This is a genomic window from Pseudoflavonifractor gallinarum, assembly GCF_014982855.1.
GTDB classification, from domain to species: Bacteria; Bacillota; Clostridia; order Oscillospirales; family Oscillospiraceae; genus Pseudoflavonifractor_A; species Pseudoflavonifractor_A gallinarum.
The window spans coordinates 115,344-206,608 of record NZ_JADCKF010000005.1; the positions used below are offsets into that span (position 1 = coordinate 115,344).

A 91,265-nucleotide genomic window follows, 5' to 3' on the forward strand; every position below is an offset into this window, starting at 1 on the left:
TTTCCCCCGATGAGCAGAAGCAGCTGCTCAACAGCACCGAGATTATGGTGGCTGCTACCTCCGACGGCGGAAGCAGCTGGACCACCAAGCAGCTCACCGACAACGCCTCCCCCGACCTGGCGCCGGTGACGGCGGTGGGCGGCAGCCATGCTGTGGTCTTCTGGCGGAGCGTCTATGCCTCGGATGCAAATGATCTGACTTCTTTCGACACCAGAGACAGCATCTGCTTCAGCATCTATGACGGAAACGGCTGGAGCGACGCCAAGATGGCCTACAACGGGTCCCAGGGCGGCGTGGTCGGCCTGAAAACCGCCATGCTGGAGAACGGGACCTCCATCGTGGTCTTTACCCTGGATCGCGGGTCCAGTGACCCGGAGAATCAACCCATGGAGGGCTACGAGCTGGCCTACCGTGTGGTGGAGAAGGACGGCACCCTGGGCGATCTGGTGGTGCTCACCAACGATAAGGAGACCGACGCCAATCCCCAGGTGGCGGCGGCGGATGGCTCCTTTGTCCTGGGTTGGTACAGCACGCAGGACGGCGGCGACATCCGTCTGCAGGCTGTGGGCGCCGATGGGCAGCTCTACAACGGCAGCAGTGAAAACGCCATCCCGGCCAGCGTCAAGGCCATCTCCCAGGAGGAGAATCTGAACATCAACTCCAATTTCCAGTTTGCAAAAGAGAGCGGCCAGAGTGTCCACGGCCTGACCCTGGTGTGGGCCGAGACGGCATCCAACGCCAAGGGCGAGGCCGACCACAGCGTCCTCTATGGCACCCAGCTGTGCAAGAGCGGGGGAGAGGTGTATCTCTCCAGTCCTCAGCCTCTGGTCACCCTGCCCAGCCGTACCCTGTCCAACTCCTTCAGCGCCTGGAAGGACAGCGACGGCAAGATCAGCGCCTACATCTTCGGCACTCAGTACAGTGAGTCGGCAACGGAAAACGTGGCCGGATATGCGGTGCCCGCCGACACCGATCAGCTGCTCACCGGCGGCGGCAGCCTGACGGCGGAGGCCGTGTCGGTGGACGCCATCTCGGTGGACTATGCAAATCTGCAGGTAAACGCCTTCACTCCGGTCGGGTTCACCCTTCGCAACACCGGCACCACCCCGCTTACCGGCCTGACGGCGGAGGTGGGCGGATATGCCTCCGATGCCGTCGCCCTGAACCCCGGTGAGAGCGCCAGCGTGACGGTGCTGTACAAGACGGGCGCCGCCATCGCCAATCCCACCTATACCATCACCGCCGACGGCAGCGGACCGCTTGCCGGCGACACCCTCCACCTGGACTACAACGACGTGGGGATCTCCTCTATGGAGGTGGTCCGCGAGCATGAGGGCAAGCGCACCGTCCAGGTGACCCTGTACAACGATTCCGCGGCTCTGCTGGAGAACACGGGGCGCACGGTGGAGCTGAGCCTCTACACCGATTCCGAGTACACCAGCGCCGCTGCGGTCACCCTGGAGGGCAGCCAGGACGGCGTATCCGTATCCGGCAACACGGTCACCCTCCGCGGCGACGCCCTGCGGCGCATGGACCAGGGCAGCATGACCTTCCAGTTCACCTATGATCTGAAGGATTATGTGTGCAACACCTTGCAGCAGGAGGAGGTCCCCGCCAGCGGCGTGTACCTCTACGCCAAGGCGGAAGTGAAGGAAAACAGCCAGACCATGGCGGAGTATGCCACCGGCAATAACACCTCCGCGGTTCTGCTCACCGGCGCATATGCCCGCACCGGGGAAAAGACCACGCGGAACGTGACGCAGACCAATACCGACGTCACCACCGCTGTGGTGGAGCTGAAGAACAATTCGCTCCAGGATCAGACCACCGCGACTCTGGTGGCCTCCCTGCTGGACGAGGACGGCCAGGTGCTGGAGACCAAGACCACCGACATCCGCGGAACGCTGCTTGGCGAGACCGTGCAGACCAGCACCATCCCGTTCACCCGTCTGGGCAGCCGCGTGGTGGTCCACGCCGCGGCGGCGGGCGAGGACAGTCTCACCTTTGAGGGGCTGCCTGTGACCCGGGATGATTTCAAACCGGACGAAAACGGGGTTCTCACCTATGCCATCTCCGGTATCTCCGACTACGGTACCCTGGTCACCGCCATCTCCGGCAGCGGGGAGAAGGTCACTATCAATGGTACGGAATTCACCGGCAGCGGCAGCCAGTACATCCCCATTGGCGCAGGAGAAACGGTCATCACCGTGCATATCGGCAGCACCGCCTACGCCCTGCACATCACCAGCACACACACCAGCGGCGGGGGTGGGGGAAACCCCAGCTATAAGATCACGGTGGAATCCGGCGACCACGGAACCGTGACCGCCAGCCGGAGCATGGCCACCGCGGGCACTGTGGTCACACTGACCCCCGCGCCGGAGGAAGGCTACCGGCTCGCCAGTCTGACCGCCACCGATCCGACCGGAAAGACGATCCCTCTCAACGGCAAGGGGGATGGCACGTACACCTTTACCATGCCGGCCGGTGCCGTTACCGTGAAGGCCTCTTTTGCGGAGATGACCTCGGACGGACTGCCCTTTGTGGATGTGCCCGCAGGGTCCTGGTATGAAGAGGGGGTACGCTATGTCTACGAGCATGGCCTGATGGCGGGCACCAGTGCCACCACCTTCAGCCCCGAGGTAACCACCTCGCGCAGCATGATTGCCGCCATTCTGTGGAGAGTGGAAGGCAGTCCTGTGGTGAATTATGCCATGACATTCGATGATGTGGACCAGGGCTCCTGGTATGGCGAGGCGGTCCGATGGGCCGCCAGCGAGGGGATCGTCGCCGGATACGGAGACAACAAATTTGGTCCGGACGATCCGATCACCCGCGAGCAGATGGCCGCTATGCTGTATCGCTACGCGCAGTATAAGGGCTATGATGTGAGCGTGGGAGAGAGCACTAATCTCCTCTCCTATGCGGACGTTGCGGAGCTGGGTGAGTATGCCGTTCCCGCGATGCAGTGGGCGGTTGGTTCCGGCATCATCAACGGGACCGGGAAAGCGATGCTCAGTCCCCGGGGCAGCGCGACCCGCGCCCAGGTCGCGGTGATGCTTAAGCAGTTCTGTGAGAAATACGTGACCTGGTAACACGGAGGGATCCGATCCCGTTACCTGCGAAAACAAGGCGCGGACAGCCAGCTGGCTGTCCGCGCCTTATTAGTTAGACAATAAAAAATCGCCGCAGTGAAAACTGCGGCGATTTCCATATATGGAACATCGCAACACTATAGATGCCATAGCCTTCGTCCATTCGCAAGCGTCCGGTATATAATTTTTTTAATCCCTGGGAGACAGTTCTCCGCTATGAGCCTCCAGAGCTTCGATGCGGTGATCCTGTATCAAGATTTCCATCTGGCTGATGGCGATGGCGTTGGGATTTGCCAGCCGCTCGGCCTGACTCCTAAACGCATCGAATTCGACACAGTTAAAAGACGGGTTGTATAGAGATTTCCAAACACCCAGGAACTCAATCGTATTCCGGTTCCACAGCCAGTTTTGGATAATGTAGCGAGGATTGTCACTGTCCTTCAGCTTGGCGCTGTCAGTCAAGCTGATAAAGTCATCTCGCTCGAAGTTTTATTGTACACTAATTTCCGCTCCCTTGACAACCAGCTTGTCCACTCGTCCGAACCTCTTTGCTGATTATTTTTTGGAGCAATCCCCGGCAGCCTTCCTCCACATCCCGCCAGGTCGTGTCGAAATCGTCGGCGTACCACGGATCGGCTACCTCGCCGGGACGGTCGGTAAAGTCCATCAGCAGGTGCATCTTGTCGGCAAAATCGCCGCCGCAGATCCGGTACATACTCCGCAGGTTGGCTCGATCCATGCCAATCAGAAGATCGTACTTCTCGTAATCGCTGTTCAGGAGCTGACGGGCTCTCTTGCCGGAGCAATCGATGCCATGCTCGGACAGTTTGCGGCGGGCTGGCGGATATACCGGATTGCCGATCTCCTCGGTGCTGGTAGCTGCCGACTCGATTTGAATGCTCGGCTCCAGACCGGCTTTCTTCACCAGATCCTTCATAATGAACTCGGCCATCGGGCTTCTGCAAATGTTGCCGTGGCAGAGGAAAAGTATCTTGATCATGCGATGAACACTCCAAATTGCTGTTTTCCAATTCAGTATAGCACGGAACATCAGATTCGTCGAGTTGGATTTCCAGATGGGCGTCAGAATCGATTTTTCTCTGGAGTTCTGCCTTTGACCAGCCGAAACGACCAGCAGCACGAAGATACCAGCGCCGATCCTCCGGCTCCATGTCTGCTTCCAGGATGACTACATTCAGTGTCCAACTGATCTCCATGGCCAGCGTCAGTAATTCAGGGGTGTCCTTATACATCCGATAGAACTCCCGCATCCGGCGAAGGTTGCGCGGGGAGAAGCCGGAAGCATCGGGGAAACGGCTGTGCAGATATTCGGCTGCGGCCACTGCCGCGCCTTTCTCCGGCCGGGAAAAGACGATACGGCCCAGTTCGCAGCAGAGTTGCATCTGGGGCATCTCGGCGCTCAGCGCAGCCTCCAGAGCCGCAAACATGGCGGAATAATCGATGTTTTTGCGGATGTTCATAGCTTCTCCTTTCCGGCAGAATCTGCCTTATTCAGAAACAGGCCAAAGAGAAGCACAGGAGGTTCCTCCTGCGTTTCTCTTTGGCCTGTTACACCACTTGTACCATCTGCTCCCAGAGCAGGACGAAGCGGTCGTCGATGATTTTGTTGTCGTGGTAATGTCCGAACAGCCAGTAGTGGAACTTGGCTCGTTCTTTGACTTCCTCCAAGAAGTCGGTCAGGTGGTCGTGAACATATCCACCGTTTCCCAATATGTCCACGATGCTGGTTGGGGCACAGTGGGTGATTACATAGTCCACCTCATATTGAATGCGCTCCAGACTGTGCTGGGCTTCCTCATACTCCGTCTTGCTGGGAAGCTCCTGCTTCCACCAGGATCGGTGGTTGACCCGGAAGCGGGCGTCCATTCTGCGAAGAGCCCAGTATTGTTCTTCAAAATCAGGCGCTTTGGGATTCAGAACGCCGTCCTCGATGTCATGACTCCTGGCGCCTCCCATGGTGAAGAAGGAGTATCCTTGCAGGTCAAAGACCTGCCCTCGCATCAGATGGATCACATGAGGCCGGATTCGCTGGATCTTTCCGCCGTTCCATTCCTCTGTCGGATATTTTCTCAGCAGGTCGAAGTTTTCATGGTTGCCGCTGATGAACAGCGTGGTAAAGGGCAGATCCTCCAGCCAGTCCAGATTGCGCCCCTCCTTCTTGCCCCCGTCCCATACGCCGCCAAAATCTCCGCAGATGATCATATAGTCTTCCTTGGTCATTCCAGCCTGCTCGGGGAAGTGTTCGGGCGCAAACCGCTGGAAGTTGCCATGGGTATCGCCGGTTGCGTAGATCATTTCGGTTCACCTTCTTTTGCCTATTATATCATATCCTGCTCCACCTGGACGCCACCGCGGAGGAACACCGTGATTTTCTCCGCTGAGTTGACTTTGACCGTATCCACCAGCTGTCGGATGAGAGCTTCATCCCATTCGCTGATGTGGGTGGATGCCTGAGCCATTGCAGCAGCGGCATCCTCAATGCGCCGCAGGGCCTGTGCGTTGCTCTGGCGCTGTTCCTCGATAAAGGCTCGCTTTTCTTTCAGTGCGGCAGCTTCATTCATAATGGCCCTCAGCTGGGCGGTGCAGGCGGAGGCTTCCTCCGCTCGAGCGGCTTCTGCCACCAACTCACGGGTCTGGTCATTCAGCTCGTCCAGCCGCCGCTCAATATCGGCAAGGCTCATGCTCTCGCCCGGAACCGGAGCCAACTCCATTTCCATGGCAGAGGTGATCTGCCGGATCAGCGTGCTCTTTTGACTCATGACGGAGTTGATGGCGGCGAGGATTGCCCTCTGGAGCAGTTCCTCGTCCAGTGTTGGTGAGTTGTGACAGTACTTGGTGCCGTAATCCAGCCGGCTGACACAGCGCCACACGATGCGCTTCCTGCCTTGTTTGGACCAGGTGCAGCGGCGGTACAGGGTGCCGCATTCGCCGCAGACAAGGCGCTCCGACAAGGCGTATTTGCTGGCATAGGATGTCATCCCTGTGGGGGCATTCTTTTTGGAAGGGCTTTTCCCGGCGCTGCGCCTCGCCATCTCTGCCTGTACCGCGTCAAAGGTTTTGCGTTCCACAATGCCCTTATGATGATTCTGGACCAGATACATGGGGAGCTGCCCCGTGTTGCGGATGACCTTGCGGCTGATGCAGTCGCTGATGTAGGTCTTCTGGAGAAGGACATCTCCGCAATACTTCTCGTTGGTCAGGATGCTTCGGATCGCCGTGATCGTCCATTGGGAGCCTCCGGTCACATTTGGGATCTGCTCCGCTTCCAGCCTGTCTTTGATCATCCGAAGGCTGGCTCCGCTCAAATACTGGTCATAGATCGAGCGAACCACATCTGCTTGCTCCTGGATGATTTTCGGTTTGCCGTTCTCGCCTTTTTCATAGGCGTACAGCCGGTTATACTGTATGATTGTTTTTCCCTCGCGCATTGCCTGCCGCTTGCCCCAGCGGACATTGGCGCTGATGCTCTCGCTTTCCGCCTGAGCGAAGGCTCCAAGCATGGTGATGAGGATCTCACTGTCGGCTTCCAGTGTGTTGATGTTCTCCTTTTCGAAGATGACCGCAATGCCCAATTCCCGCAGGGCACGGATGTAATTCAGGCAGTCCACCGTATTTCTGGCGAAGCGGGAGATGGATTTGGTCAGGACGATGTCGATCTTCTTCTGCTTGCACAGCCGGATCATCTTCAGGAATTCGGGCCGCTTCCGAGCCGATGTCCCTGTGATGCCCTCATCTGCGAAGATCCCGGCCATGGTCCACTCCCGGTTGGTCATGATCTTGTCGGTGTAGTAGTTCTGCTGGGCCTCATAGCTGGTAAGCTGTTCCTCGTCATCGGTGGATACCCGGCAGTAGGCAGCCACGCGAAGCTGGCGCTGGACCGCCTGCCGGCTTGCGACCTCCGGCTTTGCGGGTATGGTGATGACTTTGGGCGGGCTTTCTCTCATGCTGTTTCACTCCTTCCCAATTACTTGACCGTTTTTTAACTGGATATTCAGGCTTCCATCGTTATGACAATGGATGGCGGATACGGAGCGTTGAAGCAGTTCTGCATCCAACGCAGTCGTGGACTGACGCCCGGAAAACACTCTGCGCAGACGAACCGTTTCGTATTCGCGGGAGTCGACGGCACTATACTGTGCCGCAGCGATGGTCAGGATCAATTCCTTTGCGGCATCCTCGTCGATTGGCTGGCATTCCATCACCCTGTCAAGCTCACGCTGCAGACTCCGTTCAGTGGATCGATCAGGCGGCGCTGTTGCCGGAAACCGGAGCTGTTCCGGCGATATGATCAGGCTGTTGAGCAGATCCAGCACCTGCCGCTCCATGCGCGCTGTCGATGGCCGCCCGCTGAAGCGGCGGAGGAGCTTCTGCGTGTCCGTTTTGGGAGCTGCCGTCTGTTTTGCGCTTCGCTTTTCCAGCGCTTTCTCCAGGGCTTCTCGATCAATGACCGGCGGATAGCCGCGCTCTCCCGTATAGCGGCTGTCTTCCAGAATTCGGGCAACCATGTTTTTGTTCCATAGTTTTCCCTCGTCATAGGGAATTGACTGTTCTCGAAGCTCCTCTACCAAGGTGTTGTAGGTGGCACCCGCAAGGTATTGTTGGAAGATGTACTCTACCAGTTTTGATTCCTGCGGATGGAGGGCAATTTCGCCCATAACCACCCTGTAGCCAAACGGCTGCTTCCGATTGCCCATCAGCGCACCGTCCTTTCTATGGTTTCGGCCAGCTCCAGCCCGTTTTTCAGGCGGAAGCGGATTCGCTCGTTGCTTTCCACGATGATCGTTTCAACGAGCTCACCGAACAGTTCTGCGTCAAAGCTGTCAAGGAAGTCCGGGCCATCATCCAGGATTTCCATCAGCTCTCTTGTTTGGGCGATGGTGTTGTCGCCATCGACGGCCAGAAGACGCTCCTTTTTCAGCTTTACACTGCGGAGCTGCTCGGTCAACTCATTGCTCTGGGATATAAAAATGTCAGGATCAATGAGGCCCTGTTGTTTCAGCATGGCCAACATTTGATTCTGACTGGTAAGATCGGATATTTGCTTGTTGAGTTCAATGACATCCAGGCTCCAGAGCATCCGGCGGTTGCGGATGGCTTGGAGCGAGGTGGTCATCTTCGTAAGGATTGGTTCGCCATGGTGCTTAAGATTATAATATAGCTGGAGAAAAGCCTCCATGATTTTGGCCTCTTGAATTTGCACCATACTGCATTCGTGATTACTTTGATTGTGCTTGCGGCATATCCAATACGGAGTAGCTCTGCATACTTTTCTGCCAAAGTAGGTGCCACAATTTCCACATACAATTTTGTGAGTAAAAATGTGCTTATCGCGGGACCGCTTCGAAATCTTATCTCCCTTTGCGCGAAATAGTATCTGAGCCTTGTCAAATGTATTTTGATCTATGATGGGAGGATGGCTTTCAGATATATAGTACTGATCCTTGCTCCCCAGATTTCTTTTTTTCTTAATAGGCAAGGTGTCAGTTGCATAGTACTTTTGAAGGAGGGAATTCCCTGCATATCTCTCGTTTTGAAGGATATAGCAGATGGTGGTATATTGCCAATATGGAGTTCCATCTAGAGTTGGGATTCCAAGCTTTGTGATTTCTGCCGCTATGTCCGCTGTACTCTGTCCAGATAGGTATCGGGCAAAGATCATACGGATGATCTCTGCTTCAGACTCCTCAATTTCAAGGGCCCCATTTCGGAGGCGGTAGCCGAATGGTGCTTTGCATGTAATGAACGTTCCATTCTGCATTCTCCTCTGATAGCTCCAACGCATATTGCTGGAGATTGATTCGCTCTCGGCCTGGGCGAAGGATGCGAAGAGCGCAGTCATCATTTCGCCGGACATGGTTGCGGTGTCAATGTTCTCTTTCTCGAAGTAGACACCGATACCGAGTGATTTCAGCTCTCTGATGGTTTCCAGGCATTCCTTGGTATTGCGGGCAAAGCGGGAGATGGATTTTACCAGCACCCTGTCGATCAGCCCTCTGCGGCAATCTGCCAAGAGCCGCTGGAAGTCCTCACGCTTTTCAGCCGATGTCCCCGTGATGCCCTCGTCCGCATATATGTCTACCATTCTCCAGTTTTCCTTGCTGGAGATCAGGTCGCTGTAGTGACGGTTCTGGGCAGCAAAGGAGTTGAGCTGGTCATCAGAGGCGGAGCTGACACGGGCGTATGCCGCAACCCGCAATTTGGCGTTTTGGGGCTTTTCGGTTGCCTCGATGGTGATGACCCGGTATTGCTTTTCTCGAAGTGCCATGCTGCCGTCGGTCATCAGCTTTTCCGCCATGTCAGTCCACCTCCTTTTTTGCAACACAAACAATACCACAACACCTTTGAAATAGCTATTGAAAAGAATGCGATTTCAGAAAGAAAGGATAATGTCCGCACCGGTCTGCGCGGCAATTCTGGCCAAAATTTTGCGGGCCTCTCTTTCTGTGGTTTTCTTCTGCTCTATCAGCGTGCGGAGCAGTTGGGCAATGCCGCACAAATCGATATTTGTCATCTCGTTTCCTCGCTTTCGTGGATTTGTTTTTGATAACAGAAATATGGGACCCGATCAGGGAGTTTGAGGAGAAAAGGAAGAGGAGTGTAGAGGGGGAAAGATGAAAAACTCAGAGAAACGGAGGTTGAGAAGAAGAGGATGTACTGTGATCAGATCCCATATTTCTGCTATCAAAAGAAAAACAGAGGGCCGCTCCCAAAGGTCAGGTGAGCGAGTGTAGGCTCCGAGTCTGGAGCGGCCCTTTGTTTCTTGATGCTGCTTAGTCGCCTGTATTCGACACTACTTCCCCAGGCAGGGCGGCAACTTGAACTGCGCTGGCGCACATCATGGGACTCTCACCCCTCCGAGGATCTCTCCGAGCCGCGTAAGCAGAAGTATCATTGTAGGCTGACGGGGTCATGGCGGGGACAGCTTGCCAAGGCTGCCTTGTCCTGAGTGGGTGTCGCTCTGCACCTTATTTGGCCGTCCTTTGATGCGGATCTGCTCCGCACAGGTGGTCTTCGCGCACTCGGTCTGACGCTCTCCCGATCAGCTAAGGTATTCAAGTTGCCGGATATGACCGCCTGGGGCGGTGTTTTTCAAGATTCGCTGAGATGTTTTGATCTCACGAAGATTGTAACTCTGCGCGTATTCTTCCAACAGAAACAGAATGGAAAGTTTACCAACCCAAAATGGAAAGTTTTTAGAGGGATGCCTCCAATTCGGACAGCAGAGAGATGGCCATCCGCAGTCCGCGCTTCTGTTCCTCTGCAAAATCTCCTTTTCCCACTAGGAGATAATCCAGAGAAACCTCAAAGAATGCTGCAAATTCTAAGGCCAGTTCGACTAGGCCGGTTTGTTTTCCATTTTCAATTTTTGCTATGTAGGGAGTGCTGACATTCATCTTCTCTGCCAGCTGCTCCTGTGTGAGCCCACGATTTTTCCGCAAACTCCTGATTCGTAAGCCGTAGTCATCTGTATTAAAATGCACAGCAATTTCCTCCGTTTTCTGAAATTTGGGTGTGAGCCAAAGTTCAGAGCGGAGGTCCGCGGCAGCGGCAGACGTACTTACGGGTAAAAAAAGAAGGGGTGCTTATGCAAGTAAATGCAAAAGCACCCCTGTCGGAGAAAATCCTGGTCTCAAAGTAACAACCCCCGTAATTCGGATGTCGAGCTCTTGCTCGATCAATCTAAACTACGGGGGTCATTCAGCCCGTTGAGAGGGCGTCATTTAGGGCGTTATATAGGGGAAAAATCAATACCATTGCATTAGATAGTGCGTTAGTCAAATCCATTATTTCCAAGAATTGCGTCATGAATAGTGTTATGCATCTGAAAATGCACTATCTGATCAGCTTTTCCAGAGGAACTCCATCTTCTTTTCTTAGATAGTCTTCCAAGATACTAAATTCTTCTGAAGTGAGTATGTCCTTAGCGTGGCAAAGCTGATGCTTGGCTAAATCAAGAGAGCCCAACTGGTAAGTAGACACAATGAGCCAATAATGTGCTCTCAAATTTGCTGGCATAAATTCTATGGCGTGTAGCGCGTACCGCTGAACGCAACTATAGTCCCGTATCTCAGAAAGACTGCTCAGCAGTTCATTTATCAGAGAAACATATCGAAGGCGGTATAGACTGACCTGGCTGATGATCCAATGTTCATCCTCCGCGCCACGAAATATGGGACCACGATATAACATTACAGCTTTCTTCATGAGATTAATTTTTTGCACCACAGAGGTTGCCTGCCTGGCCCCGTCAATTAGACGGTCGAACTGCTGTACATCGGTGATGATATTCAGGTTTGGATTAAGGCGGTAGCCACTGGGCGTTGACTCAATGAGGGGGAAATCACAGATCAAGGAAAATGTCTGCCTGAATCGATAAATATACCCGCGAATATTCCTGCTGGCCACCTCTGGTTCGACACACTCCTCCGGCCACAGTGCATGATAGATCTCCAGTGGGGGGTGGGCGGTTTTGGGGTTGAGAATAATGTAGGTGACAACTCGGCTGCTCTTAGGCGAATTGAAAAAACGCTCACTCAGAACGCCCTTTCTGGTGCATATCTCCATATCACCGAAGAAGTTAATGGCTACATCTTTATTGCTCTGTACCAAATCAGGCATCGGTGCCAACTTCGCACTTTCAATCATTTTCTGCTGAGCCATAGCACGTTGCAGCACATAGGCAAGTGCGCTGAGCATACTGGACCTCTCAAGATAACGAGATGGATTTCGGATGACCAGGAAGCCCGTTGGCTTCGGCATGAAAGGAACCGCAATCAGCGACTGCGCCAACAGACGTTTATAGACTGCGTATTCCTTTGGATTCTGATCCTTGATGATATCTACATCAGGAATTACAATATTTTTACCATGCTGCATAGCTTCAATCCATCGGGGCATGAAGTCAAGGGATTCGAATTCCAGAATCAGCTGTGTCGTGCGATCCGGAATATAGGAATTGTACCACCATACGGGCGCCTATATATCAAAATCCAAGTCCACTTCCAGTATGCCAGCCCAGTCGCCGCCGTAGAAGGTACACGCTGTCCTCAATGCCTGCATAGCGATTCCTTCCGGATTACTGCTGGTGAGCAAACAGGTTTCCAAAGAACTAAGTGCCTGTTCCAATTCCGTACAATAGCAGACATACGAATCATCACTTTTGTGCAGTCGGCTATCTTTTACAGACGATGGCGAATGCGTAATGGACTGGTCGGATTTTCCTAATAGCGTGTCTAAGAATTTCCCCATGTGCTTTCTCCTTTGCGATAAATAAAAACAGCGCAAAGCTGCTGTACAGGTGCGTAGCAGTCTTGCGCTGTTCATTCTTTCCGCCGATTGCTCGGCAGTTTATGTAAAGTTAAAACAGATACTCAGCCCTTCCTGCTATGTATTATCTTGTCAGGAAAAATGGAAGCATTCAAAAGATCGGCAGGCGCAATCTCTAAGGCATCTGCAATATTAAAGAAAATTTCCAGGGAAAATGGACGGGCAATACCTGGTGCTTCAATAGAACTGATATGTGAGCGGCTGACATTTGCCTTTTCGGCGAGCTGTTCCTGTGAGAAGCCTCGCATCTTTCGTAGGGCAGCAATGACAATACCCAACTGGACATACCTGTCTCTATTCTTAAAATCAATTTCTTTGCTCATGTGCATCACCTGCCGCCCCTATGCATATAATTATACTTTGACCCAGCACAAAACTCTGCATTTGAAAAAGAGCAAATGACTAATATTTTGAGCAATCACCGGATTTAAGAAGAAATTAAAAGAATTCAAATGCAGATGATTGCATTCCAGAGCAAGATGAAATGATCTCGTTTCATTGAATCGGCTACTGTCAATTGCCCTTGGCCGGTATTACATAGGCTTTTATCTTAACGTTATGGGAGCAGACTCCTCTAAAAAAGACAAAGGCACCAATGCAGTTTTCTACATTGGTGCGCCTGATTCCCAATTCTATGCCGCACTGGCTGGTGCTGTTCCAATCTTGAGACATAATAGAAAACCTCCGGCGAATGTCGGAGGTTTTAGGGATCTAAATTGTCTTCCTGAAAAAGAGGTGAAACAAAAAAAGTGTCTAAACCGATCTCCATGCCCTGACATATTTCGTGAATAATTCGTAGCTTAACCGAATCATAGGAGCAGTTGATAATATTGCTTACTGTAGACTTAGGGACACCGCTTTTCATATACAGTTGATACTGTGTCATGTTGCGCTCTGCCAGTAACTGCAAAAGGCGTTCGCTGACTGCTTGATTCAGCTTCAATTCCTCTCACCGTCCCTGTCCCTGTACTAAAGGTATTATATGGGCAGGTATGAGAAAAATAGTCCCTGTAACTGTACCAACAGTGCTGTTCTGTAGTGATTAATTTCTCTGCCAAGATACAAAAATACAGCCCGTAGTCTCGTTTGGGTAATACTTTGTGTAAGATTGGCAGCCATTATTAAGTTTTTTATTATGTTGCCTTTGTGCACCGTTGCAAACTGCAGATAACATGAAAAACCGGTCGAGATATTGCTCATGAGATCTCGACCGGTTTTCTGTTATTGTGGAATTAACTTATATTACTTCGACTCTTTGCGGAAGCACATGAACCAGTCCAGGCAATACTGATTCTCGCTCTGGTTGTCCATCCGCTCCTTGGCTACGCCGCAACTAATGCCGCTTCCCCGGACCACCATGGCATCTACCGGCTGGATTGGGGCATGGGGAGCAGCACCCATCCTGAGCTGTGCTCCACCAGACACAATCCATATTCAGGGACATACATCGGGTCAAATCAACAACAGGTTTTTTCCTTCACCACTCCTCCGGTGCTTTTTCTACAGCCTCGGTCGATAAAAACAAAAGAGGCTTCTATAAACTGCCTGCACGGACAAAGGGTATGATTCTGGGGTTTATTTCAGGTAATAGAGGAAGGAGTTTAGGCGGGACCAGGCGCTCTCGTCCCAATCACTGTCCATGGCAAGATGTAAGTGGGGGATTCCACCCATTTCACCAGTCATATCCAACAGTGTTGCTGTGTTTTCATACCGGGGAGCCAGCGTCAGCACACCAGCCGATGTTCGGCCAAGTTCCCGTGCCTTGGCCAAACGGTACCGACCGTTGGCTCCGGCAAATCTCGGCAGCAGCTGATCCGCTGCAGTACGCATCCCCTCTGGATCTTTGGAGAAGCTGCTTCTCGCCCCCAATAGGCGCCCCAGTTCTGTCATTTGATTTGTCCAGGAAGCAGCGATGACACTTCCGGAATCCCGCCAGAGAAACCAGAGGTACTCGCTCAGGGGAGCACGATACAGAGATCGGCCCTGCTGCTCCAGCGTTTCCAGCACCCCGTCGTTCAGAGCAAACAGCGTAAGGGGTTCACCCACTGCGGCTAGAGGCTGGCTCTTGACGGGGATGCTTCCGATTTGCGACGCCAGTGCATTCAGACTGTCCCAATCTGGAATATCGTGTGGACTTAGTGCGCTGCGCTGATCAGGCGGGGCGCACAGTATGAGATCTCCTGTCAGTACAGCCCGGAACAACAGGTCGGGATCTGGAACATGTTCCGGCAAGGTTTCCAGTTCCGGGGAAACCAGGGTCACCCGCTCCAGTCCTTGGTTGGCAAGCACTGCCTCCACCGCCCACGGGTACTGGCCGTCGGCCTCCGCGCCTTGGGTGGAGGGAATCAGCATCTGAAAGGAATCGGATTCCTTCTCCGCTGCGTTCAGAATACCACCCAGCAAGGCGGGGAAGGGAAGGTACTCTTTGGAACTGGTCTCCGCCCGGCCCAAAACCAGGGAAGTGTCGCCCAGAGGCATGGGACGGGTTTCCACATTCCATACCATTTCCGCATATTTCCTAAGATATGTAGTAAACGGGGGCAGATCCAAAACATATAGAGGGCCGCAGCTTGGTTCCGGGGTATCAACGACTTTGGTGGAGCAGTGTTCCACAGCTGTGAGCTGAAAGTGCTCCGGCAGTGGCTGAGAGGGACGGCTTTCCAGACTTTGGAGAAATGCCTCGATGCGAGTAATAACGCCCACTGGTGAGAAGTGCTCATCTACTTCGATGTGCAGATAGGGTTTTTTGCCCATCTCCTTTCGGAACAGATAGGAGAGCATCGTGTCCGGTCCACAGCCGTGATTGGTCAGATAGACGGCGTATAGATTGGGGTGATGGGCCACGAGTTTCGCCCCGGAGAGGATGTGTTGTCCGAAGGGCCAGTACAGATTAGGGTAGTCCGCTGACAGATCCAGGTCGTGAGCAGGCAGATGGGAGAGAGTAATTACCTTATGCCCCCGTTCCAGCAGCAAACGAGGGATTCCCATATTCAGCACGGGATCGGAAAGACCGTAGTTTCGGGTGATCAGTACAAGTACTTTGTCCTCAGGATTCAGAGAGGAAAGCAGTTCACGGCCCTGCCGCTCTACTGCTGCTGTATGCCGGCGTACTGCTTGGGCACCTGCCATCAGGGCGGGGAGACACCGCAGTTTGGGGATACCAAGCTGTTTTCCAAGGCCCAGCATAGCTGAGGCCATCGCTTCCTGCCCAAAGTCCAGATCGAACACAGGATTGAGCAACTCAATGCCCTGCTCTGCCAAACGAAGGGCACGGGCGGCTAATTGGGGTGCAGTCTGCATATATACACAGCCGTAGTTGTGCTCAACCTGAGAGGTCTCATGCCTCATGGTGTGGATGGAGGGGAGAAAGATGTAGTCAACACCGTGCTCTGCCAACCAGGCCATATGACCATGGATCAGCTTTACCGGGTAACAGGTCTCCGCCTGGGCTGTCTGCTGGGAGAGGCGAATGATCTCCTCATTGGTAGGCGGTGAGAGCAGTACATTGAATCCTAGCTGCCGGAAGAAGGCATTGGCCATAGGAAAGAACTTGTGGATCATCAGGGCGAAAGGTACACCCACCGTTTTCCGTCCGGAGACGGGTGTTGGATCATAACCCTCCAACAGCAGCTGTGGGCCGCGCTGGTAAAAGGCAATGTTGCGCTGGACCTCCGCGGACAGGGCGACCTCCTCTTCCGGCTGTCTGTCGAACCCATGAAAGCGGGAAGGGCCTTTCGTGGATTCCAGTGCCAGCAGGGCGGCGCCGTATGCTCCACTGATGGAGAAGTAGGGAGAGACTGTGAGCCGATCTCCAAATTCCTGGCGGAAAGCGGCCACGATGCCGGGGTTGTAGGCCACACCGCCCTGGAGCACAATATGGTGTCCTACTGGCTTGCTCCCAACTACCTTGTGAAGATAATTTCGGACAATGGACTGGCATAAACCGGCTGCGACCTCTGCCTGGGTGGCTCCCTGTGCCTGGGCAGATTGGATAGCGGTCTCGATAAACACGGTGCATCGCTCTCCCAATTCCACAGGGGCCTTTGCAGTAAGAGCCAGGCGGCCGAAGTCCTTCAAAGGGATGTTCATGCGTGCGGCCTGCTCCTCCACAAAGGAGCCGGTTCCGGCAGCACAGATTTTGTTCATTTGAAAGTCTGCAATCTGTCCATTCTGAAGGGAGATGTATTTAGAATCTTGACCGCCGATCTCAAAGACGGTATCTGCTTTGGGCATACATTGGATGGCAGCTCTTGCCTGGGCTGTAATCTCATCTCGTACGGCATCCGCACCAATGAGCCGGCCGATCCGCTCTCGTCCGGAACCGGTGACGCCAACTGCCAGAAGGGGAATCTGCCCAAAACGGGAGCGGATATTCTCCAGGCCCTTTCGCACTGCAGCCTCTGGGTCTCCGGCGGTGCGTAGATACTGGAAGTCCACCAGTTCTCCGAATGGATCCATGAGAACCAGGTCTGTGCTGGTAGAACCTACATCAATGCCCAAAGCGCAGCCCTGAGGTGGGATATGGCCGGAAACAGGCGGATCGGATACAAAAACCTTGGGATCAGGATCCAGTGGCTGACGACGGTGCAGCCGGTCTCCCATGTTTGGATCCTGCCCGCACAGAGAGGCCAGCAGTTCCCCCATGGAACAGGTGCCTGCCTCCTGAGCAGCCAGCGCAGCCCCGGTGGCGCCAACATAGAGGAAGTTTTTTGGTAAAATCAATTCTTCTTCCGTGAGGGCAAAAACATCCCGGATAGCCCGAAGAACCCCTGCATTGCAGCCAACTCCGCCACATAAAGCCACAGGTTTCTCCACAGGAAGTCCCCGCACGATAACCGCTTTATAGTTGCGGACCATTGCGTAGCAGAGCCCCAGCAGAATGTCAGGAGTAGGCACCCCCTCCTGCTGTCGGTGAATGATATCCGTTTTAGCAAAGACAGCACAGCGGCCGGAGAGGCGAGGGATGGAGTGGGCCTTTGCTACCAGTTCGGAATAATCCTCGATCCGCAAGCCCAGCCGGGACATTTGGTCCTCAAAAAAGGAGCCGGTGCCCCCGGCACAGTGCTCATTCACTGCAAATCTGGGAGGAGTACCACGATCCAGCTCTGTGAGGAAACGAGCACTTTGACTGCCAATTTCGATGGCAGATTTCACTTCCGGCGCCAGCAGACGGATACCGCGATGGATGGCGGGAATATCGCCCAGAGTCGAGAGTCCGGGGCAGGCATCTGAAAGTCGATCTCCTGCGCTTCCGGTGAGCATTACCGGATAGCCGCAAGCATTGCGATCCGCCTGCAGCAGTTCGCCGAGAAGCAACCGAACGGTTTGAACTGCGGCGCCGTGATGTGCGGAGGATTTGAACCATAAAAGCTCACCCTTCTGGGAAAGCATCACCAGTTTGACGGTAGCAGTTCCACAGTCTAAACCAATTCCATTCATAGTGACCCTCTTTTCTTACGTTGACATTTTATTGGCCAAGCAGTATAATAATGGTTAGTTAATGCTAACTATAAATGTGTTTTTTGTTTTTGTCGGTTGCCACAGCAACACGGAGGGGGCTCATGGGTTCGATTTTTGCAGCAATGCGCCGTTGTCAACTATTCGACGGTATTCCGGAAGAAAAATATCAGAATGTTCTTAACTGCCTGCATGGAGAGGTGCGGACAGTTCTGAAGGACACGGTCCTCCTGCGGATCGGCGATTGCCAAAGGCGCCCCGGCGTTGTTATGTCCGGCACCTTGAGGATCTCACTTTACAGTGAGGACGGAAATCTGCTGACCATTGATCGCCTGAGTCGGGGGCGCGTGTTTGGGGAGACATTGGTTTGCTCCATGTCCCAAGACAGCCCCATTCAAATTGATGCCCTTAACGATACAGAGGTGCTCTATCTGGACTTTGACCCTTTATTGCTTCAGCAAGAGAACGGGTGTCCATACCGGATGCGGGTAACCGCCAATTTGTTGCAGGAGATGGGAAGGGGAGCTTTATTTCTCAATCAGAAAATGCGTATTTTGGCGCAGAACCGGCTTCGCAATCGGATCAAGGTCTATCTTCAAGGTTTGCCGGTCGCCCCCAATGGTGAGATACGCTTGGAGATGGGACGTGGTGAGATGGCGGACTATCTGTGTGTAGACCGCAGCGCCCTTTCCCGGGAACTGGGCCGAATGCAGAAAGAGGGAATCCTTACTTATCAGGGACAGGTCATTCAAATTCTGGACAGTGAATTTTTAACCGCGTAGACAGAAAAATCAGGGCTATCCGTTGCCATGGCAACGGACGGTCCTGTTGTTTTATGTAATAATCCTTCCAGTGGTTAGACATTGCTAACCGCTGGAAAGATTATCTTGATTCAGATTGGAGGATCTCAAATGAAACGCACCCTTGCTTCCATCCTGGCTTCTGCCATGATGCTCTTTGCCCTGGCCGGTTGTGCCGGGGGCAATGCGCCTGCGGACGATACCAACCAAAACGACACGGCAGAGGAATCCAGTCAGGCCGCCGAACCGATTACCATTTCTGTAGGCGTACCCACCGCCCCGCCTGCTCTGCCGGTTCTTCACATGATGGAGGAGCAGCTGCTGGGGGAGAATGTGACCATTGACCTGAATGTGTGGAATGCCCCGGAAGAACTTCTGGCTATGGTCCAGGGCGGAGAACATGACCTGTACGCATTTCCCCTGACCGTGATATCCACCCTCTATAATAAGGGACTAGATGTACGTCTGATGAATGTGAACACCTGGGGTGTTACATACTTCATGACCACCGATCCGAATTTCACGACCTGGAGCGATTTGGAGGGTAAGACGGTATATATCCCGCTTCAGTCCTCTCCTCCGGATGCGCTCACCCAGTATTTTATGAGTGAGGCCGGCTTGACGGTGGGTGAAAATGTCCAGGTGGTCTACGCCAGTACCGCAGAGGTAGCCGCCCTTTTGGCCTCTGGGGAGGCGGAATACGCCACTTTGATCGAGCCCCAGGTTACTTCCGCCATGGCACAGAATGAGAATGTGCGCCGGGCACTCAGCTTTGAAACCGAGTGGCAGCGCTCCACCGGCACGGATACTATGATCCCTAACGCAGGCTTCGGCACCACCCAGACTTTCCTGGATGAGAACCCTGAGCTGGCCGCCCAGTTCCAGGCTGCCTATGAGGAGAGCGTGCAGTGGGTGCTGGATCACCCGGCTGAGGCTGCTGCGCTGGCTGAGGAGTATCTGGGCATGAAAGCCGCAATTGTGGAGGCAGCGATTCCCAATATGGGCTTGACTTTTAAGAGTGCCCAGGACGCCAAAGAGGAACTGGATACCTTCTATAACCTTCTTTACAACTTTGAGCCCTCTATGATCGGTGGAAAGCTGCCCGATGAGGGGCTGTTCTATGCAGGGTAAGGCGGGACTGTGGTTCCGCCGTGCCTTGGGAGTGTGCCTGCTGCTGGGAGCCTGGCAGCTGGCATCTCTCTTTTTCCCGCCGCTGGTGGTGCCCCCCATTGCCCAGGTCCTTTCTACATTGGTTCGGCTGATGACGCAGTCGGATTTCGGAGCCACCATAGGAACAACGATCCTGAGGCTGATTGCCGGATTGGCCATCGGTGTGGGCGTTGGCGCTGTTCTGGGACTGTTGTTTGGCCTGTGTCCCAAGATAGAGGACGTGGGAACCCCACTGATCCATGTACTCCAAGCCATTCCGCCCGTATGTTGGGTGGTTCTGGCACTGGTGTGGTTCGGATTTAACGGAAAGCCCTGCGTCTTCATTGTAGCCACAGCCACAGTTCCAACTGTGGTGATCAACCTTAGTCACGGCGTCCGCAGCGTAGATCCACGGCTGTTGGAGATGGCGCGCCTTTACCAATTTTCCCGCTGGAAGACGCTGCGCCATGTAACCCTTCCTTCTATCCGCCCCTATTTCCGCTCAGCGCTGGAAATCGTGATCGGAGGCGGATGGAAGCTGGCAGTTATGGGAGAGGTTCTTACTACAAACAGCGGAATCGGAGGAGCCATCACCACGGCCCGGCTCAACATCGAGCCCGATGCCATCATTGCCTGGTCGCTGCTGCTGGTATTGGGTTGCTATCTCACACAGAGATTGCTGAGGATGGCTTTTTGTGGGAAAGAAGGTGTGACATGCTGAAACTGAGCGGGATCACCAAGTCCTATGACGGATTACCTGTCCTGTCTGATTTGTCTTTGACCCTTTCTCCGGGGGAGATCGTGGCCCTGATCGGTCCCTCCGGCTGCGGAAAGACCACGCTTCTTAACCTGATTTCAGGTCTGGCAACACCTGACACGGGTACCATCGAGGGAACCGATACTCGGCTGAGCTATATGTTTCAAAGTCCCCGCCTTCTGCCGTGGCGAACGGTGGAAGAAAACATCCGTCTGGTTCGTGAGGATGCCGAGCCGGAGGCTGTGCGTACCCTCATTTCGGATGTAGGGCTGAAAGGCTTTGAGGGGTACTATCCTACGCAGCTCTCCGGGGGCATGGCCCGTCGCTGTGCGCTGGCACGGGCCTTCCATTTCGGCGGAGAGTTCTTCCTGATGGATGAGCCCTTTCAGGGGCTGGACTACGGCATTCGCATGGAGATGGTGAATATGCTTCTGGAGATCTGGAAGATCAAAAAGCCAGGCGTTCTGTTTGTCACCCACGAAATTGATGAGGCGTTGACCGTGGCCACCCGGATTGCTGTCCTGACACCCAGGCCAACCACCATTCAAACATGGATCACCCTGCCTGGCCGGGAAGGCCGGGATGCCTCGGCACCGGAACTGACGGAGATCCGGCGGGAAATTATTGGTCGCATCACAGCCTGATCGTTGTTGCTGTGGCAATGGAATGATCCCGTTTCCTGGGGTATCATAAGGATAAAACGACCCATGGAGGTATGAGCAATGGACTTTTTACGCAACCTGCCCACACAGCAGCCCCAGCAGCTCACCCAGCTGATTCAGATTCAACCTGGCCGCGTGGTCAGTATGGCCATGAGCCGGCAGGAACACTGCCAAATGACTCTTTTGGCCTTCGGCGACGGGGAGAGTATCAGTGAGGAATGCTATTTTGGCGATACCCTCTACTACATTCTGGAGGGGGCGCTTGATGTCTCTGCGGGGGAGGACAGCCGCTGTCTTCAAACGGGCGATTGCCTGGCTGTTCCCGCCCATACTCCCCACGCAGTAGTTGCTCCGGATGGCTGCAAGCTGCTGCAGATCACGCTTTCATAATGATTTAGGAGGAATAACTCATGGAAACCCTGATTAAGAATGTCCCTCATGCGCAGCCCTTTACCTTGAAGGGGCAAGTGGAATATGAAGCGGGTAAGGTTGTCAGCCTGACCCTGGCCCAACAGCCCGGTGCGGGGATCACCCTGTTTGCCTTTGATGCGGGTGAGGCCATCAGCACCCACGCCGCTCCCGGAGACGCTATGGCGACCATTTTGGAAGGAACGGCACAAATTACCATTGACGGTGTTCCCCACACCCTGAACGCAGGAGAAGCCATTATCATGCCTGCCGGCATCCCTCACGCGGTACAGGCGGTGACAGCGTTCAAGATGTACCTGGTGGTCGTGAAGATCCCGTCCTGCTGACAGAATAAGAACGGATTCTATAGAAGCGTTTTGACATTTGTAAAGCCAGTTTTTTATTCCAGTCCTGTCAGCAATTCGGCACACCCAGCATATCCAGCTCTGTGGGATCATGCGTGACAAGCAGCACGGTTTTTTCCATGCACAGGCGTTGGGTATATAGAGGCATGTATCAGGAAAATAATTACCCATTTAGAAAGAAGTAAAATAAGGAGAGGCGATCTCTGTAGATTGCCTCTCCTTATTCGTCATGGTGTATTCTTTTTGCTAAGTGGTAATGCATTCATACTCCGTAAGCTGACGCCCAGGGTGGAAAGATTGTGCAGCGTGGCGGAGGTGGCTGGCGGCAGGACTCCGGCTACGCCCAGAGCGATCAGGGCGCCATTGAAGCCGATAACAAAGCGATAGTTGGAGTGGATGCGCGCCATCAGCGCCATGGCGATCCGACGCAGCTCTACAAGCTCCCAGAGGCTGTCGGCGGCAATGGTGATGTCCGCGATCTCCCGGGCGATGGCGGCGCCGTCGCTGATGGCAATGCCTGCATCCGCCTCGGACAAGGCCGGTGAGTCGTTGATGCCGTCGCCCACCATCAGGACGGTATGCCCCTCCCGGCGTAGCCGTGCCACATACTCCGCCTTGTCCGCCGGCAGGACTCCGGCGCGGAAGTCATCCACTCCCACCTGTGCGGCGATGGCTGCGGCGGTGCGGTAACTATCGCCGGTGAGCATGACGGTACTGGTGACTCCCAGAGCACGGAGGGTGGACAGGACTTCCTTCGCCTCCTCCCGCAGCGGGTCGGAGATGCAGATCACAGCGGCCAGCTGTCCCCCCACCGCCAGATACAGGTGGGAATACTCCGGCGGCAGCGCATCAAAGCGTTCCTGCTCGCCCTCTGGAATGACGCAGCCCTCATCCTCAAAGATAAAGTGCGCGCTGCCGATGAGGACTCGCTCCTCATCGACGGTGCTTGCGATGCCGTGAGCCACCAGATACTCCACCTTGGAGTGGTACTCCTCGTGGCGCAGGCCCCGGCGCTTGGCCTCCTCCACCACGGCGTTGGCCATGGAATGGGGGAAGTGCTCCTCCAGACAGGCAGCCAGCCGCAGCATTTCGGATTCCTCTTTGCCACCGAAGGACACCACCTGAGCCACCCGGGGGCAGGCGTGGGTCAGGGTGCCGGTCTTGTCGAAAACGATGGTGTCGGCGGCAGCCACCGCCTCCAGGAACTTGCCGCCCTTGACGGTGATATGGGCCCGTCCCGCCTCCCGCATGGCAGAGAGGACGGCCAGAGGCATGGCCAGTTTCAGGGCGCAGGAGAAGTCCACCATCAGCACCGACAAAGCCCGTGCCACATTGCGGGTAAGAGCAAAACTCAGCAGGCTCCCTACAAAGGTATAGGGCACCAGCTTGTCCGCCAGATTGGCAGCCTTGCTCTCAGCCTCCGACTTCATCTGCTCCGACTGCTCGATCATGTGAACGATCTGGTCATAGCGGCTCTGACCGGAGGCCTGCTTCACCTCCAGCACACACTCGCCCTCCTCCACCACGGTGCCGGCATAGACTGCGCCTCCGGGTCGCTTGGGCACCGGGATGGACTCACCGGTGAGGGACGCCTGATTGACGGTGACCTCCCCCTCCAGCACCAGGCCGTCCACGGGGACGATGCCGCCGGCACGAACCACCACGGCGTCCCCCGGCTGGATCTGGGACACGGGGACCAGCACTTCGCCCTGGGCTGTGCGCAGCCAGACCCGGTCCACATTCAGCGACATGCACCGGGCCAGATCCGCCACAGATTTCTTTCTTGTCCACTCCTCCAGCAGTTCGCCCACCTCCAGCAGGAACATGACCATTCCGGCGGTTCCAAAGTCCCTTCTGCAGGCGGAAATGGAAATAGACAGGGCATCCAGCAGTTCCACCTTGATGCGGCGGCGCAGCAGGCAGCGCAGTCCCCGCCGTACAAAGGGGATCATGTGCCAGAGTATGCGGGCAATCCGCAATGGAGGTGGGAGAAACAGGGTACAGGCAGCTTTGCACACTACCTTAGTTACCAGTTTCTCCTCGAATTCCCGGTTCAGCGCCCGGCTGCTGTGGGCGGGCAGCGCGGTGGTCTGCTCCGCCTCCTGCCAGGAAAAATGCCGAATCTCATTCAGCACGGTTTGGCGAGTCCCATCGTAGTACAGGATGACGCAGCAGGTGCGCTCGTGGACGGTGACCTGCCGGCACCAGGACTTTCCCTGAATCCATGCCTCCAGCAGATCCGCCTGAGCGAGTGTCATCTGTTTTTGCCGCAGCCGGAACCGGATGCGCCCCCGGCTCTCGTGCAATATGGTTGCGTTCATAGGTTCCTCCTTCACGAAAAGAGGGAGCCGCTGGCGGCTCCCTCTGGGTCAATCAGGCTTCTTCGCTCTCCAGATTGGCAGCGGCGGCTTCCTCCGCTTCCTTTGCAGTCCGGTCGTCGTTCAGCTCCTTGGCGGATGCCAGAATGTCCGCAGCGTTCTCCTGCACTGTAGTCACGGTTCCCATGACCGAGTCCTTCATCCGCAGGCCGGCGGCCGTGACATGGACATAGGCCTTTTTGGCGTCCTTGCTGGACAGCAGCTTGATGCCAAAAGAGCCAAATAACGCACCGCCCGCAAAGCAGGCCAGTTTCGTATAAACACTCATTGCAATACTTCCTTTCCCTTATTTCCGCTTGTAGCCGGTGACCATGACCATAATCATGCAAATCACAGCGCCCCAGGCCCAAAAACGATGCTGTTTCATCGCTCTCACTCCTTTGATCACTTTGGAATGTCTGGTTATTATAGCAGGAAATGTGGGAGCTTGTCGCTGTCAAAACGGACGCAGAGTTGCGGTTTCCGACATTTTTCTGTACTGGCCGGGAGTCATGCCATACTCCCGCTTGAACGCTGCGTTGAACTGGCTCATACCCTCATACCCCACAGACTGCGCAATTTGCTGAATGGACATTCGGGTGGTGCAGATCAGCTCCTGTGCTCGCCGGAGGCGCTGCTGGATCAAATACGTGTGGATCGGTACGCCGTAGGCGCGGCGAAAACCTTCTTTCAAGAAGGTCGGGGAAACGGAAAACTGTTTGCAGAGGAGCGCAATGGTGAGCTTATCAGACAGATGCGTCTGTATGTATGCCTTGACTTCCAACAGGCTGTGGGATACTGGGCAGCCTGAGCCGGAGAGAGATTCATCCGATTCAGATACCTCGGTGCAGAGCAGATACAGCAGTTCCACCGACTTGAAAACACAGTAGCGTTCCTGCTCCTGCTCTGACAGACGACGAACGGTTTCAAAAAAAGCCTGTGTCCAAGGTGTGCCGTGCAGGGCCGTGCAGCCGTTTCTTGCTGTCATCTTTTTCTTGACGATCCTGGTGTCCAGCTTCATCCCCAGAGTGGAGCAGACCGTCACAAGGCTTTCCTTTGCGGCTTTAGCGTCCACGGCGATCAAAACACCGCTCAGATTTCCGCTATACTGACACGAGCGGAGAGCGGAGCTGTCGGAGAGGAGGAAAATGGCCGGAGCCTCCACCGTGTAGGAAGTCCCCTGTAATGGCCGGACGGCAAGGCGGCCAGTCATGCAGAACAGCACCTCAAACTGGAGCGGTGTGCCGCACACCGGGACAGACCGCAGAGGTTCCTGCTCCGGCTCCGGCAGGGAAAACCGGCAGATCTGCACCCCTGGCATACTGCTGCTCCAACGGCCTGTGCCGGAGTCCTGGCTCGATAAATATTCTTTCAGCATGATTTCTCACGACCTGTTTCTCTGGGTTCGGAAATGGTTTTGCCTATGCTGACTGGGGATACAGGCAGAAGGCAGGAGACGAGCGCCTCCTGCCTTCTGCGGTGTTTTTGTCAGGCCAGCGACGCGCCCAGTTCGCGGCAAGCCGCCAGAGCGTCATCGTCCGGAGCTTCGTTGCAGATCACGCTGTCACAGGCCAGATTGGCGCCGTCGTCGTTGCAGCGGGACTCCCAGCTGCGCATCCATTCGCCATCGCCCCAGCCGTAGGAGCCGAACAGGGCGATATCCTTCCCGCTCAGCCTGCCCTCACAGGCGGTGAACATGGGCTCGAACTCGCTCTCCTCCAGCTGCTCCGACCCCATGGAGGGGCAGCCGAAAGCGATGGCGGAATACTCGCTGACCTGCTCCGGGGAGAACTCTGCGGCGGTGATCACAGATACCTCGGCACCCTTGCCCTTGGCTCCTTCGGCCACCGCCATGGCCATGGCCTCGGTGTTTCCCGTGCCGCTCCAATACACAACTGCAACTTTACTCATAAGACTTTAGCGACCTTTCTTTCTGGATTTGTTATGGTAGAAACATCAACCAGCCACGGTGAGCTGCCCGATGGATTTCCCTTGCTGCCACTGCCGGGAGTAGATTTTGCTGCACATCTCGTATTTCTCAAAGAGGTTTCTGGCGGTCTGTTCGTCGCCGTAGACCTTCCAGCAGCCCACGCATTTGTGATTGCACGCCCGATTGCAAATAAAGCCCAGGACATCCTCAGGGGGATAGCTCAAAAACAGGCCGATCTCATGGGGAAATTCCCCTTCGCTCCGGAGCCGGTGGATCAGGTGAACCACGCAGCCATTGGGGTTTTCCGGCACATAGCCGCATTTGAGAAGCAAGGCTCTGGCGCGGTAATCGGTCAGATCGCTCTCCAGTGCATTGGGCCGGTAGGCGTAGATCAAAGCGCGGCCTTTGCGAACCCGGAGCGGCAGAACGCGGATGCCCTTGGGCACCAGTTTCTTGTTCAGCCGGCACAAGTCTCGCGTCAGATCCTTCCGGCTGGGGCAGGCGCAGGAAAAGAGGTTTCCCGTCTTGATCCCGGCCAGGGTGGGAGAGCAGTGACGAATCAGCAGATCCTCTGACATAACACGCCTCCTTGTATGGTATGTCGCTTCCAAAGTAGGAAGTTAGCAAACGCTAACCTATATTCAAAAAATAATCGGGATTTCTCCCGGCAGTTAGCAATAGCTAACCCGTATTCTGATTTTAATATATCACATCGTGTTTGTCAATAGGAAAGTTCATGGATACATGAAATGATCAGCGAGGGCCATCCAAACGGAAGGCCCCCGCATCTTTTCTATTTCTCATGGGTACTGCAGCAGCAGTGATGCTGGTCTGCCTTTTTGGAACTGCAAGAGCATCCATCCGGGCAGCCGATACACTTCTTGCCGCTCTTTTTTGCCTTATAGACATAGAACGCGGCGGCTGCGATAATTACCACAAGAATGCCAATTACGATATAGTCGATCATCAGGCTCTCGCTCCATTCAGCGCATACTCCTGCTTCAGATCCTTATCCGCCTTCAGGCACAGCCACACCAGAACTGCGGCGAACACAATTACAGCGATAAGACCGGGGACAAAGCCGGCGCCAATGGAACCGGTGGTGATCAGGGTGCCGATCTGGTAGACCAGGAAGCCCACTGTATAGCCAGTACCCAGCTGGAGGCCGATGCCGCCCCACAGCCACTTGGCGCTCTTGATCTCAGAGTGCATGGCGCCGATGGCGGCGAAGCAGGGAGGTGTGTACAGGTTGAACATTAAGTAGGCCAAAGCCGCCACCTTGGTGATGGCGATGACGCCCGCCACCTCGGCGCCAGCGCCCTCCATCATCTCCAGGGCATCGGTGTCGATGAAGTTCTCAAGGCCCGCAAAGCAGACGGCCAGCGTGCCCACCACATTTTCCTTAGCAATGAAACCGGTGACGGCAGCGGCGGCCAGCTGCCAACTGAGAACGCCCACAATGGGCACCAGCAGATAGGCAAAGGGATGGGCGATGGAGGCCAGAATGGAGCTGTCGGCGGTCTCCGCCACCTGGAAGCTCCAGTTGAAGGTCTGCATGATCTGCACGGCGGTGTTGCACAGCAGAATAATGGTGGCGGCCTTCACGATGTAGGCCCAGCCACGGGCACACATGGCCTTGAAGGCGAACCAGAGAGAAGGTACCTTATACTCAGGCAGCTCGATGATAAAGAAGGACTTGCGGTTCTTGTAGCCGGCGATCTTGTTGACCAGCAGGGCGCCCAGGAAAATAAGCACGATGCCGGTGAAGTACATGAGGAAGCTTACCCAGCCGGCATCGTCAAAGAAAGCACCGGCAAACAGGGCGATGACGGGGATCTTGGCGCCACAGGGCATGAAGGGGGTCAGCATGGCGGTGGCCCGGCGCTCCCGCTCGTTGCGGATGGTGCGGCTGGCCATGACGCCGGGGATGGCACAGCCGGTGCCGATGACGAAGGGGATTACGGACTTACCGGACAGGCCAACCTTTTTGAAGATGGGGTCCAGCACTACGGACACGCGGGACATATAGCCGCAGTCCTCCAGCAGGGCGATGAGGAAATACATGATCATCACCAGGGGCAGGAAACCAACCACGGCGCCCACGCCGCCGATGATGCCGTCGGCCAGCAGCGCGGTCAGCAGAGGATTGGCGTCAGCCAGCAGCACCTCGCCGACGTAGCCCTGGAAGGTCTCGATCCAGGCCACCAGCGTGTCCGCAATCAGCGGACCCACCCAGACCTGCGAGATCTGAAACACCAGGAACATGACCACGGCAAAGATGGGAATGCCCAGGAACTTGTTGGTCAGCACGGCGTCAATGGCGTCCCCCGTGCCCTTGTCCTTGGTGAGGACCTTCCGCTTCTCCACCTGGGAGACCAGGGAATTGACAAACGCGAAACGCTTACGGTCGGCTTCCTCCACAACCTTCTTGTCAGTCAGATCAATGTCGCCCTGGACATAAGGAGCTCTTTGGATTTTACCGCTTTGTGCAACAGCGGCATCCACTACGGCCTTCAGCCCTTCCGCGGCGGTGGAGACGGTCTCTACCACGGGACAGCCCAGTTTGGCGGAGAGAGACGCTACATCAATGACGGTCTGCTTTTTTGCATTGATATCGCTCTTGTTCAGGGCGACCACCACGGGGATGCCCAATTCCAGCAGCTGAGTCGTGAAGAACAGGCTGCGGCTCAGGTTGGTGGCATCCACAATGTTGATGATGGCATCGGGGTGTTCATGCTTTACATAGGAACTGGTGATGCTTTCCTCCGATGTGAACGGGGACATGGAGTAGGCGCCGGGCAGATCCACGGCGATCAGATCTTCCGTCCCACTGCAGTAGGCTTTCTTAATGGGGTGCTCCTTCTTTTCAACCGTCACTCCGGCCCAGTTGCCCACCTTCTCATTTCGCCCGGTGAGGGCGTTGTACATGGTGGTTTTGCCGGAGTTCGGGTTGCCAGTCAAGGCAATACGCATGACATTTCCTCCTTCTCTATGTGTGCGATGTACTTTATTCACAACTCAGCGGTTGCCCTACGCTAACCGTTGGGCAGAATAAACATGAATGAATACCTTATATATGGGGCTCCGGGGCGCACTAAGTCTCCAGATCTTATATCTCAACGGCTGAGGCCAGCTGGTTATCAATATTGTAGCGGCCATCCTTGATGGAAACCACGCAGCCGCCTTTGAGGTGTGACACCACGGTCACCGGCTCTCCCACATAGCAACCCAAAGAAAAAAGGAACGCATTCAGCTCCTCATCGTCCGTATTGATTTGCTTGATGATATATTCCTGACCGTCCAGAGCATCCAACAATGTCATATCCATCACCTTTTCAGAGTTGATTCAATCATTTTTCCACAGTCTGGTTAGCGATAGAAAACCAGACCGCGAAAAAATTAGGTTAGCAACATCTAACCCTCTGCTATAATATACCATGCCTAATCAATTGTCAAGCGGGAACCTATGTTCAGCAAAGAAAATCTCCGTTTCCGATAAACAGGCTGGTTCATTTTTCCGGACTGTGCTATAATAATCAAAATGCTTTATCCAATGGAGGTCTTGTATGGCAATCCATGAATCTGGTCAGATGTATTTGGAGACCATTTATATTTTAAGGCAAACAAAATCCTTTGTGCGGGCCATTGACGTGGGAGAACAGATGGGCTATACCAAGCCCAGCGTCAGCCGTGCATTGTCCATTCTAAAAAAAGACGGCTATGTGGAGGTGGACGGAGAGGGAGCGATCACCCTGACGCCAAAAGGTCTCGCCATTGCTGAGACCATGTACACCCGGCACACAGTACTGACAGAAATGCTCAAGGGTCTTGGCGTGGATGAAAAAACAGCCGCAGAGGATGCCTGCAGGATCGAGCATGTGATCAGCGAAAAATCCTTCGCCGCCATGCAGGCTCACCTGAATCAGACAAAAATATCTGATGTAGAGTCCTCAGGAGCACAGGACTGATCTTCAGAAAGCTACACCGCTGACAGGAAATCCGAATGCTCAGGGTACAGACCGCTACCTGCTGAGAGGACAAGGGGTTGCGGACGGGATACACACATTGACAACAGTATCGGTGTATGTTAGAATCCAAGTGGTTAGCAAAAGCTAACCACTTGGATTCTTTTGCTTTATTGAATTCAGACAATAGCCTTCCCATGAAAAGAAGGTCTGGACTTGGCTCAAAACCATAGTGGTTGCCGGATGGACAAGGAGTGATGGGATTGGAAGTGCGTGCGTCAGCGGAAGATTATCTGGAAGCGATCCTACTCCTTCAGAGGAGAATGGGGGTGGTACGGTCTGTGGATGTAGCACAGCATCTGGAGGTATCGAAGCCAAGTGTATGCCACGCGGTTGCCTCTCTGCGTGCGAAAGGATTTCTGCGAATGGACGAGCGTCGTTTCCTGATCTTGACCGAAGCGGGCCGTTCTGTCGCCGAAATCACACTGGAAAAGCACCAATTCTTCTCTGCGATGCTGATGGAGGCCGGTGTTGACCCGAAGACCGCAGAAAAGGAAGCCTGTCGCATTGAACACGCAATCAGCACGGAATCCTTTGAGAGATTAAAGCGACTCAAAAAAGAATATACCAACCATTCGGCTGGAGGAACCTGTGCCGATTGAATTGTGGAAAGAGCTGCTTGCCCACCTGCGTTGAAATGACATTCGGTGCCGATCATGCTTTTATCAGGAGTCTATTAAGAACAGATTGATCAAAGGCGGCTTTTTAGCTTTGCGTGGTGCCGCTGGAGTTACTGGAATGATAATGGCAGCAGTGCAACATCCGGCAAGCGTGTGGGTAACGCCACCGGGAAGGATGATAAGCAACATATAAAGCGGTGGATGCAACAGCGCATCCACCGCTTATTTTGATAGGGATAAGTTCACAACTAAGCAATTCTGTGACATAAATCAAAACTTTTGCGATAGATCGCCCTTATGTGTCTGCTGGCTTTTCAAAACCTTTCGGGCGGCTTTTTTGATATTATGGCACACGCCAAGAATAGCGATGCAAAACAGCAGAGCCGCTAATCCATATCCAAACGACTGCATTGCCGCGTTCATGTTCACACCTCTTTTCTGACCGCTGCCGTCAAGAAACTCATCCAAATAATCCTCTTTTTTTGTACGGCTCCTTCTGGATCGCTCCGACCTCATATCCCGTGCTGCGAATGGCATTCATAAGAGTCGCCGTGTCCAACTCTGTTTCAGAGAGAATCACAGTCTGGTTTTTGCTGCGGGAAGAATTCACCTTTTTGACCGGGAAGGCTTTGCGTATGGCGTCATTGACATGAGCCTCGCACATCCCGCACATCATTCCATTGACTTCCACTGTGTACTTCCACATAATTTCTCATTCCTCCTTGGCTTTTGTATGATCGAGCTGCGCGGACCGGACGGTGGTCTGCCATGCCGCAGTCCGTTCATCCGGGATCTTCCTGGCCATCAGACAGCACAGCGGCGCCAACGAACTTCCGAGAAGCGGATGGCGAACGATGGAATATCTCCGCTCGGACAGGTATGCCATCAGCTCCCCGGCAGTCCAGACGTGGTACACCCGAAAGCCTGACAGCCCCATGAACCAGAGCCGGAGTCTGGCGCTTCGACTTTTGCCCCAGACAAAGGTTGGGGCGAACAGCCATCCCCCTGGCTTCAGAACCCGCCAGGCTTCCGCCAGAGCTTTTTCCGGGTGAGGCATGACATGGAGGGCGTTGGAGATCACGACTGCGTCGAAGCTCTCCGGACCGTAGGGCAGCTGGGTAGCGTCCTGGACGGAGAAATGGAGCCGGGACGAGTGCACCTGCTTTTTGGCCTGACGGATCATTTCAGCTGAAAAGTCGGTTGCCTCCCAGCTCCGGACACATGGAGACAGCGGCACGGACAGCTGGCCTGTTCCGCAGGCCAACTCCAGCACATCCATGTCCCGTTTCAGAAAAGGGCGCATTGCTTTGCATATCTGCTGATAGGTTGCCTGGGAGCGGCGCATGAAACCGGCGTAATGCCGTGAAAACCGCTCCCAAAACTGCTTGTTGTCATCCATACAATATGGTCACCTCAATGATGGTTAGCGATTGCTAACTACATCATACTCTTTGTCGCACGAAATTGCAAGATGCCGCCATATTGGTTTTGCATGTTCTCTGGGATCAATCAAGGGAAGAAGCGAGAACGAAGAATGACCGGGATACATCTCCCGGCCATTCTTTCCGTTTCGTTCGGCTCACTGTGTTTACCGGCACCAGCCGGTGGGATTGGAGCGGGCGGTGATGAAGCGGCGGTAAATGCCCTCCTCCGCCATAAGTTTGTCGTGGTCGCCGGCCTGAACGATGCGCCCCTGGTCGATAACCAGGATCTCATCGGCGTGGCGAATGGTATTGAGCCGGTGGGCAATGACCAGCAGGGTCTTGCCCCGGCACAGTTGGGTGATGGCCTCCTGGATGTAGCTCTCATTGTCGGCGTCCACGCTGGCAGTGGCCTCATCCAGAATGACGATGGGAGCATCCTTCAGAATGCAGCGGGCAATGGAGATCCGCTGCCGCTCTCCGCCGGATAGGCTGGCTCCACCTTCGCCGATGACAGTGTCAAAGCCGTCGGGCAGTTCCATGATGAAGTCATAGCATCGGGCTTTCCTGGCCGCCTCATAGACCTCCTCCCGTGTGGCGTCTGTCCGTCCCATGGCGATGTTGTTATACACGGTATCCTGGAATAAGTAGACCCGCTGGAACACCATAGAGATCTGATCCATCAGATCAGAAAGAGGAATATCGCGGATGTCCCTGCCCCGCACCAGGATCTGTCCCTGTTTCACATCCCAGAACCGGGAGAGCAGGTTGGCTACCGTACTCTTGCCGCCGCCGGAGGGCCCCACCAGGGCCAGCATCCGGTTTTTCTCCAGTGTGAAAGAGACATCATGCAGTACCTCTTTCTCCCCGTAGGCGAAGGTGACATTTCGGAACTCCACCTCCGGGGCACCGCCGGCTTTGGGTAAGGTCTCCCGGCCCCGGTCAGGTAGTTCCGGCTGAGCCAACACTGCCTCGATCCGGTCCATGCAGGCGTTCATCACCGTCAGGCGGGTGGCTTGGCTGTAGAGCGCTTTCATGGGGCCGAAGAGGTCAAAGACGAAGAGCAGGACACCCAGCAGGAAGGTGATGGAGAGCTGCCCACGGCCATAGAGCCAGAGAGACAGGGGGATCATCAGCACCGAGCCCAGACCGCACACCAGATAAAGGGCCCGCATCCAGGGGGCCTGACTCTCCTCGAACTCGATGCTGACCTTGCGGCTCCGGGCGAAATTTTCGGTGAGTTGCTCGGAACGCTCTCCCAGCAGGTTGAAGGTCTTTGCGATGCCGATGCCCTCCACATAGTCCAGTACCGCCCGTGTGAGAGCCTCGCTCTGCTCCTGTCGGACATCAGAGTGAGCCAGGGTGCTCCCCAGGGAAGCGCGGCCCAGCTGCCAGATGATCCCTACCACCACCAAGGCGGCCAGTCCCAGCCAGGGATTCAGGAAGGCCAGCCACAGCACAAGAATGGCTTGGGCAAAGGTATAGCTCATCATGTTGGCAATGTCGTGCATACAGTTCTCCTCAATGAACACCATGTCGGTGGACAGAACGGAACTGATTTTGCCGATGTTGCCCTCTGTGAAATAGCCCATGGGCAGGCGGCGCAGATGCCGTCCCAGCTCCATGCGCAGATCGGCGAATACCATATAGCCCGCCGCGGCCTGGAGCCGGTCGGCGATGTTCTGGCACAGGCACTCCAGCAGAACGCAGCCCACCGTGCCCACCGCCAGCCACAGGCACAGCCGTGCCGTCATGGTTCCCTGGAGAAAAGCGCTCAGGGCCAAGAAGGACAGACCGATGGGGGCCTTGGACAGCATGGCCTTCAGGAACGCAAAGACAAAGGCCAGCTTGATCCGCCCCTGATAGGGGCCGGATACGGACAGGATTCGTTTCATCAGCGCGATCATGCCTCGTCGCCTCCTTTCTCCGCAGAGACACGCCAGGCAGCGGCTCCCTCGGCAGCCCGCCACAGTTTTTCATAGGCGGGGCAAGTCTTTCGCAAGGTATCGTGGCGGCCAATCCCTGCCACATTGCCCTGATCCAGCACCACGATCTGATCGGCACCTGCAATGGACTGAAGCCGGTGGGCGATGACGATGACCGTCTTGCCCCGGATCACCTCGGCAATGGCGGCGTTCATTTTCTCCTCATTCTCCGGGTCCAAAAAAGCGGTGGCCTCATCCAGCACCACGATGGGAGCGTCCTTCAAAATCGCCCGGGCCAGGGCGATCCGCTGCCGCTCCCCGCCGGAAAGCCCTTTGCCGCCATCGCCGGCCATGGTATAGATTCCTTTTTCCAGCCGTTTCAGAAACTCTCCGCATTGAGCCCGTTCCGCCGCCGCCAGCACCTCCTCGTCGGTGGCGCCGGGTCTTCCCAGCCGGATGTTCTCCAACAGGCTGGTGTTGAACAGGAACTGCTCCTGCGCGACGAAGGAGATCTGCTCATTCAGAGAGGCGAGGGACATCTCTCGCAGGTCTTGCCCCCCCAGCGTGATGCGTCCGTCCGTCACATCGTAAAAGTGGACCAGCAGCTTGGCAAGGGTCGACTTCCCGCTGCCGGATTCTCCCACCAAAGCAGTGAGGCTCCCCTGTGGGACAGAGAAGGAGATGCCGTGGAGGACTTCGTCCTTTTCATAAGAAAACCGCACATTCTCAAAGCGGATCTGCAAATCGTTTCCGTTGAAATCCGTTTTTCCTTCTTTCAGGGGCGGAATATTGAACAGAGATTCCATTTGATCGATCTTGTAGCTCAGCTGGGGCAGCACCGACATAAAGTTCATGGCTCGGATCAGAGGCGGTCCCACGGAAAAAGACATGCACAATACCAGCGCGTAATCCGGCAAGGTGGAGGCGCCGGTGAGTACCAGATAGCCGCCGGCTGGCAGCAGCACCAGCGCCACGCAGGGCAAAATGCTGGTGTAGAGGGCCATCCACAGCCAGCAGGCCCGGAACCAATCCAGAGTAAAATCACGGTAGTTTTTTACATCGGTCTCAAAGCGGTGATAGGACTCTCCGTCCCGGTTGAAGACTTTCACGACTTCCATGCCGTTGATGTACTCCACGATGGTGTTGTTCATTTTCTGCCCGGCGGCGTAGTAGTCTCCCATCTTGCTCATGCCGGAGCGGTACATCATGCCCATGGCCAGCACGCCCAGCGGAAGGGAGCAGAGGGAAAGCAGACCCAGCTTCCAGTCCGTGAGGAACATGGCCGCAAATACCACCACCGGCACCGCCAGATTGGACAGCCCTTCCGGCAGGGCGTGGGCCAGCAGAAGTTCCATGCTCTCAATGTCGTCAATGAACATCTTCTTCCAGACTCCAACGCCCTTCTCCTGGATCGCGCCCAGGGGCTGCTTTTCCAGCTTGCTCTGGAGATGGAGCCGGAGGTTTTCCAAAGTATGATAGGCGGAGCGATGAGACAGAGCCAGCCCCTCCACATAGAGAAGGCCGTAGAGGACCATGCACAGAGCCATGGCCCCGGCGTTGAACAGGGTTTCCTCCAATGTGAGACTGCCCCCAGTCAGCAGGGGCCGCAGCAGGCGGTAGAGGAAGAAATAGGGCAGCACGCTCATGGCCACGCCGGCCACCAGCACCAGAATGGAGGCGTAGGTGGTCTTCCGGTGGCGCCCAGTGTAGCGCAGGACTTTTTGAAACACAGTATCACTCCTTTTGGTTAGTTATTGCTAACTTATTAGCGAGAAAAAAGCCTCCGGAGAGGCGTTTTTCACCCCTTGGGGAATCCCAGGGCGGCGTACCAGTCAAAGAGACGGCAGACCAGAGTACAGTGGCGCTGGATCTCCGGCCAGGTGAAGTCGTGGATAAAGGGCTCGTAAATGGTGGTCCAGAAAGCGGACAGAACTACATGAAGTTCCTCTTGCGTCATATCCACCGTACATAACCCTCGGTGTCTGGCCTCAGCATAGTAGGTCCAGGTGCCTTCCGTCATTTTCTCCACCCAGTCGTGCTGAAAGTTGGCGTAGGCAGTACCCTCCGCTCCGGTAAGCAGCAGAACAAAGCCATCCCGCCGCTCATTGAGAAAGCGGAACCACCACAGCATATATTCCTCATCCATATACCACGCCCGGATCAGGTCTTCATCGGAGAGAGCAGATGCCGGTACCGCTGTCCGCTCCTCATAAACAGCATCCAAATCCGCCACCGTATCCGCCACCACAGCGCGAAACAGTTCCTCTTTTCCGGCGTAACGCTTATAAAGGGCGCCGGTTGTCACCCCAGCCCGCTGGCAGATGGATTTCAGGGAAGCCTTCTCAAAGCCCAGCGTCCGGAACTCCTCTTTGGCGCTGTCCATGATCCGAGGGTCAATGGAAGTATCCGGTTTTGCCATAACATCCCTCCCAACGAATGATAATTTGATTACCGATAATCCGATTATCAATATAGCATCCCTTTCTATCCCTGTCAAGGGGAAATCCTCTCTTGACAAACTCGCTTTTTGGCTGTATATTCAAAACATCGTTTTGAAACACTGTTTTGAATTGCGAGGCGATACCATGGCAAAGCAGATCGAAGGGGTCTATGAAAATGTGCTTCGCTGCGCCCGTCAGGAATTTTTGGAAAAAGGTTTTGCTCTGGCCTCCCTGCGGGATATCGCCAAGGCGGCGGGAACCAGCACCGGCTCCATCTATACCCGTTTTACCGACAAGGCGGGATTGTTCCGGGCCCTGGTGGAGCCTGCTGCCGGAGAGCTGAAGCGCCGTTTTTTGGAGATTCAGGAGTCTTTTCACCGGTTTGACGGCCAAACCCAGCAGGAGGAAATGGGGCGTTACACTGCCCATGCCCAGGAGGGACTGTTTGATTACATCTATGAGCACCTGCCGGAGTTTGAACTGCTGCTCCTCCGGGGCGCTGGGACGGAATATGCCCACTATATTGACGAGTTGGTGGAGATCGAAGTCAGTTACACCTACAAATACATGGAGGTCATCGGCTGTGAGAGCGTCCGCTCCGGTCAGGTCACCGAGGACTTGATCCATATCGTTACCACCGCCTACTTCAACGGAATGTTTGAGCCGGTGCGGCACCGCATGGATAAGGCCCGGGCGCTCCACTATATCCGCCAGCTCAACCGCTATCACATGGCAGGATTTGAGACGATCTTTCATCCTGAAAACTTCCGGTAGTGCAAAAGGCCGCTTTCCCGGCGGCCTTTTCATAGAACCAAAGGTTAGCAATAACTAACTAAAGGAGGCTTATTTATGCAGAAAACGCAAAGCCCGCTGCTGCGGCTGTGGCAGCTGGGCAGGGAACATCACGGCGGCCTGATTGCCGCCATCTTCTGCGCGGTGGCGGGTGTCCTGCTGGGGCTGCTGCCGTATCTCTCAGCGGGGCACATTCTGGTGGCGCTTTTGACCGGGCAGCGGGACTGGAACTTCTATCTTCTGTGGTGTATGGTGGCCCTGGGGGGCTATCTGGCCAAAACCCTGCTTTACAATCTGGCACTTTCCCTCTCCCACAAAGCCACCTTCCAGATCCTGCGGGACATCCGGAAGATGGTTCTGTCCAAAATGCCTCGCTTACCCTTGGGAGATATTCTGGATACCTCCAGCGGACGGCTCAAACAAATCGTGGTAGATCAGGTGGAGAGTATGGAGACGACGCTGGCTCACCTGCTGCCGGAGATGACCTCCAATCTGCTGGCGCCGGTATGCGTTCTCGTGTATCTATTTACGCTGGACTGGCGTATGGCATTGCTGAGTCTGGTGTCCATTCCTGTGGGCATGGCTTTTATGATGGCCATCATGGGCAGCTATGGCAAGGACTATCAGGGTGCGGTGGAGACGACCCAGGCTATGAACGAGACCATTGTGGAGTACATCGGCGGCATTGAGGTCATCAAGGCCTTCAATCAGGGAAAGAACTCCTATGAGAAGTTCTCCTCCCGGGTACGGGCCAATGCTGCCTACTACTACAACTGGATGAAGAAATGCCAGTTCGGAATGGCGCTGGCCTATGCCATCGCTCCCACCACGCTTATCACGGTGCTGCCTGTGGGCTGGAGCTTCTACACGGACGGCAGCTTGTCCGCAGAGGTATTTCTCACCACCATCATCCTGTCCATGAGCATTGTGGGACCTCTCATTGCCGCCATGGGCTTTGTGGATAATCTTGCCAAGGTGGGTACCATCGTAGGTTCGGTGGACGAGATCCTCCTGAAGCCGGAGCAGGATCACGGAACACAGCCGGCACAGCTGGGAAGACCGGATATCGCCTTGGATCATGTCTCCTTTGGGTATGCCCAGGACAAGGAGATCCTCCACAACATCTCCCTCACCATTCCGGCCGGCAGCCTCACCGCTTTGGTTGGACCCTCCGGTTCGGGCAAGTCCACCATCGCCAAGCTCATCGCCGGTTTCTGGGATGTGACCGAGGGCCGCATTACCCTGGGCGGCGTGGAGGAAAGCCGTATCCCGCTGGAACAACTCTACGACCAAGTGGCCTTTGTTTCTCAGGACAATTACCTCTTTGACGATACCATCCGGGAAAATATCCGTATGGGACGGGTAAATGCCACGGATCAAGAAGTAGAACAAGTCGCCAAAGCCGCCGGATGCGACGGTTTCATCCGCCAGTTGGATCATGGCTATGACACCCGGGTGGGCGGCGGAGGCGCCCATCTCTCCGGAGGAGAGCGGCAGCGTATCGCTATCGCCCGGGCCATGCTGAAAAACGCCCCCGTGGTGATTCTGGACGAGGCCACCGCCTACATTGATCCGGAGAATGAAGCAGTGGTCCAGCGGGCAGTGGCAAAACTGGTGGAAGGCAAGACGGTCATCGTCATTGCCCACCGCCTGTCCACCATCACCGGCGCAGATCAGATCGTGGTGGTGAAGGACGGAAGCATCGAGGCACAGGGCAGACATGAAGAACTGTTGCGCCATTGCCCGTTGTACGCCGATCTGTGGCAGGCTCACATGGGTGTAAAGGAGGGAGAAACGGTATGATCGAGACATTCAGAGGTATCTGGCGGTTTGCCGGTGAGGAACAGCGCAACATCCGGCGCTCGGTGATCGCTTGCTTTTTCAACGCGGTGTTCCATATGTTTGAGATCGCCGCCATTTACTACACCATCCTGGCTCTGCTGGATGGAAAAACCGGCCATGCCACGGCGTGGCAGGCGCTGGGTCTGTTGGCAGTCAGTATTCTGGGCAGCGCCGTGACCAAGTATTTCTCCCAACTCCAGCAGACCCACGCCGGGTACTTCATGGCGGCCAATAAGCGCGTGGCCATCGGGCAGCGGATGAAATCCGTCCCCATGGGCTACTTCAACGACAACAGCCTGGGAGAGCTCACCGGGGTCTGCACCACTGTACTGGACAATGTGGAGACTGTGGCCCCCATGGTGTTGGTGACCATGCTGGGCGGGATGCTCAACGCTCTGGTCTTTACGGTGATGATCCTGATTTTTGACTGGCGGATCGGTCTCATTGTGGTGGCGGCCACAGCAGTTTATTTGTTCATCACCTCGGCCATGGAGCAAAAATCCGCCGCCCTCGCCCCGCACCGTCAGAAATCCGAGGCCAAGTTGGTGGAGGCGGTGCTGGAGTATGTGCAGGGCATGAGCGTGGTGAAGTCCTTCAACCTCACCGGACGGGGTGACCGCACCTTGCAGGAAGCACTGGAATACAACTGCCGCAGCAACCTGAACATCGAAAAGATGTTCACCCCTTATATTATGGCGCAGGGGATCGCGCTCCAGCTGGGAAGCGTGGCCATGATGCTTGCGGCGGTATGGTTCTATCTCTCCGGAACGATGATTCTGGCCAACGCTCTGATGGTGGTCATCATGTCCTTCCTGGTCTTTGCTCAGATCTCCTCGGCGGGCAGCGGCATGTCCCTGCTGCGTATCGTCAGCAGCTGCATGGCCCATGCCGATGAGACGGACGCCATGCCCCAGCTGGCAGAGACCGGTCGGGCCGGCACGCCCAGGGAGCACAGCATTACCTTCGACCATGTTTCGTTCTCTTATGACCAGCGGCCTATCCTGCGGGATGTATCCTTCGCCATCCCGGACAGGACCACCACCGCCATCGTGGGCCCCAGCGGTTCCGGGAAAACCACACTGTGTAATCTCATCGCCCGGTTCTGGGATGTGGAGAGCGGCGCCGTCCTGGTGGGCGGTCAGAATGTGAAGGACTATACCCTGGAGGGCCTGATGGATCAGATCTCCATGGTATTCCAGAAGGTCTATCTCTTTGCCGACACGGTGGAAAACAACATCAAGTTTGGATGCCCGGGCGCCACCCACGAGGAGGTGGTGGCCGCGGCGAAGAAGGCCTGTTGCCACGACTTCATTCTCACCCTGCCCCAAGGCTACGACACCGTCATCGGCGAGGGTGGTTCCAGCCTTTCCGGCGGCGAGAAGCAGCGCATCTCCATTGCCCGGGCGATCCTGAAGGATGCTCCCATCGTGATTCTGGATGAAGCCACCGCCAATGTAGACCCGGAGAATGAGGACCGGCTGCAAAAGGCCATCGAAGCCCTGACTCGGAACAAGACCATCCTGATGATCGCTCACCGGCTGAAGACGGTCCGCAACGCCGACCAGATCCTGGTGCTGGACGGCGGACAGATCGTTCAGCGGGGCACCCACAGCCAGCTCATGGCCCAGGAGGGCTTGTATCAAGCGTTCGTATCTGGCCGTAAAGAGTCCGGTCAGTGGAAGCTCTAAGAGGAGGAGCGCCTAAACCATCATGAAAAGAGGAGTGCCGCCACCGGATACATTCCGGTGGCGGCACTCTTGTTGTGTCCGGGAGATTGCGCTTGAAGGGGCAATTGATACTGAAAATGGAAAATCACTTGACTGGTTAGCGATTGCTAACTATAATCAAGCGTGGAGTACCGTGTCTTTTGAGGAGGGCCTATGGAGAAGTACAAGGTCCAGAAGGACTCCGTGCAGGAGACGCTCATCATCCCGCTGTATGGCCGGCGGCTCTGCTCGCGGCGGTTCCCCGGACTTTATCAGGATGCCACGGCGGCCATGCTGATGGAGAAGGTGGACTACGACTTCTCCCCTTTGGAGCGGCAGGCAAACGGTCTGATGCAGACCTTCGGCGCGCTGGAGGTCGCCATGCGCCAGAATGACCTCGCCTGGGAGGTGCGGGACTATCTGAATGCCCATCCCAGAGCGGCCGTCATCAATCTGGGCTGCGGTCTGGACAACACCGGGCGGGCCTGTGACAACGGCCGGTGCAGCATCTGGAACATCGACCTGCCGGATGTGATCGAGCTGCGGGATCGCCTACTTCCTCCCGGAGAGCGGGAGAAAAATCTGGCCTTTGATCTGAAAGACCCGCGCTGGATGGATGCTGTCCGCGCAGATCCTGGGGATGGGACGGTGCTGTTTGCCGCCGGGGTCTTCTACTACTTCACGACGGAAGAGGTCAAAGCTCTGGCCACAGGCATCGCAAGACGGTTCCCAGGAGGGCGGCTGGTCTTTGACGCGGCCGGGCAAACGGCCGTTCGGCTGATGCTGAAAACCTGGGTGAAGCAGGCGGGCATCCGGGATGTGGGCGCCTATTTTTCCGTCAAGGATGCCAAGGGGGATCTGGAGCCATGGTCGCCGCTGTTTTCTGTTTCCAGCCGGGGCTATATGCTGGGCTATCAATCGCTTCATGATCCGGCGGTTCGGCCCGTCCACCGGCTGCTGGCGAAGCTGGCCGACGGACCGATGCACCTGCAGATCGTCCGGATCGACTTTGCAGAATACAGTCACGATTAGATTGGAGAAGATTATGCCCATTGAACTATGGCAAGGGCTGCTGATTCCCTTTGCGGGGACAACGCTGGGTGTGGCATGTGTCTTGTTTATAAGGAGGCGAAGATTAGTATGAAAAGATTGATTAAAGGTGGATTTTTGACATTAAGTGGTGTTATTGGAGTTATAGGAACGATGATGGTCGCAATGCAAAATCCGTCAAGTGCGTGGGAAACACCACCCGGAAGAATGGTAACAAGTATTTTGGAAAACGAGATGTTAATCCCTGCGATTTTGTTTCTTCTCCTTTTAGTTTCTGGATTATATATTCTCCTGACAGAAAACAAAGCAGATTAATAAATTTTCGTTTAATAGTAGAACCGATGGGCACAATCCTGACGGTTCTTCTGGCGGGGATTTTGGTTCCGGTACTGCCTTACGCCCTGAGCTTTGCCGCCGGAGCGATGGTCTATGTGGTAGTAGAGGAATTGATCCCGGAGATGTCAGTGGGAAAGCACTCCAATATAGGGACTATTCTGTTTGCAGTCGGTTTTACCCTCATGATGACGCTGGATGTGGCGCTGGGTGCTTGAGTGAGTGAAGGTGAAAAAATGGGACAAGAAGAGCGGATTCAAAACGCCTACCGGGGATTGGGAGGCAAACGGACATTTTATGATGGCATGATCACCTGTTCCACCCTGTCAGGCCGGGCGGTGTGCCGTCTGGTATGGGAAATGGGCCGGGCGGAAACCCAGGACTACCTTTGCGCCGCCCTTTCCGGAATACCGGAGGGGTTTTCCGGAAGACTGCTGGAAGTCCCCGTGGGTACCGGCATACTGACCATGCCCCTCTATCGGGAAATGCCGGAGGCGGAGATCACCTGCCTGGATTACTCGCCGGAGATGCTGGAGCGGGCAAAATCCCGGGGCGAGGGACTTGCCCATGTGCGCTTTCAGCAGGGGGATGTTGGGGCGCTGCCTTTTGGGGATGGCAGTTTCGACATCGTGCTCTCGCTCAACGGGTTTCATGCGTTTCCGGATAAGGAGGCCGCCTGGCGGGAGATCTTTCGTGTACTGCGGCCCGGCGGAGTTTTCTGCGGCTGCTTCTATGTGACGGGGCAAAACCGCCGCACGGACTGGCTGATCCGCAGGCTGTATGTGCCAAAGGGCTGGTTCACCCCGCCCTTTGAGACGGCGGAGAGCCTGCGGCATCGTCTGGAGGAAACATTCGGGCCGGCAAAGGTTCGCACCGTTCAGGGCATAACCTCTTTTGTCTGCCGGAAGGCGAAGGAGAAACACCCGTAAACGAATTGTACACAAATATTGAACAACAGGAGGAAAATCAAATGCAGCAAAAGCGTAATCAACAAGCAGAAATTCGTCTCGGTAGCCATGGCGAAGACTACGGAAGCTGGATGTCCAATCCCGTGTTCTATATTATTGGCGGTATCACGGCTCTGGCCGTAGTTTTGGCCGTACTCTCCTTTTCGGTGTTCCACATCACGGTTCTCGGTGTTCTGTTCTCTGTTGTTGCGGCGGCGCTGGTGGCCCTGCTGGTCTGGATCACATGGATCAGGCGTCAGTATGCCTTTGGCGGTGGCGGGATTATGGAACAGGTTCACCGGGTCGTTCTCTCTCACCTGGACTATGACGGACAGGGCAGTCTCTTGGAGGTCGGATGCGGTTCCGGGGCCCTGTCGATCCGTGCGGCCCTAACCTGGCCGGAGACAAAGGTCACTGGCATGGACTACTGGGGAGCTGTTTACAATTACAGCAAGGCCCTCTGTGAGAAAAACGCCGCAAGTGAAGGTGTGGCCTCCCGGTGTGTATTCCAGCATGGCGACGCCAATCATCTGGATTTCCCCGATGAGAGTTTTGATGCGGTCATCAGCAACTATGTCTACCATAATGTCATGGGAGCCGATATGCACAAGCTGCTGCTGGAGAGCCTGCGAGTGCTGAAAAAAGGAGGCGTCTTTGCTCTGAACGATGATATGAAGCCCAAGCTGTACGGCGATATGGATGCCTTTGCGCAAAAGCTGCGGGAGATGGGCTATCAGGATGTCCGGCTCATTGATACCGCAGAAGAAGCCTTCGGCTCCCACCGCCGGGCTGCCATGATGATGCTGGGATCTTCCCAGCTGCTTGTCGGCAGAAAGTAATTCGTCAAAACGGGAGGGCTGACCATGTCCAAGTTGGGCGTTGTGGAGGACACATTGTTTGTCCCCATGCTGGGCAGGCTCTATGCCAGCGAGCACTGCCCGCAGATCTTATACGATGGGAAGGCGCTGGAGCTGAAGGAGAAGCTGCCGCCCGAGCTGCTGTCGCAGGGCCGCCTGAGTCAGTATACCCTGCTGGCTTCCGCCGCTCGGTCTGCCAATCTGGACCGGATCATCCGGGCCTTTCTGGAGCGCAGGCCGGACGGTGTGATCGTCCAGCTCGGCTGTGGCCTGGAGACGGTCTATTACCGCTGCGACAATGGAAGGTCGCACTGGTATGCCGTGGATCTGCCCCATGTGGTGGAATACCGGCGAGAGCTGCTGCCGGAGCCGGAGCGGGAGACCTATCTCGCCGGAGACGCCTTTGCCGAGGACTGGATCAGGCAGATCCGCGCTGATGTGCCGGATGCTCCTATTCTGGTCACCGCCGGCGGCCTGTTCCACTATTTTGAGGAAAGCAAGGTTGTGGGCCTCCTGCGGATGCTCACGGGGTTTGGAGAGATTGAAATCGTCTTTGATACCGTGAGCAAAAGCGGTATGGCCATGATGCGGAAAAAGTACATGAAGCAAGTGGGCCACGGAGATGCGCAGATGTTTTTCTATGTGGATTCCGCATCGGTGCTGGCCGGAAAAATCGGCAGTGGGGTCAGGGTGCTGGCTGAGGAGCCTTATTACCGCCATATCCCCCGAACCGGATTGAAGCTGTCCACCAAGATCAGCATGGCAGTTTCGGACCGATTCTGTATGGTGAAGATGGTACATCTCTGTCACAGCGCTAAATTCCATGACTAAACGGGATAAAGTCGTCCAATCGGAGCAGAAAGAACGGCGATGTGTCGCTATACTCAGTAAGGAGGGGCGCGCTGAGCGCCTTTTCTCAGAAATAACGGTTAGCATAATCTAACTACGTTGAAGGAGAGCGGTACATCATGAACACGCAGAAAAAAGGGATGACGGGAAAGGACATCATTACGGTGGGAATTTTCTCCGCCATCTACTTTGTCATCAACTTTGCTTTTATGCTTCTCAGCGGTCTGCATCCCCTGCTTTGGATCTTGATGCCTGGCCTGATCGCCGTATTTGCGGGTATCCCATTCCTGATGATGTGTACTAAGGTGCCAAAGACCGGCGCAGTGGTCCTGATGGGCTTTATTACGGCCTTGATCTACTTTGTTACTGGCCAATTTACGGTGGTGATTCTCATTGCTTTTGCGGTGAGCTGCATCCTGGCGGAGCTTTGCCGGATCTGTAGCCATTACCGGTCTTTCCGTGGTAATGCTCTGGCCTACGTGTTTTTCTCGCTGGGGATGATCGGCTCCCCGCTGCCTGTCTGGATCATGCGGGACAGTTTTCTGGCGCAGATCAGCCAGCAGGGAATGCCGGAAGCCTATGTCTCCACCTTGGCGGCATTGACTTCCCCGGGTATGATCGTGGTTCTGGTGGGGGCGCCTATCGTGGGAGCTATTCTGGGTATCCTGCTGGCCAAAGGAATGTTCCGCAAGCACTTTGAGAAGGCGGGGATTCTGTAACATGGAGGAGGCACGGCGCTGTTTGGTGTTCGACCCCAGGGTGGGTCTTGCTCTGCTGGTTTTCGCCAATCTGGCAGCCTTTAGTGAGCAACCTTTTTGGATGGAAATGATATGGATCGGTTTTCTCCTGCTCCTGATGCTGCTCCATCGCTGCTTTGCCATGGTGGGGAAAAGCCTCTTGATCTTCGGAGGAATCCTGTGCCTGCAATACTGGATTCTGCCGGCTGCGCCGGGATGGGTTGCTACCAGCTTTTCCATTTTCGCTAACTATGCCCGCCGGATGATGCCCTGCCTGATAATCGGCTTTCTGATGCTTCGCCGGACGCCTATGCCTTATCTGGTGGCTGGAATGCGGAAGATCCATTTCCCTCAGCGGCTGATCGTAGCCGTCTCGGTGACGCTGCGGTACTTTCCCGCCATTCGGGAAGAGACAGGCTATATCCGCGATGCGATGCGATTGCGGGGCATCCGGGGATTGGCAAAGCTGGAGGGGATCATGGTTCCCCTGATGGTCTCCGCTACCGGCACTGCGGAGGAGCTGTCCGCAGCGGCAGTGACCCGGGGAATCGAGGACCCGGCGCCTAAGACCAGTCTGGTGGAACTGCGGGTCTCGCCGGTGGACGACGCCGCGTTCCTTGTGGGTGTGGGGCTTACCGTTGCCCTTCTGGCAGTCAAATTGGAGGTGTTTCCATGGTAGAGCTGCAAGATGTGTCCTTTTCCTATACAAAAGAAGTGGGCACCCTCACCCACGTGGATCTGACCATCCGGTCGGGAGAATGTGTACTGCTCTGCGGCGCTTCCGGCTGCGGAAAAACCACCATCACCAAGCTGGTCAACGGCTTGATCCCGGCATTTACGGAGGACTGCATACTGACCGGACAGGTCCTGCTCCACGGCGCACCGGTGCGGGAACAGCCTCTTTACCAACTGGCCCGGCAGGTGGGGTCTGTTTTCCAGAACCCCAAAAGTCAGTTTTTCAATATGGATTCCGACAGTGAGCTGGCCTTTGGCCTGGAAAATCAGGGCATGACCCGGGGTGAGATCCTCCGCCGGCTGGATGATACCACCGACCGCCTGCACCTGAAGCGGCTGAGGGGCCGGAACATCTTCGCCATGTCGGGCGGAGAAAAGCAGTTGCTGGCCTTTGCCTCGGTCTATGCCATGGGGCCGGAGCTCTACATTTTGGATGAGCCTACGGCCAATTTGGATCGGGATACCATCGAAAGACTCCATGATCAAATCGCTTACCTGAAAAGTCAGGGACACACCATTCTCATTGCGGAGCATCGGTTGTACTTTCTGGCGGATCTCATAGATCGGGCCGTCTATCTGCGGGACGGGATCGTGGAGCGGATCTGGAGCGGAGCAGAATTCCGGCGGCTGGCTGAGACAGACCGGATCGCTCTGGGTCTTCGCACACTCACGCCTACTCAGGTGACTCTGCCGCCCTCCCGCGCTGCGGGGGAACAGGATGGACTGTCTGTGGAGGGACTGTGCTGCCGGTACAAGCGAGAGCCGCCGGTATTTCAAAACCTTTCCTTCTCCGCCCGCCCGGGAGAGGTGCTGGCCGTCACGGGTGACAATGGCGTGGGAAAAAGCACCCTTTCCCGCTGCTTGTGCGGCCTGATGCGGGAGAGTGCCGGAACGATCCGCCTCAACGGCCGCATCCTTGGTGCGAAGCAGCGGCAGCGGATCGCCTACTGCGTCATGCAGGATGTGAACCATCAGCTCTTTTCCGACAGCGTATGGGGAGAGTGTCAGTTGGCTATGGAAGGACTCTCTGACCAGCGCATCCAGGAGGTGTTGGAGCGGCTCCATTTGCTTGCGTTCCGGGAAAAGCACCCTATGTCCCTCTCCGGCGGTCAGAAGCAGCGTTTGGCGGTGGCTACCGCCATGCTGTCCCAAAAGCCGCTGCTGGTATTCGACGAGCCCACCAGTGGTCTGGACTATGCAAGAATGCAGGAAGTGGCTCGCTGCGCACGGGAACTGGCGGACGAGGGCCGGGTGGTTCTGGTGGTGACACATGACCGCGAATTTCTCCAGTGCGCCTGTGATCGAGTCCTGGAACTTTGAGAAAGGAGCTGAGCCGCAGTGGCATTTTTACAGGACAGCCAACCGGATCTGTGTCTCTTGGCCAAGAGCGGTGGGTGCAGCGTTTATCAGCTGCGAAATGAGAGCGGCGAGGGAACCATGACCGTCTACGAGGTGTTCCCCGGCGCTACCATCCTGTATAACGATTTCCACATGGCCTATTGCGACTCCTCTTTTGAAACCCGGCAGGATCTCCTCTGCATCGACTATTGCCGGGAGGGCCGGATGGAATATGCTGTGGGCAACGATGCGTTCTCCTATGTGGAGGCAGGTGACCTGAAAGTGGATCGCCGCCTGAAGCACAAAGGATACTTTTCTCTCCCATTGTCCCACTATCATGGCATCTCCATGTGCTTTGACCTGTCCATGGCGCCAATGGAGCTGGCTCGTCTGGCGGGAGACTATCCTTTGGATCTGGCCGCTATCCAGCAGAAATTCTGCCCGGATGCCCGGCCGCAGGTCATTCACGGAGCACCCTCAGTGGATCACATTTTCCAGGAGCTTTGTGCCGTACCGGAGCGGATCAAAATGCCCTACTTCCGGGTAAAGATTCTGGAGTTGCTGCTGTATCTCGACGCCCTGGAATTGGGAAGCGGAACGGAAAAGCCATATTTTTACCGTTCTCAGGTGGAGACAGTCAAGGCTATCCGCTCCTACCTGGCGGAGCATCTGGATCAGCATATCACATTGGAGGCTCTGTCCAGACAGTACCAGATCCCTTTGACCACCATGAAGGCCTGCTTCAAAAGCATATATGGCAGTCCGGTGAACGCTTATGTGCGGGTTCTGCGGATGGATCGGGCGGCTCTGCTGCTTCGGAAAGAACCGGAGACCAGCGTCACGGAGATCGCCGGGGCGGTGGGCTATGACAGCGCAAGCAAATTTGCTGCGGCTTTCCGGGCGGTAAAGGGCCAAACTCCGCTGGAATACCGGCGGGGCGGCGGGAACCCTGTTCTTTCTTTTCCTGACGAAATGGAGTGACGCCGACCGGGCGGAGCGGCAAGCACGGACAAGAACCGATACAATAGGGCATGGTGAGAGACATCTCACCATGCCGATTTTTTTGAGAGGAGTGGTTTTGTGAAACAACGCAGCTGGCTGGCCATCCTGCTCTCCTTTGCCGGTCCCTGCCGGGGAAAGCTGGTCTTATCTGTTATATGCGCAATTATCAGCGTGGCGGGGGGCTTTGTGCCGTATCTGGGGGTCTATGAGATCCTCCGCCTGTTTATCCATCAGTCGGCCTCCGGCACGGAGCTTCTCCGATGGGCTGGAGTGTGTCTGGCGGGATATGCGGTCAAGGTAGCTTTTTACGCCTTTTCAACCATGCTGGCCCATGTGTCTGCCTACACCATTCTGGAGGGCCTGCGCCGTCAAGTGGCCCAAAAGCTGATGCACGCTCCCTTGGGGAGTGTGCTGTCAAAGCCCGTCGGCTCCCTCAAAAGCACCATCGTGGATCGGATCGAGGACATTGAGCCGCCGCTGGCCCACATGATCCCAGAACTGAGCGCCAATGTGCTGCTGCCTATCGTGGTGGTGATCGCCCTCTTTGCCATGGATTGGCGGATGGGCCTTGCCTCCCTTGCCACGATCCCGGTGGCGCTGATCCCCATGGCGGCGAGCCTGCGGACCTACAACGAAAAGTATGCCGCCTACATGGAGGCCAATGCCCAGGTCAACAGTATCATCGTGGAGTATGTGGAGGGCATCGAGGTGGTAAAGGCTTTCAACCAGAGCGGCGCCTCCTATGAGAAATTCGTCCGAGCAGTGACCAGCTTCCGTGACTTCACCCTGGATTGGTTCCGCTGTACCTGGAAGTCCATGAACCTGTGCCTGTCCATCCTGCCTACCACGCTGCTGGCTACCCTGCCGGTTGGGATCGCCCTGTATCAGACCGGCGTCCTGGACCCGGCCCGGCTGGCTCTATGCCTGATGCTGGTGTTGGGTATCGTGTCCCCGCTGGTGCAGGCGGCGGCCTTCCTCAATGCCATGAAGAGCATGGAATTTGCCGTCCGGGACACTCGGCATCTGCTGGATCTGGAGGAGCTGCCCGAGGCGTCCGAGCCCGCCCGCCTCTCCGGCAGCGGTATCACTTTGCGGGATGTGTCCTTCTCGTATAGCGGGAAAGAAGAGGACACTGTGCTGCGTCACATTGATCTGGAACTTCCCGCCGGTACCTTCACCGCTCTGGTGGGTCCCTCCGGCGGCGGCAAATCTACGGCAGCCCGGCTTATCGCTCGGTTCTGGGATGTGACGGATGGCTGCATTGCCATAGGCGGTGTGGATATTCGGAATCTCACACTGAAGCAGCTGGCGGATCAGGTCAGTTTCGTGACACAGGACAATTTCCTATTTGACTGCTCTCTGAAAGAAAACATTCGATTGGGGAAGCCGGACGCCACGGAGGAGGAAGTTTGGGCGGCTGCCCGGGCTGCTCAGTGTGAGGAGTTTTTAGGGCGGCTGGAGCATGGATGGGATACCCCAGCGGGTGAAGCGGGCAAGCAGCTCTCCGGTGGGGAGCGGCAGCGGATCGCCATCGCCCGCGCGATTCTGAAGGACGCCCCCATTGTCATTCTGGACGAGGCCACCGCCTTTACCGATCCAGAGAATGAGGACAAGATCCAGCGTTCCCTGATGGCGCTCTCCCGGGGGAAAACGCTGCTGGTTATTGCCCACCGGCTGAGCACGATTCAGAACGCCGACCAGATCGTGGTGCTGGAGAAGGGCCGTATTGTGGACAAAGGCACACAGCCGGAGCTGCTCAGCCGATGCCCGCTATATCAAAAGCTATGGCAGGCCCATGTGGGTGCCCAGAACTGGGCGGTTGGAAAGGAGGCTTGACGATGTTTCGGAGTATGAATCGGATTCTGCGTTGGACAAAGGGGTACCACAGACGGCTGTATCTCGGAAGCCTCTGTTCGTTTCTTGCCACCTGGGCCGCCGCCGGGCCGGTGATGCTGGCGGCCTGGGCCCTTGGGCTGGTCATCGAGAGTGCCCAGGAGGGGACGGCGCTGGACGCCAGGCTCCCCTGGCTGTGCCTGGGCGGGATCATCCTGCTGATCGTTTTGCGCTTCGTGTGTGCTTACTGGAAAAACCGGCTCCAGGAGAGTATCGGAACAGAGCGGGCGGCGCAGCAGAGACTGGAACTTGGTGACCTGCTCAAACGGGTTTCCTTGGGGTATTTCTCCAAGAATAACCTGGGCGACATTCTGGCTGCTCTGACTACGGAACTGAGCACCCTGGAGCTGCAAAGCATGAAGATGGTGGATGCAGTCATCAACGGCTATCTGCAGGTACTGGTCATCGTTTTGTGCATGGCGTTCTTCTGCCCGGAGGCGGCGCTGGTGGCAGTGGTGGGCGTGCTGCTGTCCGCCTTTGCCCTCCGCGGCATCGGGCGGCAGAGTGCCCGCACCGCTCCGGTGGGACATCGGGCCCAAGAGGCATTGTCCGGGGCGGCCATTGAGTACATCCACGGCCTGCCCGTGGTCAAATCCTTTGGCCAGGAGGGGGTGTCCTCCCAGCGGTTTTTTGAGGCGTGCCGGGCCAATAAGGACATCCGTATCAAAAACGAGTTTGGCTTTGTGCCTTGGAACTGCCTGCACCTGTTTTCTCTGAAGGCCGCAGCTGTTGGCCTGGTGCTCACCGCCGGCTGGCAGACTATGAACGGAACCTTGGAGCTGCCGGTGCTCCTGATGGCTGCCATGTTTTCCTTCACGATCTTCGGCAGTGTGGAGTCCATCAACGACGCCGCCCACATCCTTTCTGTCACGGACTCGGTGCTGGACCGTCTGGAAGAACTGGAGGGAACGGAACTGCCGGATCAGGATGGGAAAGACATCTCTTTGGAGCATTACGACATCTGCTTCGACCATGTCTCCTTCGGTTACGGAACACGGGAGGTGATCCACGATGTTTCCTTCCAGCTGCCGCAAAACAGCGCCACCGCCATTGTAGGGCCGTCCGGCAGCGGGAAGAGCACCCTCTGCGCGCTGCTGGCCCGGTTTTATGACGTGGATCAGGGACGCATCACCGTGGGCGGCTATGACATCCGGAAGATGACCTGCGACAGCCTTTTGCGCAACATTGCTATGGTATTTCAGAATGTGTATCTGTTCCACGACACCATCCGCAATAACATCTGTTTTGGCCGTCCGGATGCTGCCGAGGAGGATGTGATCGCCGCGGCCAAAGCGGCCCGCTGCCATGACTTCATCATGGCGCTGCCCCAAGGGTACGACACCATGGTGGGAGAAGGCGGCTCCAACCTCTCCGGCGGAGAAAAGCAGCGCATTTCCATTGCCCGGTGTCTTCTGAAGGACGCCCCCATCATCATTCTCGATGAGGCCACCGCCAGCGTGGACCCGGAGAATGAGCATGAGATCCAGGCGGCGCTCTCTGCTCTGGTGCGGGGGAAGACCATCATCACCATCGCCCACCGTCTGGCTACGATCCAAAACGCAGACCGGATTTTAGTGGTGGAGGATGGTCGCATTGCTCAGCAGGGCACCCATCAGGAGCTGATGAGCCAAGAGGGAACTTACCGGAACTTTATCGAGATCCGACAGCGGGCCGAGGGCTGGCGGATATAAAAACAGTATGTGGGGAGGCAGATTTGCCTCTCCACATACTATTTTGGGATGATTCTTTGAATTTTTGCATTGGTATCATTTCCGATTTGCCATTTTCCTGTACTCCAGCGGGAGCAGGCCGGTGCTTCTTCGAAACAGTTCCGCAAACCGGCTGGATGTAGAATATCCTATCGTTTGAGCAATCTGACCAATTTGCAGATCGGTATGAGCCAGCAGATATTCTGCCTGACTCATGCGGCGCTGCTGTATATACTCTGTGATCGTGCAGCCATAGACCTTCTTGAAGCTGCTTTTGAGTTTTGTCGTACCCATGCAGGCGATTTGTGCCAGACGTTCTATGGGGACTTCACCAGCATAATGATCACTCAAATAGGCCGCGACGGTTTGAATCCGTTCCAAATCCTGAGGAACCAGTTTATGATCAGAAACTGAACGCTTTTTTTGATATTCAACCACTAGAGAGAGCGCCTCGGCTACCTTGCTCTCATAATAGAGTTTAGCTGCAATTCCGGTTCCACGGTAGCTCTGTAGTTCTGATAGAAGCCGGTACATTTCCGGGAAATCTGTTGTTTGGTCGATTTCCCGAAAAGCCTCGATGGGATTCCGATATTCTTCCGGATACTGTTTTTTCAAATAATCCTCATAATATGCGGGGGTGATCTCGATGCCTATGGATCGAACCGGTATATTTTTGTGGACGATTACTTGATATGGCTTGTATCCGCCCACATAGGTCTTGATACATCCGGCTGACAACCGGCGATACGGCGACAACTCTTCACCGGAGATGGAATCGTAACGGGTAATACTGAGACATTCCGGGAGCTCAAATTCCAGCATAAAATCCTTATTGAAAGAGAAGTTGTGTATCTTGATGTCGAACAGATCCCTTTGTCCGTAGGTCCAATAGGAACCTTCGCCAACTTCCGGAGATAGCTTCCAACAAAGCCCCAGAGGACCATACTGATCATTATCTGGTTCCGGTACAAAACCGTGCTTTTTCAGTAATGGGGCATAGTATTGCTCGATGATACCGGTCATTACAATAGATACGCCTCTCTTGTTTTGCAATGATTAGACGAATTTTTGAAATGATAGGACGAACCTCGCTCCAAACGATTGAAAGCAGGTTGTGCATGGTGTAATTATATATAACGGTTAGCCATCTCTAACCAAAGGATAGCATACCTATCCCATAAAGTCAACGCATTGCAAAATAGGAGGATCAACATGAGCAACCAAATCAATCCCGCAAAAAAGAGTCTCACTATCAAAGATCTTGTGACAACCGGCATTTTCAGCGCAATTTTCTTGGTGTTTACCATGATTGGCGGTATTTTCTTTGCACCAAACCCAGTTTTGACATTCTATATGCCGATGGGTGCAGCATTGCTGTGCGGCCCTGTATATCTTCTGATGATCGCCAAGGTTCAGAAGCGGTGGAGCGTCACCATTCTTGGCATCATTATGGGAATCATCTGGTTCGTTACCGGAATGCACTGGGCTTTTTCTTTAGGCTATATTGGAATGGGAATGATCGCCGATCTGGTAGCTGGCGCGGGACATTACCGCAACAAGGCGGTCAATCTGCTGTCCTATATGCTGATGTCGTTGGGCGGCGTTTACACCTATGTGGTGTTTTTTATTGATCCGCAAGGCTGGGCCAGTACAATGCTGGAAAACGGCACGGAACAGTCCTATATTGACACAATGAGCGCGTCTGCGCCTTCCTGGCTGTTGGCTGTCATCATGATCGGAACGCTGGCGATTGCTGCGTTCAGTGGTTGGATTGGTGGGAAGCTGCTGAAAAAGCAGTTTGAAAAGGCTGGGATCACCGCATGATTGGCGGAGCGTTATCCAGGCGTGGACTGTGGCTGGACCCCAGAACGAAGATATTATTGCTCCTGTTGTGTATCCTTTCTGCCATGATGGCTCCATCCTTATTCTATGAACTGGGTCTTGTGGTGCTGATCGGGCTGCTCGGCATTTGCTTTGGAAAGTGGAAGTATGCCTGGAAAGGAGTGCTGTTCTACGCGCTGATCGTTCTGCTCACCTTCTGGATCATGGATACCATGACCGGAACTTGGCGCACCATGTTTATCGCTTTTTTAGGGTTGTTCCATAAGGTCTACCCCTGCGGGATGCTGTCCGGCATTGTCATCTCCACTACAAAGGTCAGCGAATTTCTCTCGGCGATGAATCGCATCCATGCACCCCAAAAGCTGGTAATCCCCTTGGCCGTCATGCTGCGTTATATCCCTACCATTCAGGAGGATTGGCGGTTTATCAAGGACGCAATGCGGATGCGGGACGTCTCGCCTTCGCTTAAGGGGTTCCTGACGCATCCCGGAATAACGGTGGAGTGTATCTATGTTCCGTTGATGATGGCGGCATCCAAAGCGGCGGATGAACTATCCATCGCTTCTATCACCCGCGGCATTGAAAACCCAAAGCCTCGAACTTGTCTGGTGCAGATCCATATCGGGTTGATGGATATTGCGGCAGTCTTTTGCTTTGCAGGCGCACTGGCTGTCGGGCTTTATGGAAAGGGGGTGCTGGGATGATTGAGTTAAAGCATGTATCATTTACTTATCAAGGACAAACAGGAGACGGGCTGCATGACATCAACCTGACCATAGAGGACGGAGAATGTGTTCTGTTCTGTGGCCGGAGCGGCTGCGGAAAGACCACCATCACGAGGCTTGTAAACGGCTTGATCCCACAATTTTACGCAGGAGAGCTGGCGGGCAGCGTACTGGTGGATGGTCAGGAAGTCAGTGATCTTCCCATGCATCAGCTTGCCGCAAAGGTTGGATCGGTGTTTCAAAACCCAAGGACACAGTTTTTCAATGTGGATACAGACAGCGAGATCGCTTTTGGTATTGAAAATCAAGCACTCCCAGCTCACCAGCTGAGAGAACGCGTGGATCGGGCATCGGCAGAACTGCACATTGAAAACCTCCGTAATCGCAACATCTTCGAGTTATCCGGTGGAGAAAAGCAAAAGATAGCATTTGCCTCGGTCTATGCGATGAATCCTCAAATATATCTTTTGGATGAACCGTCCTCCAATTTAGATATGCGTTCCATTCAAGAATTGGGAGAACATCTCAAGATGATCAAATCGCAGGGAAAAACCATATTGATTGCAGAACATAGGTTGTACTATTTGATGGATCTGGTGGACCGGATTGTGTATTTGGAACATGGGAAAATCACACAGGTCTTTACGCCGGAAGCATTTCGGCAGCTGTCGGAGGATACCCGGGAACAAATGGGCCTTCGAGCGATTGATTTGCATCGTGTTCTCCCACCACGGAATCATTCCCTTGCGCCTGTTTCAGATCCTATCTTGGAACTTAACAATGTAGCCCTTCACTATAAGAAGAGGACCATTTTGCACGACATCAACCTTACAGCAGCAAAGGGAGAGGTAATTGGCGTCGTTGGCCACAATGGGGCCGGAAAAACGACCTTTTCCCGTGCTTTGTGCGGGCTTCACAAGGCCTGTGATGGTCAATTCTTTTGGAACGGTCTGTCCATGGATCACAAAGATCGCCTGCGGCATTCCTATATGGTCATGCAGGATGTGAACTACGAGCTTTTTGCGGATAGTGTGGAGTCAGAATGTACATTCGGTATCCGCAATCCGAAACAGACGCTCGTTGACGCAACACTGGAAGAGTTGGCCCTGGCCCCATTCAGAGACCGCCACCCCAATACCCTGTCCGGAGGTCAAAAGCAGCGGGTGGCGGTAGCGGTCAGCATGATTTGTGGGAAAGACCTGCTGGTGTTTGACGAGCCGACCAGCGGGCTGGATTTTGATAGCATGACACAGGTTGCGGGTCTGATCCGGCGGCTGTCTGATATGGGAAAAGTCATCTTTATTGTCACTCATGATTTTGAATTTGTCAGTCGTACCTGTTCCCGCATCCTCCACTTTGATGAAGGAGAAATGCCCGACGATGTGCCTGTTACCATGGACGCTCTCCCTACATTGAGAGAATTGTTCTCCATTTCAGAAAGCAGGCCGGGACGGATAGAACACCGGAAAAGCCGATTCTGTTCTGCCGATTGCTGACGATTGAAAAAGCCGCATGGTGGAATGTTCCCCATGCGGCCTCTTGGGTTCTATTAGTGAAGTTCCCTGGCGAGGTATTCCTCCAATACCTTGGAATACTGCTCTCCCAGAACGGCGGGATATTGGCAGTGAACATAGCCTTCCCGAATTGTAAAGGAAGCAGACGGATAGTGCTTTGAGACAACCCTGCGCGCGGTCTTGGCGCTGATGTCCTCACTGCCATACTCAAAAAACAGGTGAGCTTCCAACTCCTTTGGATAGTTGGGAAAGGTGCAGTCCGAACAGGCGGCAGCGATGGCTTGCAAAGTTTCCGGACGAATTTGTTCAAAGGTGTGCCCCATGATAAGGCCGAGCGTCTCCCCATAGATTTTTGTCATCCGCTGTGCAGACAAACCGGGATGTTGCTGTGCTTTCCGATGTTTTGACAGAAACATACGGGTCGCCATCATCCGTAGAAAAGCAGCATTGGAATGGAGGGGGCATCCCTCTAAGACTGCGGTGTGAACTTTGAATGTGGGCATGGCAATCAACTGCATCGCCACCACGGCACCGATGGATGCACCAAACACTAACTTCAGATCAATCCATCCCTGCGTTGTCAGCCAGCCGGCCAGCGTTGCTGCCTCTTGTTGGGCGCTTTGAAAGATCCCAGTATCTGTTCCATGGCCTGTCAGATCCGGCGCGATCACACAATGACTGTTCCGCAGTTCGCCCAGCAGAGGCAGCATACTTTTCCCGTCCAGAAGCATGGGGTGCAGAACAACGATTTTGGGATTAGATGGATCTCCAAAATACTGTATTTTCATAAAGAATCTTTCCTTTCCATATCGTTTACCTCCGTGAAGGAACTCCAGCATGCTCTGCGGTATTCCGCAGGGGAGCGTCCGGTGTTTCGCCGGAAGATCTCCGCGAAACGGCTGGGATTCTGATACCCAACAATGGCCGCCACCTGGCTCACCGGCAGGTCGGTTTCCCGCAGCAGCCGCCCAGCCTGCTCCGTGCGCTGCCCCTGAATGTACTGGGTAATCGTGCAGCCATACCGGACATGGAAGGCATCCTTCAGCTTGGAAATACTCATGCAGCCAATACGGCTGAGACGTTCCAGCGGCAGTTCATCCGCACAGTGGGCCGTGATGAAGGCTGCCACATCGGCCAGCCGTACCATATCCTCCGCACTGACAGAACGGCGGTTCTTGCGCTTCAGGTGCCGCTCTGCCACCAGCGCCACCGCCTCCGCCACCTTCCCATCATAAAACAAACGGGCGGGAAGCCCCTCCCCCCGGTAGTCGCGCACCTGTTTCAAGAGCTGCACCATTTCCGGGAAGTGTTCTGTCTGATCCAGCGTTTGAAAAGACTCCAGCAGGCTTTGATACTCCTGGGGAAACTGGCGACGCAGATAATCCCGGTAGTAAGCCGGGGTGATTTCCACGCCAATGGAAACGATGGGGATCTGCCTGTGGATGAGCGCCCGGTATGGTTCCCGACCTCCGATAAAACTTTTGACACAGCCTGGAACAAGACGGCGGCAGGGGGAGAACTCCTCCCCGGAAATGGATTCATACCAGGTGACACTGAGACTCTCCGGCCAATGGAACTCCAGCAGCTGATCCTCATGGAAAAAGAAATCAAGAAATCATGGATCTTGATGGTATAGAGATTCTGCTGCCCGTAGGTCCAGAAAAAACCGCCGCCCTGCTGGGAGGTGTGCCGCCAGCACAGCCCCATGGAGCCGTAACGCCGGTTCTCCGGATCTGGAAGAAACCCGTGTTCCTCCATCGCCTGGCCATATTGTTGCTCTAAGTCTTTATTTGCCGCCATAATCTGTCACCACCTCGATCAGCCACATCTCCACCCCAATCAGCCGGAACCGCGCCCAAAGCCTTGCGATACCGCTGTTTTGCCGGTAGGATGGATGTTGGTTAGTATCTGCTAACTAAAATATCACTTCCCGGCGCTCTCGTCAAGCCGGGGGAAGGAGGAACAGACGATGAAAGAAAAACGGCCATCACCGGTGATGCGGCTGCTGCAGTGGGCCGGGCCGGAACGGAAATGGCTGATCCTGTCCGTTTTGTGTGCCTTTGGCAGCGGTATTCTGGTCATCACATCGTATATCGGCATTTACCGGCTGATGGATGCGGTGCTCTCCGGTGCCTGTACCAAAGCAGTGATCGCCGACTGCGCTTTGCTGGTCACGGCGGGCACCGTGGGAAGGCTGGTGCTGCTGGGTACTTCGGGCGTGCTGTCTCACAAGGGAGCCTATGGGGCGCTGTTTCGAGTGCGGTGCATGGTAACGGAGCATCTTGCCAAAGTGTCTCTTGGAGCCTTGGACGAGCGGAGCACAGGCGCGGTCAAGACCGTTCTCAATGAGGACATCGAGAAGTTGGAACTGTTTCTGGCCCACAACCTGCCGGAATTTGTGGCCTATCTCACAGGACCGGTTGTGATTTTCCTGTATCTGCTCTCCGTCAATGCCCCTCTGGCCCTGGTCTCTCTGATCCCGCTGCCCCTGGCCGGCATTGTGATGGCGGTCATCTTCCAAAGAATGAAGGGGGTCTTGTCCGATGTCAACCGCTCCCTGGTAGGCTTTAATTCCGTGATGATTGAGTACATCTCCGGTATGCGGCTGATCAAAGCGTATAACATGGGCAGCCGCTCCTTCCAGAAATTTTCCCATGCCATTGAGGAGGAGAACCGGATCTGGAACCTGGTCACACACAAGACGGCTCCGCCCTATGCCGCCTTTCTGCTGCTGGTGGAGTGCGGGATGGTGCTGATGGTTCCAGTAGGCGGCCTGCTTTTCCTCCGGGGAAGCGTTACCGGCAGCGTATTTCTGCTCTTTGCCTATGTGGGCGGGATGTATCTCACCGAGATCCTGCCCCTGCAAAAACTGGCCACCACCTTTGCTCAGGCGCTTTCCGGCGTGAAAAAGGTGGAGGAGATCCTGGATCTGCCCACCTTTTCCAGTGGCGCGGCCTTTCCGGAGACCTGCGGCATTACCCTGGATCATGTCTCCTTTTCCTACGATGGAAAGACCGATGTGCTCAGGGATTGCTCCCTCACTGTGGCGCAGGGGGAAAAGGTTGCGCTGGTGGGGGTGTCCGGTGCAGGCAAAAGCACCGTGATCCAGCTGATGGTCCGCTCTTACGATGCGACCCAGGGAACGGTCCGCATCGGCGGCAGAGATGTGCGGGAGCTGGACTACGAAGACCTGCTGGACCATATCTCTCTGGTGTTCCAGAAGACCTTTCTGACCCGGGGAAGCGTGCTGGAAAACATTCGCATGAACTCGGGAGCAACACTGGAGCAGGTGCGCGAGGCTGCCAGACTGGCGCAGATCGATGATTTCATCCAATCGCTGCCCCAGGGCTATGAAACCAAGGTGGGTACTTTCGGCTCCCGTTTCTCCGGTGGGGAGCGGCAGCGCATTGCCATTGCCCGAGCAATTTTGAAAAACGCTCCCATTCTGATCCTGGATGAAGCCACCTCAGCGGCTGATCCGGAAAACCAGGTGGAGATCGACCGGGCCATTGAAAACCTGTGCCGGGGCAAGACAGTCGTGATCGTGGCCCACCGGCTGGGCGCCATCAAGTTGTGCGACAAGGTGGCAGTGGTGGAGAACAACACCATTACCTGCTGTGGTACCCATGAAGAGGTGCTGGAGAAAAATGAATACTATCGCAGGGCTTGGGCGGATTATCGGGCTGCCCGTGCCATTGCCTATTCCGTGGAAGGGGGTGTGCAGCATGCGTGAGGCAAATGTGTTCCGTAAAAATCGGGCCTTCTATTCCGGTGTGATCCTCACGGTAGTGGAAGGGCTGCTGTCCGGGTGCAGCTACTTGTCCATTTATATGGTTCTGTCCGGGCTGTCTGAGGGCAGCCTGAGCGCACAGCGGCTCGGGCTGCTGACTGCGTTTCTTGCGGGCATCTTCCTGATTCGACTGGTCATTTACGCCGCCGGTTACACGCAGGTTCAGCTGGGCGGAGCTGCTGTTTCCAAAGGACTGCGGCTTCGGCTGGGTGACAAACTCAAACAGATCCCTCTTTCCCGCTTCACCCAGGGACAGGTGGGAGAGTATGTGAATACCATGACCAGCGATGTGGGCAGCTACGAGAAGATCCTGACCCACTCCAGCGGCAACATCACCAAAAACGCGGTGCTGGCCGCCATGCTGGTAGGCTTTGTATGCAAAGTGTATTTGCCGGCGGGGTTGATTCTTTTCTTGGTCGTAGCGGGATTGATCCCAAATCTGTGGCTCTCCTTCCGCGTTGTGGCCAAATACGGCGTGGCCAAGCATGAGGTCAGCGCCGAGACGGTCAGCAGCATCGTGGAGTACATCGACGGCATCCAGACCTTCCGTGCCTATCATATGGGTGGCGTCCAGAATCAGGCCACGACCGAGGCGATGCGGAGGTTCAGCCGGGTGTGTTATCTGTACGAGGCAAAGGGCATCCCTATTGGCTTCGGGTATAACATTCTCAGCTGGTGCAGTGTGCCGGCCATCATGGCGCTGGCAGCCGGTCCCTGGGCAGCCGGTACGCTGAGCAATGTGGATTATCTCATGGTCTCCATGCTGCCCATTCTGCTGACCAAGCTTACCACTGCCATTTCCATCGATCTCTTTGAATGGAAGCACCTGATGGTCTCCAAGAACAATATCCTCCAGGTGATGGCGGAACCGGAGGAGAGAGGTTCCATGGCGCCCTTCCATCCTGCTGAACAGAACATCACCTTCCGCTCGGTCTCCTTCTCCTATGTGCCGGGAGAGCCGGTGCTGAAGGAGCTGTCCTTTACGGCGCCGGCAGGAAAGCTCACTGCCATTGTAGGAGACTCCGGTTCCGGCAAATCCACCATTCTCAATCTGATCGCCAAATACTACGAACCGCAGAGCGGCGAGATTTCCATCGGAGGGCAGTCCATTGAGACCGTGGCGGCAGAACGGGTGCTGGAGCAGATCTCCATGGTGGATCAGCAGGTGTTCCTCTTTGACGATACCGTTCGGGAGAATATCCGTCATGCCCGCCCCTCGGCCACAGACCGTGAGGTGGAGGCCGCCTGCCGTGCGGCTGGATGTGACGGCTTCATACAGAAGCTGGAGCATGGCTATGACACCCCTATTGGGGAAAACGGAGCCTTTCTCTCCGGCGGGGAGCGTCAGCGTCTGTCCATCGCCCGGGCTATTTTGAAAAACAGCCCCATCCTGCTGCTGGATGAGGCAACTGCCTCACTGGACATTGAAAACGAGCTGGCGGTCAAGCGGGCGATCCTGGGGCTTTTGTCAGAGCGGAAGACAGTAATCATGATTGCACATACCCTGTCTATCGTCCGAAATGCGGATCAGATTCTGGTGGTAGCAGACGGGAACATTGCAGAGTCCGGCACTCATGAGGAGCTCCTGGCCAGAGGCGGAAAATATGCCGCTATGTGGGCAGCTGAGCAAAGACTGTCCAATTAAGTGGAGATGCTTCCCCGGCACTGCCAACGATTCTTTCTCCTTCTATCCCAATAAAGAAATCAACCGGAGTGCAAATTGCTACCCAGTTGATTTCCTTGCCAGAATGTTCATGGCTGCAGACAGAGAAGCGGCCGCTGACAGAATATCCTTGTCAACGACCGCTTTTTGTCATAATTCAGAATTCTGGAATCACGCCATTATAGCGATCCGCCTTTTCCAGAAGCGGCCCTCTGGCGCCCATGGTGAAGGCAATGTCGCTGCTGCGGATGGATAAGAGCCGCATCCCTGGGGTAATGCGAAGAAAATCCATCATTGGCTTCGTCAGACGGATCAGCCCGTCTGCTGTCACAGAGAGCCAGCAGTAGGAGCGGCCCTTATAAGGAAGAAATGCACCTTCTTCGGCGGTATAGTCCCGCAGCTCGGGCAGAGCGGCCAGAATATGGCCCAGCTTGGATGGCAGGAGCAGCCCTTTTCTGGTCACGCAGAATCCACCGGTCACCTTGCTTCCGGTAAAGAGATAGACCTTGCCTTCGGCGGTGATCTGGTATTCCGCCATGGCCTGGATGGGAAACTGAACTTTGCCGGATTCTTGAATGTTGGATTTCCCAAAAACAAACTTTCCGCCTTTGTTCATCTGCGGCATCGGAACCACTCCTTTCTTATTGTGCACCTCTGGCACAGAGCAGTGCCAGAGGAAGATACATAAACAGCAGGGTCAGCCGCTGCCACAGCCCCTCCCATGCGATCACGGTGTGGGCAAACCGGGGCTTGTCCGCCATGACGAACAGCACGAAGAATACCAACGCCAGGAGAAAGCACGCCAGCGCACACAGGGCAAGGCCGGTCTGCCTGCCCTTGAAATAAAACAGTGCAACGACCAGCGGAGCGAAGGTCAGCGCCAGAAAACCAAACACCGACCCGAAACCGTGAATCTTTGCGGACAAGGTCTCCATCGCCTTGGTTTCTGACACAGGAAACAATCCTGACAAAATGCAGCCGCCCAGAGCGTAGATGATCAAGATTGCCGCCAGAGCCAGACTGAGACCGCCGGACCGACTCCGAAGGAGAGGACACAGCTGGGTGGAGGCCAGCAGGATGGCTGTCCCCAGGAGGAGCAGCCATAGAGTATAGACTGTGTGGAAGGGGGCGCTTCGGTTTCCCAGTACACTCATGACCTGCCGGGTGTGGCGGTAACCCGGATAGGTGGGCGCCAGCAGAAAAGGAATGACCAGGTCCAGCAGCAAAAACAGGGGCAGAAGGGAGTAAAAGGTATGTTTCATAGGTAGTTTTCCCAATTCCTCATTGCGCCTTGATGAAATGGAAGTCACAGCAGTCCGCTCCGCTGCCCAGCGTTCCGTTGCGCAGGAAGTTTATTTTGGGAGCCAGTCCGGAGAAGGAGATGTCATCACTTTCGCAGAATACACAGCACAGCTCCGGGCACCCGAATTGTTTCGTAACATCCCAGTAGAGGCAGCGGTGCAAATTGAAATGGATCTCTTGGCAGTCACAGCGCACCCACTCTGTTTGCCATCCCTCTGGAGGAAAGTGGTTTTTCATGTGTCGTTTGACGCCCATCCGGAAAATGAGATAAGCAAAAGGAAGCGAACCTAATTTTTGCATTTCGGCTTTTTTATCTATGGCAGCTTTGTGTGCTGTTTCTCGTACCAACAACAATGCCTGATCTTCTTGAATACCATGTTTCAAAAGCGCTTTGTAATATGACATCAAAGGAAACAGCCTGCTCTGAAGATGCTCCTCGATCACATGATTGCCCCGGTCATTCCCGTGCTGGCACAAATCCTGGTAAAGTTCCTCCGCCTGTTGAAGTAAGGTACAGCCTGTTTCCTGACCAAAGGCACGGATGCAATCGTCTTCCAAAAAGAAAAGAGCTGTGTTACTGGTCTGCATCCATCTGTCCCTCCGAGATTTTTTTGAATACATCATAAGCGTGCTTCTCCAGCACATCTGCCTTTGTGACGGCAATGCCCCATTTCTCGTCGCCCAACACAATCAAAGTGTCTCCGGCTTTAATATCAAAGACCTGTCGAGCCTCCTTGGGGATAATGATCTGCCCACGCTCCCCAACCTTCACCGTTCCGAAAATATAGTGTCCCTTTGTGGTTTCCATGCGTATACCTCCCATGATACATACAAATATGAAATACATACTTGTATGTATTTTAGCGTTATCAAGGAAAAATGTCAAGGGGCGGAAGTGTGCGGTGACTGGATTTTGGGAACAGGAACTCAAGCCTTCCGTTTTCAAAATAAGAGATACCCGCAGTTCCTTATGTTTTAGAACTGTGGGTATCTCAGAAAGGGCAAAGTATATGGATGTTAATTGTCATCAGCAATCGAAAGGTGTGCCCTGCGGCGATACTCCAGCGGCGGGCAGCCGAAGTGCCGAACAAAAACTGCGGCAAATTTGCTCTGATTTTCGTAGCCTACCTGTGCTGCGATCTCCGCCACTCGTAATTCACTGCTCTGCAGCAATTCTGCTGCCCGGTGCATCCTCGCCTCCCGCAAAAATGTGGAGAGGTTTTCTCCAAACACACCGCGGAAGTAATTCTTGAGACTGGTTTCGGCCACCTGGAACCGATCCGCCAACTCCCGCGCCGTGTGGTTCTGGCTCAGGTCTGCGCACAGGATGTTCCGTGTCTCTCTGGCGATGGACACTTGGGAGCTGGTAAAATAGCGGACTGTGGGACTGGTTTCAAGAGGCTGGCGTTCTACCTTCCAAAGCAGCTGGGTGGAGAGAAGTTTCAGCAGTCCCACTTCCTCCGAATCTCGAAGCTGCCACAGGTCATCCAGCAATGTCTGTACACAGGCAGGCGTGGGTCCCAAATAGAGTCGGCGGGAGGTATGCAGGTGCTCCATGATCCCCTCTGGGCTTACTTCCCCCTCCTGAAACAGTGGATAAGGACGATGGGCCAACATATCCAGATCCAAAAACAACTCGACACCCTCATAGAGACCGCTGGGGTAGCGATACTCCTCCTGAGCCTGCTGGGTTCCTACGGCCATGTGTCCTTGAGAGAGGAAGGCAAACTGTCCATCCTCCAGCGCCACTTCACAGCGCCCCTTCCGGCAGAAGTTCAGCAGCAGAATGTTGGCCGCTTCATTCTGTGCCAAGGGCCAGACCTGAGTATAGATCCGGTTGAAGGAAAGAATTGCGCCCTCCCACAAAGAAAACAGTCGCAGGCTTCCGTTCTCTGAACCATAGAGGGTCATCACCGTAGCCTTGCCGTTGGCTCGAACCTTCACATTGCTTGGGAAACGGCTGGCATCAAAAAGTTGCGACATATTGGACATGGGCAGTGCCTCCGTTGTTGATTTGGTTTGATTGTAACTGACTGGAGAGGAGTCGTCAATGATTGCTCAAAAATTGCAAGCTATTTGGAGCTAAAATGCCTGTATGGAGTTGCCGGCAGGCAGTCAGCTATGCTATTCTGTTTTTTAGTTAGCCAAGGCTAACGATTATAGACAGGAGGGATTTCAATATGTCTCAATCATTGGAACAGGGAAAACGCAAACTGACTGCCAAAGATGCCATCACCGCCGGCGCACTGGGGGCGGTGTGCATTGCCATTCGCTTCCTTTTTATGCTGGTGGGCGGTGTCAGCCCCTATGTATGGTTTGCTACCCACTTTATTGATGCCATTCTGATCGGGCCAGTGTTCATGCTGATGGTAGCCAAGGTGCAGAAAAACGGCCCCTTCCTGCTCACCAGCCTGATTACCGGCGTGGTGCTGGTGGCCGCTACCTGGATGTTCCCCATCACGGGACTGGTGGGAGGAATTCTGTGTGAGCTGTGCCTGCGGGCTGGACAGTTTCGGCAGAAAGGCTGGCTGATGCTGGGCTTCTTCTGCTTCAATCTGGGCTTTATCGGGGACTTTCTGCCCCTCTGGTTTACCAAAGAAAGCTATTTGGAGTATGCCGCCCAGATGATGGACGCTGGCTATATGGCCACCATGGAGGGCCTGCTGACCTGGCCGGTGTTCGGGGTCATTGTACTGAGCATTCTGGTAGGCTCTGTTCTGGGCTCCTTGCTGGGTATGAAGCTCATGCGTAAGCATTTTGTCAAGGCCGGGCTGGCCCAATGAGGAAGAATATTCGCCCTTCTTTTCTTGATCCTCGAACCAAGATTCTGATCTGGCTGTTGGCCAATGTGGTGGTGTTCACTTGGAGCCCTGCGGTTTTCCAGCTCAGTGTTATGATAGCCTATTTGATTCTCTTTCTGGTAGAGCGGAAAGGAACCATGCTGGCAGGGCTGCTGGCGACATATCTGGCTATCCTGGCGATACAGTACTGGCTGTTGCCGTTGCTGCCCGGTTCTTTGGCTACGGTCTTTGCTACGGTAACCTACTTCATTCTGGTGTTCCCCTGCATTGCCGGCGGCGCCTATCTGATTGCCACCACCAGCGTCAGCCAGTTCATAGCTGCTTTGGAGGGGATGGGCGCTCCCCGGAGTTTTTCTATTACCCTTGCGGTGACGCTGCGCTTTCTGCCTTCACTTCGGCAAGATTTGCGTCATATCCGGGATGCCATGGCCCTTCGGAATATCCGTGGTTTTGAGGAGAAACTGGAGTGCATTTATGTACCAATGCTTATGGGGGCAGCCCAGACAGCAGAAGAACTCAGCGAGTCCGCCACCGCTCGGGGCATCGAGTCCCCAGGGAAGATGTCCTCCTGGCGGCCTATCGGATTTCACATTCAGGATGTGGTGGTCACACTGCTGTTTCTGGCTCTCTGTGTGGGCGGGATCTGCTGCAAGGGGGTGCTGCCATGATTATCTTTGACCATGTGACCTATGCTTATGAGGGCAAGGAGACGCCAAGCCTTCGGGACTGCACCTTTTCTGTGAAACCGGGGGAACTTATCCTGCTCACCGGTGAGAGCGGCTGCGGCAAGACCACGATCATCAAGCTCGTCAATGGTCTGCTCCAGCATACTGGAGGTGGGACGCTGGCGGGAACTGTTATGGTCGGTGGCCAGGATGTGGCACAGACCCCGCTGTGGGAACTGGCGCGGACGGTGGGCTCGGTGTTTCAGAACCCCAAGTCCCAGTTCTTCAATCTGGACACCACCAGCGAGGTGCTTTTTGGGCTGGAGAGTCGTGGAGCGTCCCACGATGAAATGGCACAGGCTCTGGAATCCGCCGTCCAAGCCTGCGGAGTGGGGCCACTGCTGGAGCGGAGCATTTTTGCGCTGTCCGGTGGAGAGAAACAGCGCATTGCCTGCGCCAGCGCCTGGGCCATGGGGCCGGAGCTGTTTGTACTGGACGAGCCTTCCTCCAATCTGGATGGGGAGGGTATCCGCCAGCTCCGGGAGATCCTGAAACAGCTGAAAAAGGCCGGGAAGACCGTGCTGATGGCAGAGCACCGCCTTTGGTACGCTGCGGATCTTGCTGATCGGGTGCTCTATCTGCGGGGTGGGCAGCTGCAACGGGAATATTCCGGGCAGAATTTCCTCACTCTGACCGAGAAGGAACGCCGCTCCATGGGACTGCGGAGCATTGCGGAGGTACCGGTGTCCTCGCCTGAGCCAAGCCCAACGACGGGAGCAGACGGTTTGATGGTTCGGGAGTTGCGGGCGACCTATAACGGTGCGGCTGTATGGGAGGGCGTATCCTTCCGTGCGCCCAGGGGACAAATTACCGCCATTACCGGCCAAAACGGGGCAGGCAAGACCACCCTGGCCCGGTGTCTGTGCGGTTTGATGAAGGAACAAAGCGGTACAATTTTTTGGGATGGAAAGCCTCTGCGCCGAACGGAAAGAAGGCGGAAGGCGTTCCTAATCATGCAGGATGTGAACCTCCAGCTTTTTGGAGACAGCGTGCTGGCAGAGATCCGGCTGGGAAATACGGCCACAGAGCAGGAGGCTTTGACAACCTTGGGCCGAATGGATCTGGCTCAGTATGCGGATACTCACCCCATGGCTCTATCCGGCGGGCAGAAGCAGAGGCTGGCCGTTGCAGATGGCTATCTCAGCGGAAAGGAGCTGCTGATCTTTGATGAGCCTACCAGCGGACTTGACTATGGCCACATGCTGGAGGTGAGCCGACGCCTCCGGGAGTTAGCGGAGCAGGGGCTATGTGTGGTGGTTATCACCCATGACGGAGAATTCCTGCGGGAGAGTGGGGCTTGGACGGCGGATTGGCTGCCAAATGACAAGCAGCCATGAAGTGTCCAGGAAATAGCCGCCTACATAACGGAAGGGGGACTGTCTATGCCTTTGCGCAAATCGGGTGAAGATTATCTGGAGGCCATCCTTGTCCTCAAAAAGAAAAAGGGCATGGTGAGGCCTGCGGATGTGGCCCGACACTTGAAGGTGTCCAAACCCAGTGTGTGCCATGCGGTGGCTACACTAAAAAAGGGCGGCTTCCTACTCATGGATGGAGATCACTTCCTGCACCTGACTGATCTCGGCCGTGAGGTTGCCGAGAATACCTACGAAAAGCATCTCTTTTTTACAGAGATACTTGTGGCAGCTGGTGTCGATCCTGTTACTGCCGAACGGGATGCCTGCCGGATTGAGCATGTAGTCAGCAAGGAAACCTTTGAGCGACTGAAAGCAACTCGTAAACTGAGTGGGAAAGCGGTGATATCATCGGACGAGTCATGATTTTGGATCTGCACGAAAGAGATACGGAAGTTTTGGAGCAGATCCTATCTGTCCTCAAAAACCACCCTGAGATAGAAAAAATCGAGGTCGACGAGGAGCCGATGGTATCGCTCCCTGGTCTTGAGATCTTTCCAAGCAGACGAAAGGTTTTTCGGGATCGACAGGAGATTCAGCTTACCGCAAAAGAATATCGGATTCTCCTGCTGCTGGCCGCCAACAAAGGCCGTGTGCTGACCTACGCACAGATTTACGAACAGGTCTGGGGCGATTTCACTACAGGAAACGAAAACAATACGATAGGATTTCATATCTGCAACCTGCGCGAGAAGCTGTATCGGGCTAATCCAGATGCCCCGTTCTACATTCGCTCCGTGCGGGAAGTCGGATACTGTCTGGATGTCGATGAACCGTAATTCCACCACTATTTTCTTTCGCATGGATGTCTTTTCTCTGACCTAAATCTCTGATAGAGTGAGTCCTTCTGGGTGGTTCACAATGAACCGCCCCTGGGTCCAGCAAATGGGCGCAAATCTCCCTTGGCGGAAGATTTTGAAATTCCCTTTGATTCTCAGAGAGTGGTTTGTACTGCATTTTGGTACAAACCACGCTCTCTTTTATTTCACGGTATAAAGATTGGAAGTGCTGCTCCCGTTTGCTCTTTGGCGGGAAGCCTTTTTCAGGTATCCGTGCTGCTCCAGATCGTGAAGCGCCCGCTTGACCGTGGAGCGGGACAGCTTCATGTCCGAGGCAATGGTCTTGATGCCCGGCCAGCACTTTCCATCGGCATCCGAGCGGTCACGCAGGTACATATAGACCGCCATTGCTCTGGAGGGTAGCTCGGTGTCGGCGTAAATCGTTCCGAAGTAACTCATCGTTCCTCCTCTCCGAATGTCTTCATCTGTTTTCCTCTTTTTACGGCTCTCTCCTGAGCCGGAGTGTGGGCGATTCCACCCCGGCTGGATACCGCATAGCCGCGGCTTTCATCCATCTCCTCCGGTTCACTGAGCTGCGGAAGATTCCGCTCCAGATCCACCCGGTTGGCATAGGCCACTGCTCGGTTGGCTCTCTCCGGCACCACATACGGCTCTCCGAAGGTAATGCCCCAATTCAGGAAAAGCTGGAGCCGGGTCCGCATAGGATGTGTGCCGGTTTTCATGACGATGAAGCTGCCCTTGGGAATGGATTTCAGCTCGTCGGGCGTCAGCAGGGCTCGCTCCATCATCTGCAGGCTCTGGCTGGGATCGTTCTTGCCACGGCTCACCGAGCCGGAGAGGACGGTGCGGCTGCCCAGGGCTTTGGACAGCACTTCGGCGGTCTGGCTGTTGGGTGCAAAGCCGCCGAAGATGGTGTCCTGGCAGTTGTCCTGAATGATCTCGCAGCCCTCTTTCCCGTAGTTTTTTTCGAGCTGCGCTAAGGACTGGATGATCGGCACGAGCGTTAACCGGCGAGAGCGTCCAGCGGAGAAAAGGGGCAGGATATCAAACGGGGGCATGGTGCCGAATTCGTCACAGAAAAGCACCACCCGGTTCTTCAGCTTGCCGCCGTTCTCATCGGCCACAGCGAACAGCTCCCGGCTCAGGTTCTGGATCATGAGACCGGCCATGAAGTTCTTGGTTGTGTCTTCTTCCGGCAGGATCAGGAAGATGGCAGACTTCTCGGAAGCAAACTTCTCAGCGTCAATGGCGCTGTCAAAGCAAAGGATCTGTTCCAGCTCGCTGTCCAGGAACGCATTCAAACGGGACAGCACGGTGGACATGACGGAGGCCATTGCCTGCTCGGCGCTGTTGAGGGCGGCGCCGGCAAACCACCGCGCCTTATGATCAGGCGGCAGTTTTGCCATCAGGAGCTGGAAGTGGCTCTTTCCCTTGACCCGGCTGGGTTCCAGCAGATCCTGTACCAGCTTAAACACGGAGACGATATGCCGGCGCTCCTGGGGGTGGTCTTTATCGGGCGGCAGGAACTCGGCCAGCATCAGGATGACCGAGGTGAGCAGACCTTCCGCCGCATCGTAGAAAAAAGCGTTCTGGCCGCGGTTGCTGTCATCACCGTCCGGGTTGACGATGGTCTTGGACAGGATTTTGGCGTATTTCTCGGCCTTGGCGCGGGACGCAAGATTGTTCGGGTCATTCCGGGCAATGTCCATATACGGGTTGACCAGCGTCAGCAGATTGTTTCCGTCTGAGCGGGTGGGATTTCGCAGGTCGATAACTGATACATGGTACCCATAGCGTTCTTTGGCAATGGTTCCGTAGTTTCGGGCCAGGTCGCCCTTGCTGTCCAGCGCCAGCCAGCTCATGCCGCTGGCGCAGGCGTACTCCAAATTCGGATAGAGAAAATAGGCGGTCTTGCCGATACCGGAAGCGCCGATCATCAGGCAGTGGATATCGTCGCTGTCCACCAGAGCGGTGAGCTCGCCCTTCTTGCCCTTGCATCCCAGTACCAGCCCCTGCTCCGTGGGCAGGTTCTGGCCGCTGCGCCATTTCTTCACCTCGAAGGGGACATGGGCATAGGTCTGCCGGATCTCTTTGGCTGTGGCCCATCTCGCGGTGCCGTGCTGGCCGTCGCCGACCGTTTTGGATTTGATCCCGCTCAGGGTGTAGTAGTGGGACAGGCCCGCCAGACAGCCGATGACCAAAAACATCAGCCCGCCGGCGGCCAACAAAATCAGGACTTGGTGTGGCATGGTTAACCCCTTTCAGGGCACACCACTTCCTGCTCAGTTCCATACTTCTGAATGCGCACATCACTCTTGTTACGGCCTACTTCGGGCGAACAGGAAGTGGTGTGCGTTGTTGTTATTTACTGCATGACTTGTGCGTAGGACGGTTCCTCAGCGGTCAGATCATCATTCCAATCCTTGTGTGTGGGAATGAGCCTTTCCACCGTGTACCTCTCTGCCAGCTGTTCCTCCATGCGCCGACTGGCCAGGTGGCCAGCCTCGTCATTGTCGAGGCAGAGCAGGACGGTATTGATCTCCGGCTGCCGCTCCAGCAGCTTCAGAACCGGCTGAATGGAGGTGCCGCAGCAGGCCACGTAGCTGTGGCTCTGCCAGTCCTCCGGATGGAGCGTGATGTAGGAAAGCATATCGATGGGAGCCTCAAACACATAGAGGCTTTCGTCTCTGCCGATATGGTGGAAGCTGTGGCGGGGATCGCAGCCCTCCACATTGAGCCGGAAGGCTTTGCCGAAGCTGTTGGCGCTGCGCTTGTGGGCATGGCGGGGGACGCCATCTTCATCCGTACCCACGAAGACTGCGTTGTGGTAATCGGCATCTTCATACAGCAGCTTCTCTCTGGCAAAGTGCGCCACAACGCTCCGGTCGATATTCCGGTGCTTGACCAGATAGGCATAGACCCGGCGCATATTGGAATTGGCCGGCGGAAGGACAAAGGGCTTCGGCGGCTCCTCTATCCGTTCTTCGGCAGAGGGATAGACCGTTCCCAGCTCGCCTCCCAGAAGCATGGTCACCGCCTCCGGATAGCTGAGGTGATAAAACCGCTGCACGAAGCTGACGGCGTGGCCGCCCCGCTCCTCGGCATGATCGTACCACTCGTTGCCGCGGATGGTGACGCTATGGTCACGGGCCAGCCGTTTCTCTCTGCCGGAGGCAAGGAGCTTTTCGCCCCGGCAGCGGAGGAACTCCTCCAGATCAACGGAGGCGGCTCGCTGCTTCTGTTCTTCCGTGAAATGAATGTAGGTCGACATAGACTCCTCCTGTTACATGGTCTGCTGATAGGATACCTGCTCCTCATGATCATCCGCCTTGTGGCCCATGGCCATCCGCTTTTCCGTCAGCCGCTTGCGCCGTTTGGAATCAATGCGAATCCCTGCCGGATTGCGAGGCGGCATGGAATTGTCCCGGAAGATCCGGCTCATGTGATGGAGCAGCTTGGTTGCCGCCAGCATGACGGACGGATCTCGGAACTGGTCAAAGCGGTCAAGGAAGAATTGAGCATACGCATTGCCCTGGGCAGCGGAGCGGGTGAACCAATCCCTGGCCTGCTCCCGATCCTGTTCCACATCCCGGCCCAGGAGATACAGCTTGCCCAGTGTGTACTGAGCAAACGGGTTTCCTTGTCTGGCGGCGGCAGTCAGGTACTCCAGAGCTTTTCTCACATCCTTCTTTACGGACTCACCGGTGAGACAGAGCTTCCCAAGGCGGTATTGGGCAAACGGATTCCCATGCCCGGCGGCCTTGTCCAGCCAGCGCACCGCCTCATCGGTGCGCTTTTGAGAGAGCAGGAGCTTCCCGAGCGCGTATTCCGAAAAGTCATTTCCGGCCTCTGCGGATAAGCGAAACCAACGCTCCGCTTTTTCATGATCCCGCATGGTGGAAAGGTCATCCCGGTAGAACTTTCCCAGCTGATGCGCCGCCACCGTGTATCCTTCCGCCCAGAGCTGTTCCAGCGCCCGGACGGCTTCAGCGTGTTTCTCGTCCAGCGCATAGACATCCTGCAGGACCGTTTTGGCGGCGCGATAGCGTCGAGCCTGTTCATATACGCTGCTGGATCGCTGCTCCTCATGTGCCGCCTCCGGCTCCGGCTCATCTTGCATCTTCTCATCTTCAAAAGTCGGGAGGCCGAGGCGGATGTTCTCGGCCTCCCGGATGATATCGTTTTTGATCCGGCGGAACTCTTTCTGCTGAGAGAGCGGGAGATGCTCCCGCGGTGTACGGCTGCCATAGCACTCGTTCAGCTCATCCCGGATCTGATTCCAGGTTTCATAGCACTTTGCTACTTCCGGCTGCCGGGCCAGCTCGTCCACGATGGTGTCCACCAGAGCTTTGAGCGGTTTCTTCAGATAGCCATACTGCTTTTTCCCGGTGGTGGTTTCCAGCGCCTGCACCAGCTGGCGCATCTGCTTCTCGATGACAGGGTTGTCGCAGAGCTGATGCTCCATCTTCTGAATCAGCTCCCGCATGGTATCCTGCGCCGCTTCGATCAGTTCTTTATAGGCAACATCCTTCCGCTCGTAGATCTGGATCATCTCATCCCGGAAGATGGTGTTGGTCAGCTTGGAGCGCATGGCCGCAATGCCTTCCCTGGTCAGGAAGCCCTCCTTCGGATCGTCTGACCAGACCATCATGTGGATGTGGGGGTGATGCCCCTCATTGTGGAAGGCCGCATACCAGTGGAAGTGATCAGCCGGTATCTTCATGGCCTTGGCCAGATCCTGTGCGTGCATCATGAGCAGGCCGCGCCATGCGTCCGCATTGTCGTACCCCAGCCGGGCAGCATCCTCACGGCGCAGGGAGTAGATGATGGTCCACACATTTCCGTCATGGGCTTCCAGCTCGGACATGGCTGCGTCGAGGTCTACTGCGGCGGCGGAGCTGGACAGGCCATGGGCCCCGCGGCGCTCCACACGGGGGCGGGTGGCAATGTAGGACAGGTATCCGCTCTCAGAATTTATTTCGTGGAGGTTTGCATCCAGCGCCATGGTGATGAAGGCTGATGCGGTACCAAGGGTAGGCGTCTTACGGTAATCCTCATACTCGAACAGCTCCACGGCATCAGGGAAATCATGCAGGAGCTTTTGGATCAGTTCCCGCTGTCCTTTGGTGACGGGACCGTTGCCGGTCAGCTTCTCCACACCTTCGCGGGTGGCAATGTATTTCATGTACCCGCCGGCCTTTTCGGATTTGATGTAGCCGCTTTTCTGTACGAGCTTTGCCATGGGTTACACCGACTTCTGGAAGTCCAGCGCATCCTTGAACGAGATGCGCCCGTTGGTGCGCTTCATATCCCGAATGGCGCGTCCCCGCAGACGCTGGTACTCGCCTTCGTCGATATCGGTGTCGTAGGCGATGATCTGCCCCAGCACATTGAGATCCACACCCTGCTTGAACAGGAGCGAGCCCATGCGTCCGGCAAAATTGTCCAGGGTGCCGGTGAGCATGGCGGAGAGTGCTTCGGGCAGGAAGCCGCCGGCGTTCTTCGTGTTCAGATAGCCGATGTAAAACCGGAGCGCATTCTCCACGAATTCGCTCCGGCTGGCGCAGTTGTCGAGGCGCAGGTAGATGTCTACCTTCTCGTCCAGATCCTCAGAGATCCAGAACCCCTTCTTCGTTTTTCTGCTTTCGGACTTCAGTAAAACCACTCCTTTTTTCGTCAAGTCCCCGCTGAGAACCCTTGCCACAGCGGAGCTTTTCCGCATCATAGGGTCCAACAGCTCTTTCCACCCGCCGGATTGTCCCCGCTGCGAAAAGCCGGAAACTGCCCGCACTGCGGGCAGAAGTGGGAGAGCCGGGGGCGGCATTGTCCCCGGCTCTTTCTCCTGCTTCGCTTTCGCCAGCTTCCCGCTCTCTTGGAAAGCGGCCCAAATTCCGCCCGCTTCCCTCTGGAGGGGTACACGGTCGGCTGGTCGCTGAAAGCCGCACACAGCGGCTCACAGGGGGCGACACGGCGCTACATCTGCATCTCCGGGAGCTCCTTGCTCTGTTCCGCCAGATAGTCCGCACAGCACTCCTCCAAACTCTGGCCCCAGTGCTCCTGACAGTAGGTGTTCATCTTGGGGAGGAGCAGAGCCTGCTCCTCGGGGCTGAGGCGATACTTGAACGCCTCCTCGTCGCCGTTGCCACGCTGCAGATACACCTCCAGCGTGTCACAGACACGACGGGCATCCAGATCGTAGTTGGCATAGATGTTCAGCCAGTCGTCATTCTCGGAGGTGCAGACATCAGTTCCGAACACTTGATCCGCATTGAACGATACTTCCATGTAGAACTCCAGCAGGTTGTCGTTCTGAATAATGTCCTCGGCGAAGGAGATGTCCTCGGCGCAGAGCCGCCGACTGCCAGTGAGGTATTCCGGTTCCGGCTCCTGGTTGAGCGCCCTCTCCTCCAGACGGTCCAGGAAGATCCGCCACCTTTCGTCCGACGAAGCGTTGCCCTTCTTCATAGCGAAGTAGGCGGCGGTGCTCACATCCCGGATTCTGAACCGCTTCCAGCCATCCATGATGCTGACGGCTTCCATATCTCCGCTGTCGAGGTCGATGTCGTAGGCACCCACCACCCGGCCGGTGTTGTCCAGCCGCTCCGACACATAGGAGTTGAACTCCTCCTGAGAGATTCGCTGGGTGTGCAGCAGCGTTTCGACAAAGCGGTGGGGCGCCTCGTCGGGCGGCTTGCGGATGTAGCTGCGCAGCCGTCGGGCGGTCGAGAGCAGCTCAAGTTTTTCCTCGGCCAGAATATAATCGGAGCTGCCGTTCTCCGTGACATGGAAGACAGCGAAGCGTCGTGCAGCCTCCCGAGCCTCCTCCTCCGCCTGCTGCTCTGCCCAGAGCTCATGGCTGATGCGCTCGTACTCCCGCTGAGGAAGCTGGTTGCACATTTCATCAAGGATATTCTCCAGATGCTCCTCCAGCGTTTCCCCCTTCAGTTGTTTGCTCAGAGCGTCGTACCACCGCTCGTCGAGCCAGAGTGTGATCTCACGGCCCCTCATTGCATTCCTCCCATTTCCGGCCCACACTGCTTCATCTCAGGGTACTCGGTCAGGAGGTGCCACACGCCGTTTGCGTAGTTGGCGCTGTTGACCGTCTGACTGAGAAGATCGTCGGCAGAGAGCGACATCGTGATACCGGGCACGCCGGGATGCGCCGCAGCACTTTGGCCGCTCATCAGTCCTTCCGCCTGGGCTGCGGTCAGAGGCACAAAGCCGCACGGGGTCATCAGGGAAAAGACGCCGCCAACATGGGTGGCCAGGAAATCACGAACCGTGCGTGGGCCTGCGTCATCAGTCAGATCCTCCCGAAGCGTCCAGACGCAGTGGAGCAGCTCCTCACCATGGGAGGCATCCAGACCATTCTCCGCAATCCAGCGGTCTGCCAGCTCATCCAGCGGCTCGTCCAGCCCCAGCAGAAATCTGGCGTCCTCCTCATTGATGGCGTCCTCGATATTGTCGTGGATCAACCGTGCGGCGGTGATCTCCTCAGCGGCATCGATCAGCTGAGAGGGATCGGCCGCCATCCACTGCTTGACCCGGCGCTCATAGTCGGCGCTGATCCGCTTCTTCAGCTCCTTCTTGTAATCCATGGCGATCTCATCTTTGTTCACTGGATCACCTCCGGTTCCTGGTCAGGCTTCGGTGCGGCGGCTCTCGGGCTGCGCCGGGGCTTGCTCGGAGCGGCGGCGCTTACATCGCTCTCATCGATATACTCCCGCACAGGGGCGGGCACATATTTTTCATAGAGCTTCACCAGCGCATCCGTCATCTCACGATCCAGGTCAAGCTCCTTCTTGCCCATATAGCGTTTGAGCGCAGAGAGCTTCTCCTCGTCGAAGGTGATGGTCAGGTTCACTTGCTTCATTGGCACTTCCTTTCTCAGTCATAGTTGATGTATTCGATCTGCAGCCAGTGGGTCCAGCCCCGACCCTCCAGCTTTGTTTTCACCACACCTTTTTTGGTATTCATAGCTTCAATCACATAACCGTCACCGATGTACACGCCGATGTGGCCGTCATGCCAGACAGCGAGGCCGGGGATATCCGGCATGGTGTCGATGGTTCCGGATACTGAGGCGTTATAGTACATCTGGTTGGCACCAAGATCCGGCATCCCGTTGGTCCCATACTCAATGGTCATGGTGTCGGGATTGAGCCATCCGTACCCTTTGATCAGGCCCACGCAGTCTGTGGTTCTGCCGCCCAGCCAGTTGGCACGGATGAAGTCCGCATAGCTGCCGACGCCGGCGCTCCCTGCGATCATAGTATAGATATGGTCGATGTTGCTCTTGTCATCTTCCGTGATCTCTCTGCCCAGATGGGCTTCCAGGTTGGCGTAGGCCTGGGACAGAGAGACTGGCACCGCGACGGTGTATTCTTCTTCCTCTGTACTTGTGGTCCCGTCCTCCAGAGTCACTTCCACGGTTCGTGTTCGGGTTTCGGTGGTGTAGAAGCACCCCACGAAGCTGTTCACCGCCCGTGTGGACGGGGCGTCGTCCCCAAAGCAGAGGGCATAAAAAACAGCCTTGACTCTGATTGGATCAAGGCTGTTGCCGCTGTCCATCTGCTCGTTGGCAGAGGACACCGCCGAATCCAGAAGAGAAAAGGCCGAGCGCATTTCCTCGATGTGATATCGGAACTCCGCCGGAACTTCTGCGGAGAATTCCGCTCCGTAGAAGCATGCCTCCACCGAATAGTTGTTATGCTCCGCCCCGCCGGAGCCAATGGCGCAGAGCAGGGTGATCAAAAGGATGACCGGTGAAAAAACTGCCACCAGAATCCAGCCCACACCTTTTCGGGTCTTTTCGTTGGTAAGCAGCATGGCGGCGGCCTTGGCCACCGCGGCAGCAGAAACAGCCATCAGCGACCACCTGCCGTTCCGAAGAGTTTTTCCTTGTAGGCCGGGGCGTGAACCTCCAGCAGGTATCGTTCATTGCCGCACTTGTACAGGCAGACGCCGCGCTGGGGGAACTTGATGAGATTGTATTCCGACTCCTCCAGCTGGAGCATATCCATGTAGGACCGCTTGTCGATGGAGCCGGCGTTGAACAGAAACTGGTGAGGCGGGATGCTGAACAGGGGCTTGGTCATCTCGCGGACGCCCTCCTGGTCTGTGTTTTTATGATGAACACAAAGAAAATGGAGATTGTAAGAATGGAAGGAGGTGTGACGAAGTAATCGGTACAGACCTCCTTCCGTCTGGATATGTGAAGACGATCAAAATGGAGGTTATTACATTGCATCAACTGAAAAGGTATGGCGTTTCCGAACGCTTTTTAGCAGAAGCTACTTTATATCCGAAAGAGACACTGGCCAGAGTGACCGCCCAATACCGGGGAAAGTATAAGATCGTGACCGAGCAGGCGGAACTGCTGGCGGAGGTATCCGGCAAACTTCGGTATGAGACAGAGGAACTGGCCCAATACCCCAATGTTGGCGACTATGTCATGGTGACGGTGGAGTGTGGACTGGCGGTCATCCACCGGGTGCTGCGGAGACGAAGCCTGTTTGTCCGAAGAGCAGTTGGCGTGTCCGGTCAGGCTCAGCCTGTGGCATCCAATGTGGATGTGGTCTTTTTGTGCATGTCCCTCAACCAGAATTTCAGCCTGAACCGTATGGAGCGGTATTTATCCATTGCGTGGGACAGTGGGGCAACGCCGGTCATTGTATTGACCAAGGCGGATTTGTGTGAGGACATTGCACAGGCGGTTTCTCAGGTGGAGGCCATCTCCTGTTTTTCGGATATTCTGACGCTGTCCATGTTTGATGAGGATATCCGCGACAAATTTGCGCCCTATTTTGCCAAAGGACAGACCTGTACGTTTATCGGCTCCTCCGGTGTGGGAAAATCCACCCTCATTAACTGCCTGCTGGGCGCGCAGGCTATTTCCACTCAGGAGATCGGCAAGGGAGACAAAGGACGGCACACCACCACCGGGCGAGAAATGTTTCCCTGCCCGTTAGGCGGCGTGGTGATCGACACACCCGGTATGCGGGAGATGGGGGCTGAGAGCGCGGACCTCTCCCATGCCTTTGGGGAGATCGAGGACTTGGCCCAACATTGCAGGTTTCGGGACTGCACCCATACCAACGAACCGGGGTGTGCTGTCCTGGCAGCGGTGGAACAGGGACGGTTGGATCAGAGACGGCTGGACAGCTATCGCAAACTGGAGCATGAGAGCGGTTATGACGGACTGAGCAGCAAGGAAGTTGAGGTCAAAAAGGCGGAGCGTATGTTCAGGGAAGTGGGCGGCATAAAGCAGGCCCGGCGGTTTGCTAAAGAACACAATCAGCGCAAGCATGGCAAATTCCCCGGCGGAGAGATGTAAGGAGGACAAACGTATGAAGCAAGAGAATATCATCATCCGCCGGGAAACGCAGATAGACCACGCTGCCGTAGAACATTTGACCCGGGAAGCCTTTTGGAATGTGTACCGCCCTGGCTGCCTGGAGCACTATGTGGTCCATGTGCTGCGTGAGGATCCGGACTTTGTACCGGAGCTGGACCTGGTCATGGAACGGGACGGGGAGCTCATAGGCCATGTGCTATATATGCGGGCTAAGATCGTGGCCGACGACGGCCGGGAGATCCCCATGATGACCTTTGGCCCCATAAGCATCCGGCCCGACCTGCAGCGGCAAGGCCTGGGCAAGTATCTGCTGGACTATTCCATGGAGTTGGCCGAGGAACTGGGTGCCGGGGCTCTGTGCATTGAGGGCAACATCGACTTCTACGGGAAGTCCGGCTTTGTGGTGGCTGGGACGAAAGGCATCCGCTACCACGGGGAACCGGAACAGGAGATTGTCCCCTATGTTCTGCTAAAAGAACTCCAGCCCGGTTTTCTGGACGGTATCACTGGCGTCTACCACACGCCAAAGGGCTACTATGTGGACGAGTCCGCGGCGGAGGAATTTGATTGCAGCTTCCCACCCAAGGAAAAATTGAAGCTGCCAGGGCAGCTGTTTTGAGGGAAGAAGCCCCTCAAATTCTGCGCCGTAGAAAACAAAAAAGGCGGGCACCCCCTCTCGGGAGTGCCCGCCAAGTGGTCAAAGCAGAAATCCGTCTGTGGTATTTCTGTGGTCAAATGAGAAATCGCCGCAGTTTTCACTGCGGCGATTTCCAGTTTTGGTGGACCTGATCGGATTCGAACCGACGACCCCCACAATGCGAATGTGATGCGCTCCCAACTGCGCTACAGGCCCATATTGACAATTTTTCAATCAAAAAAGTTATGAAAAACGGATTTTTGAGATATTCAATTTTGAGGGGTAAGTCCAGAAAATCGGACTACTAAATTGGAAGGGAACCCGAGCCGTGGGATGAGGTTTCATATGGATGCGAATGTAGTGCGCTCGCAAAGTGGCAAGTTTTCTGCCCACGGACTGCGGTGTATGGTCTGATGAAAATACTGGGCGAGCAGTAATAAAAATGGCGCCCCGGTTCTGATCGTTCCGATAGGTCTCTCTGGAAGATACAACAGGCTCCGACGAGGCATCCCTGCTTCTGAACTATGTTTTGACCTGTATGCAACAGCGGTGTACCTGATCCGCTTTCGGGCAAGGGAGATCCTGGTGCATAATGGCCGCGGAGGTCTGGCGGATATGGTCGCATTCAGTTCATACTTGATACCGCGGAGGGTCTGGTCCCCACCCTGGAGCAGGAAAACTCTCAGCAGAGCATCCTGCTCCGCGCACAGTTGTAAGATGAAGTTCTGCCGGATGACAGGACCGCCATGTGTCCTTTTCAGCCTCGCGGGAAGATTCTCACCATTGCTGCAGGCGGCATTTCATCACGAAATCGAAGAAGAAAAGGGTTTGCCGCGAGAATTTTACATATCCCTTCTTTCGGATTTTACAACGGTGAGACTATACTAAATTAAATTGGAAGAACCCCCCGTTCCCTGTCCAAAATAAAATCCGCAGGAGGAAGCAATATGAGAAAAATAAGACGGCCGGCGGTCATTGTCCTGGCCCTGGCACTCCAACTGGGCGCTGTGGTACCCGCGGCCGCGGCGAGCACCAGCCCAACCGCCGGGTATGAAAACGGCAACACCCCCTTGAACCTGACTCAAATTGCCCGGTACACATCCGGCCAATTCAATGTGGACGGCGGTGTTATGGAGATCGTGGCCTATAGCCAGGCCAACGGCTTCGCCTACGCCATCAACGGTCAAAGCGGCCTGCTGGCAGCTATCCCCCTGAATAACCTTACCGCCGGTACCGGCGTGGTCCAGCTCAGCGGCACGGATATCGATGTCAAAGCCCTGGTGGAGGCGGCAGACAGCTCCTTCTGCTACGGGGACATGACATCGGTGGCTGTCTCCCCGGACAAAACCACCTTGGCTGCTGCCCTTCAGGCAGAGGGGTACAACGATGCCGGCCGGGTGGCTCTCTTTACCTGCAATGGGGATGGCTCTCTGACCCTGAAGGGGCTGGTAGAGACGGGCGTGCAGCCGGATATGGTGACCTTTGCCGACAACAACACCGTCCTCACCGCCAACGAGGGCGAGCCCCGGGAGGGCTACGGGGAGGGGATCGCCGACCCCAGGGGCTCGGTCACCGTAGTGAACGTATCCGCCCTCACCAGTGAAGTGGTGGGCTTTGACACCTTCGATGCCCAGCGGGACACGCTGGCCGCTTCCGGTGTGGTGCTGAAGAAAGGCGTGGCCCCCTCCACCGACCTGGAACCGGAGTATATCGCAGTCTCCGGCAGCAAGGCCTATGTTACCCTCCAGGAGAACAACGCCATTGCTGTACTGGACCTGGCCTCCCGGACCTTTGACGGGATCTACTCCGCAGGCTTTGAGGACTATAGCGTCACCCCCGTCGACGTGGACAAGAAGGACGACGCCTATGCACCCAAGACCTATGGCAGCCTGATGGGTATTCGGATGCCCGACGCCATCGCCGCCTTCCAGGCGGACGGCCGCACCTACCTGGTCACCGCCAATGAAGGCGACGCCCGGGAGTGGGGCGACGAGGATCTTGGCACCTTCTACCTCAATGAGGACGAGCGGGACTTCGGCGATGAGGGCGCCGCCTCTCCCACTGGGGCCATCACAGCAGAGAACTCGGACCTCACCGGTAAAGTGGTCTTCTTCAAGTCCGAGGACTTTGACGGACTGGACAGCAGTAAGGACTACCTCTTCGGCGGCCGCACCTTCACCATCTACGAGGTCCGCGCAGACGGCATCACCGAGGTTTTCACCAGCGGAGATGACTTTGAGGCCCTCACTGCCCAGTATCTCCCTGACTACTACAACTGTTCCAACGACAACGCCGTTCTGGACGACCGCTCCGGTAAAAAGGGCTCGGAGGCCGAGAGTGTCACCGTGGGAACGGTGGATGGCCGCACCTATGCCTTCGTCGCTCTGGAGCGTACCGGCGGACTCATGGTCTATGATGTGACAGAGCCCACTGCCGCTCAGTATGTGAACTACATCAACACCCGTGATTTCTCCTCCGTGGTGGAGGGCTCCCAGGAGTACGAGGACGGAGAGCTGGACAAGTGGGTTACCGGAGGCGACGTGGCTCCCGAAGGCCTGCTGTTCCTGAGCGATTCTGCCAGCCCCACCGGCAAGGCACTGCTGCTGGCTGCCTGCGAGGTGTCCGGCACCGTGGCCGTCTACCAGGTGGGCGGCGAGGCGCTCTCTGTCCTGCCCTTCACCGACGTGGAGGAACAGGACGCTCAGGCAGTCCGCTATGTCTATGAAAACGGCCTGATGTCCGGCATCAGCGGGGATCGGTTCGACCCCAACGGAACACTGACCCGGAGCCAGGCAGTTGCGGCCCTGTGGGAACTGGAGGAGCGTCCGTCGGTGAACTATCTGATGAACTTTTCTGATGTGGACCCGGCGGCCAGCTATGGCGAGGCCGTCCGCTGGGCTGTGTCTGATGGAATCGCAGGCGGCTACGGCGGCGGTCTGTTTGGCCCAGACGATCCCATCACCCGGGAGCAGTTGGCTGTCATGCTCTACCGCTACGCTCAGTACAAGGATTATGACACCAACCAGAACGGCATGGCTATTGGAGCATTTGACGACTTCGCCCAGATCTCTGACTACGCAGTAGAGGCCATGACCTGGGCGGTAGAGGCTGGCGTGCTCACCGAAACTGCTGCGGATACCCTGGCCCCCGGCCAGACCGCTACCCGGGCACAGACTGCCCAGGCTCTGCTGGTACTGTCCCAAATGGCAGGCTGAGGAAAAAGCATAAAAACCGAGGCAGGAGGGAATCTTGTATCCCTCCGCCTCGGTTTTTTGTATCATAGGCCAGTTCCGCAGATTGGTGCGCCAGCGGAAGATTCCTCCTGTCCGGGTGAAGCGGCCCAAGCATGCTGTCCCCCCTTCCAGACAAACTTCCCCATGCCGTCTCTTTACATAGATTTGACATAAACTTGACACTGAGGTGGTCGCACGCCCGCCACACAGTTGCTAAACTTTACAATAGTTTTTTCTGCCCTTTGAAAATTCTGCTATGACCCCGAAAATCCGGCATCGGCTTCGTATCCTTCTGCTGGAGGGGGATGGAGGGATAGCAATGGTGCGCACAGAGCACGACATCGCGGCCCAGGTGCAGGCGGCCAAGACAGATTCGGAGGCGGCGGACGCCCTGATCCGTCAGTACATGGGATTCATCCGCTCGGAGACGGTAAAGTTTATCCACACCGCCCCGGAAAACGGACACGAGGACGAGCTGAGCATCGCCATGTTGGCCTTTTACGAGGCGGTGCTGGCCTACGAAAAGAACCGGGGCGCCTTCCTGCCCTACGCCGCCCGGGCAATCAAGAACCGGCTCATCGACCACTACCGGACGGAGAAGCGCCGCGGCAATGTGATTTCCCTCCACACCCCCCTGGGCGGGGAGGAGGACGGCGGCGAACTGCTGGACACCATCCCGGATGGGGCGGACCACGCGGAGGAGTATGCGGTGCGCACTGCCGACCGGCAGGAGATCCAGGAGTTCTCGGAGAAGCTGGCCCGGTTCGGGCTGACCTTCTCCGATGTGGCGGACAACTGCCCCCGGCAGGAGCGGACCTTCGCCGCCTGCCGCCGGGTGCTGGACTTTGCCCGATCCCGCCCGGAACTGCTGAAGCGGGTGGAGGACACAGGCAAGCTGCCTATGAATGAACTGGCGGTGGGCTCCGGTACGGATAAAAAGACCATGGAGCGGCACCGGAAGTACCTGGTAGCCATCCTGCTGGCCTTTACCAACGGCTATGAGATCATCCGGGGACACCTGTGCCAGATCGCCCCGGCGAAGGGAGGGAGCATGAAATGAACTATCTGGTGATGGAAGTGCACCCGGCCTATGCGGTGGTACTGGATGAGGAAGGCCGGTTTCTGAAGGCCGCCAACCTCCGCTATCAGGTGGGGGACAGAGTGGAGAACATTGTGGAGCTGCGCAGGCCGCAGGAGAAACGGCCCGCCCTGTGGAAGCCCCTGTCCGGCTTGGCGGGCCTGGCCGCCTGCCTCTGCCTGGTGTTCTTCGGCTATTACCAGCCCAATTTCACTCCCTACGGCGCGCTGCGCATCCAAATTAACCCCGACGTGGAGCTCACCCTCAGCCGCACCGACCGGGTGCTGGAGCTGGAGGGGCTCAACGATGACGGCCGGGTTTTGATCGAGGGCTATGACTATAACGGCAAGGACCGGAAGGACGTGACCGAGGAGCTGGTGGAGCGGGCCATTGACCTGGGCTACCTCTCCGGCGGGGAGACGGTGTCCATCACCGTCACCAGCTCCGACACCGATTGGCAGGCCCGGGAGGAGCAGGAGGCCCGGGAGGATCTGGAACAGCGGTACGGGGAGACCATCGTGATTCAGATCGGCGCCCCGTCAACCCAGCCGCCGGCCACCGAGGTGGTCATCCCGGTGACGCCGCCGGCCAGCAAACCGGATCCGGAGCCAACCCCCGGACCGGCAGTTCCCCCTGCTGACCAGGACGACACCGACTACGGTCCCGGCAGCGACGGGACGACCGGCTATCAGGACACCGATTACGGCCCGGAGGCGGACGGAATAACCGACTATGAGCCTCCCGACGACGGGGCCTACAGTGACGGCGTCACCGATTATGAGGACCGGGACGACGAGCAGGATGATGACGATTCGGATGACGACGATCCGGCGAATGAGGAGCCGGATGATGACGACGATCCGGAGGATGACGTCCCGGATGACGACGATGACGGCTGGGATGATGACGGGGATGACCAGGATGAGGACGAGGACGATTGAGGCAAAAAATTTTTCTCCGCGACCCCGATTTTCAAGGCCGGCCGCCGTATCCTCCCTGTGTAAACAAAAGAAAGAAAAAAATCAGTTTAGTGACCCCGGTTTTTAAACTGCAGCTCCGTAATCTAAAATCAGAACACAAAACCAAACACCATGTTCAAGGAGATGAAAGACATGAAACAGAACATCCACACCAAATTGTTTGCCCTGACCCTGACCACCGCCCTGGCCCTGACCGCTCTGACCGCCTGCGGGAACGGCGCCGGCACGGCGTCCCTCCCCGAGGCCCCCGGCACCAGCGCCCCCCTTCTGGAAGAGAGCGGCGGCGCCGTGGGCACTGTCCTGCTCAGTGTGAACCCGGAGATCGAGATGGACTATGACGACGCTGGCAACGTGGTGGCCCTCACCGGCCGCAACCAGGAGGCCCAGACCCTGCTGGCCTCCTACACCGGCTACCAGGGCCGGCCCTGTACCCAGGTGGTGGGAGAGCTGGTGGACGAGATCAATGCCCTGGGCTACTTCGACGCCACCGTGGGCGGCCACGAGAAGAACATCATCCTGAAGCTGGAGCGGGGCTCCGCCTATCCCAGTGACCAGTTCCTCAATGAACTGGCCGAGGCGGTCCGGCTGGTGGTGGAGACCGACCAGATCGGCTCTCAGCCCGTGACCCTGGACCAGGACGACTACGACGATGCCTACGGCGACAAGGGGTACATCAACGCCTCCGCCGCCCAGAGCATCCTCTCTACCCAGCTGGGCCGGGATGACCTCCAGTTTGTGGAGAAGGAATACGACCTGGACGACGGGGAGTACGAGGTGGAGTTCGTCCTGGACGGCGTGGAGTACGAGTATGAGGTAGACGCCTACACCGGCAAGGTCACGGAAATGGATGCGGAGTTCCAGGACTATGACGACACCGACTACGGTCCCGGCAGCGATGGAATCACCGATTACGGCGTGACTGATTACGACGATACCGACTACGGCCCCAACGCCGACGGCATCACCGACTATGACGACACGGATTACGGCCCCAACGCCGACGGCATCACCGACTATGACGACACGGATTACGGCCCCAACGCCGACGGCATCACCGACTATGACGACACGGATTACGGCCCCAACGCCGACGGCATCACCGACTACGACGACACCGACTACGGCCCCAACGCCGACGGCATCACCGACTATGACGACACCGACTACGGCCCCAACGCCGACGGCATCACCGACTATGACGACACGGATTACGGCCCCAACGCCGACGGCATCACCGACTATGACGACACGGATTACGGCCCCAACGCCGACGGCGTCACCGACTATGACGACACGGACTACGGTCCCAACGCGGACGGCGTCACCGATTACGAGGACACCGACTACGATGACCGGGACGACGACAATGACGACGATGATGACGACGATGACGGCTGGGACGACTGAGCCCCTCCGCCTGCGCCACGAGCTCAAGCACCAGATCGCTCCCCAGGAGGATCTGGTGCTTACCCACCGGCTGAGGAAACTCTTTCCCCGGGACGGTCACGCCGGGGCGGACGGCTCCTACCGGGTGACCAGCCTGTATTTCGACACGCCCTACGACACCGCTCTCCGGAAAAAGCTGGACGGGGTGGACCGGCGGGAGAAATTCCGCCTGCGGTACTACGGAGCCAGCCCCGCATTCCTCAAGCTGGAAAAAAAGTACAAGGTAAACGGACTGTGCGGCAAGCGTTCCGCCCGTCTGACCCTGCAGGAGGCGGAGCGGCTGCTGGCCGGAGAGGACGCCTTCCTTCTGGAGCGGGGGGAGCCGCTGCTGGCTGAGCTGTACCACAAGCTGCGGGGCACGCTGCTGCGGCCCAGGACGGTGGTGTGCTACGACCGGGAGGCCTTCCTGTACGCCCCCGGAAACGTCCGGGTGACCCTGGACCGAAACCTGCGTACCTGCGGGGACAGTGCCGGCTTCCTCTCCCCCGCCGGGTTTCCCCTCAAACCGCTGGACGGGGTGACCGTGCTGGAGGTCAAGTACGACGCATTTCTTCCCGACCTGGTGCGCCTGGCGGTCCAGACGCCGGACCGGCGGGCAGGGGCCTGTTCAAAATACGCCCTGTGCCGACGGTTTGACTAAATCAATACAGAAAAGGAGCGGCCTGCCCATGAACACCTTTCAGGATATCTTCAAATCCAGCTTTTTGGAACGGCTGGACGCAGTCTCCCTGCTGGACTCCGCCATCGCCCTGACGCTGGCCCTTTGCCTGGGCCTGTTCATTTTCCTGGTCTATAAAACCTGTTATGCCGGCGTCATGTACGCCCCCAGCTTTGGAGTGACCCTCATTGCCCTCACCCTGATTACCACCCTGCTGATTCTGGCGGTGACCAGCAACATCGTCCTCTCCCTGGGCATGGTGGGTGCCCTGTCCATTGTCCGCTTCCGCACCGCCATCAAAGAGCCCATGGACATCGCCTTCCTGTTCTGGTCCATCGCGGCGGGCATCGTGCTGGCGGCGGGGCTCATTCCCCTGGCGGTGGCAGGCAGTCTCTTTGTGGGCATTGTGCTGCTGGTGTTCTCCCGGCAGAAGAACGGGGAGTCCCCCTACATCCTGGTGGTCCACTGCACCGATCAGGATGTGGAGGGACAGGTGCGGGCCCTGGTGGAGGCGCGGGTGCGGCGGCTGAATCTGAAGAGCAAGAGTGTCTCGCCCGGCCAGATCGAGCTGAACTATGAGGTGCGCCTGCGGGAGGCTGACACGGCGTTTGTCAATGAGCTGGGGACCATGGAGGGTGTGGGAAACGTGGTGCTGGTCTCCTACAACGGGGACTACATGGGGTGATGCCATGATCCGCCACCGGTACATCAATTTTATCTGCGCCGCGGTGGCTCTGCTGGCCCTGGCCCTCACCGGCCTGCTCTGCTTCGGGGAGGCCCTGGGCCTTCCGGCTGCCAGCTCCGCGCCGGGGTACGCCTATCGGCTCTTTGACAACGGCCGCGTCCATACGGTGGATCTCCGGGTGGAGGATTGGGGGCAGTTTGTGGCGGAGGCACCGGCGGAGGCCTATGTCCCCTGCACCGCAGTCATCGACGGGGAGGAATTTTACCAGGTGGGTCTGCGGGCCAAGGGCAACAACTCCCTCCGGCTGACGGAGGAGTACGGCCTGTCCCGGTACAGCCTGAAGCTGGAATTCGACCACTATGTGGACGGCGGCAATTACTACGGCCTGGACAAATTTTCTCTGGACGCCTCCTTTCAGGACAACAGCTATCTCAAGACCTACCTGGTCTATGACATGATGGCCTTCATGGAGGTGCCCGCGCCCCTGTGCAGCTATACCTGGGTGACGGTGAACGGCCAGCCCTGGGGGCTGTTCCTGGCCATTGAGGAGCCGGAGGAGGCCTTTGCCCGGCGGAACTTTGGGCCGGACCACGGCCAGCTCTACAAGCCGGACTACCGCTCCCTCCGGGCGGAAAACGCCGACGTGGCTCTGAGGTATATCGGCGATGACCCCGGGAGCTACCCCAACCTCTTTGACAACGCCAAGTTTGACGTGGATGGGGCGGACCAGGCGCGGCTCATTGAGGCCCTGCGGGTACTGTCCACGGGGGAAAACCTGGAGACGGCGGTGAATGTGGACCAGGTGCTGCGGTATTTTACCGTCCAGGTGTTCGTCATGAACTGGGACAGCTATCTGGGCCACACCGGGCACAACTACTTTCTCTATGAGGAGGATGGGATGCTCTCCATCCTGCCCTGGGACTACAACCTGGCCTTCGGCACCTATGCCCTGGGGATGACCGATCCCATCCGGGACCCCAATGTGCTCCTCAACTGGCCGGTGAACACCCCCGCACGGGGTGAGGTCATGCTGGAGCGGCCCCTGTATCACAACCTGATGAAAAACGACGACTATTTTGCCCGCTACCACGCCTATTTCCGCCAGCTGCTCTCGGAGTACTTCCAGAGCGGCCGGTATGAGGCGGTCATCCGGCAGACCCAGGCCATGATCGCCCCCTATGTGGAGGCGGACCCCACCGCCTTCTGCTCCTATGAGGACCACCTGCTGGCGGTGGACACCCTGCTGGAGGTGTGCCGCCTGCGCTGGGAGAGCATCCGGGGGCAGCTGGAGGGGCGCTATCCCATCACCCTGTCCCAGCAGGCGGAGCATCCCGGCGCCGGGGTGGATGCCTCCCATTTGGATCTGCGGGCGCTGGGTGATTTTGACGACCTGGAGGCCGCCAAGGGACGGCAGGACAGGGCCATGGCGATAGCAAACACAAGAAGGAGACGGCTCATATTGTCAGCTGCTCGGTAAATAATTGCTTGGGTTTTCGATAAGAAGCTGGATAAAGATTCTAATCCCGGCAAGTATGATACATCGGCAACTGGTCATGTTTTTGTCGGTAAAGGTCCGATGAAGGCGGCAATTTGTGAATTGTCGGAGAAATTAGGGATTTGTGCAGCCCCGGAACAGCTACAATTTGTGATGAAATTCCGCTATCACTATGAGGATCGCTGCGAGAAGGAAAGGGGATTGAAGCTGTTTTTTGACATCATTGATATCCCGTATTTGATAAATATCGCGTGCTGATTTCAGTGTTCCGAATTCGAAATATAGTGAAACGATGGGCATCTCATTTGCCCCAAAGGGGATTGTTACACTGGATGAGAGGCTGTTAGAAGCTCTGTTCAACTGTATCGAATATGTCGTGATGCATGAGTTCTGCCACTTCGTTCACCCAAATCATTCTAAGCAGTTCTATGCGTTCTTAACGATGCTGATGCCGGACTGGAAACAGAGGAAAGAGACCCTGGATAAAAGCGCAACTTTCTGGTTGTAAAATATCCGCAAAGAACTGGCTATTTTCCTTAACCTGTGCTATTGTGTCTTGCTACAAGGAGGCGGGGCACATGAACGAAACTTTGAGATTGCTGTACGACAAATTCTACACCCCTCTGCCTATGGTGGAATCCGAACAGGAAGTTGAGACCTGCCACCGGCAGCTCATTGAGCGGTTGGACAAGCCGGAGCGTAAACTGGTGCTGCAGATCATCGACGCCCAGAACCTGATGATAGAGCAACGCTCCGTGGACAGCTTTATCTGCGGATTCCGTCTGGCGTGGGAAATGGCATACGAACTGAATCACTTTGAGATAGACAGGCATCCATCTTCGGAAGAAAAGGCGGAGATGGATGCCTGATTCTATCCCTACTGAATGGCAAGGGTGCCGCCCAACCGATACCGACACAGTCCAAAGCCAGTTTCGGAGCGCTCCAGAATGATCTCCGGGATCTGTTTCAGATACTTCCGCCCAAAGCTGGTGGTTCCGAAGTACGCGTCGAAGTTGGCCACCGGAAGCACCACCCAGTCGGAATCCTCCGGCTTGTTGGCGAGGTAGTAGGACACCATCGTCTCCACCATCTCCACGGGAACCCCCTTGGGCGTGAGCGCGCGGAGTTGTTCTACTAATTCAGGCGGCAGTGACCGCTCCTCATCCCGAAGCGGCCCCAGCTCCAGCGCCTGGGCCAGAAAACTATCAAACCGCAGGCCCCACTGTCCCTTAGTGGTGGGGGCGAACAGGGGGATCTGCATCTGAATCACCTTGTCCCGCCAGGCCCGGTCAAAGCCTTTCTCAATGGCAGCACACTTTTTCTGGGCGCTGCTGGATACCCGTTCGGGATTTTCCCGCACAAAATCCACCACCCGATGCACATGTCTATGGAACCACCCGCTGCCGTTTTTATCCGCAAGGCCGGGAAACTCCCCATGGAGTTTTCCAAAATCACTGCCGAACTGCCACGCCTCCCGGGGCGTGGCTTTTTTGTTGTCCGGCACACTGCACCAGGCGCATAAGCCCCGCTTGGCATAGTCGATGCGTTCCCGGGGTGCTTCGGTGGAGCTGC

89 protein-coding genes, 1 tRNA gene and 3 pseudogenes (1 of these 93 only partly in view) are annotated in these 91,265 nt (G+C 56.0%); 45 read left to right on the plus strand and 48 right to left on the minus strand.

Going from position 1 to position 91,265, the window contains the following annotated elements; translation table 11 throughout:
* Window positions 1-3,095, plus strand: partial view of an S-layer homology domain-containing protein gene (locus INF37_RS06965; RefSeq protein ID WP_193537318.1) — the end only. Its footprint begins 6,151 nt before the window's first position; the window shows 3,095 of its 9,246 coding nt (coding positions 6,152-9,246); its start codon lies off the left edge, out of view; its stop codon occupies window positions 3,093-3,095.
* A 189-nt stretch (window positions 3,096-3,284) separates the two neighbouring features.
* Here INF37_RS06965 and INF37_RS06970 read toward each other — a convergent pair whose 3' ends face one another.
* The 14 genes and pseudogenes from INF37_RS06970 to INF37_RS07035 all read right to left on the minus strand — a co-directional run bounded on the left by INF37_RS06970 (window position 3,285) and on the right by INF37_RS07035 (window position 17,882).
* Window positions 3,285-3,557, minus strand: coding sequence for a hypothetical protein (locus INF37_RS06970; protein WP_162609013.1), 273 nt, complete (start codon window positions 3,555-3,557; stop codon window positions 3,285-3,287).
* A 37-nt stretch (window positions 3,558-3,594) separates the two neighbouring features.
* On the minus strand, window positions 3,595-4,095 hold the full coding sequence (locus INF37_RS06975; RefSeq protein WP_193537320.1) for a low molecular weight protein-tyrosine-phosphatase: 501 nt from the start codon (window positions 4,093-4,095) through the stop codon (window positions 3,595-3,597).
* 88 nt (window positions 4,096-4,183) lie between these two features.
* A pseudogene (locus INF37_RS15990) lies at window positions 4,184-4,576 on the minus strand (DUF1016 N-terminal domain-containing protein); the annotation flags it as partial.
* 88 nt (window positions 4,577-4,664) lie between these two features.
* Complete coding sequence (locus tag INF37_RS06985; protein ID WP_193537322.1) at window positions 4,665-5,411, minus strand: metallophosphoesterase family protein; 747 nt, start codon at window positions 5,409-5,411, stop codon at window positions 4,665-4,667.
* A gap of 23 nt (window positions 5,412-5,434) precedes the next feature.
* Window positions 5,435-7,060, minus strand: coding sequence for a recombinase family protein (locus INF37_RS06990; RefSeq protein ID WP_193537324.1), 1,626 nt, complete (start codon window positions 7,058-7,060; stop codon window positions 5,435-5,437).
* A 6-nt stretch (window positions 7,061-7,066) separates the two neighbouring features.
* Window positions 7,067-7,810 carry a recombinase family protein gene (locus tag INF37_RS06995; protein ID WP_193537326.1) on the minus strand — a complete coding sequence of 248 codons (744 nt, stop codon included), beginning with the start codon at window positions 7,808-7,810 and terminating at the stop codon, window positions 7,067-7,069.
* Window positions 7,810-9,411, minus strand: coding sequence for a recombinase family protein (locus INF37_RS07000; RefSeq protein WP_193537328.1), 1,602 nt, complete (start codon window positions 9,409-9,411; stop codon window positions 7,810-7,812). The genes INF37_RS06995 and INF37_RS07000 overlap by 1 nt, the downstream gene beginning before the upstream one ends.
* 75 nt (window positions 9,412-9,486) lie before the next feature.
* Window positions 9,487-9,627: a hypothetical protein gene (locus tag INF37_RS07005; RefSeq protein ID WP_156417376.1), complete on the minus strand. Its 141-nt coding sequence runs from the start codon at window positions 9,625-9,627 to the stop codon at window positions 9,487-9,489.
* Window positions 9,628-10,309: 682 nt separating this feature from the next.
* A complete protein-coding gene (locus INF37_RS07010; protein ID WP_193537330.1) occupies window positions 10,310-10,597 on the minus strand; it encodes a helix-turn-helix domain-containing protein in 288 nt (95 codons plus the stop codon).
* A gap of 352 nt (window positions 10,598-10,949) precedes the next feature.
* On the minus strand, window positions 10,950-11,993 hold the full coding sequence (locus tag INF37_RS07015) for an AfsR/SARP family transcriptional regulator (protein WP_193537332.1): 1,044 nt from the start codon (window positions 11,991-11,993) through the stop codon (window positions 10,950-10,952).
* 494 nt (window positions 11,994-12,487) lie between these two features.
* On the minus strand, window positions 12,488-12,766 hold the full coding sequence (locus INF37_RS07020) for a helix-turn-helix domain-containing protein (protein ID WP_235964250.1): 279 nt from the start codon (window positions 12,764-12,766) through the stop codon (window positions 12,488-12,490).
* Between the two features lie 380 nt (window positions 12,767-13,146).
* The gene (locus tag INF37_RS07025) at window positions 13,147-13,386 is read right to left on the minus strand and encodes a helix-turn-helix domain-containing protein (RefSeq protein WP_193537336.1); all 240 of its coding nucleotides are present in this window, start codon (window positions 13,384-13,386) and stop codon (window positions 13,147-13,149) included.
* 299 nt (window positions 13,387-13,685) lie between these two features.
* A complete protein-coding gene (locus INF37_RS07030) occupies window positions 13,686-13,844 on the minus strand; it encodes a hypothetical protein (protein ID WP_235821975.1) in 159 nt (52 codons plus the stop codon).
* Window positions 13,845-14,018: 174 nt separating this feature from the next.
* Window positions 14,019-17,882, minus strand: coding sequence for an acyl-CoA dehydratase activase (locus tag INF37_RS07035; protein WP_193537338.1), 3,864 nt, complete (start codon window positions 17,880-17,882; stop codon window positions 14,019-14,021).
* A 122-nt stretch (window positions 17,883-18,004) separates the two neighbouring features.
* Between INF37_RS07035 and INF37_RS07040 the strand changes: the two genes are divergently transcribed.
* The 6 genes from INF37_RS07040 (at window position 18,005) to INF37_RS07065 (ending at window position 22,023) form a co-directional block, all read left to right on the plus strand.
* Window positions 18,005-18,682: a Crp/Fnr family transcriptional regulator gene (locus INF37_RS07040; protein ID WP_006571826.1), complete on the plus strand. Its 678-nt coding sequence runs from the start codon at window positions 18,005-18,007 to the stop codon at window positions 18,680-18,682.
* Window positions 18,683-18,811: 129 nt separating this feature from the next.
* Complete coding sequence (locus INF37_RS07045; protein WP_193537340.1) at window positions 18,812-19,831, plus strand: ABC transporter substrate-binding protein; 1,020 nt, start codon at window positions 18,812-18,814, stop codon at window positions 19,829-19,831.
* Window positions 19,821-20,570 (plus strand): ABC transporter permease, encoded by a 750-nt coding sequence (locus INF37_RS07050; protein WP_193537342.1) that lies wholly within the window; start codon window positions 19,821-19,823, stop codon window positions 20,568-20,570. Before INF37_RS07045 ends, INF37_RS07050 begins: the two co-directional genes overlap by 11 nt.
* Window positions 20,564-21,250, plus strand: coding sequence for an ABC transporter ATP-binding protein (locus tag INF37_RS07055; RefSeq protein WP_193537344.1), 687 nt, complete (start codon window positions 20,564-20,566; stop codon window positions 21,248-21,250). Before INF37_RS07050 ends, INF37_RS07055 begins: the two co-directional genes overlap by 7 nt.
* A 78-nt stretch (window positions 21,251-21,328) precedes the next feature.
* Window positions 21,329-21,658 carry a cupin domain-containing protein gene (locus tag INF37_RS07060; protein ID WP_193537346.1) on the plus strand — a complete coding sequence of 110 codons (330 nt, stop codon included), beginning with the start codon at window positions 21,329-21,331 and terminating at the stop codon, window positions 21,656-21,658.
* A gap of 20 nt (window positions 21,659-21,678) precedes the next feature.
* Window positions 21,679-22,023, plus strand: a complete 345-nt coding sequence (locus INF37_RS07065; protein WP_193537348.1) for a cupin domain-containing protein — start codon at window positions 21,679-21,681, stop codon at window positions 22,021-22,023.
* A 245-nt stretch (window positions 22,024-22,268) separates the two neighbouring features.
* Here the strand turns inward: INF37_RS07065 and INF37_RS07070 are convergent, their stop codons facing one another.
* From INF37_RS07070 to INF37_RS07100, 8 genes are all read right to left on the minus strand, one after another.
* Window positions 22,269-24,362, minus strand: coding sequence for a heavy metal translocating P-type ATPase (locus INF37_RS07070; protein ID WP_193537349.1), 2,094 nt, complete (start codon window positions 24,360-24,362; stop codon window positions 22,269-22,271).
* 52 nt (window positions 24,363-24,414) lie between these two features.
* Entirely contained in the window at window positions 24,415-24,687 is a 273-nt protein-coding gene (locus INF37_RS07075; RefSeq protein ID WP_193537351.1) for a DUF6110 family protein, read from the minus strand.
* 18 nt (window positions 24,688-24,705) lie between these two features.
* The gene (locus tag INF37_RS15995) at window positions 24,706-24,828 is read right to left on the minus strand and encodes a DUF6219 family protein (RefSeq protein ID WP_343214270.1); all 123 of its coding nucleotides are present in this window, start codon (window positions 24,826-24,828) and stop codon (window positions 24,706-24,708) included.
* Between the two features lie 27 nt (window positions 24,829-24,855).
* Entirely contained in the window at window positions 24,856-25,776 is a 921-nt protein-coding gene (locus INF37_RS07080; RefSeq protein WP_193537353.1) for a helix-turn-helix domain-containing protein, read from the minus strand.
* 110 nt (window positions 25,777-25,886) lie between these two features.
* Window positions 25,887-26,309, minus strand: a complete 423-nt coding sequence (locus INF37_RS07085; protein ID WP_193537355.1) for a flavodoxin — start codon at window positions 26,307-26,309, stop codon at window positions 25,887-25,889.
* 45 nt (window positions 26,310-26,354) lie between these two features.
* Complete coding sequence (locus INF37_RS07090) at window positions 26,355-26,906, minus strand: DUF3793 family protein (RefSeq protein WP_193537357.1); 552 nt, start codon at window positions 26,904-26,906, stop codon at window positions 26,355-26,357.
* A gap of 388 nt (window positions 26,907-27,294) precedes the next feature.
* A complete protein-coding gene (gene feoB / locus INF37_RS07095) occupies window positions 27,295-29,301 on the minus strand; it encodes a ferrous iron transport protein B (protein ID WP_193537360.1) in 2,007 nt (668 codons plus the stop codon).
* 136 nt (window positions 29,302-29,437) lie between these two features.
* Complete coding sequence (locus INF37_RS07100) at window positions 29,438-29,650, minus strand: FeoA family protein (protein WP_071432102.1); 213 nt, start codon at window positions 29,648-29,650, stop codon at window positions 29,438-29,440.
* Between the two features lie 244 nt (window positions 29,651-29,894).
* Between INF37_RS07100 and INF37_RS07105 the strand changes: the two genes are divergently transcribed.
* Together INF37_RS07105 and INF37_RS07110 are read left to right on the plus strand one after the other, a co-directional pair.
* Window positions 29,895-30,296: a metal-dependent transcriptional regulator gene (locus INF37_RS07105; protein ID WP_193537362.1), complete on the plus strand. Its 402-nt coding sequence runs from the start codon at window positions 29,895-29,897 to the stop codon at window positions 30,294-30,296.
* 260 nt (window positions 30,297-30,556) lie between these two features.
* Window positions 30,557-30,955, plus strand: a complete 399-nt coding sequence (locus INF37_RS07110) for a metal-dependent transcriptional regulator (RefSeq protein ID WP_193537364.1) — start codon at window positions 30,557-30,559, stop codon at window positions 30,953-30,955.
* A 288-nt stretch (window positions 30,956-31,243) separates the two neighbouring features.
* On the opposite strand, the gene INF37_RS07115 is transcribed toward INF37_RS07110, so the two are convergent.
* From INF37_RS07115 to INF37_RS07140, 6 genes are all read right to left on the minus strand, one after another.
* Window positions 31,244-31,441, minus strand: a complete 198-nt coding sequence (locus tag INF37_RS07115; RefSeq protein ID WP_235964251.1) for a hypothetical protein — start codon at window positions 31,439-31,441, stop codon at window positions 31,244-31,246.
* The gene (locus tag INF37_RS07120) at window positions 31,434-31,679 is read right to left on the minus strand and encodes a heavy-metal-associated domain-containing protein (RefSeq protein ID WP_193537366.1); all 246 of its coding nucleotides are present in this window, start codon (window positions 31,677-31,679) and stop codon (window positions 31,434-31,436) included. The genes INF37_RS07115 and INF37_RS07120 overlap by 8 nt, the downstream gene beginning before the upstream one ends.
* 6 nt (window positions 31,680-31,685) lie before the next feature.
* Entirely contained in the window at window positions 31,686-32,372 is a 687-nt protein-coding gene (locus INF37_RS07125; protein ID WP_193537368.1) for a class I SAM-dependent methyltransferase, read from the minus strand.
* Window positions 32,373-32,561: 189 nt separating this feature from the next.
* Window positions 32,562-34,301, minus strand: a complete 1,740-nt coding sequence (locus tag INF37_RS07130; protein WP_193537370.1) for an ABC transporter ATP-binding protein — start codon at window positions 34,299-34,301, stop codon at window positions 32,562-32,564.
* Window positions 34,298-36,049, minus strand: coding sequence for an ABC transporter ATP-binding protein (locus INF37_RS07135; RefSeq protein ID WP_087270334.1), 1,752 nt, complete (start codon window positions 36,047-36,049; stop codon window positions 34,298-34,300). The genes INF37_RS07130 and INF37_RS07135 overlap by 4 nt, the downstream gene beginning before the upstream one ends.
* Before the next feature lie 68 nt (window positions 36,050-36,117).
* Entirely contained in the window at window positions 36,118-36,738 is a 621-nt protein-coding gene (locus INF37_RS07140) for a TetR/AcrR family transcriptional regulator (RefSeq protein ID WP_193537372.1), read from the minus strand.
* Window positions 36,739-36,904: 166 nt separating this feature from the next.
* Here INF37_RS07140 and INF37_RS07145 point away from each other — a divergent pair, with 166 nt between their 5' ends.
* The 15 genes and pseudogenes from INF37_RS07145 to INF37_RS07215 all read left to right on the plus strand — a co-directional run bounded on the left by INF37_RS07145 (window position 36,905) and on the right by INF37_RS07215 (window position 52,532).
* On the plus strand, window positions 36,905-37,534 hold the full coding sequence (locus INF37_RS07145; RefSeq protein WP_193537374.1) for a TetR/AcrR family transcriptional regulator: 630 nt from the start codon (window positions 36,905-36,907) through the stop codon (window positions 37,532-37,534).
* Between the two features lie 75 nt (window positions 37,535-37,609).
* Window positions 37,610-39,355 carry an ABC transporter ATP-binding protein gene (locus INF37_RS07150; protein ID WP_193537376.1) on the plus strand — a complete coding sequence of 582 codons (1,746 nt, stop codon included), beginning with the start codon at window positions 37,610-37,612 and terminating at the stop codon, window positions 39,353-39,355.
* Window positions 39,352-41,082 (plus strand): ABC transporter ATP-binding protein, encoded by a 1,731-nt coding sequence (locus tag INF37_RS07155; protein ID WP_193537378.1) that lies wholly within the window; start codon window positions 39,352-39,354, stop codon window positions 41,080-41,082. The genes INF37_RS07150 and INF37_RS07155 overlap by 4 nt, the downstream gene beginning before the upstream one ends.
* A 192-nt stretch (window positions 41,083-41,274) precedes the next feature.
* The gene (locus INF37_RS07160; protein WP_193537380.1) at window positions 41,275-42,132 is read left to right on the plus strand and encodes a class I SAM-dependent methyltransferase; all 858 of its coding nucleotides are present in this window, start codon (window positions 41,275-41,277) and stop codon (window positions 42,130-42,132) included.
* Between the two features lie 108 nt (window positions 42,133-42,240).
* A complete protein-coding gene (locus INF37_RS07165) occupies window positions 42,241-42,465 on the plus strand; it encodes a peptidase M50 (protein ID WP_193537382.1) in 225 nt (74 codons plus the stop codon).
* Window positions 42,466-42,479: 14 nt separating this feature from the next.
* Window positions 42,480-42,701, plus strand: a pseudogene (locus INF37_RS07170) (ZIP family metal transporter); the annotation flags it as partial.
* A gap of 18 nt (window positions 42,702-42,719) precedes the next feature.
* Entirely contained in the window at window positions 42,720-43,412 is a 693-nt protein-coding gene (locus tag INF37_RS07175; RefSeq protein ID WP_193537384.1) for a class I SAM-dependent methyltransferase, read from the plus strand.
* Between the two features lie 41 nt (window positions 43,413-43,453).
* Window positions 43,454-44,269, plus strand: a complete 816-nt coding sequence (locus INF37_RS07180; RefSeq protein WP_193537386.1) for a class I SAM-dependent methyltransferase — start codon at window positions 43,454-43,456, stop codon at window positions 44,267-44,269.
* Between the two features lie 24 nt (window positions 44,270-44,293).
* Complete coding sequence (locus INF37_RS07185; protein ID WP_193537388.1) at window positions 44,294-45,118, plus strand: class I SAM-dependent methyltransferase; 825 nt, start codon at window positions 44,294-44,296, stop codon at window positions 45,116-45,118.
* Window positions 45,119-45,255: 137 nt separating this feature from the next.
* Window positions 45,256-45,855, plus strand: a complete 600-nt coding sequence (locus INF37_RS07190; RefSeq protein WP_006572695.1) for an MptD family putative ECF transporter S component — start codon at window positions 45,256-45,258, stop codon at window positions 45,853-45,855.
* 1 nt (window position 45,856) lies between these two features.
* On the plus strand, window positions 45,857-46,552 hold the full coding sequence (locus INF37_RS07195; RefSeq protein ID WP_193537390.1) for an energy-coupling factor transporter transmembrane component T: 696 nt from the start codon (window positions 45,857-45,859) through the stop codon (window positions 46,550-46,552).
* Entirely contained in the window at window positions 46,546-47,928 is a 1,383-nt protein-coding gene (locus INF37_RS07200; protein ID WP_193537392.1) for an ABC transporter ATP-binding protein, read from the plus strand. Before INF37_RS07195 ends, INF37_RS07200 begins: the two co-directional genes overlap by 7 nt.
* 18 nt (window positions 47,929-47,946) lie before the next feature.
* Complete coding sequence (locus INF37_RS07205; protein ID WP_193537394.1) at window positions 47,947-48,927, plus strand: helix-turn-helix domain-containing protein; 981 nt, start codon at window positions 47,947-47,949, stop codon at window positions 48,925-48,927.
* 99 nt (window positions 48,928-49,026) lie between these two features.
* Window positions 49,027-50,784, plus strand: coding sequence for an ABC transporter ATP-binding protein (locus INF37_RS07210; RefSeq protein ID WP_193537396.1), 1,758 nt, complete (start codon window positions 49,027-49,029; stop codon window positions 50,782-50,784).
* A 2-nt stretch (window positions 50,785-50,786) separates the two neighbouring features.
* A complete protein-coding gene (locus INF37_RS07215) occupies window positions 50,787-52,532 on the plus strand; it encodes an ABC transporter ATP-binding protein (RefSeq protein ID WP_193537397.1) in 1,746 nt (581 codons plus the stop codon).
* Window positions 52,533-52,607: 75 nt separating this feature from the next.
* On the opposite strand, the gene INF37_RS07220 is transcribed toward INF37_RS07215, so the two are convergent.
* Complete coding sequence (locus INF37_RS07220) at window positions 52,608-53,573, minus strand: AraC family transcriptional regulator (RefSeq protein ID WP_193537398.1); 966 nt, start codon at window positions 53,571-53,573, stop codon at window positions 52,608-52,610.
* 189 nt (window positions 53,574-53,762) lie between these two features.
* On the opposite strand from INF37_RS07220, the gene INF37_RS07225 reads away from it, so the two are divergent.
* The 3 genes from INF37_RS07225 to INF37_RS07235 are packed head-to-tail and all read left to right on the plus strand — an operon-like array spanning window position 53,763 to window position 56,613.
* Entirely contained in the window at window positions 53,763-54,374 is a 612-nt protein-coding gene (locus INF37_RS07225) for an MptD family putative ECF transporter S component (RefSeq protein ID WP_087414906.1), read from the plus strand.
* Window positions 54,371-55,096 (plus strand): energy-coupling factor transporter transmembrane component T, encoded by a 726-nt coding sequence (locus INF37_RS07230; RefSeq protein WP_193537400.1) that lies wholly within the window; start codon window positions 54,371-54,373, stop codon window positions 55,094-55,096. The genes INF37_RS07225 and INF37_RS07230 overlap by 4 nt, the downstream gene beginning before the upstream one ends.
* Complete coding sequence (locus tag INF37_RS07235; RefSeq protein ID WP_193537402.1) at window positions 55,093-56,613, plus strand: ABC transporter ATP-binding protein; 1,521 nt, start codon at window positions 55,093-55,095, stop codon at window positions 56,611-56,613. The genes INF37_RS07230 and INF37_RS07235 overlap by 4 nt, the downstream gene beginning before the upstream one ends.
* Window positions 56,614-56,666: 53 nt before the next feature.
* Here the strand turns inward: INF37_RS07235 and INF37_RS07240 are convergent, their stop codons facing one another.
* Complete coding sequence (locus INF37_RS07240) at window positions 56,667-57,419, minus strand: alpha/beta fold hydrolase (RefSeq protein WP_087294367.1); 753 nt, start codon at window positions 57,417-57,419, stop codon at window positions 56,667-56,669.
* Complete coding sequence (locus tag INF37_RS16000) at window positions 57,416-58,042, minus strand: helix-turn-helix domain-containing protein (RefSeq protein WP_408004145.1); 627 nt, start codon at window positions 58,040-58,042, stop codon at window positions 57,416-57,418. The genes INF37_RS07240 and INF37_RS16000 overlap by 4 nt, the downstream gene beginning before the upstream one ends.
* A gap of 558 nt (window positions 58,043-58,600) precedes the next feature.
* Between INF37_RS16000 and INF37_RS07250 the strand changes: the two genes are divergently transcribed.
* Window positions 58,601-60,364, plus strand: coding sequence for an ABC transporter ATP-binding protein (locus INF37_RS07250; RefSeq protein WP_193537404.1), 1,764 nt, complete (start codon window positions 58,601-58,603; stop codon window positions 60,362-60,364).
* Window positions 60,357-62,066: an ABC transporter ATP-binding protein gene (locus tag INF37_RS07255; protein ID WP_193537406.1), complete on the plus strand. Its 1,710-nt coding sequence runs from the start codon at window positions 60,357-60,359 to the stop codon at window positions 62,064-62,066. Before INF37_RS07250 ends, INF37_RS07255 begins: the two co-directional genes overlap by 8 nt.
* 175 nt (window positions 62,067-62,241) lie before the next feature.
* Here the strand turns inward: INF37_RS07255 and INF37_RS07260 are convergent, their stop codons facing one another.
* From INF37_RS07260 to INF37_RS07280, 5 genes are all read right to left on the minus strand, one after another.
* Entirely contained in the window at window positions 62,242-62,709 is a 468-nt protein-coding gene (locus tag INF37_RS07260) for a hypothetical protein (protein ID WP_058964288.1), read from the minus strand.
* 16 nt (window positions 62,710-62,725) lie between these two features.
* A complete protein-coding gene (locus INF37_RS07265; protein ID WP_193537408.1) occupies window positions 62,726-63,346 on the minus strand; it encodes a DUF998 domain-containing protein in 621 nt (206 codons plus the stop codon).
* A gap of 19 nt (window positions 63,347-63,365) precedes the next feature.
* A complete protein-coding gene (locus INF37_RS07270; RefSeq protein WP_087294359.1) occupies window positions 63,366-63,974 on the minus strand; it encodes an L-2-amino-thiazoline-4-carboxylic acid hydrolase in 609 nt (202 codons plus the stop codon).
* Window positions 63,961-64,194, minus strand: a complete 234-nt coding sequence (locus INF37_RS07275) for an AbrB/MazE/SpoVT family DNA-binding domain-containing protein (protein ID WP_087414899.1) — start codon at window positions 64,192-64,194, stop codon at window positions 63,961-63,963. Before INF37_RS07275 ends, INF37_RS07270 begins: the two co-directional genes overlap by 14 nt.
* Before the next feature lie 209 nt (window positions 64,195-64,403).
* Complete coding sequence (locus tag INF37_RS07280) at window positions 64,404-65,378, minus strand: helix-turn-helix domain-containing protein (protein ID WP_193537410.1); 975 nt, start codon at window positions 65,376-65,378, stop codon at window positions 64,404-64,406.
* A 188-nt stretch (window positions 65,379-65,566) separates the two neighbouring features.
* Here INF37_RS07280 and INF37_RS07285 point away from each other — a divergent pair, with 188 nt between their 5' ends.
* From INF37_RS07285 to INF37_RS07305, 5 genes are read left to right on the plus strand one after another with little or no spacing between them, the layout of a single operon-like run.
* Window positions 65,567-66,169: an MptD family putative ECF transporter S component gene (locus INF37_RS07285; RefSeq protein WP_144232783.1), complete on the plus strand. Its 603-nt coding sequence runs from the start codon at window positions 65,567-65,569 to the stop codon at window positions 66,167-66,169.
* Complete coding sequence (locus INF37_RS07290) at window positions 66,166-66,855, plus strand: energy-coupling factor transporter transmembrane component T (protein ID WP_193537413.1); 690 nt, start codon at window positions 66,166-66,168, stop codon at window positions 66,853-66,855. The genes INF37_RS07285 and INF37_RS07290 overlap by 4 nt, the downstream gene beginning before the upstream one ends.
* Entirely contained in the window at window positions 66,852-68,249 is a 1,398-nt protein-coding gene (locus INF37_RS07295; protein ID WP_193537414.1) for an ABC transporter ATP-binding protein, read from the plus strand. Before INF37_RS07290 ends, INF37_RS07295 begins: the two co-directional genes overlap by 4 nt.
* Window positions 68,250-68,294: 45 nt before the next feature.
* Window positions 68,295-68,690, plus strand: coding sequence for a metal-dependent transcriptional regulator (locus tag INF37_RS07300; RefSeq protein WP_193537416.1), 396 nt, complete (start codon window positions 68,295-68,297; stop codon window positions 68,688-68,690).
* Entirely contained in the window at window positions 68,687-69,103 is a 417-nt protein-coding gene (locus INF37_RS07305) for a winged helix-turn-helix domain-containing protein (protein WP_193537418.1), read from the plus strand. The genes INF37_RS07300 and INF37_RS07305 overlap by 4 nt, the downstream gene beginning before the upstream one ends.
* Before the next feature lie 201 nt (window positions 69,104-69,304).
* Here the strand turns inward: INF37_RS07305 and INF37_RS07310 are convergent, their stop codons facing one another.
* The 10 genes and pseudogenes from INF37_RS07310 to INF37_RS07355 all read right to left on the minus strand — a co-directional run.
* Window positions 69,305-69,562, minus strand: a complete 258-nt coding sequence (locus INF37_RS07310) for a helix-turn-helix domain-containing protein (RefSeq protein ID WP_193537420.1) — start codon at window positions 69,560-69,562, stop codon at window positions 69,305-69,307.
* Window positions 69,559-71,373 (minus strand): type IV secretory system conjugative DNA transfer family protein, encoded by a 1,815-nt coding sequence (locus INF37_RS07315; RefSeq protein WP_193537422.1) that lies wholly within the window; start codon window positions 71,371-71,373, stop codon window positions 69,559-69,561. The genes INF37_RS07310 and INF37_RS07315 overlap by 4 nt, the downstream gene beginning before the upstream one ends.
* 116 nt (window positions 71,374-71,489) lie before the next feature.
* Window positions 71,490-72,395 (minus strand): DUF3991 and toprim domain-containing protein, encoded by a 906-nt coding sequence (locus INF37_RS07320; protein ID WP_193537424.1) that lies wholly within the window; start codon window positions 72,393-72,395, stop codon window positions 71,490-71,492.
* Between the two features lie 12 nt (window positions 72,396-72,407).
* Window positions 72,408-74,366, minus strand: coding sequence for a MobP3 family relaxase (gene mobP3, locus INF37_RS07325; protein ID WP_193537426.1), 1,959 nt, complete (start codon window positions 74,364-74,366; stop codon window positions 72,408-72,410).
* 3 nt (window positions 74,367-74,369) lie between these two features.
* The gene (locus tag INF37_RS07330) at window positions 74,370-74,789 is read right to left on the minus strand and encodes a hypothetical protein (protein ID WP_087295557.1); all 420 of its coding nucleotides are present in this window, start codon (window positions 74,787-74,789) and stop codon (window positions 74,370-74,372) included.
* A gap of 308 nt (window positions 74,790-75,097) precedes the next feature.
* Window positions 75,098-76,132, minus strand: coding sequence for a hypothetical protein (locus INF37_RS07335; protein ID WP_193537428.1), 1,035 nt, complete (start codon window positions 76,130-76,132; stop codon window positions 75,098-75,100).
* Window positions 76,129-76,743, minus strand: a complete 615-nt coding sequence (locus INF37_RS07340; protein ID WP_087295553.1) for a hypothetical protein — start codon at window positions 76,741-76,743, stop codon at window positions 76,129-76,131. The genes INF37_RS07335 and INF37_RS07340 overlap by 4 nt, the downstream gene beginning before the upstream one ends.
* On the minus strand, window positions 76,740-76,997 hold the full coding sequence (locus INF37_RS07345; protein ID WP_087295551.1) for a DUF6103 family protein: 258 nt from the start codon (window positions 76,995-76,997) through the stop codon (window positions 76,740-76,742). Before INF37_RS07345 ends, INF37_RS07340 begins: the two co-directional genes overlap by 4 nt.
* Before the next feature lie 14 nt (window positions 76,998-77,011).
* On the minus strand, window positions 77,012-77,992 hold the full coding sequence (locus INF37_RS07350) for a hypothetical protein (protein ID WP_193537429.1): 981 nt from the start codon (window positions 77,990-77,992) through the stop codon (window positions 77,012-77,014).
* A pseudogene (locus INF37_RS07355) lies at window positions 77,992-78,243 on the minus strand (type VI secretion protein); the annotation flags it as partial. The pseudogene INF37_RS07355 and the gene INF37_RS07350, both read right to left, overlap by 1 nt.
* A 206-nt stretch (window positions 78,244-78,449) precedes the next feature.
* On the opposite strand from INF37_RS07355, the gene rsgA reads away from it, so the two are divergent.
* Window positions 78,450-79,460 (plus strand): ribosome small subunit-dependent GTPase A, encoded by a 1,011-nt coding sequence (rsgA, locus tag INF37_RS07360; protein ID WP_452617933.1) that lies wholly within the window; start codon window positions 78,450-78,452, stop codon window positions 79,458-79,460.
* Between the two features lie 13 nt (window positions 79,461-79,473).
* Window positions 79,474-80,100 carry a GNAT family N-acetyltransferase gene (locus INF37_RS07365; RefSeq protein ID WP_186963332.1) on the plus strand — a complete coding sequence of 209 codons (627 nt, stop codon included), beginning with the start codon at window positions 79,474-79,476 and terminating at the stop codon, window positions 80,098-80,100.
* Window positions 80,101-80,258: 158 nt separating this feature from the next.
* Here the strand turns inward: INF37_RS07365 and INF37_RS07370 are convergent.
* Window positions 80,259-80,334: transfer RNA gene (locus INF37_RS07370), tRNA-Ala, on the minus strand.
* A gap of 731 nt (window positions 80,335-81,065) precedes the next feature.
* Here INF37_RS07370 and INF37_RS07375 point away from each other — a divergent pair.
* The 9 genes from INF37_RS07375 (at window position 81,066) to INF37_RS07415 (ending at window position 90,562) form a co-directional block, all read left to right on the plus strand.
* On the plus strand, window positions 81,066-83,333 hold the full coding sequence (locus tag INF37_RS07375; protein ID WP_193537433.1) for a choice-of-anchor I family protein: 2,268 nt from the start codon (window positions 81,066-81,068) through the stop codon (window positions 83,331-83,333).
* Between the two features lie 337 nt (window positions 83,334-83,670).
* Entirely contained in the window at window positions 83,671-84,411 is a 741-nt protein-coding gene (locus INF37_RS07380; RefSeq protein WP_193537435.1) for a sigma factor, read from the plus strand.
* Complete coding sequence (locus INF37_RS07385) at window positions 84,408-85,370, plus strand: anti-sigma-I factor RsgI family protein (RefSeq protein WP_193537437.1); 963 nt, start codon at window positions 84,408-84,410, stop codon at window positions 85,368-85,370. Before INF37_RS07380 ends, INF37_RS07385 begins: the two co-directional genes overlap by 4 nt.
* Window positions 85,371-85,541: 171 nt before the next feature.
* Complete coding sequence (locus tag INF37_RS07390; protein ID WP_193537438.1) at window positions 85,542-86,816, plus strand: PepSY domain-containing protein; 1,275 nt, start codon at window positions 85,542-85,544, stop codon at window positions 86,814-86,816.
* On the plus strand, window positions 86,776-87,495 hold the full coding sequence (locus INF37_RS07395; RefSeq protein ID WP_235964252.1) for a polyphosphate polymerase domain-containing protein: 720 nt from the start codon (window positions 86,776-86,778) through the stop codon (window positions 87,493-87,495). Before INF37_RS07390 ends, INF37_RS07395 begins: the two co-directional genes overlap by 41 nt.
* A gap of 28 nt (window positions 87,496-87,523) precedes the next feature.
* Window positions 87,524-88,198 carry a DUF4956 domain-containing protein gene (locus tag INF37_RS07400; protein WP_193537440.1) on the plus strand — a complete coding sequence of 225 codons (675 nt, stop codon included), beginning with the start codon at window positions 87,524-87,526 and terminating at the stop codon, window positions 88,196-88,198.
* Window positions 88,199-88,202: 4 nt separating this feature from the next.
* Window positions 88,203-89,675, plus strand: a complete 1,473-nt coding sequence (locus INF37_RS07405; RefSeq protein ID WP_193537442.1) for a CotH kinase family protein — start codon at window positions 88,203-88,205, stop codon at window positions 89,673-89,675.
* Window positions 89,676-89,985: 310 nt separating this feature from the next.
* Window positions 89,986-90,201, plus strand: a complete 216-nt coding sequence (locus INF37_RS16005) for a M48 metallopeptidase family protein (RefSeq protein WP_193537444.1) — start codon at window positions 89,986-89,988, stop codon at window positions 90,199-90,201.
* 70 nt (window positions 90,202-90,271) lie between these two features.
* Complete coding sequence (locus INF37_RS07415) at window positions 90,272-90,562, plus strand: DUF6809 family protein (RefSeq protein WP_193537446.1); 291 nt, start codon at window positions 90,272-90,274, stop codon at window positions 90,560-90,562.
* Window positions 90,563-90,570: 8 nt separating this feature from the next.
* On the opposite strand, the gene INF37_RS07420 is transcribed toward INF37_RS07415, so the two are convergent.
* The coding region (locus INF37_RS07420) for a hypothetical protein (protein ID WP_193537448.1) at window positions 90,571-91,265 on the minus strand (695 nt) is incomplete at its 5' end.

Bases quoted from the DNA above. Each gene is read 5' to 3' on its own strand.
- INF37_RS06975 (WP_193537320.1), bottom strand. From the start codon at position 4,095: ATGATCAAGATACTTTTCCTCTGCCACGGCAACATTTGCAGAAGCCCG.
- INF37_RS06985 (WP_193537322.1), bottom strand. From the start codon at position 5,411: ATGATCTACGCAACCGGCGATACCCATGGCAACTTCCAGCGGTTTGCG.
- INF37_RS06990 (WP_193537324.1), bottom strand. From the start codon at position 7,060: ATGAGAGAAAGCCCGCCCAAAGTCATCACCATACCCGCAAAGCCGGAG.
- INF37_RS06995 (WP_193537326.1), bottom strand. From the start codon at position 7,810: ATGGGCAATCGGAAGCAGCCGTTTGGCTACAGGGTGGTTATGGGCGAA.
- INF37_RS07000 (WP_193537328.1), bottom strand. From the start codon at position 9,411: ATGGCGGAAAAGCTGATGACCGACGGCAGCATGGCACTTCGAGAAAAG.
- INF37_RS07005 (WP_156417376.1), bottom strand. From the start codon at position 9,627: ATGACAAATATCGATTTGTGCGGCATTGCCCAACTGCTCCGCACGCTG.
- INF37_RS07015 (WP_193537332.1), bottom strand. From the start codon at position 11,993: ATGCAGCATGGTAAAAATATTGTAATTCCTGATGTAGATATCATCAAG.
- INF37_RS07020 (WP_235964250.1), bottom strand. From the start codon at position 12,766: ATGAGCAAAGAAATTGATTTTAAGAATAGAGACAGGTATGTCCAGTTG.
- INF37_RS07030 (WP_235821975.1), bottom strand. From the start codon at position 13,844: ATGGGTGCTGCTCCCCATGCCCCAATCCAGCCGGTAGATGCCATGGTG.
- INF37_RS07035 (WP_193537338.1), bottom strand. From the start codon at position 17,882: ATGAATGGAATTGGTTTAGACTGTGGAACTGCTACCGTCAAACTGGTG.
- INF37_RS07040 (WP_006571826.1), top strand. From the start codon at position 18,005: ATGGGTTCGATTTTTGCAGCAATGCGCCGTTGTCAACTATTCGACGGT.
- INF37_RS07045 (WP_193537340.1), top strand. From the start codon at position 18,812: ATGAAACGCACCCTTGCTTCCATCCTGGCTTCTGCCATGATGCTCTTT.
- INF37_RS07050 (WP_193537342.1), top strand. From the start codon at position 19,821: ATGCAGGGTAAGGCGGGACTGTGGTTCCGCCGTGCCTTGGGAGTGTGC.
- INF37_RS07055 (WP_193537344.1), top strand. From the start codon at position 20,564: ATGCTGAAACTGAGCGGGATCACCAAGTCCTATGACGGATTACCTGTC.
- INF37_RS07060 (WP_193537346.1), top strand. From the start codon at position 21,329: ATGGACTTTTTACGCAACCTGCCCACACAGCAGCCCCAGCAGCTCACC.
- INF37_RS07065 (WP_193537348.1), top strand. From the start codon at position 21,679: ATGGAAACCCTGATTAAGAATGTCCCTCATGCGCAGCCCTTTACCTTG.
- INF37_RS07070 (WP_193537349.1), bottom strand. From the start codon at position 24,362: ATGAACGCAACCATATTGCACGAGAGCCGGGGGCGCATCCGGTTCCGG.
- INF37_RS07075 (WP_193537351.1), bottom strand. From the start codon at position 24,687: ATGAGTGTTTATACGAAACTGGCCTGCTTTGCGGGCGGTGCGTTATTT.
- INF37_RS07080 (WP_193537353.1), bottom strand. From the start codon at position 25,776: ATGCTGAAAGAATATTTATCGAGCCAGGACTCCGGCACAGGCCGTTGG.
- INF37_RS07085 (WP_193537355.1), bottom strand. From the start codon at position 26,309: ATGAGTAAAGTTGCAGTTGTGTATTGGAGCGGCACGGGAAACACCGAG.
- INF37_RS07090 (WP_193537357.1), bottom strand. From the start codon at position 26,906: ATGTCAGAGGATCTGCTGATTCGTCACTGCTCTCCCACCCTGGCCGGG.
- feoB (WP_193537360.1), bottom strand. From the start codon at position 29,301: ATGCGTATTGCCTTGACTGGCAACCCGAACTCCGGCAAAACCACCATG.
- INF37_RS07100 (WP_071432102.1), bottom strand. From the start codon at position 29,650: ATGACATTGTTGGATGCTCTGGACGGTCAGGAATATATCATCAAGCAA.
- INF37_RS07105 (WP_193537362.1), top strand. From the start codon at position 29,895: ATGGCAATCCATGAATCTGGTCAGATGTATTTGGAGACCATTTATATT.
- INF37_RS07120 (WP_193537366.1), bottom strand. From the start codon at position 31,679: ATGTGGAAGTACACAGTGGAAGTCAATGGAATGATGTGCGGGATGTGC.
- INF37_RS07125 (WP_193537368.1), bottom strand. From the start codon at position 32,372: ATGGATGACAACAAGCAGTTTTGGGAGCGGTTTTCACGGCATTACGCC.
- INF37_RS07130 (WP_193537370.1), bottom strand. From the start codon at position 34,301: ATGATCGCGCTGATGAAACGAATCCTGTCCGTATCCGGCCCCTATCAG.
- INF37_RS07140 (WP_193537372.1), bottom strand. From the start codon at position 36,738: ATGGCAAAACCGGATACTTCCATTGACCCTCGGATCATGGACAGCGCC.
- INF37_RS07145 (WP_193537374.1), top strand. From the start codon at position 36,905: ATGGCAAAGCAGATCGAAGGGGTCTATGAAAATGTGCTTCGCTGCGCC.
- INF37_RS07150 (WP_193537376.1), top strand. From the start codon at position 37,610: ATGCAGAAAACGCAAAGCCCGCTGCTGCGGCTGTGGCAGCTGGGCAGG.
- INF37_RS07155 (WP_193537378.1), top strand. From the start codon at position 39,352: ATGATCGAGACATTCAGAGGTATCTGGCGGTTTGCCGGTGAGGAACAG.
- INF37_RS07160 (WP_193537380.1), top strand. From the start codon at position 41,275: ATGGAGAAGTACAAGGTCCAGAAGGACTCCGTGCAGGAGACGCTCATC.
- INF37_RS07165 (WP_193537382.1), top strand. From the start codon at position 42,241: ATGAAAAGATTGATTAAAGGTGGATTTTTGACATTAAGTGGTGTTATT.
- INF37_RS07175 (WP_193537384.1), top strand. From the start codon at position 42,720: ATGGGACAAGAAGAGCGGATTCAAAACGCCTACCGGGGATTGGGAGGC.
- INF37_RS07180 (WP_193537386.1), top strand. From the start codon at position 43,454: ATGCAGCAAAAGCGTAATCAACAAGCAGAAATTCGTCTCGGTAGCCAT.
- INF37_RS07185 (WP_193537388.1), top strand. From the start codon at position 44,294: ATGTCCAAGTTGGGCGTTGTGGAGGACACATTGTTTGTCCCCATGCTG.
- INF37_RS07190 (WP_006572695.1), top strand. From the start codon at position 45,256: ATGAACACGCAGAAAAAAGGGATGACGGGAAAGGACATCATTACGGTG.
- INF37_RS07195 (WP_193537390.1), top strand. From the start codon at position 45,857: ATGGAGGAGGCACGGCGCTGTTTGGTGTTCGACCCCAGGGTGGGTCTT.
- INF37_RS07200 (WP_193537392.1), top strand. From the start codon at position 46,546: ATGGTAGAGCTGCAAGATGTGTCCTTTTCCTATACAAAAGAAGTGGGC.
- INF37_RS07215 (WP_193537397.1), top strand. From the start codon at position 50,787: ATGTTTCGGAGTATGAATCGGATTCTGCGTTGGACAAAGGGGTACCAC.
- INF37_RS07220 (WP_193537398.1), bottom strand. From the start codon at position 53,573: ATGACCGGTATCATCGAGCAATACTATGCCCCATTACTGAAAAAGCAC.
- INF37_RS07225 (WP_087414906.1), top strand. From the start codon at position 53,763: ATGAGCAACCAAATCAATCCCGCAAAAAAGAGTCTCACTATCAAAGAT.
- INF37_RS07230 (WP_193537400.1), top strand. From the start codon at position 54,371: ATGATTGGCGGAGCGTTATCCAGGCGTGGACTGTGGCTGGACCCCAGA.
- INF37_RS07235 (WP_193537402.1), top strand. From the start codon at position 55,093: ATGATTGAGTTAAAGCATGTATCATTTACTTATCAAGGACAAACAGGA.
- INF37_RS07240 (WP_087294367.1), bottom strand. From the start codon at position 57,419: ATGAAAATACAGTATTTTGGAGATCCATCTAATCCCAAAATCGTTGTT.
- INF37_RS07250 (WP_193537404.1), top strand. From the start codon at position 58,601: ATGAAAGAAAAACGGCCATCACCGGTGATGCGGCTGCTGCAGTGGGCC.
- INF37_RS07255 (WP_193537406.1), top strand. From the start codon at position 60,357: ATGCGTGAGGCAAATGTGTTCCGTAAAAATCGGGCCTTCTATTCCGGT.
- INF37_RS07260 (WP_058964288.1), bottom strand. From the start codon at position 62,709: ATGCCGCAGATGAACAAAGGCGGAAAGTTTGTTTTTGGGAAATCCAAC.
- INF37_RS07265 (WP_193537408.1), bottom strand. From the start codon at position 63,346: ATGAAACATACCTTTTACTCCCTTCTGCCCCTGTTTTTGCTGCTGGAC.
- INF37_RS07270 (WP_087294359.1), bottom strand. From the start codon at position 63,974: ATGCAGACCAGTAACACAGCTCTTTTCTTTTTGGAAGACGATTGCATC.
- INF37_RS07275 (WP_087414899.1), bottom strand. From the start codon at position 64,194: ATGGAAACCACAAAGGGACACTATATTTTCGGAACGGTGAAGGTTGGG.
- INF37_RS07280 (WP_193537410.1), bottom strand. From the start codon at position 65,378: ATGTCCAATATGTCGCAACTTTTTGATGCCAGCCGTTTCCCAAGCAAT.
- INF37_RS07285 (WP_144232783.1), top strand. From the start codon at position 65,567: ATGTCTCAATCATTGGAACAGGGAAAACGCAAACTGACTGCCAAAGAT.
- INF37_RS07290 (WP_193537413.1), top strand. From the start codon at position 66,166: ATGAGGAAGAATATTCGCCCTTCTTTTCTTGATCCTCGAACCAAGATT.
- INF37_RS07295 (WP_193537414.1), top strand. From the start codon at position 66,852: ATGATTATCTTTGACCATGTGACCTATGCTTATGAGGGCAAGGAGACG.
- INF37_RS07300 (WP_193537416.1), top strand. From the start codon at position 68,295: ATGCCTTTGCGCAAATCGGGTGAAGATTATCTGGAGGCCATCCTTGTC.
- INF37_RS07305 (WP_193537418.1), top strand. From the start codon at position 68,687: ATGATTTTGGATCTGCACGAAAGAGATACGGAAGTTTTGGAGCAGATC.
- INF37_RS07310 (WP_193537420.1), bottom strand. From the start codon at position 69,562: ATGAGTTACTTCGGAACGATTTACGCCGACACCGAGCTACCCTCCAGA.
- INF37_RS07315 (WP_193537422.1), bottom strand. From the start codon at position 71,373: ATGCCACACCAAGTCCTGATTTTGTTGGCCGCCGGCGGGCTGATGTTT.
- INF37_RS07320 (WP_193537424.1), bottom strand. From the start codon at position 72,395: ATGTCGACCTACATTCATTTCACGGAAGAACAGAAGCAGCGAGCCGCC.
- mobP3 (WP_193537426.1), bottom strand. From the start codon at position 74,366: ATGGCAAAGCTCGTACAGAAAAGCGGCTACATCAAATCCGAAAAGGCC.
- INF37_RS07335 (WP_193537428.1), bottom strand. From the start codon at position 76,132: ATGAGGGGCCGTGAGATCACACTCTGGCTCGACGAGCGGTGGTACGAC.
- INF37_RS07345 (WP_087295551.1), bottom strand. From the start codon at position 76,997: ATGAAGCAAGTGAACCTGACCATCACCTTCGACGAGGAGAAGCTCTCT.
- INF37_RS07350 (WP_193537429.1), bottom strand. From the start codon at position 77,992: ATGGCTGTTTCTGCTGCCGCGGTGGCCAAGGCCGCCGCCATGCTGCTT.
- INF37_RS07365 (WP_186963332.1), top strand. From the start codon at position 79,474: ATGAAGCAAGAGAATATCATCATCCGCCGGGAAACGCAGATAGACCAC.
- INF37_RS07375 (WP_193537433.1), top strand. From the start codon at position 81,066: ATGAGAAAAATAAGACGGCCGGCGGTCATTGTCCTGGCCCTGGCACTC.
- INF37_RS07380 (WP_193537435.1), top strand. From the start codon at position 83,671: ATGGTGCGCACAGAGCACGACATCGCGGCCCAGGTGCAGGCGGCCAAG.
- INF37_RS07385 (WP_193537437.1), top strand. From the start codon at position 84,408: ATGAACTATCTGGTGATGGAAGTGCACCCGGCCTATGCGGTGGTACTG.
- INF37_RS07390 (WP_193537438.1), top strand. From the start codon at position 85,542: ATGAAACAGAACATCCACACCAAATTGTTTGCCCTGACCCTGACCACC.
- INF37_RS07395 (WP_235964252.1), top strand. From the start codon at position 86,776: ATGACGACGATGATGACGACGATGACGGCTGGGACGACTGAGCCCCTC.
- INF37_RS07400 (WP_193537440.1), top strand. From the start codon at position 87,524: ATGAACACCTTTCAGGATATCTTCAAATCCAGCTTTTTGGAACGGCTG.
- INF37_RS07405 (WP_193537442.1), top strand. From the start codon at position 88,203: ATGATCCGCCACCGGTACATCAATTTTATCTGCGCCGCGGTGGCTCTG.
- INF37_RS16005 (WP_193537444.1), top strand. From the start codon at position 89,986: ATGGGCATCTCATTTGCCCCAAAGGGGATTGTTACACTGGATGAGAGG.
- INF37_RS07415 (WP_193537446.1), top strand. From the start codon at position 90,272: ATGAACGAAACTTTGAGATTGCTGTACGACAAATTCTACACCCCTCTG.